Below are 106,362 nucleotides of genomic sequence, written 5' to 3'. Positions count from 1 at the left end.
GTAATACAAAACATATCTACAAGAAAGCAGAACCAACTCCAGAAGTAGTAACAGAATACGTTGATGAAGATGGTAAGACTATAGCTCCACAAGAAGATGGAACAAAAGACAAAAAAGATATCAAAGGATATGAATTTGTAGAAACAAAAACTGATGAAAAAGGCAATACAAAACATATCTACAAGAAGAAAACTACTCCTAGTCCATCTATAGTTACTAAATTCGTAGATGAAAATGGAAATCCTCTTGCTAAGGATGAAGATGGAAAGCAAGTTAAAAAGATATTCCTGCTTATGATTTTGTAAAGACTTACACAGATAAGGATGGAAATATTGTTCATGTTTATAAGTTTAAACAAACACCTAGTCCATCTGTAGAAACAAGATATTTTGATACTGAAGGAAATCAAATTCTCGCAGATAAAACTGGAGAAAATCCTGCATCAACTATTGAAGGTTATCAATTTGTAAGAACTGAAAAAGATGAAAAAGGTAATACCGTTCATATTTATCAAAAACTTGCACCTGTTCCAAAAGTTGAAACAAGATATGTTGATGAAAATGGAAATCAACTACTTCCTCCTAAGGAAGGAGAACAAGGTTCAGTAGCTATAGATGGTTACAACTATATAAGAACAAGTAAAGATGATAATGGTAATACCATTCACACTTACAGCAAAACACCTTTTGAAGATGTTGAAACAAGATATGTTGATACTGAAGGAAATCAAATTCTAGCTGATAAAGCTGGAGAAAATCCTGCATCAACTATAGAAGGTTATCAATTTGTAAGAACCGAAAAAGATGATAAAGGTAACATTACCCATATTTATCAAAAAACTGCTCCTACTGTAAAAGTTGAAACTAGATATATTGATGAAAATGGAAATCAACTACTTCCTCCAAAAGAAGGAACACAAAATCAAGTAAATATTGAAGGTTACGTTTATGTAAGTACAAATAATGATAATAATGGTAATACAATTCATATTTACAAGAAAGTAATTAAACCTATCGAAGATGTTGTGACTAAGTTTGTTGATGAAAATGGAAATGAAATTGCTCAAACTCAAAAAGGAAAAAATCCAAGCCAAAATATCGAAGGATATGAAATAATAACTACAAAAACTGATGACAAGGGAAATATAATCTATGTTTATAGAAAGAAACCTGATTCAACAAAAGTAGTTACTAAGTTCGTAGACGAAAAAGGTAATACTATCGCAGAAAATGAAAATGGTAAAAAAGCTAAGAAAGATATAAAAGGCTATGAGTTTGTAAAAACTGAAACAGATAAAGACGGCAATATTGTTCATATCTACAAGAAGAAAGAAAATACTTCAAAAGTAGTTACTAAATTTGTAGATGAAAAAGGAATCCAATCGAGAAAGTGAAGATGGTAAAAAAGCTAAGAAAGATATTAAAGGCTATGAGTTTGTAAAAACTGAAACAGACAAAGATGGCAATACTGTTCATATCTATAAGAAGAAATCTTCACATGCAGAAAATAAATATAAAGTAACTCACAAATTTGAATCAACTACACCAGGTAAAACTCTACCAAAAGAAATCTTAGACCTTCTTCCAAAAAATCAAGAGGGAATAGAAAATGGTACTAAAGTTTCTCCTACAAAACCTTCTAAATTAGAAGTTAAAGTAAAAGATGGTACTTGGGTATTTGAAGGATATGATAAGGAAAGTGGTACAATTGAAAATGGTGATTTAATTTTCACAGGAAAATGGAAATTTGTACCAAATACAAATTCTGTAGTAAGTGGTTCAATTGGAAGTAAAATAAAACGTGATATTAGCAAATCAAATGTTAAAACGGGTGTCGCAGGTTCTACAAATGCTATACTTGTATTAATGGGCTCTGCTTTTGCTTTATACAAAAACAGAAAGAATAAACAATAAAACATTGCTAATAAGTTTTAATAAGAAAAAAGGAATTTTATAAATTCCCAAGATAAAAAAAGACGAGGAAATTTGTTTTCTCGTCTTTTTCAATTTATTGTATTGAAAATATTTTATAAAGTTAAAAATTTATGAGTAGAATAATAGAAATATTTACATTTAATAATAGGAAAAATTTATGAAAAACAAATCAAAATCTTTAATAGCTTATTCACTTATAATCTTGCTGTTGATTTTCACATCATCAAGTCTTTCTTTAATTGGGATTTTTATGGGGAAAGTTGTAACTTCAATTTCAAATTTGAATATGGGAGAATTTAAATCGAACCTTATAAAATTATTATTTTTGGTTTTGATAAATTTTATTTCATCAAATTTAGCTTTTAGACTTAATTATAGGATGGGGATGGAAAAATTTATTGGTTTAAAAAATGAACTTTTTAAAAAGGATTTGAAAAATAATAAGGAAATAAATATTGCAAACTACACAACTAATATTGAAAATCTTTATGCCAATCGCTTTATGGTAAAAATAAATGCCATAAACCTAGCCTTGACTATGTTTTTTGCTGTAATTTCTATTATTTATATTAATTTCAAACTCCTACCTCCCCAATAGATCTTTCTGCCAAAAATATTTCTTTTTCATACGAAAATAAAAAAATAATTAATGATTTTAATTTTGATTTTTCTTATGGAAATAAGTATTTAATCAGAGGAGAATCTGGTAAGGGAAAATCAACCCTGTCAAAAATTTTATGTGGAGAAATTTCCCCTAATAAGGGAGAAATATTGCTAAATGGTGAGAGTATTAAAGATTTTGATTATAGGGATTATATCCTATATATTGACCAAAAACCAAATATAATAGACGGGAGTTTGGAAGATAATATAAATTTTTATAGAAAGAAAAGGAACAAAAAAATTGATTTATCTGTTTTTAATATAGATAAAAAATTGAGCGATAAGATAAGTAAAAACGAGGGATTATCTGGTGGAGAGATGATGAGAATAAGCATATTAAGATCTCTTATTGAAACCAGGGCAATCATGATTTACGATGAACCAACAGCAGCCCTTGATGAGAAAAATTCAAAAGAAGTTTTAGAAAAACTTCTCTCACTAGACCAAACTGTTATTATAATAACTCATAAAATTGATGAGGAAATGTTGAATAAATTTGATAAAATTATAGATATTTAGAAAAAAATTTGAAGTAAGATTTGCTAAAAGTATTTAGCAAATCTTTATTTTTTAAAAAAGGGAAAACAATACCAAAACAGGACCCGAATAGGTGTAAAAAAATCAAAATAATAGATTTCTATTATCAACTAGAATATTTAATTTAAGGGGATATAACAAAATATTAACCTGATTAAAATAATATGAAAAGAAAATTAAAATAAACCATGAAAATGTTGACATGAAAAGAAAAAACTGATATTATTTAGGTGATCTTAAGATCAATATAATTCATTTCAAGGAGGAAATAGAAATGAAGAAACTAGGTTTATTGCCAAGACTTATTATTGCAATTATTCTAGGTATTATAATCGGTCTAGTAGCACAAAAAGTTGGTGCTTTAAAGATTTTGGTTAGATTACTAATAACATTTAATGGTCTATTTGGCAACTTCTTAGGATTTGTTATTCCACTTATCATTATGGGATTTGTAATTCCTGGTATAGCAGATCTAGGAGATTCAGCAGGAAAGACACTAGCAATTACAGCAGGACTTGCGTATTTGTCAACAGTAGTATTCGGAACTATTACATATTTTGTAGGTAGCGTTGTTCTTCCAACATTTATCAAAAAGGGAGCAATTTCATTTGACCCTGATAAAAATGCAGGACACGTATTAAAGCCAATATTTGAATCCCCAATGGATCCAGTATTTTCTGTTACAACAGCACTTATTATTTCATTTATTCTAGGTGTTGGTATAGCAGCTGCAAAGGCTGACGTTCTTAAAAAAGCAGTTCATGAATTTTCTGATATTATTACTAAATTAATATCATCAGTTGTAATTCCATTATTGCCATTCCACATTTGTGGTATTTTTGCAAACATGGCTTATCAAGGAACTGTAGCAGTAGTACTTTCAGTATTTGCAAGAGTATTTATCATGGTATTAATACTCCACTACCTAACAATTACTACACAATTTACTATAGCAAGCTCAATGGCAGGCGGAAATCCATTCTCAAAAATCAAAACTATGATTCCAGCTTATATGACAGCTATAGGAACACAATCATCTGCAGCAACAATTCCAGTTACACTTAACCAAACTTATAAATTAGGTGTAAATAAGGGTATAGCAGACTTTGTAATTCCACTTTGTGCAACAATTCACTTATCAGGTTCAACAATAACACTTACATCTTGTTCTTTATCAATATTAATGCTTAATGGATCAGATGTAGGTTTCCAACATGTGTTCCCATTCATCCTAATGTTAGGAGTAACAATGGTAGCAGCACCAGGAGTACCAGGTGGAGCAGTAATGGCAGCCCTAGGTATTCTTCAATCTATGCTTGGATTTACAGAACCAATGACAGCCTTAATCATTGCCCTATATGTTGCTCAAGATTCTTTCGGAACTGCATGTAACATAACAGGTGATGCAGCTATAGCTTGCGTTGTAAATAAAATTTCAGGATTTAAATTAGATCCACAAGCTAATGCTGAATATATTGATGAACTAGTTAAGCAATAAAAAATAGAACTCTTTTGAGTTCTATTTTTGAGCTTATGATCTTAAGAAAACTTTAATAAAAAATTATTAAAAAGGAGTAATTTTTATGACAATAAAAAGAAGAAAAGTTACCATGGATGGTAACACAGCAGCGGCTCACGTATCTTATGCTTTTAGTGAAGTTTCAGCTATATATCCTATAACTCCATCTTCACCAATGCCAGAATTTATTGATAAATGGGCAGCTAACGAAAGATTAAATCTTTTCGGAAATCCAGTTTCTGTAACAGAAATGCAACATGAAGCAGGAGCAGCAGGAGCAGTACATGGTTCCCTTGCAGCAGGAGCATTAACATCTACATACACAGCAAGTCAAGGACTTTTACTTATGATTCCTGATATGTACAAAATAGCAGGAGAAAGACTTCCAGCAGTTTTCCATGTAGCAGCTCGTTCTTTATCAACATCTGCAATCAATATGTATGGTGACCACCAAGACGTTATGGCAGCAAGAGCAACAGGATTTGCTATGCTTGCAGAAGGTTCTGTTCAAGAAATTATGGACCTATCACCAGTAGCCCATCTTGCAGCTATTAAGGGAAGAGTTCCATTTGTAAATTTCTTTGATGGATTTAGAACAAGTCACGAAATTCAAAAAATCGACGTTTGGGATTATGACCAATTCGAAGATATGGTTGATTGGAAAGCTATTGACGATTTTAAAAACGATTCTCTAAATCCACACAGACCAACCATGCGTGGTGTATTTGAAAAAAGTGGATATTTCCAAAGAGCAGAAGCACAAAATAAGGCTTATGATGCTATTCCTGAAATCGTTCTTTCTTATATGGAAAAAGTAAACGAAAAAATTGGAACAAATTATTCTTTATTTAACTATGTTGGTGCTGATGATGCTACAGATATAATTGTTGCTATGGGATCAGGTACAGATACTATCCAACAAACTGTAGAAGAATTAAATAAAGAAGGTAGAAAAGTAGGACTTGTAAAAGTTCATCTTTATAGACCTTTCTCAACCAAACACTTATTAGAAGCAATTCCAGAAACAGTTGAAAGAATTGCAGTTCTTGATAGGACAAAAGAAAAAGGATCAGCAGGAGAACCATTATATTTAGATGTATTAGAAGCATTTTCAGACTCTGATAGAAATCCAAAAATAATAGCAGGAAGATATGGACTTGGACAAAAAGATACAAGACCTGCTCACTTTAAATCAGTATTTGATAATTTAGCAAAAGAAAATCCTAAAAACCACTTTACAGTTGGAATTAATGATGATGTAACTCATACATCACTTGAAGTTGATGACAGCTTTGTTATTAACGATGGAAAAACTACACGTTGTATTTTCTGGGGAAACGGTGGAGATGGAACAGTAGGAGCAAATAAATCTGCTATAAAAATTATAGGCGATAATACTGATATGTTCGCCCAAGGATATTTTGACTATGATGCCAAAAAATCCAATGGTTTAACAATGTCTCACTTAAGATTTTCACCAAACCCAATCCATGCTGCATACTTTATAGACGAAGCTGACTTTGTATCATGCTCACCACAAGCTTATGTAAGACAATACGATTTGGTTAAAAACTTAAAAGAAGGTGGAATCTTCTTATTAAATACAATTTGGTCAGAAGAAGAACTTGAAGAACACATTCCAAATTATCTTTTAAAAGAAATTGCAGATAAAAATATTAAATTCTACACAGTAAATGCTTCAAAAATAGCCCAAGAAGTAGGCCTTGGACATAGAACAAACATGGTTATCCAAACAGCTTTCTTCATTCTTTCAGAAGTTTTACCAATAGATGATGCTATAAAATACCTAAAAGATTCTATAGAAAAATCTTATGGAATGAAGGGTCAAGATATTGTTGATATGAACAACAAGGCAGTTGACCGTGCAAGTGAAGAATTACAAGAAATAAAAGTTAAAGAAGAATGGAAAAACCTAAAAGATGATAGGGAAGGCGAAAATGAAAATGAACCTGACTTTATCAAAAATATGGTTAGACCAATTATAAACCTAAAAGAAGATGACCTACCAGTTTCAACATACTTACCATACGATGATGGTCAATATATGGCAGGAACTTCTAGATATGAAAAACGTGGTATAGCTTTATTTGTTCCAGAATGGAATATAGATAATTGTATCCAATGTAACCAATGTTCATACATTTGTCCACACGCTACAATTAGACCATTCTTATTAGATGAAGAACAAAAAGCTAAGGCACCAGAAGGATTTGAAACTAAAAAAGCTATAGGCAAGGGACTTGAAGGATACGAATTTAGAATCCAAGTTTCACCATATGATTGTATGGGATGTGGAAACTGTGTTGACGTATGTCCAGCTCCAAAGAAAGCCTTAGCTATGAAACCAATAGATGAACAAATTGAAAAACAAGCAGATAATTGGGAATTTGCTCATGGTGAAGTTGGATATAGAAATGATGAGATAGCTCCAACAAATGTTAAAAATTCACAATTTAGCCAACCATTACTTGAATTCTCAGGTGCATGTGCAGGCTGTGGAGAAACACCTTACGCAAAATTAATAACCCAACTTTACGGTGACCATCAAATTATTTCAAACGCAACAGGATGTTCATCAATTTGGGGATCATCAGTTCCATCAATGCCATACTGTACAAATAAAAACGGAGAAGGTCCAGCTTGGGCATCATCCTTATTTGAAGATGCAGCAGAATATGGTTATGGTATGCTTCTTGCAACAAAATCAAATAAATTCTTACTAGAAACCCTAATGAAAAAATTCTTAGAATTAAAAGTTTCTACACCTCTTAACGATGCCTTTAACGAATGGTTAGAAAATAATGATGATTTTGAACAAAGTAAAAAAGCAGCAATAAAGATCGAATCATTAATAGCAAATGAAACTGACAATGAAGAAGCTAACAAGATTATAGAAAGAATTAAAAATCTAAAAGATTATTTAGTTAAAAAATCTGTTTGGATCTACGGTGGAGACGGATGGGCTTATGATATAGGATTTTCTGGAGTAGACCATGTTCTTGCAAGTGGCGATGACATTAATATTATCGTATTTGATACAGAAGTTTACTCAAATACAGGTGGACAATCATCAAAGGCAACTCCTCTTGCAGCTGTAGCAAAATTTGCAGCAAGTGGTAAAAAAGTTAGAAAGAAAGACCTTGGTTTAATGATGACAACTTATGGATATGTTTATGTTGCCCAAGTTGCAATGGGAGCAAACCAAGCTCAAACATTAAAAGCAATAAAAGAAGCAGAATCCTACCATGGTCCATCACTAATAATTGCCTACGCTCCATGTATTAACCACGGACTAAAAGCAGGAATGGGCAAGACTCAAAGAAGAGAAAAAGAAGCTGTAGCAAGTGGATATTGGCACTTATGGAGATTTAACCCACTTCTTAAAGAAGAAGGCAAGAATCCATTTAGCCTAGATAGTAAAGATCCTACAGAATCTTTCCAAGAATTCCTACAAGGTGAAGTAAGGTATGCTTCCCTTAAAAAAGCCTTCCCAGAAGATGCAGATAGGTTATATGCAGAAGCTGAAGAAGCTGCTAAGGAAAGATTAGAATCTTATAAAAAGATGGAAAATAAATAATAATAATAGCTACTAATTACTAAGTGTTTTAATAAACCGGGCTTTAAGTCCGGTTTATTTTTTTGGATATTAAAAATATTTTATAAAAATTTCCTAAAATAAAGCTTATTTTTATTACTTTTTTTATTCATAATTATAGTGTATAATGTTAAAACGAGGTAAAAATCAATTAGCGCCAGATCCCTTTGGGATGACGAGGAATGGAGTTATCGAAAATTCGGCGGATGCTCTATAGCTTTCACAGGCTTAGTATTTAACAAAGATAAGAAGCAATTCTTATTACAAAGAAAATAAAGTGATACCTCTAAAATTAAATATATAAGGAGGATACTATGTGCGGAATAGTATGTTACAAAGGAAATTTAGAAGCTAGAGATGTAATTGTTGAAGGTCTCGAAAGATTGGAATACAGGGGATATGATTCTGCTGGAATTTCATTAATTGATGAAGGAGTACTTTCTACAGTTAAAAAAAGTGGTAAGGTTAAAGTTTTAAAAGATGAACTTTCTAAAAATCCTATCAAGGGACATTTGGGAATTGGCCATATTAGATGGGCAACTCATGGTGGTCCTTCAGATGTAAATTCACACCCACACCTTTCAAATAATGGGAAAATTGCTGTAGTTCATAATGGAATTATTGAAAATTACAATGAATTAAAAGAAAATCTTAAAAAAGAAGGATATACTTTTAAATCAGAAACTGATACAGAAGTAATAGCAGTTTTAATTGAAAAATTCTATGAAAATGACCTATTAGATGCAGTAAGAAAAGCTAAGGCTATGCTTAGGGGATCTTATGCACTTGGAATTATTTGCCAAGACGAAGATGATAGACTTATTGTTTTAAGAGAAGAAAGTCCACTTGTTTTAGGACTTACTGATGACGGAATTCTTGCAGCAAGTGATTTACCATCAATTATTAAATATACAAAAGATGTAGTTTATCTTGAAAATGGAGACCTTGTTGATATAAAAGGAAATGAATATACTATCTATGATAGGGAAAATAAGGAAGTAGAAAGAGAAGTTTCTAAGGTTACTTTCTCATTTGAAGATGCTACAAAAGAAGGCTATGACCATTTCATGATTAAAGAAATTAATGAGCAACCAAAGGCTATTGCTGATACTATCAAATACAAGATGACAGATAGTCTTATAGATTTTAAAGAAAACGCCTTTAGCAAGGAAGAACTTGAAGGCTTTAATAAAATTTATATGGTAGCTTGTGGTACAGCCTACAATGCAGGTATTGTTGGTTCATATGCCTTTGAAAAATTTGCAAAAATTCCAGTAATCTGTGATATAGCAAGTGAGTTTAGATACAATGATCCATTTATAGATGATAAAACTTTAATAATTTTACCATCTCAATCAGGAGAAACTGCTGATACCCTTGCAGCTTTAAGACTTGCTAGAGAAAAGGGAGCAAAGACTCTTGTTTTGACAAATGTAGTTGCATCATCTCTTGATAGGGAAGCTGATAAGACAATTTATTGTTATGCAGGACCTGAAATTGCAGTAGCATCTACTAAGGCTTATACAACACAAATAATCTCATTTTATATGCTAGCCTTAGACTTTGCTAGAAAATTAGAAACAATAAGTGAAGAAGAATACAAAAATATCTTAGAAGAAATCAAGAAAATCCCAGAAAAAGTTAAGGAAATTCTTGATGATATAGAAGATATCAAAAAATATGCCCAAGAGATTAAAAACTCTGAATCAATATTTTACCTAGGACGTGGCCTAGATTATAAATCTGTAATAGAAGGTGCTTTGAAATTAAAAGAAGTTTCATATATTCACTCAGAAGCCTTTGCAGCTGGAGAATTAAAACACGGTACAATTGCCCTAATTGAAGAGGGAACACCAGTTGTTACAGTTGCAACTCAAGAAAATATTATGGAAAAGACAATTTCAAATGTAAAAGAAGTTATTTCAAGAGGAGCGAATATTTTCTCAATAGCAAGAAGTGATGACCACCTTGAAGATATTTCTCACTACACTTACAAATTACCAGAAACAATAGATGCCCTTTACCCAGTACTAGCTGTAGTTCCACAACAATTACTTGCTTATTACACATCAGATGCAAAGGGAATTGATGTAGATAAACCAAGAAATTTAGCTAAATCAGTAACAGTAGAATAACTTGCACAAAAAATTAATTACAGTATATTATTAGTGAATTTATTTTACCAAAACCATGAAGAAGCCTTAGGGCTTCTTTTTTTTGAAAATTTTTAAAAAATTTTTCACCTATCATATTATTAGCATGAGTATTTGTATGCTTTTATGAAAGTCTGAATTTTAGGGCTTTTAATTAATAATTTCACCTATAAATTTATAAAAATTAAAAAAAGTCTTGACAGAAAATTTAAAAGATAGTATTATCTAATTATCAAAGAGATTTACAAAACCAGATAAAGAGAAGAGTAGTCGTATGGATTATTGTACAGAGAACCCTGTTTTGCTGAGAAGGGTGGATAAAAAATATGATGAAGATGGTCTCAGATGGGATAGGTCGATATTTAGACTTATACGGGAACTCCCGTTATAGAGTTAGGATATGTAAGTATCTGAAGTGGCATTTTTTAGTGCAAAAAAGGTGGTAACGCGGAAAAATTTCGTCCTTATTGTAGTTTTATCTACGATAAGGACTTTTATTTTGTATAAATTTAGAAGGTAAAGGTGAGAAAATGGCAAGAAATATAAGCCCTGATGAAATAAAGGCATTAATAAAGGAGAATTTAGATTTTTCTAAAAAAATAAAAATTATTTGCATGAAAATCCAGAGCTTTCAAGCAAGGAATTTGAAACCCGTAAATTTCTCATAGACCAGTGCAAAAAACTTGGCTTAGAAATCCAAGAAGTTAAAAATTCAACAGGCTTTATAGCAATTCTTGATACAAAAAAAGAAGGAAAAATATTAGGATTAAGAACTGATATAGATGCCCTTCCAATTTTAGAAAATGATCAAAATTTAAAAAGAAAAAAGGAAGTTGTATCAAAAAATCCTGGCATAATGCATGCTTGTGGCCATGATTTTCATATGGCCCTTGCCCTAACTAGTGCAAAAATCTTAAGCCAAATTAAGGATAAGTTAGATGGGAAATTTTACTTTATCTTTGAAGAAGGCGAGGAGACAGGGGCAGGAATCCACGCTATGGTTGATCATTTAAAAAATATTAACTTTGATGCAATTTACGGAAACCATGTTAATACCGAAATAGAAACTGGAAAAATTGCCATTTCCAAAGGAAGAGTTTATGCAGGATGTGCAGGAGTTGATTTTGATGTAATTGGAAAGGGTGGTCATGGTTCAAGGCCAGACCTTTTGACCTCACCGATCAATGCCCTGGTTGCTATTATAAATAATTTAAATCAAACTTGGGCAACAAATCTTGATCCAAATGAAATTGTAACTTTGGGAATAGGATCAATAAATGCAGGTTTTGCTTCAAATGTAATTCCTGATAAGGCAAATTTGAAGGCGACCTTGAGATTTTTCAAAGATGAGGTTGGAGAAAATGCCTTGGAAAAATTAAAAAGTGTGGCAGAAAAAACTGCAAATCTTTATGATTGTAAGATTGAATTTAATGATTATACAAGGGTGGTTGCCTATCCAGTGACAAATGATGAAAAACTTGCAGACTTTGCAAGAAAATCTTTAAATGAGATCCTTCCTGATGCCTTGGTTGACCAAGAAGTTTCTTATGGGGGAGAGTCATTTTATGGATATGCAAAAATTTGCCCAACAGTTTTTGCAAAAATCGGTATAAAAAACGAAAAAGAAGGCTATGGAGCAGGTGCCCATACTGAAAAATTTGATGTAGATAATGAGGGGCTTTATTTCGGCCTAGCATCTGCCCTTAACTTTTTAATAAATTTTAGTAGGAAAGAGAGTAATAATGATTGAACTTAAAAATATAAGCGTTGACTTTGATGGTTTTAAGGCGGTTGATGGAGTAAATCTTAAAATTGAAAAGGCTGATGCCTTTGGTATTGTAGGATTTTCCGGAGCTGGTAAGTCAACTTTAGTAAGATGTATAAATCTTTTGCAAAAGCCAACAAATGGTGAGGTTTTGATAAAGGGTGAAAATCTTTTGAACCTATCTCAAAAAGATTTAAGACAAAGACGTAAAAAAATAGGAATGATTTTCCAACACTTTAATCTTTTGAATAATATTTCTGTAATTGATAATGTAATTTTTCCAATTAGAAAAGACAATATTTCAAAAGAAGAAAAAATTAAGAAGGCCAAAAAACTTTTGGACTTGGTTGGAATAGGCGATAAGGCTGATTCTTTCCCGAGAGAGCTTTCAGGTGGACAAAAACAAAGGTGTGCAATTGCAAGAGCCCTTGCATCAGATCCTGAGATTTTACTTTGTGATGAGGCAACAAGTGCCCTTGATCCAAAAACTACCAAGCAAATTTTAAAACTTCTTGGAGAAATCAAGGAAAAAATTGGCCTTACCATTGTAATTATCACCCACCAAATGGAGGTTGTAAAAGATCTTTGCAATAAGGTTGCTGTAATGCAAGATGGAAAAGTTATTGAAGAAGGCACAACCCTTGAAATTTTTTCAAATCCAAGACACAGACTTACAAAAGACTTTGTAGAAACATCTACAAATGTAAACCAAACCTTAGAAGAAGTTAAAAATAATCTGGGAGTTTTGAAAAAGGATGAATTTTTAGTAAAACTTTCCTATGTTGGAGCTTCAACCACAGAGCCTGTTATAAATGAAATTTATGAAAAATTTAAGGTAAAAACAAATGTACTGGCAGGAAATATAGAATTTATTACAAATGTTCCAGTTGGAAATCTTATAGTAACTTTTAAGGCTGAAAAAGAAAATATCGACAAGGCTATTGAATATTTGGTAGCTGGAGGAACAAATGTAGAACTTTTAGGAGATAGTAATGGGATACTTTGATTATGCACTTTCAATAAAAGATAGGATTTTTGAAGATATAGGACTTACATTTTATATGTTGATTTTATCAGCTATATTTTCAGGAATTTTTGGACTTATAATAGGAGTTATATTAGTTGTAACAAATGAAGGCGGAATTTTGGAAAATAAAAAAGTTTATAGCATTTTAGATAAAATTACCAACCTATTTCGTGCTATTCCCTTTATCATTTTACTTGCTGTAATAAGTCCTCTTACAAACTTTATAGTAGGAACAAGAATTGGACCAACAGCTGCAATAGTTCCCTTAGTTTTTTCTTGTGTACCATTTTTTGCAAAACAAGTTGAACAAGCCTTGGCAGAAGTTGATCCTGGAGTAATAGAAGCAGCAGAGGCTATGGGAAATTCTCCCTTTGAAATTATAACAGCAGTTTATTTAAGAGAAGGACTTCCTTCATTAATAAGAGCCTCATCAATAACCTTGATTTCACTTCTAGGTCTTACAGCAATGGCTGGAACAATCGGAGCTGGAGGAATAGGAAATCTAGCAATAGCAGTTGGATATAATAGGTACAAAAATGACGTTGTAATTATATCGGTAATAGTAATATTGATAATTGTATATGCCATCCAAGGCCTTGCAAATTTATTAATAAAGAAAACATCACATTAAAAGGAGAGAAAATAATGAAAAAAATTACAAAAATTGCCCTAGGCTTAGGGCTAGTACTAAGCTTAACAGCTTGTGGAAATAAGAAAGATGACACAAACTCAAACAGCAATGCTTCAAACCAAGCAAAAACAGAAGATAGGTTTGCAGATGCCAAAGAAATAAAAATTGGTGTTTGTGGAGAAAAAAATGAAGTATTAGAAGATATTGCAAAAAGATTTGAAAAAGATACAGGAAAGAAAATAAAAATAGTTTCATTTTCAGATTACAACCAGCCAAACGAGGCTTTAAAAGCAGGCGATATTGACTTAAATGCCTTCCAACACAAAAAATTCTTGGAAGATTATAACAAATCTCACAAAACTGATATAGTTGCAGTTGGAGATACCCTACTTGCCCCAATGGGAATATATTCTGACAAAATAAAAGATGTAAAAGAAATAAAAGATGGGGATAAAATTGCAATTCCAAATGATCCAACAAACGGAGCAAGAGCCCTTTTCCTACTTCAATCAGCTGGCTTAATAGAAGTTGATGGAAAAGAAGGAGACGCAATTACAGTAGCAGATATCAAAAAGAATCCAAAAAATTTAGAAATAATAGAACTTGATGCAAGCCAAACAGCAAGAAACCTTACAGAAGTTGCTGCATCAGTAATAAATTCAGGAGTAGCAGTAGATGCAGGCTTTGTTCCAACAGAAGATGCAATTTATCTTGAAGATAAGGACGATCCAGCAAAGGCAATCTATGTAAACATAATTGCAGCAAGAAAAGAAGACAAAGATTCAAAAACTGTAGAAAACTTTATTAAAAATTATTACCAAACAGACGAAACCAAAAAATTAGTAGAAAAAGAAACAAAAGGATCAGAGATTCCAGCTTGGAAATAAAAATTAAGGAGATAGAAAATGAAAAAATTAGGAAAAATAGCCCTAGGACTTGCCCTACTTGTAGGATTTAGCTCATGTGGGAACAAAGAAAATAAAAACGAAGCAAACTCAAACTCAAATACCAAAGAAAAACAAACAATAAAAATTGGTGTAGTTGGAGAATATAACGATGTATTAAATGAAGTATCAAAAAGATATGAAGAAAAAACAGGAAATAAGGTTGAACTTGTAGTATTTTCAGATTATAATCAACCAAATGAAGCCTTAGAATCTGGAGATATTGACTTAAATGCCTACCAACACAAAAAATATCTAGAAGAATACAACAAAGACCACAAAACAGACCTAGTATCAATTGGAAACACAATGCTTGCACCACTTGGAATATATTCAAAAAAATATAAATCCTTAGACGAAGTAAAAGATAATGATGAAGTAGTGATTCCAAACGATGCATCAAACGGTGCAAGAGCTCTATTCTTATTACAAGATGCAGGACTAATAAAGGTAAATGGAAAAAAAGGTGATTCAATTACAGTAACAGATGTAAAAGAAAATCCAAAAAATCTAAAAATTACAGAAGTAGATGCAAGTCAAACTGCAAGAAACCTAGACTCAGCAGCTATAGCAGTTGTAAATGATACCTTTGCCCTTGATTCAAAAATTGCAACAGAATATCCAGCCTTAAAATTTGAAGATTCAAAACCAACAGACGATAACCCATATGTAAATATAATAGTTGCAAAAAAAGATAGAAAAGATGACAAAGTTTTAAATGACTTTGTAAAAAATTATTACCAAACAGAAGAAACTGAAAAAGACTATAAAAAATTCACAGGCGGAGCATGGATTCCAGCTTGGGAAAAATAAGACCCCTTTAAAAAACTACGAGAGCTTTACTCGTAGTTTTTTAATTTGAGAAATTTTAAATAAATTAATGTATAATAATGATATGAGAATAGCAGAAATTAAAGATTTAGATGAAATTATGATAATAATAGATGACGGAAAAAAAGCTTTAAAAAAAGATGGGATTGACCAATGGCAAAACGGACTTCCTGATAGGGAGGGGATTTGTGAAAATATTATAACAGGGGAAAGTTTTGTTTATGAGGAAGGTGGGGGAATTTTATCTTTTGCTTATTTGAAAAAAACTTACGAAGAAGATTATAGGGAAATTGAAAATAATTTTAAAAAGCATGGACCTTATCTTACAATTCACAGACTTAGTGTGAAAGAAAGTGCGAAAAAAAGGGGAATAGCCAAGAAATTTTTTGACCAAATCATCTCTTACGGCAAAGATTTAAAAATGGATTCCATAAGAATTGACACCCATCCTGATAATTTTAAGATGCAAAATTTGATAAAGAAATTTTCTTTTGAAAAAGTTGGGATTTGTACGGTTGATGATAAGATAAGAAGATCAAAAAGATATGTTTATGAGCTAGTTTTATGATTAATGAAAAGCAAAATTTGATTGTAAATGATTCAAAATATCCGGCTGCAGTTCTTGCAGGTCCTGGAACTGGAAAAACTTTTACTATTGTCCAAAAAATTATTTCTTTAATAAAAAATGAGGGCCTAAGTCCTAATAAAATTCTTGTTACAACCTTTACTAAAAAGGCTGCAAATGAGCTTATAGAAAGGGTTGAGTCAGGACTTAAAAAAGAAAATATTAAAGCTGATACTTCAAATATGCTTATTGGAAATTTTCATTCCCTTGCCCTTTCTTTTTTGAAAGAATATAGGGCCTTTACAAATAAAATCTTTGATCCTTTTGTTATAGATTCAAACATTGAAGGTTATTTGCTTGAGAAAAATATGGGAATTTTTAGGGAAATTCCAAATTTTAATGAACTTATTTCCTACAATGAAGTGGGTCAGATTATGGGGATTTTTTCAAATATTACCAACAATTTGATAGATTTAAATAAGCTTAGAAACTCTTCTAATGCCAAGGATAGCTTGGCCTTAGAAGTTTATTTAAAATGGGCAGATTTTCTTGATAAGAATAATCTTATAAATTATCAATTGATCCTTAAAAATTTCTATGACCTTTTGGAAGATCCTATTTTTGGCAAAAAAATCAGAGATAGGATTGATTTTGTAATTATTGATGAATACCAAGATACCAACAAAATCCAAGAAGAAATTGCCTTTAACCTTTGTAAGGGAAAAAATCTCATGGTTTTTGGGGATGATGACCAGGCCCTTTATTCTTTTAGGGGGGCAAGCCCCAGAAATTTAAGGGAATTTGATAAATCTTGTAAGAAAAAAATGAAGGCAGATGCCAAATTTTATGAGCTTGATATAAATTATAGGTCAAACCAAGAAATTATTGATAAGTCAAGGGATTTTCTTGTAAAATCTCAGGCTTTTGATGTGGAAAAAATTAAAAACTTAAAGGCAAGTGAGAAAAATAAAAATGAAAATTCTGTGGTAAGGGCAAGGGCCAATAATTACGAAAATATTGAAAAAATAGTAAAATTTTTAAATAAAAAAATTAATTTAAATCAAATAGCCTTTTTATTTCCAAGCTTAAATAGCGACTATCCCAAATCCTTACAAACTTATTTTGAAAATCACGGGATAAATGTTTTAAATAAGTCATCAAAATTGTTTTTTAAAAGAAGAGAAATAAGGCTTTGCCTTTATGTCCTACTTTCAATTTTTTCAAAAAAACCCAAAAAACTTACAGGATCAAGCCCAGATAAGTACAAATGGGTCCAAGAAACAAATTTTAAGAAATATATAGGTGGGATTTTTGATAATAAGGAATTTGTAAAAGATGAAAAATTAAATGCCTTTATAAATGAAGAAAAATTATCCTTAGCCCAAAATAAATCCTACACTGATATTTTGTATAGGGCCTTTGGCCTTGATATATTTAGGAAAATTTTAGGTCAAAAAATGGATGACTTAAACCAGATAAGGGAGCTTTCGAATATAGGAAAATTTACATCAATTCTATCAGATTTTATAAATTTACAAGGTGATAATATTAACTATTATGAAAAATCAGTAGATTTAATTTATGGATACATTTTTTATCTTTTTAAAAATTCTTCCATAAGCGAATTTGAAAACTTCGATGTTCCAAAAGATTCGGTAATATTTTCTACAATCCATCAGGCAAAGGGACTTGAGTATGATGTGGTTTTTGTTTCAAGTTTGTATGATAAGCCAAGAAAAGATAGGGAGGCCTTTAGTCCTCAAATTGATGTAAAAAATAAAAGCGATTATTTGAAAAATTATTATAGGAAATACTACACTGCCTTTACCAGGGCAAAAAATCTCTTGGTTTTACTAGATAACTGCCAAGATCAAAGCATGATTAATTTTGCCCAAGGCCTAAAGACTTCATCAATTTTAAATTCCATAGATTTTAAATTCAAAAAAGACCATGTTAAAAAAGAAATTTTGGCCTATACAACAGATATTTCTCTCTATGATGCCTGCCCCTTAAAATATAAATTTATTAGGCTTTTAAACTATAGGAAAGAAAAAACTAAAGCTTTAGATTTTGGATCAAAAGTCCACAGTTTATCAGAATATCTTACAAACTTAAAAAAAGAAAATCTTTCTTTAGAAAAAATAAATGATTTTATAAGAGAAAATAAAGAATTTCAAAGACCAATAGAAAATTTTGTAAATAGGAATTTTCCTATAAAGAATTCGGAAATGAATATAAAACTTGACAGAAAAGATTATATACTCCAAGGAAATATTGACATAGTCCTTGAAAATGGGACCATAATAGATATTAAAACTGGAAAAATTAATAATTTATCTTCATACAAAAACCAGCTCCTTACTTACTACAACTTGTTGGTATATAATAATAAAAAAGTTGATAGGATGTTTTTATATTTTATAGAAGAAGATGAGCTAATAGAAGTTGAAAAATCGGATTTTGATATGGAATATATAGATAGGATAGGAAAAAATATAGTAGAAAAAAATATAGAAATAAGGACCGATGATAAAGGTAAGTGTAGATATTGTCCTATGGCTTATTTTTGTAAAAGAACTTGAATAAGCTCTACTATGTAATACAATGTTCTTAGGTGATAAAATGAAATCTCAAATGTTAAAGGGAGTTATCGAAGGGGTAATTCTAAAAATTATAAAAGATAAAGAAACATACGGATATGAAATAGTGGAAACTTTAAGGTTAAATGGTTTTTACAATATGACAGAGTCAACAGTTTATCCTATTTTGCAAAGACTATCAAAAAAAGGACTTATATTTTCATCAAAAGAAAAATCCAAGGTTGGACCAAAAAGAAAATATTATTATATAACTCCAAAGGGGGAGGAATATTTGATAGATTTTTCAAAAGATTTTTTGGAGCTTGAAGAAAATGTAAGAAATATTTTAGGAGTAAAAAATGATAATGAGAGTAGATAAGATGATTGGAAATGCCAATCTTGATACAAGAAAAAATATAAAAAGAAATGCAAAAAAAGGTGAGCTAATAATAAATGGTCAAATTGTAAAAGATTCATCAGTAAAAGTTGACCCAAATTTGGATGAGGTTATATATATGGGTGAGCTTGTAGATTATTTTGATAATATTTATATAATGATGAACAAAAGAGAAGGGCTTATTTGCCAATCAAACGAACTTGATGGGACAGTAATGAGCGATTTAGATGAATTTTATTTAAATTTGGACCTTGCTATAGCAGGACGACTTGATAAAGATACCACAGGACTTTTATTATTATCAACAGATGGAAAATTTATCCATAAGGTTATAAGTCCAAACTCCCATATATGGAAAAAATATGAGGTTGAAACATCCAAAAAAATAGACCCATCCTTAGTTGAAAATTTTAAAGATGGAGTATATATTAAAGAAGATGACTATTATGCAAGAAGTGCAAAACTTGATATAATAGGAGAGAAAAAAGCCTATGTATATGTTACAGAAGGCAAATTTCATTTAGTAAAAAGATTATTTTCAAACAATGACAATGAAGTTATAAAATTAAAAAGACTCGCTATAGGAGATTTAGAATTAGACCAAAGCCTAAACCCAGGTCAATATAGGGAACTTAGCGAGGAAGAAAAAAATTTATTTATAAAAGATTAACACAGAAAAATAATTTGTGTTAAGGAGAAAATATGTACGAAAATCATATAAAATTTATATTGGACAAAATTTTAGCTGTATTTGCCCTAATCTTTTTAAGTCCAATAATTCTTATCACAGCAATAATAATAAAAATAAAAGAGCCCAAGGCTCCTGTCCTATTTATCCAAGAAAGATCAGGAAGAAATAGAAAACCATTTAGATGTTATAAATTTAGGTCCATGAGAACAACAGCTCCCCAAAACGCCTCAACATGGGAGCTTGAACATCCTGAAAATTACATAACACCTTTTGGTAGCTTTATTAGAAAAACATCAATAGATGAAATTCCACAAATATATAATATCTTAAAAGGAGATATGTCCTTTGTAGGCCCAAGACCTGTAATATTAAAAGAAGAAAAACTTTTAGATTTAAGAGAAGAATATGGTGCTTGTGGGGTAAAACCAGGCATAACAGGCCTTGCTCAAATTTCAGGAAGAGATGACCTACCCCCAAGACAAAAGGCTAAAATGGATGGACTTTACGCAAAAAATATAAACTTTGTAGATGATATAAAATTATTTTTAAAAACAATACCTGCTGTAATATTTGGAGAAGGAATAAGAGAAGGAAAAAGAAGCGAAGAAGACTTTAAATAAAAAGATGGAAATCCATCTCAGAACGTAGACAAATCCTCAAGCACGAATATCTAACTCCAAAAATTGTTGATTTTTAAATTTTAAAATTCTAAAATCGCAAACTCGCTAACGCTCGAACAGTGCGATTTTTGACAAATTTTCAAATTTGAAATCAAATCAATTTTTTTCGTATGATATTCTTAGCATGAGGATTTGTATACTTTGTTAACAGTCTGAGATGGAAATCCATCTTTTTTATTTTGTAAAAATATTAGAAAAAACTTATGAAATTGTTTGCATAATAAAAATTAATATGATAAAATAAAAATGTAATAAATATATTTGGAGAAGCGAGCACTTATTTTATACATAGGTCTCGCTTTGTGTATTTGGAGGAAAAATGATAGATATTATAGACTTGCTTTTAGAAAATCCATGTATTATGGCAATAAAGGATAATACGGATTTAAAAGAGTGTTTAAAAGATGAATACGAAAACAACAAGGTGGTTTTTGTTTTGTATGGGAGCATTGAATCAATACCAGCCATTGTTGAAAAATTAAAAGATCGTGATAAGGTTGTATTTGTTCACGAAGACCTTATTGAGGGGCTTTCCTCATCATCTTTGTCATCATCATTTATCAAAAAATACACAAATGCCGATGGAATTATTACAACAAGAAGTCAAAATGCAGCTTATGCAAGAAGGATAGGACTTTTAGCTATACTAAGGTTTTTCGTCCTTGATTCCTTATCCTATAATAATGTAAAAGAAACATTAAAAAAGGCAAATTGCGATCTTGTTGAAATACTTCCCGGTATTATGCCAAAAATTCTAGATGATATAGAAAAAAGAACATCTATTCCTCTTATTGCCGGAGGGCTAGTTAGGGATAAAAAAGATGTTTTTGATGCCCTAAATTCAAAGGCAGTTGCTGTATCATCATCAAATTATAATGTTTGGAAAATGTAAAAGGAGTTTGTATGACAAAGTATATAATGGCGCTAGATGCTGGAACTACAAGTAACAGAGCAATTTTATTTAATAAAAAAGGTGAAATAATGTCTGTTGCTCAAAAAGAATTTACTCAATTTTTCCCACATCCTGGCTGGGTTGAACATGATGCTACAGAAATTTGGTCAACTCAACTTGGAGTTTGTACAGAAGCAATTGCAAAATTAGGTATCGAAGCTAAAGATATTGAAGCTATAGGAATTACAAATCAAAGAGAGACAACAATAGTTTGGGAAAAAGCTACAGGTAAGCCTGTATACAATGCAATCGTTTGGCAATGTAGAAGAACTGCTGACATGGCAGATAAATTAGTGGAAGATGGTTATAGAGAAACTATCCAAAATAAAACAGGTCTTGTAGTTGACCCATATTTTTCAGCAACAAAAATAAGATGGATACTTGACCATATTGAAAATGGACAAGAAAGAGCAGAAAATGGAGAATTATTATTCGGTACTGTTGACACTTGGTTAGTTTATAATTTAACTCGTGGAAAAGTTCACGTAACAGACTACACAAACGCTTCAAGAACTATGATTTTTAATATCCATACTCTTGAATGGGATTACGAACTTCTTGAAATTTTAAATATTCCAAAATGTATGTTACCAGAAGTTAAACCATCAAGTTGTGTTTATGGAAATACTTTTGCAGGATATTTTGATGGTGAAATTCCTATAGCAGGAATGGCAGGTGACCAACAAGCAGCTTTATTTGGACAAACATGCTTTAACAAAGGTGATGCAAAAAATACTTACGGAACAGGTGCTTTCTTACTTATGAATACAGGTGAAGATGCAGTTAAATCTGATAACGGCCTTGTAACAACAATAGCTTGGGGACTTGAAGAAGGAAAAGTAAATTATGCTCTTGAAGGTTCAATCTTTGTTGCAGGTTCTGCTATCCAATGGTTAAGAGACCAATTAAGAATTGTAGATGCTGCTGATGATACAGAATATATGGCTACAAAAGTTGACGATACAAATGGATGTTATGTAGTTCCAGCTTTCACAGGCCTTGGTGCTCCATATTGGGATGCTTATGCAAGAGGAGCAATCGTAGGACTTACAAGAGGAACAAGCAAATACCATATAGTAAGAGCAACTCTTGAATCACTTGCATATTTAACAAATGACGTTTTAGATGCAATGGCAAAAGATTCTGGTGCACCACTTAAAGAATTAAAAGTAGATGGTGGAGCAAGTGCAAATAATTTCTTGATGCAATTCCAAGCAGATATGATTCAAACAAAGGTAGAAAGACCAGAAACTTTAGAAACAACAGCTCTAGGTGCATGTTATTTGGCAGGTCTTGCAGTAGGTTTCTATAAAGATCTTGAAGAAATTAAAGAAAATAGACTTGTAGATAAAGAATTTAATCCAGAAATTTCTGTTGAAGAAAGAGATAAAAAAGATAGAAACTGGCAAAGAGCTATGCAAAGAGCATTTGGTTGGGCAAACCATTTTGAAGAATAATTTTACAAATTATAAAATTTGTACTATAATATAGTTAACAAGTAAATAAAGCGATGAGAAAGCGAGTTGAAGTAAGCCCTACTTTAGCTTGCTTTTTTTTCATTTAAATTTAGAGTGAAAGGAAAAAATATGTTTGATGCAATAATTATAGGAGCAGGAGTAACAGGTACATCTGTAGCCTACCAACTATCAAAGAGAAAAGGAAATTTCTTAGTTTTAGAAAAAAATGAAGATGTATGTACAGAAACATCAAAGGCAAATTCTGCAATTTGCCACGGTGGTTATGATGCAAAACCAGGCACAATGAAGGCAAAAATGAATGTAAGAGGAAATCATATGATGGAAGAGGAAGCAAAAAAATTATCTTTCCCTTACAAGAAAATTGGAACTTTTGTTCTTTGCCACAGCGAAGAAGATATGCCAAAATTACAAGCCCTTTATGATCAAGGAATTGAAAATGGCGTTTCTGGAATGGAAATTTTAAAAAGAGATAAAATCTTAGAAATGGAACCAAATATAACAGATGACGTAGTTGCAGCCCTTTATTCAAAAGAGGCAGGAATTGTAGATCCATTTTTAATGAACATAGCCTTTGCAGAAGTTTCTAACATAAATGGGGTTGATTATAAATTTAATGAAAAAGTAGTAAAAACAGAAAAAAAAGATGGTTATTGGGAAGTTACTACTGAAAATAATACATATAAGACAAAGGCCATAATAAATGCTGCAGGAATTTATGCAGATGAAATTCACAACCAAGTTTCAGATGAAAAATATGAAATCAAGGCAAGACGTGGAGAATATTTACTATTAGATAAGGATACAAAGGGTTTTGTAAACCATGTAATGTTTAACCTTCCAACAGAAAAAGGTAAGGGAATTCTTGTAACACCAACAATAGATGAAAATACTCTAGTAGGTCCTACATCTGACTTTATAGATGATAAACATGATAGACGTTCAACAAGAGAACACTTAGAAGAAGTTATTGAAAAATCAAATCATACAGTTAAAAACGTTCCTGTAAGAATGGTAATAACATCATTTTCAGGAAACAGAGCCCACGAAGTTGGTGGAGATTTTATCTTAAAAGAAAGCCTTGATGGATTTTTTGACTGTGTAGGAATTGAGTCTCCTGGTTTAACATCAGCACCAGCTATTGGCGAATACATGGCAAATCTTGTAGATGAAAAATTAAACTTAGAAGAAAATAAAGATTTTACCTATGATAGGAAACCAACACCAAAAACAAGTGAATTAAGTTTAGAAGAACATGACGAATTAATCAAAAAAGATAAGAGATATGGAAAAATTATTTGTAGGTGTGAATCTATAACAGAAGGTGAAATTGTTGATGCAATAAATCGTCCACTTGGAGCAAGAACTGTTGATGGAGTAAAAAGAAGAGTAAGAGCCACAGCAGGAAGATGCCAAGGAGGTTTCTGCCTACCAAGAGTTATGGAAATTATTGCAAGAGAAACTGGTGTAAATTATGACGATGTAGTAAAAAATGGAAAAGATTCTTACTACATAAAAGGACATGTAAAGTAAGGAGCATTTGAGATGAAAAATTATGATTTAGTAGTAATAGGTGGAGGTCCTGCAGGACTTGGAGCTGCTGCTCGTGCCTATGATGAAGGAATTAAAAATATATTAGTAGTTGAAAGAGACGAAATGCTTGGTGGAATTTTAAACCAATGTATCCATAACGGATTTGGTCTTCACAGATTCAAAGAAGAACTTACAGGTCCTGAATATGCTCAAAGATTTATAGATGAAGTTGAAAAAAGAGATATAGACGTATTATTAAATACAATAGTAGTAGATTTTGCAAACGATAAAACTATTACTTTGATGAACGAAGAAAACGGAATGTTTACAATAAAACCAAAGGCAGTAATTCTTGCTATGGGTTGTAGAGAAAGACCAAGAGGAGCCCTAAATATTCCAGGAAGTAGACCTGCAGGAGTATATTCAGCAGGAACAGCTCAAAGAATGATAAATCTTGAAGGCTATATGCCAGGTAAAAAAGTAGTAATCTTAGGATCTGGTGATATAGGATTGATTATGGCAAGAAGAATGACCCTAGAAGGTGCTGACGTTCAATGTGTTGCTGAAATTATGCCATTTTCCGGAGGACTAAAAAGAAATATAGTTCAATGTTTGGACGATTTTGATATTCCACTTTATTTTAATACAACAATCTCATCAATAGAAGGAGATGAAAGAGTAACTGGATGTACACTTTCAAAAGTTGATGAAAATATGAAAGTAATACCAGGAACAGAAAAACACTTTGACTGCGATACAATCTTGCTTTCTGTAGGACTTTTACCAGAAAACGAACTAACCAAACAAGCTCACATAGAAATGGATCCAAAAACAAAAGGAGCTATCGTTTCTGATAGGCTAATGACAAATGTGGATGGAGTATTTGCAGCAGGAAATGTATTACACGTTCATGACTTGGTAGATTATGTAACAGAAGAAAGTGAACTTGCAGCAAAAAATGCAGCAGATTATATAAAAGATAAATTCCAAAAATCTCAAACAGATCCAATATACTTAAAAGCTGGAGATGGAATATCTTATACCCTTCCACAATATATAAATCCAGATACTATGCAAGATGAAGCAATAATAAGATTTAGGGTAAACAATGTCTACCAAAACAGAGTCTTAAAAATGTATGTAGATGGAAAAGAAGTTACAAAGAAAAGAAAATTAGTATATGCTCCAGGTGAAATGGAAAATTTAATACTAAAGAAAAAAGATATAGATGAAAATGCAAAAGAAATAGAAATAAAATTGGAGGAAATATGAAAAAAGAATTAACCTGCATAAATTGTCCTCTAGGTTGCCTTGTAACAGTAACAATGGATGAAGATGGAAATGTAGAAAATGTAACAGGTAATACTTGTAAAAGAGGAGAAGTTTACGCAAGAAACGAAGTGAAAAATCCAGTAAGAGTAGTAACTTCTACAGTAAAAGTTGATGGTGGAAAAGAATACTCAGTTTCAGTAAAAACTGCCGATGCAATTCCAAAAAATAAAATGAACGAAGCCATGGATGAAATAAATAAGGCTAAAATAAAAGCTCCAGTTCATGTTGGAGATGTAGTTATAGAAAATATAGCAGAAACAGGAATTTCTCTAATAGCTACAGCAAATAGAAAATAAAATAAAAAAGATTGAAATCTCAAGCTTAGGCTTGAGATTTTTTTAGTTAACAAATCATTTTTCCTAAAGCTAGAAAAAGTGTATATTAATTTTTTTAATAAAAATATTACTATATAGAAAGAGGGAGGATATGATTTGGAAAAAAATAGAAAATAGAAGTCTTCAGTTACTTGAAATTCTTGAAAGAAGCTCTATAAGTGAAGAATTGTTATTGGAGAAATTAGAAATTAGCAAGAAAACCTTGTCTAATGATGTAAAACAACTAAATAAAAAAATGCAAAACTGTGCTTTCGTTAACCTTAAAGATAAAAAGCTTTCACTTTTTGTTTATGATTATAACCTATACAAAAGATGTGTAAACATAATAAAAAAAGAAGGAGAAAGTTTTAATAATGAAAAGTATAGACTCATTTATATAATTGGATATCTATTTTTAAATGATACAGCTAATATGGGTGATTTATCTTTTGAAATGATGATTTCAAAGACAACCTTAAATAAGGATATAGAAAAACTAAATAATTTGATAAAAGATTATAGGTTAAAGATATCAGGTAAACCCAATGTAGGTATTTGTTTACAAGGAGAAGAATTAGATATAAGAAACTTTGTTATCGAAAATTGTTACTATGAAATTATTAAAGAAAATAAAAATACAAAAATAGTTTCAAAGATAATTAAGGATATTTTATCACCTTACCTAATAGATGAGGATACAATAGAAAAAATGAAAATGTTTTTAAATGTATCTATTTCTAGAATTAATAAGGGACATAATATTGAAAATCTTTCAGATAATTATGCTTATGATTCAAATAAATTTTCCTTCGATATTGCAAATATCTTAAGAGATAAGGTAAGTCATATGTTTGATATTGTCCTAAGTCATGAAGAATTGAAATTTATAACTGTACCTATTAGGGGAATGAGAACACCTCTTATAACAAATAAAATTTCAGACATAAAAATAGGGGATGAAATATATGATTTGATAGAAGAAATTTTTATGGCTATCAAAAAGCGAATGGACCTTGAAGTTGACTTAGGAAAGGTCAAAAAAGAATTTACCTACCATATATATTTTCTTTTAAATAGGATTAAACTTGATTACAAGATACAAAATAGCCTAAACGATGAGATTAAAAAGGAATATAGGGTTGCCTATAAGATGGCAGAAATAGCTTCTAAGGTTATAGAAGATAAGCTTGATAAAAAGATAAATGAATCAGAGAAGTCTTATTTGGCCTCATATTTTCAAATATATATAGTTGAAAAACTAGATTTGATAAATAAAAATAGCTTTAAAATTGCTATTTATACAACTGATGAAATCAATGGTCAATCCTTAAAAAGGAAGCTAAAATCAATGAGTCCTGGAAATGATTTATCTGTAAGTATATTAGACTCTATCGATTTAAATTTAAATTCTTTTGACCTTATTATAACAAATAAGGACATTGATACAGATATAAATCAGATAAGTGGAGAAGAAGCCTACAATTTTGCAATAATTAAGGAAAGAATTGAAAATCTAAGAGAAAAGAAAAATTTAGTTTTAAATAAAAGATTCTTGAAATCTGTATTTTTAAATGAACTAAATGATCAAAAATTATTCTTATTAGATGGAGAAGATTTTAACCAAAATCTCATTTATATGCTAGATTCATTAGAAAATGAAGGATTAATTTCAAAAGATTTCAAGCAAAAAGTTATTGATAGAGAAAAGAAATCTTCAACAATTTTCTCAAAAAGTGTAGCTTTTCCTCATGCAAAGGCAAATAAACTTACTGTAGCTTTAGGTATAAATGAGAAATCTTATCCAAAATTAATATTTTTAGTTGGTTTACCAGAAAATTTAGATGAAATTTTAGTTAAGCTATATGACGAAATTGTTACTATAGCAAATGATGAGAACTTAGTTGATAAAATATCTAAGATAAAATCTTATCCTAAACTCATGGAATTTTTTATCAAGGATACAAATTTATTTAGATAAGGAGAAATACTATGAACAATTTGATAATTTTAGGTATTTTTATACTTTTTATGTACCTACTTCAATATTTATTTACTTTTTTACAGATGAATTCTTTTAAAAAATATTTTAATGAATTTATCAAAGATGGAAAAGTTGCTATAGGTATAAAAAAGGGAGCTATTAGGGCAGGTTCTATAGTTTTATTTTCTGTAGATGATATAGGAAATATTAAAAATTACGCTTATATTAAAGGTGTTTCAGTATTTGCTAGATTCAAAAAAGAAGATACTTTTAATAATGCCAATATAAAAGATTTAGATCAAGAGCTTTTAAAAGGATTAAAGTTAGACAAAAACCTATCTTTAGCTATTTTAAATGCAAGGGAAAATTTTATTAAAGCATTAAATGGAGAAAAGATAGAAATGGAAAAATCGCCTCTACAAAAAGCTTTTGGCTTTTTTAAAAAATAAATAAAAAATAAGGAGAAAATTTATGGATTTTTTAGTAAATCTCGCTCAATCCTTTATAGGATTATTTGAGCTTGGAGCAGAGACTCTAGTAAGTTGGATGACAGGTATTGTACCTAAGGTACTTTTACTTTTAGTATTTATGAACGCACTAATAGCACTTATAGGAGCTGAAAGAGTTAATAAATTTGGAAAATTATGTTCGAAAAATAAATTATTAGCTTATGGAGTCCTTCCATTTGTTTCAGCATTTATGCTAGGTAATCCTATGGCATTATCAATGGGAAAATTCTTACCTGAAGCACAAAAACCTTCTTACTATGCATCAGCAGCTTATCACTGCCATACAAACAATGGTATTTTCCCACACATAAATCCTGGAGAATTATTCGTTTGGTTAGGAATAGCTCAAGGGGTTGAAAAACTTGGTCTATCAACAGTACCTTTAGCTATAAGATATATGCTTGTAGGTTTGGTAATGAACTTTTTAGCAGGATGGATAACAGATTTTACAACAAAATATGTTGAAAAACAACAAAATATAAAATTAAAAAGAAGCATAGATGTGGAGGCTCACAATGACTAAAATTAGAATAGAAAAAGGCCATGCAGGATTTGGTGGACCATTAGAAGTAGGCCCTGAGGGAGAAAAAGATACACTTTTATATATAACAGGTGGTGGAGCAAAACCAGATATAGTTGATAAAATTGTTGAACTTACTGGTTGCCAAGCTGTTAATGGATTTAAAACTTCTGTAGCAGAAGAAAAAATTTTCGCAGTAATTATAGATTGTGGTGGAACTTTAAGATGTGGAATCTATCCTAAAAAAGGAATACCTACTATAAATATTATGGCAACTGGAAAATCAGGTCCACTAGCAAATTATATAACAGAAGATATTTATGTATCTGATGTAGGATTAAATCAAATTAAAGCTTTGTCAAAAGATGAGATTACAGAAAATGTTTCTGAAAGCAATAAGAAAGAAGATAAGAAAGTTTCTTACTCAAGTGATAAAAAAGTTTCTGAAACTTTAGCAGAACAATCTGGAAATTCATTTATCCAAAAAGTTGGTATGGGAACAGGTAGGGTTATAGATATTTTCTTCCAAGCAGGAAGAGATTCTGTACAAACTGTTTTAAATACAATCCTTCCATTTATGGCATTTGTATCTATGCTTATAGGTATAATTCAAGGATCAGGATTTGGTAATTGGTTTGCAAAATTATTAATACCTCTTGCAAATAATATTGTTGGCCTTGTAATTTTAGGTTTAGTTTGTTCACTTCCTGTTTTATCAGCCTTATTGGGACCAGGAGCTGTTATAAGTCAAGTTATAGGAACCTTGATTGGTAGCGAAATAGCAAGGGGTAATATTGCACCAAATCTTGCACTACCAGCTTTGTTTGCTATAAATACACAAAACGCTTGTGATTTTATACCAGTTGGATTGGGACTTGCTGAAGCAGAAAAAGAAACAGTAGAAGTTGGAGTAGTATCTGTTATGTATTCAAGATTTCTTATAGGAGTACCAAGAGTAATAGTAGGATATCTTGCATCATTTGGATTATATTAGGAGTAATAATGAAAGCTATTTACGAGAATAAAATTAAGGCTCAAGGAGAATTAGTAGAAGAGTTCGGAAGTGAAATGATGATATTTTTCGGTGATAATGCACCTGATACTTTAAAAGATTATTGTCATTTAATAGATATCAAAAAAGTCAATGGAGAAATTAAAGCAGGCGATTATTTTGAAGTTGATGGATCAAAAGTAAAAATATTAGCCGTTGGAGAAGAAGCTCAAACAAATTTAGAAAATTTAGGTCATTTAACTGTTAATTTATCAGAAAATTTAGATGATTTATTACCTGGGGCAATAATTTGTGAAAATGGAAATTTAAATAAGTTAGAAATAGGATCAACTATAAAAATATTGGAGGCATAAAATGGATTGGTTAGGATTAGAAAATAAAGTTGTACTTGTTACTGGAGCAGCATCAGGAATTGGAAAAGCAGTAAGTGAAGGCTTGTTAGAATCTGGGGCTAATGTTATTGCTTGTGATATTAATAAAGAAAAACCAGAATTTAATTTTGAAAATGAAAAAAATCTTCTTTACAAAGTTTGTGATGTAACTAGCAGAAAAGATGTAAAAGAAGCAATAGATGATGGTGTAAAAAAATATGGAAGCTTAGATGCAATTGTAAACAATGCTGGAATAAATATACCTAGGCTCTTAGTTGATCCAAAAAAAGAAGAAAGTGAATTTGAGCTTGATGATAAAGTTTTTGATAAGGTTGTTGATATAAACCTTAAAGGATTATTTTATTGTTCCCAAGAGGCAGCAAAAATATTTGTAAAGCAAAAATCTGGGGTAATAATTAATATGAGTTCAGAATCGGGTCTTGAAGGTAGTGAAGGTCAATCTATATATGCAGCTACAAAAAATGCTGTAAACTCCTTTACTAGGTCTTGGTCAAAAGAACTTGGCAAATATGGAGTCCGTGTTGTAGGTGTTGCTCCTGGAATTTTGGAAGCTACAGGGCTTAGAACTTTATCATATGAAACTGCCCTTGCTTATACAAGGTCTATATCTGTAGATGATTTAAGAAAGGGATATTCATCAACAAAAACAACTCCATTAGGAAGAAGTGGAAAGCTTTCTGAAGTTGCAAATTTAGTTTGCTTTTTAGCAAGCGACAGGTCATCCTACATCCACGGAGTAACCATAAATGTTGCAGGTGGAAAAACTAGGGGATAAAAATAAAAGGAGTTATATATGAAGCTATTAATAGATGATGCAAATATTGAAAAGATAAAAGAAATATATCAATATTATCTTGTAGATGGAGTTACAACAAATCCATCAATTCTTTCAAAGCAAGATCAATCACCAAAGAATGTATTAAGTGAGATAAGAAAAATAATAGGTCAAGACGAGCTTCATGTGCAAGTTTTATCAAAAAATTCTAAGGATATAATAAAAGAAGCGAAATTAATAGCAAAAGAGTTTGGAGAAAATACTTTTGTAAAAATTCCTTCTAATAAAGAAGGTTTTAAGGCTATGAAAGAGCTTAAAAAAGAAAATATTAAAGTTACAGCAACAGCTATATATTCTCCAATGCAAGCCTTTCTTGCTATGAAAGCAGGGGCTAAGTATGTGGCTCCTTATGTAAATAGGATTGATAATTTAGGATATGATGGACTTTATATTGTAAAAAAAATCCAAAATATTATAGATTCAAACCAATTTGAAACAGAAATTTTGGCAGCAAGTTTTAAAAATTCAAACCAAGCTCTTGATTTAATAGAATACGGAGTGGGAGCTCTCACTTGCGGGGTAGATGTAATTAATAAATTTGTTGATGATAGGAATGTGGATAGGGCAGTAGAAGATTTTTCAAAAGATTTTGAAAAAATTGACCCTAATAAGAAAACTATGATTGATTATTTAAATTAAAAAAGACTGTTAAGAGTAAAATCTTAACAGTTTTTTATTTCAATTTTTCATTTAATTTTTCTATTTCAGATTTGGTTGAAAAATATATTACTGACCAAATTATCAAATATATTAGAATAAAAAATATTAAAGATATGAGGGCAGTAATAATATCAGGTAGCCATTTTAAGTAAAATCCTACTAATATAAAGTATATGGTTAAGATTAAAAAATGTAAGATACTTGCCCTTAATAAATTATCACCTTTTATTATTTTATTACCAATAAAAGAGATGATTCCAAATCCCCCATACAAGAATAACTCTATTATTCTTGCCTTTAACATAGAGTCTTGTCCTTTTAAAAATTCTGGAACTCCCAAAATAAGATTTCCTGCCATAAGGGAGAGAATTATTTCTATGATACTTCCAATTCCAATTCCTATTAAAAATGACCTTAATAATTTTGTTAAATCCTTCATAATTTCCTCCTAAAAGCCTAGAGCTTTTTTAAATTCTTTTAAATATCTTCTAGAAACATAGGAAATGCTTCCGTTTTTAAATTCTACTGCTATGGTTCCTTTAAAGGAAAGGTCTAATTTTTTTACATAATCAAGATTTATAATTTCATATCTTGATATTTTTATAAATTTATTCTTATTTAACCTTTCATAAAGTTCGTATAATCTCATTCTTGCCTTATATTCCCCATCTTTACTTTGGATAAATACATTTTTATCCTTAGTAATACACCTGATTATTTCTTCATATTCCAATAGATATATTTCATCGTCTTTAAAGGCTACGACCATGTCAACAGAAGTGGCTTCCAGACTTCTTTTTATATTTTCAATATCTTCGTTATACGAAGGAGCATATATTTTTACCAAGCTCTCATCTAGATTTTCATCAATTATTATCTCAACTTTCATAGGCCCTCCTTATATCTATATGATACAGATAAATTATTTTTAAAACCACAAAATTTTGACAAGTGGTATTTAATTTTGACCGAGTGGTTTATTTTTGAAATTTGTAGAAATTGTATTGAAAACAAATAATTATTAAAAAAAATTTCAAAACATCTTATTTCTAGGAAGATTTTTTAAATAAATTAATTTTTTTGGAAAAATATTTTTATTAATATTTTTAGAAGTTTGGACTTTTTGCTTGATATATAAACATTTAAAACGTTACCAGTATATAACTTTATTGTGCTTGCAATTTAATTCGATAAAGTATATAATTGATAACAACAAGGAGGAGATATGATTAAGTACATAATAAAGAGAATTTTACAAGCAATAGCAGTTTTACTTTTGGTTACTTGTATTACTTTTTTTCTAATGAAGCTCGTACCTGGTTCACCTTTTGCTAGTGAAAAATCCCAATCACCTGAGGTGCTCGAGGCTTTAAATAAAAAATATGGTTTGGACCAACCTTATTCAGTTCAATTAAAAAGATTTATAGTAAATGCTCTTCACGGAGAATTTGGTGTATCTTTGAAAATGCAAAAAAACAGACCAGTTATTGAGATTATAAAAGAAATGCTTCCAACAAGTGTAAAACTTGGACTTATTGCTCTTTTGTGGGCGACTTTAGTTGGGGTTCCTTTAGGTTCCCTTGCAGCCTATAATAGGGGCAAAAAGTTGGATTCATTTTTGAGGATTTTGACAACTATAGGAATTTCAGCTCCTGGCTTTGTAGTTGCAACTCTCTTACTTTTATTTTTTGGTGTGAAATTAAAAATTTTCCCAACTATGGGACTTAATACTATAGGTTCATATTTTATGCCATGTTTTTCTTTAGGATTTTATCCTATGTGCTACATTGCCAGGTTGTCAAGATCATCAATGCTTGATGCTATTAGTCAAGATTATATTAGAACTGCAAGGGCAAAGGGAGTTCCTGAAAGTAAAATTTTATTTAAGCACGCCCTAAAAAATGCCTTTATTCCTGTTCTAACTTATCTTGGACCTTTGACTGCAGGAATTATTACAGGATCTATGGTTGTTGAATCAGTTTTTTCTGTTCAAGGACTTGGTAGATATTTTATAAATTCTGTCTTAAATAGAGATTATCCTATTATTATGGCTACAACCTTATTTTTTGCCTTTATGGTTATTATTATGAATATGGTTGTTGATATCTTGTATAGGTTTATAGATCCAAGAATTGACTTAACTAAAGGAGATTAGTGATGGAAGATTTATTTAGTTTAAATTCAAAATTAAAATTAGAGGAATTTGAATTTTCTGAAAGTGATTTTTCAGATGATGATTTTGATTTGGCATCTGAAAGTTCTAAAGAAAATTTTATGACCAAAACTCCTCCAACTTCTTATTTTCAAGATGCTTTAAGGAGGCTAAAAGAAAATAAAGTTGCAATGGTTTCTCTTGGATTTTTGATTATAGTTTGTATATTTGCCTTTATTGGACCTTTCTTTGTAAAGGGCGATTATACTACCCAATATAGGGGAGATGAAAATTTGTTTCCTTGTCTTAGATATCCTTTTGGAACTGACAAATTGGGCCGTGACCTTATGGTTCGTACCATGTATGGAACAAGAGTTTCACTAATTGTAGGAATTTTTGCATCCTTAATAGTTTTAGTAATAGGTACAGCCTATGGTGCAATTTCAGGATATTTTGGAGGAAAAGTTGATGCTTTTATGATGAGATTTTTAGATCTTATTTATTCAATACCAGATGTACTTGTTGTAATTTTATTATCAATTGGTATATCTCAACCGATGAAATCTTTTGTAAATTCATCAACATCAGAAATAGCAAAAAAAATTGGTGTTTTAGGACCTGCCCTTATTTCTATATTTATTGCCTTTGGTCTACTTTATTGGGTAGGAATGGCAAGAATTATTAGAGGACAAGTCTTGATGTTAAAAAAACAAGAATTTGTTACAGCAGTTGAGGCCTTGGGTGGTTCTAAAAAAGAATTATTAGAAGGCACTTGTTTCCAAATTGTATTGGTCAAGTAATAGTTATGACTGCTATGCAAATCCCATCAGCAATATTTCTAGAATCATTCTTATCATTTTTGGGAATTGGAGTTTCAGCTCCTATGACATCCCTTGGTGCCTTGGCAGCAGATGCCCTTGGAGGAATTTATTCTTACGCTTATAGACTTATTATTCCTTCCTTATTATTAAGTTTGATGATTTTATCCTTAAATTTATTTGCAGATGGACTAAGAGATGCTCTAGATCCAAGATTAAAGAAATAGGTGTATTATGGAAAATTTAAAAGAAAATAAAAAAGAAGTATTAAAAATTGAAGATTTATCTATTTCCTTTGACACACCTGTTGGAGAAGTAAAGGCAGTTGACTCTATAAGCTACACCCTTTATGAAAATGAAATTATGGGTATTGTTGGAGAATCAGGCTCTGGAAAATCTGTAGAAAGTTATGGAATAATGGGACTTTTGCAAGATCCAGGAAGGGTAAAGTCAGGAAAAATTCTCTATAAGGGGGAAAATGTCCTTGACTATGATAAACAAAAAATGAGTGAATTTAGGGGAGATAAGTGTTCGATGATTTTTCAAAATCCGATGACTTGCCTAAATCCAGTTTATACAATAGGAAACCAATTGATGGAGGCCCTTTTGGTCCATAAAAAATGCTCCAAAGACGAGGCTTATAAAAAAGCAGTTGAAATGCTAGAAAATGTAGGAATTTCAAATCCTAAAAGGCGTATGAAACAATACCCTCACGAATTATCGGGAGGAATGAGACAAAGGGTTATGATTGGAATGGGACTTATTTGCGAACCAGATATTTTGATAGCAGATGAGCCAACAACAGCTCTTGATGTTACAATTCAAGCTCAAATTCTAGAATTGATAAAAGAATTTCAAGAAAGAACCAAAATGAGTGTAATTTTCATCACCCATAACCTGGCGGTAGTTGCACAAATTTGCGACAAGGTTTCTGTAATGTATGCAGGAAGAATAGTTGAGCAAGCAAGTGTTGAAGAAATATTTTACAATCCTAAGCACCCATACACAAAAGGCCTTTTAAAATCAATGCCAAGGATTGATTCTAAAGAACAAACAAGGCTTGAGAGTATAAAGGGAAGTCCAGTTGACATGCTAAATCCACCAAAAGGTTGTGGTTTTTCAGCAAGGTGTGATTCTTGTATGAATATTTGCCTAAGACAAGAGCCACCAATGATTGAGATGGAAAATGGACATAAATCAAAATGTTTCCTACACGTAAAGGAGTTAGTAGATGGAAGATAATAAATTATTAATTTGCGAAAATATAGTAAAACATTTTAAAGTTCAATCTTCCTTAAATAAATCAAATGAAGTTCACGCAGTAGATGATGTATCCTTTTACATAAATAAGGGAGAAACTCTAGGGGTTGTAGGAGAATCTGGTTGTGGAAAGACAACTCTTGGCAGAACAATTTTAAGATTACATGAGCCAACGAGTGGAAAAATAATTTATGATGGTCAAACAATTTTTGATAGCGAAAAAAATATTCGTCCAGAAATGTATAAGTTAAGAAGAAAGATGCAAATTATTTTCCAAGACCCATCAGCATCTCTTGATCCAAGAATGACAGTACAAGAAATTGTTGGAGAGGCCCTTGATATTCACGGCCTTTATAAAAAAAATAGGCAAGAAAGAATAAATGAACTTTTAAGAACAGTTGGCCTAAACGAAGAACATTCAAACAGGTATCCTCACGAATTTTCCGGAGGTCAACAACAAAGGATAGGAATTGCAAGAGCTCTTGCAGTTGAGCCAGAATTTATAGTTTGTGATGAGCCGATTTCGGCCTTGGATGTTTCAATTCAAGCGCAAATTGTAAATATGCTAGAAGATATGCAAAAAGAATTGGGTCTTACATATTTATTTATAGCCCATGACTTATCAGTAGTTAAACATATATCAGATAGGATTGGAGTAATGTATTTGGGTAAGATGGTTGAACTTGTTGATGCCGAAAGGCTTTATGAAAATCCCCTTCACCCTTACACCAAATCATTGCTCACAGCCATACCAGTTCCAGATCCCAAACTTACTAGATCTTTAAAAAGAATAAAGTTAGAAGGAGAAGTTCCATCGGCGATTAATCCGCCAAAAGGTTGTAGGTTTCATGAAAGATGTCCTTTTGCTACAGAAATTTGTAAAAAGGAAGAACCAGAATTTAGGGAAGTAGAAGAAGGGCATTATGTAAGTTGTCATAATTTAGGAGGTATAAAAAATGAAAATTAAAGCAAAATTGTTAGTAGCAGTGCTGAGCTTGTCAATGCTTGTTTCTGGATGTGGAGGAAATAATGCAAAAAATAATGATGCAAGCAATTCTTCAGCTGTCAATCAAGAAGAAGGAAAAAAAGATGGAGTATTGGATATAAATATTGCATCAGAACCTGAAACTATAGATCCACAATTAAATACAGCATCAGATGGATCAATAATGATCTCTCACATGTTTGAATCCCTATTAAGATGGGATGATGATGGAAAAGGAAATGCTGTTTTAAAACCAGGTATTGCTGAAAAATGGGATGTTTCAGAAGATGGACTAAAATGGACCTTTAAATTAAGAGATGCAAAATGGTCAGATGGAAAACCAGTAACAGCAAATGACTTTGTTTATGCTTGGAACAGACTTGTAGATCCAAAAACAGGGGCAGACTATGAATATATGCTTGATATGGTAAAAGGATATGAAGATAAAAAACTTGATATCTCTGCTCCAGATGATAAAACTTTTGTAGTAAATTTAAATGTAAAATGTCCATACTTTGAAGAAATTTGTGCTTTTCCTGCAGTTATGCCAGTTAGAAAAGATATTGTAGAAAAAAATGAAACTTGGACAAACTCTCCTGATACATATGTATCAAATGGACCATTTAAATTAGAAAAATGGGATCACAACCAAACTTTAACAATGGTTAAAAATCCAGAATATTACGATGCTGATTCAGTTAAGGCAGAAAAACTAGCCTTCCACTTACAAGATGACCAAAACGCAATCTATGCAGCTTATAGATCAGGAGATTTGGACTTTGTAAATTCAGCACCACAAGAAGAGATTAAAAAACTTTTAGATACAAAAGAATTAAAAACTTTACCATATGTAGGAACATATTATGTATGTTTTAATACAGAAAAGAAACCATTTGATGATCCAAAAGTTAGAAAAGCATTCTCACTTGCAATTGATAGAAACTTTATAGTTGATCAAGTTACAGGAAGAGGAGAAAAAGTTGCTAGTGGTTTTGTACCAGCAGGAGTTTATGATGAAAAAGGCGCTGAAGGCGATGACTTTAGAACAGTTGGTGGAGATTATTATTCTGTAAAATCTGAAGATTATGAAAAAAATATAAAAGAAGCTAAAAAACTTATGGAAGAAGCAGGCTTTAAAGACGGAGAAGGCTTCCCACAAATTGATTACCTATACAATACAGACGACAACCACAAGGCTATAGCAGAAGCCTTACAAAATATGTGGCAAGAAAATCTTGGCGTTAAAGTTAATCTTCAAAACCAAGATTGGAATGTATTCTTAAAAGAAAGAAAAGAAGGAAACTACAATATAGCAAGACATGGATGGATTGCTGACTACAACGATCCAATGAGCTTTATCGATATGTGGTTAACAGGCGGAGGAAATAACGATGCTCAATACAAAAATCCAGAATATGATAAGTATGTAAAAGCTGCAAAAGCTACATCAGATCAAAAAGAAAGAATGGAAAATATGCACAAGGCTGAAGATATCTTGGTAAAAGATGATGCAGTAGTTGCACCAATTTATTTCTATGTAAATCCATACATGATCAAACCAAATATCAAAGGAATGTATTATACACCACTTGGATATTACTTCTTTAAATCAGCAACTGGATTCTAAAATAAATAATAGTAAGTAGGGAAAATTTATAAAAAGAATGCTAAAATTATTTGGCATTCTTTTTTTATAAAAAATATCATTTAATAAGGAAAAATGCTATAATAATAAAAAGGAAAACATTTTTATAAAGAGGTGAAATATGAAAAAAATTGTACCAGTAATTTTACTTGCTATAAGTCTTACATCATGCAGTAAAATAAATGAAAATTCTAATAGTTCTAATATTAAAAGTAATTACATAAGCCAAGATGAGAAAGCTTCATCTAATGTAAAAAAAGAAGTTAAGAAAGATAAAAAATATGATGACCTATCCTTTATTGATTGCTACAAGGATATAATAGATTCAAAACTTCCTTATAGGATTGATGAATTTGGAGGAAATGCAAAAAAAACCTATTTAGATGAAATATCTTCAGATGGGGCCCTTTATTTTAATATAATTGACCACAAAGATTTTGATTATCCTCTTTTAATTTTATCTAAAAAATTAAATAAAAGTGGAATTTTCTCTATAGTTCAATATGTAGGAAGTGGAAATTATAGGACTTTTAATGATTTGCAAATGGGCCAATCTATGGTGGTTTCAGATTACCTATACAAGGATAAAGATGGAAATTTATATATTTTCGATGATTCTATGAAACATATTATAGGAATAAACAAGGTTGATGATAGGCTTTTGGCAAATTATATTTACAAACCAGGCTCTAAGGGATATGGGTCTTTGATGGTTGATAATTTTGATACAGATACAGGGGAAAATACACCTATAATCAACGAAAGATTTCCTAATGGGGCCGATGCCTTGGGTGCTATGATGATTGATCCTGAAAAGGAAGAAGAATTTAGCGATGAAGATTTTAATAAGTTTAAAGAAGGCTTAAAGCCTATTGAAATGTTTGCTTTAAGCGAAGATGAATTTTATAAAAAAGCTAAAGAGTTTGGTTATAAAGATGAAAATAGCCAGGGTGAAAATAAAGATGATAAAAAAATAAAGCAAGTTAATGATGAAAATATAGAAGAGACTGACCAATATAAAAAATTAGATTCTTTCATAAGGGAGAATGTAGACTTATATGTAAATGAAGATGGAGGCGATTACGTATATATAGGAGATTATGATAATAATGGCAAACTTGCAGCCTTTGTTCTTGGAAATAGTCAAAATGAGGGAGAAAAAATCTTATACTTTGTTGATGAAGATATGCAAATCAATAGGGTTCGAGAATTTGATAGTATGTATATTTGGGTTAAAAATAATAAATTGATGAAGGCTGGAGATGATCAATACCTATCCCTTGTTACCAATAATGGAGGTCCAAAAACTGACAGTTTTATTTTTTCTGTAAAAAATAACCAGGTATATGAGCCAGATATTTCTGGAAAAGTTATGGAATTTTATCAAGATGATGAGGATATGTTTGTAGATGAAACTAATAAACTTGGCGAAAATCCAAAAGGAAGCGTAAGGCAGGGTGGAAAAGACCATTATAAATACAATCAAGATAGTAGACAATTTGAAAAGCTAGATTAAAAAAATGCTAGGAGATTAATCCTAGCATCTTTTTATTTTTCTTCTAATTCTTTTATAAAGTTATTTATATCTTTTTTATTTATCCTAGAAATTCCAGAATGTTCTGAGTCAAATTTATTTGATTTTATTTTTTCTCCTGACTCATCTTCCATAACTTCTATAACCCTGTTTCTACAGAAATTTCCTTGGCAAAATCCCATTCCACACCTTGTACGTCTTTTCATTGCATCAAAGCTTAAGCAAGGAATGCCCCTGTTCATAGCATCTCTTATAGTTTTTTCACTAACTTGCTCACACCTACAGACAAGTCTTTCGGGATTTCCTAAAGGAAGGTCAACCTTATCTTTTATTTTATTAAAATCTTCAAGTTCTTTATATTCTATGATTGGCCTTCTATTTGGATTATAGGAAGGGTCATCTTCTAATTTTAAATCTAAATCTCTTAAAATATTTTCAACAATTTTTGCAATTTCTGGGGAAGAAGTAATTCCTGGAGATTGGATTCCTACAACATTTATAAAGCCTGAAGTTTTTGTATTTTCAATAATAAAATCTCCAGTTGATGATGCAGGTCTTAGCCCTGCAAAAGAACGGATGAATTTTTTTTAAATCAATTACATCATCTTTTACAGATTTTTTTCCTAGCTTATAAATTTCTGCAAGTCTTTCAATGTGAGTTCCGAGATCAATTTCTTCCTCGTCAATGGCATCAGGGCCTAAAAGAAGGTTGTTGTGGTAGGTTCTTGTTACAAGAATTCCCTTTGATTTTGGAGATGGGGTTTGGAATAAAACTTGTTTTATTTTCTCTCCAGTTCCTTTTTGCATAAGTAAATACTCACCACTTCTTGGATGGATTGTAAAATCAGTTTCAGTAATCATACTTGAAACTTTTGCCCCGTTTAAACCGGAAGCATTTATTACAAATTTTCCCTCATAAACATTGTCATCTGAAGTTTTTACCTTAAAAATTTCTCCATTTTTTTTGATATCAACAACTTCACTTTGTAGTTTCAACTTAGCACCATTTTCTATGGCATTTTCTACAAGGGCTATTACATATTCATATGGTGAGCAAACACCAGCTCCCTTACAATATAAAGCTGCTATTGCATCATCTGAAACATTTGGTTCGATTTCTCTTAATTTTTTTTGATCAATTATTTCTATATCATCAAGATCATTTTCAAGCCCCATTTTGTAGAGCTTTTCAAGTTCTTTTTTATCATCTTCGTCAAAAGCTAAAACCAAAGATCCATTTTCTAAAAATCCAAAGTTTAGCTCTTGGTTTAACTTATTAAATTCCACTCTTCCCTTATAACAAATTCTTCCCCTTAGCTCATCGTGGCTTTCAGCATAACCACCGTGAACTATGGCAGAATTTGCCTTGCTTGCGCCCATGGATACATCAAGTTCTTTTTCTAAAATTAAAATATTTAATTTATATCTAGAAAGTCTTCTTGCAATCGAAGCTCCACTTACACCAGCACCAATAATTATTACATCATACATTTTATTCTTCTCTTTCTTCTATTTTCTTTCTTAATAAGCACTAAAATATAAAATTATATACTAAAACAGCAATTATACCACCAATAATTGGTCCAACAACTGGAATCCAAGAATATCCCCAGTTAGGATCAACTTTGTTTTTGAAAGGTAAGATTGCATAGGCAATTCTTGGTCCCAAATCTCTTGCAGGGTTAATTGCATAACCTGTAAGTCCACCTAAACTCATACCTATAGATACTATTAGACCAAATACATATAATTTGTCAACGCCGCCCATTCCAGCGCCAGCTACATTTCCAAATCCTAAGATTGCAAATACTAAAACGAAAGTTCCAATTATTTCTGATAAAAGATTTCTAAAAGTATTTGGTATAGTTGGAGCTGTACAGAAAGTTGCCCTAACAGTTATAGGATCATCACTTGTTGCATCGTAATGGTCTTTAAATAAAATATAAACTAAAATAGCACCAACGAAAGCACCAAGCATTTGCCCAATAATATAAGAAGGAACTGTATTCCATTCTATTCCACCATTAAATGCAAGAGCGATTGATAGGGCTGGATTAAAATGAGCACCTGTCAATGCACCAAAGATACAAGCTGGAATCATAACTGCAAGACCCCAAGCAAAAGTAATTTGAACAGGACCTGCACCCTTTTGTCCACTCTTGTTTAAAAGAACGTTTGCAACAACTCCGTCTCCTAATAAAATAAGTAACATTGTTCCGAAAAATTCACCTAGTATTATATCTCTCATAATATCCTCCTGTGATATACTAGTAAATATAAAAAAAGCAACAAAAATATAAATAATTGTTGCATGCTCTCTTTTATATTTAACTGTGAAAATGTTTACACTAATATTATAGCACAAAAATATTCTCTCTACAAATAAAATATTTTAAAATTTACAAACAAAATAATTTAACTTATAATTATCTTATAAAAAATAAAGGAGAAAAAATGGAAAAAGAAACAATTATTTCTTATATAAAAGACTTGTGCACTAGGCCATCGCCAACAGGATTTACAAAAAAATGTGAAAAATATTTGATGGAAGAATTTAAAAAATTAGGATACCAACCCTACCAAAATAATAAGGGGAATATCATAGTTCCTATTTATGAAAATGAAAATAATAAAAATGATGGACTTTTATTATCAGCCCATATTGATACTTTGGGCTTGATGGTAAGAAGTATAAAAGAAGAAGGTGGACTTCAAGTTACAAATCTTGGTGGTTTTCCCCTAAATTATGGAGAATTTGAAAATGTAAAAATTTTTACTAGAGACGGTAAAGAATTTGAAGGGGTTTTTAGGTTAAACGAGCCTTCTGTTCATGGATCAGATACTCCAAGAGTTTCAAAAAGAAATTTTGACGAAATGGAAGTTGTCTTGGATGAAATTGTTGAAAGCGACGAAGATGTAGAAAAACTAGGAATAGGAGCTGGAGATTTTGTGGCCTTTGATCCAAGATTTAGGTATTCAAATGGTTTTATAAAATCACGCCATCTTGATGATAAGGCTTCAAGTGGAGTTTTGCTTGCCCTTGCCAAAGAAATAAAAAAGAAAATTTAAAATTTAATAGAAATATCTATATGATGTTTACAACTTATGAAGAGGTAGGTCACGGTGCAAGTTCTGGTCATCCATCAGGAATAAAAGATATGATTGCAGTTGATATGGGAGTAGTTTATGATGATTTAAAAACAAATGATAGGATGGTTTCAATTTGTGCAAAAGATTCATCAGGTCCTTATAATTTTGATTTAACAAATGATTTGATAAATACGGCAAAAAATATAGGCCTAGATTTTGCTGTTGATATTTATCCATTTTATGGCTCAGATGCATCAGCCGCCATGACTTCGTTTTATGATTATAGGCATGCCCTTCTAGGTTGTGGAATTTCTGCATCTCACGGTTATGAAAGATGTCATGAAAAAGCCTTGATGGGACTTTTTTCTTTATTAAAAACTTATGTAGAAAAATACAAAAATTAATAAATTTTCACATCTAGACATATAAATAAAAATCATATAAAATAGACTTGTAGAGAAAAACTATTTCTTAAATTTTAAGGGGGAGAAATGAAAATCAAAAAAATTATGGCTGGAGCCCTAACTCTAGCGCTATCACTAAGTATTACAGCTTGTGGATCAAAAAAAGATGCATCCAATGATGGATCAGGATCAAATGCAAAAAAAGCAGAAGTTTCTGCAACTATGGTTACTGACCAAGGTGGTATAAATGATAAATCATTTAACCAATCATCTTATGAAGGATTAAAAGCTTACGAAAAAGATGGAAAGGTTAAATTTGATTATATTGAATCTCACAAAGATTCTGATTACCAACCAAACCTTGAATCAGCACTTGATAGTGAATCAGATATAATTTTTACAGTAGGATATGCACTTTTCGATGCAACAAGCAAGGCTGCTAAAGAAAATCCTGACCAAAATTATGCGATAATTGATAATGCAAATCCTGATAAGGTTAAAAACCTTCTAGGAATCACCTTTGCAGATCACGAAAATTCATTCTTAGTTGGATATATTGCTGGTATGACAACAAAATCAAACAATGTAGGATTTGTTGGTGGAATGGAATCAGCAGTAATTGACAGATTTGAATATGGTTATAGGGCAGGAGTTAAAGAAGCTGCAAGAGAAAAAGGTCAAGACATAGAAGTTCAAGTGCAATATGCAAACTCTTACGCTGACCAAGCAAAAGGAAAAAATATTGCCAACCAAATGTATCAAAAAGGTGCAGATGTAATCTTCCATGCAGCAGGTGGTACAGGAATTGGTGTATTTGAAGCAGCAAAAGAAAATAATAAATATGTAATTGGTGTTGACCGTGACCAAAAAGATGAAGCTCCAGATAATATCTTAGTTTCTACAATCAAGGGAGTTGGAAAAGCTGTCCAATTAACAATTGATGATTACAAAGATGGAAAATTCAAGGGTGGAGAAACAAAAGCATATTCATTAAAAGACGGAGACGCCCTAGGAATAGCTTATGGTGACAATGACTTAGTAGACCAAAAAGTTAAAGATAAGGTTGAAGATTTAAGAAATCAAATAGTTGATGGAAAAATTAAAGTTCCACAAAATGAAAAAGAATTTAAATCAATGGGCTATGACAAATAGGTTAAGAAAATAGTAAATTAAAAAAGAGTAGGAAGATAAACTACTCTTTTTTTTAAAAGGTAAATGTTTAGAAGATTCTAAATTAATAGTGAGGTTATATGGATAAGTATTTAAATGAAAGCCCTATTATTTCATTGAAAAATATTCATAAAAGTTTTGGAGACAAAAAAGTTTTGAAGGGAATAGATTTTGATCTTCACAAATGTGAAGTCCATGCTCTACTTGGAGAAAATGGAGCCGGAAAAACTACCTTGATGAATATTTTATATGGAATGTTTAATCAATCTGATGGGGAAATTTATATAAAGGGCGAAAAAATAATAAATAATTCACCCAAAAAGGCAATAAGTTTGGGGATAGGTATGGTCCACCAACATTTTATGTTGGTAGAACCCTTTAGCGTAACTGAAAATATAATTTTAGGTTACGAAGGGAAAAAGTTTTAATTGATAGGAAAAAAGCAAGGGATGAAGTTGAAAAATTAAGTGAAGAATACGGACTTCTGATCGATCCTGATAGTAAGGTTTCAGATATTTCTGTAGGTCAACAACAAAGAGTTGAAATATTAAAAGCCCTTTATCACGGAGCAGATATTTTAATTTTTGATGAGCCGACAGCAGTTTTAACCCCTCAAGAAATAAATGAATTTATAGAAATAGTTAATAAACTAACTGAACTTGGAAAATCAGTTATAATAATTACTCATAAACTAAAAGAAATAAAGGCAATGGCTGACACTTGCACAGTTATAAGAAGGGGAGAGTTTATTGATAAACTTGTAGTAAAGGATGTAAGTGAGGCTGAGCTTGCCGAAAAAATGGTGGGTCGTGATGTAAGTTTTAATGTTAAAAAAGAAAAAATAGAACTTGGAGATGAGATTTTTAAAATTGAAGATCTTTGGGTCAAAGATAATAGGGGAGTTGACAAGGTAAAAGGCCTTAACCTTTCTATTAAAAAGGGAGAAATTTTAGGAATTGCTGGAGTTGATGGAAATGGTCAAACAGAATTGATTGATGCCATTTCTGGAATGAGAAAATCTCAAAAAGGAAAAGTTACATTAAAAGGTGAGGATATAACAAATAAAAATCCTAGAAACATAATTGACCTCGGTATGAATCAAATTCCAGAAGATAGGCAAAAAAGAGGCCTTGTTTTGGAATATCCTATAAAGGATAATTTGATTTTAGAAAATTTGGACAAAGATTTTTCAAAAAATGGAATTCTAGATTTCAAAAAAATAGAAGAAAATGCTAATTCTTTGATAGAAAAATTTGATATTAGACCAAATGATATGAATGAAAAAGCAGGAAGCCTTTCTGGTGGAAACCAACAAAAAGTTATTATAGCAAGAGAGATTACAAACAATCCCGATCTTTTGATAGCAGCCCAACCTACAAGGGGCCTTGATGTTGGGGCAATTGAATTTATCCACCAATATTTGGTTGAACTTAGAAACCAAGGAAAGGCAGTTTTATTGGTAAGTTTCCAATTAGATGAAGTCATGGATTTATCCGATAGGATTTGTGTAATCTATGATGGAAAAATAGTGGGAGAGCTTGATCCAAAACAAACTGATGAATATGAAGTCGGAAGATTGATGGCAGGAGGAGATCATGAATAAGAAAAAATCATTTGCAAATTCAAAATTATTATTTACTCTTGTATCAATAATTTTGGGACTTTTAGTTGGGGCCCTTGTACTTTTTCTTGCAGGTTATAATCCAATTGAAGCCTATGGGAAATTAATAGAGGGAGTTTTTAAATCTCCAAGAAATATTGGCTGGGCCCTTGTAAATTCAACACCAATAATTCTTACAGGTCTTGGGGTATGCTTTGCCTTCCAAACAGGTCTTTTCAATATGGGAGCTGAGGGACAATTTATAATTGGAACAACGGTAGGATTTTTGCTAGGTTATTTATTAAATCTTCCTCCTCTAATCCATGTTATTCTTACAATAACTATTGCGATTTTGGCAGGCTTTATTTATGGAGGACTTGCTGGATTTATAAAGGCGAAATTTGGAATTCATGAAGTTATTTCAACAATCATGCTTAACTGGGTTGCCTTTTATTTACAAAATTTTGTAGTTTATCGTTACCAAAAGCCGAATTCTATGGGAACTTTTGATATAAAAGATTCAGCAAAAGTAACTCTTTTTACAAATGCTGGCCAAAGATTTGATGGATTTTTTGGTAAATTTTTCAGGGCACCAATTCATTTAGGAATAATTCTTGCAATTATTAGTGTTCTTATTATTTGGTTTATACTTGAAAAAACAAGTCTAGGTTATAAATTAAAGGCTGTAGGCTTAAATAGGGAAGCCAGTGAATATGGTGGAATTGATGCCAACAAAAAAATAGTCCAATCAATGGCAATTTCTGGAGCTTTGTGCTCACTTGCAGGTGTAACTCAAATTATGGGGTATACTTACTCACTTCCTCTTTTATCAGCTATGGAAAATTTTGGATTTGATGGACTTGCAGTTTCACTTTTAGCTTCAAACAATCCGATAGGATGTATTTTCTCTGGTTTATTTTTAGGATCTTTAAAATATGCCGGATCTAATTTACAAAGAACTATGGGAGTTCCAAGCGAATTAATTTCAATAATTATAGGAACAATAATTTTATTTACAGCTATTCCTTTAATATTTAAAATAATAAGGGCGAGGTTAAATAAAAATAGAAAGGCGGGAAATAATGCTTAATTTGACAGTTTTAGGATTGATAATTGGAAATACACTTTCAAATGCTACACCAGTATTATTAACTGGCCTTGGTGGAATGATGAGTGAAAAATCAGGTGTTGTAAATATTGGACTTGAAGGAATGATGACAATTGGTGCTCTTGTTGCAGCAACGGTTGGTTATTATGTGGGAAATCCATGGCTTGGATTTTTGGCAGGAGGCCTTGCAGGAATGTTTTTTGGTTTGATCCATGCTATAGTTTCAGTAACTTTTGCAGGAGACCAAACAATTTCAGGTATTGCTATAAATACTCTTGCCCCAGGTTTGGCACTTTTTTTGGCAAGATTATTTTTTGACGGGGCAACCCAAACTCCATCAATTCCTCTAGAAAATAAAATTCCAAGACTTTTTGATGGCCTAATTAAAAATCAAGGATTAAAAAATATTTTCTCCCAATATGCAACAGTTTATCTTGCCTTAATTTCTGTAATCTTACTTTATGTATTTTTATATAAAACAAAATGGGGACTAAGGTTGATTGCAGTTGGGGAACACCCAAAGGCAGCAGAAACTTTAGATATTTCTGTAAGAAAAATAAGATATCTTGCAGTTATGTTTTCAGGATTTATGGGAGGACTTGGAGGAGCTTCTATGTCACTTGCAGTTGTAAGTGTATTTTCTCCAACCCTAATTGCAGGACAAGGATATATTGCCCTTGTATGTGTAATATTTGGAAACTGGAAACCACAAGGAGTTTTGATAGGATCATTATTTTTTGGTCTAACCCAAGCTATAGCAACCTATCTTACAGGAACATCCATACAATTGCCAATGGAATTTATTTCAATGATTCCATATATTTCAATTTTACTTTTCTTGATTTTATTTAATAAAAAATCAAAAGCACCAAAGGCAAGTGGTAAGCCTTATTTGACAGAAGATATATAAAAACAGAATATAAAAAATATAAATCCCATCTCAATCACAGAATAAAAAGAGGACTCATAGATGAAAATTAAGATAAAGTCAATAAATGAGATCTCTCCACAAGGTCGAGATGGGTTATTTTTGTTTTCCGTTAATTACTAAAGGATTTATTAATTTAATATTTTATTAAAATTCAATTTTTTAAAAATGAGTATAAAAAAAGCACCACTCGGTGCAATTTTAAAAGGGAAAATTTACGTATTACAACTAAAAAAGCAAGCTTTAGCTTGCAAAAAAATGGTCGGGGTGAAAGGATTCGAACCTTCGGCCTCATGGTCCCAAACCACGCGCGCTACCAAGCTGCGCCACACCCCGATGTCCTAACGACAATATATAATATACCAGCTTTAAAATCTTTTGTCAAATCTTTTTTTGAAAATTTTTAAATTTTTGTAAGATTTGTCTATTTAGCTGATAGGTAAGAATAAAAATCTTCGATTTCTTTCTCACTGAAAATAATTATACCATTTTTCTTTAGGACTTGGCAAGTAATTCCATCAGATTTTTTTAATTTTTTTGAAAAAGTCCCATCATATATTAAATCTTTCCCACAAGATGGAGATTTTGCCTTTAATAAGGCGACTCTTATCTTATGTTTTTTACAAAGATCAAGGGCTATTTGACTTCCCTTTTCAAATTCTTTTGTAAAGTCTTTCCCATCTATATTTATAACTTTTGAATTTTTTATCTCACAAGGCTTTCTTGGTGTTGACATTCCTGAATCAACTTCTGGACACACATCTATAAAATTTATTTGGGGAAATTTTTCTTTTAAATTTTTATTTTATTATTTTTTCCATCATAGCGACAATTTATTCCCAAAAGACATCTTGATATTAAAACATTCATATTTTTATCCTTTCTGATATAATTATAGCAAAGGAGATTTTAAATGAAAATTAGAAATTTTTTTTATAAATTTATTTTAAGTTTTTTTCTTATTTTTGCCTTCACAGGATGTGTAAAGCATGAAAATATTAATTCTAATGAAAATATTGAATCAAAAAATATTTTAGAGGACAAGGCTTATTATAAAAAAGATGATGTAGTTTCTTATATTAAATCTTATAAAAAACTTCCCAAAAATTACCTAACAAAAAATCAAGCAAAAAAACTTGGGTGGATTCCAAGAAAAGGAAATTTGTGGGAAGTTACTGATAAGGGAGTAATTGGTGGTGATTATTTTGGAAATTTTGAAAAAAATTTGCCAGAAGCTAATTACAAGGAATGTGATGTAAATTATTTTGGTGGAAGACGTGGTGGTGAAAGGTTAATTTATGATGAAGACTTTAATATTTTTTATACCAATGACCACTATAAAACTTTTACTAAGGAGAATTAGATGATTTGTTTGGATGGATTTGAATTTAAGTCAAGGGATGAGGCTTTTTCTTATTTGAATGAAAAAATTGATTTCGAATATGAAGTGGATAATCTCGATGGTCTTTTTGACTGCCTTTCTATGGTTGATGAAAAAATTATTATTGAAAATTATCCTATTATTTATGAGAATTTAAGTGATTATGGAGAAAAATTTCTGTCTTGTTTTATGAAGGCTAGCCTTTCTTTTGGCATAGAAATTGATTTTCTATCATAGCTTAATATAGTAAAGAAAAGGAGAAAATATGGAAGATAGGTCTGTAAATAATGAAATTAGAAACTTTGTTGCCAAAAATATTATAAATGATTTTCTAAAAGATGGAGATAAGTTTTATGAAAAAGAATTTCTAATCAATAAGTTTAGGGTAAATCCTTCTTATGTTGATAAGACTTACCAAAGGCTTTTGGATGAAGATTTGATTGAAGCAAAAAGTGATTACTATTATATGAAAATTGATGAAAGCAAGAAAAATGCCCTTATAGTGGAATTTGCCAATGGATATTTGAATGATTTTTTAAAAAATATGAATTCTATTGGAATTTCCAATGAAGGTGTTTATGATTTTGTAAGTTTGAGGATGAGGGCTAATGGATAATATTTTAGAGATTAAAAATTTGAAAAAAACCTATGGCAAGAAAAATGTGCTTGATGGGATAAATTTAAAACTTGAAAAGGGAAAGATTTTGGGTCTTATGGGCCCAAATGGTTCTGGTAAAACTACCCTTTTAAAATGTATTATGGGTCTTATCAAGCCAAATGATGGGGAGATTTTAATTGATGGAAAAAAAGTTGGAGTCGATACTAAAAAAATAATCTCCTACCTTCCTGATGCCTATCATCTTTATGATAATTTAACAATTGAAGATACTGTAAATCTTTACAAGGATTTTTATGATGATTTTAATATGAGAGTTTGCAAGGAACTTTTTGAATTTATGAAAATTCCAAAAGAAGGATATTCTGATAAATTATCAAAGGGGATGAAGGAAAGACTTCTTTTGGCTTTGACTTTATCTCGTGATACAAAATTATATATTTTAGATGAGCCGATTGAGGGGGTAGATCCAATTGCTAAAGATATGATTTTATCTGCAATTATAAAGACTGTAGATATTGGTAGGACAATAATTATTACAACCCACCAAATTGGAGATTTAGAAAATCTTTTTGACAGGGCAGCCTTTATCCAAAGAGGGCAAATTCTTATGGAAGAAGATGCTGAAGATTTAAGGGATAAGTATAAAAAACAAATGGTAGATTTATATAAGGAAATTTTTGTAATATGATTAAGTTTTTAAAGTATGAATTAAAAAGGTCTAGGGGATTTTTTCTGCTTATGGCACTTTTGTCCATAATTTCAGTAGCTATTACTGGAGTTTTTTATAAATTTAATAGCTTTGATATGGAAAATAAAAATTTTTCATTTTTTATCCTCCTTCTTGCCTTGGCTCTTATAATTTTATCAATTTGCCTTATATTTTTTACGGTTAGGTTCAAAAGGGATATTTTTGATAAGTCATCCTATATAACTTTTACCATAAATGTTTCTGTGGCAAGGATTATTTTTGCAAAATTTTTGGCAAGTGTATTGGTGGGATTTTTAAGTCTTTTAATTTTTGTAGGATCCTTGATCCTTGGGGCAAATATTTTAGAAATTTCCAAAGGACTTGTAAATATTTCTCCCTCAAGTCTTCTAGCTTATGTGGTAGTCAGTGGAATTTATTATTCAATAGCCTATCTTTTATTAACTTTGGGCATGACCCTTTCAAAAGTTCAAATTTTTAAAAGATACTATTCCTTTGTAACAGTAGTCTTATCTATTGTATTATTTACAATTGTAGTCTGGCTTTTAAGAAATATCTACCAAATAAGCCCGGTAGCACTAAGCCTTAAAAATTTCTCTATCCAAAGGCTTATAAATATAAATGGGATAGATATATCAATGCTTTATAATGGCCTAGATGGAAAAATTATTGGGATAAATATTTGGATGTTAATCTTTTCGGTTTTAATAATAGCACTTACATTTTTTTATAATGTATTTTTGATAGAAGAAAAGATAGATTTTTAGGAGATCTTATGAGAAAGTATTTAAAATATGATGTAAAATCAAATATGAAATTTTTTATTTCAACAGTTGCAACATTTGTGATCCTATTAATATCCTTACTATCAATAAAAACCCTTGGGGCCATTTCCCAATCACTGGAGATAAACTCAGCCGTAAATTCAATAGAAATAATAGTAGTTGTTGTATTTATACTTACAATTTCCTATTTTATAATAAATTCTTTTTACAAGGACCTTTACACAAATAGGTCAATATTAACATTTTCCTTGCCCATAAGTGCTAAAGAATTTATAAGTGCAAAACTTTTGGTGATAAATATATTCTTTTGGCTTTTGGTATTTTTGTCAGTGTTCCTATTTTATGTAGTAGGAATTTATATGAATTTAAAATCTCTCTTATCATTAATTTTTATAATGATTTTAGTAAATATAATATCTCTTCTAATATTTTTGTACATGCAAATGGATAGGTTTATGCTAAGAAGAAAAACTTCTGCCATCTTAATTTTTATAATTATGGTTTTGATATTAGCTGTTGGATTTTTTGTAAATAAAAATTTTCTATTCTTAAATAACAAAATGCTCTTAAAAAATTATAATTATATGGCTTTTATTTATGCCTATATAAAATATAAGGGCGCTTTCTATATAAATTTAACAAGTTTTTCCTATTATATAATAGTTACGCTTATCTTATTTAGGATAAATGCAAAAATATTAAGAAAAGATCTAGATTTATCGTGAGGTTTATATGAATAAAAATATGTATATAGGAATAATAGGAGGGGTTATAATTTCTATTATTTTAAATAATGCCTATAATTTTCCAAACAAAGAAATGGTTGCAGTTATCTGTGCAGTTCTTGGTGCCTTTTTTGGGGCAAGCATTGACAATAAGTTTAAAAAACACAAGTAGGGTATAGTCATAGTAAGGAGATCTTATGGATAATAAAATTAATGATGTCAAAAAAATAATAAAAGAGTCAAACAATATTGTATTTTTTGGTGGAGCAGGAGTATCAACTGCATCTGGAGTTCCAGATTTTAGGTCTGCAACAGGACTTTATAATAGAGAAAATAATTCTTCATATTCACCAGAATATATGCTAAGTCATGAATTTTTCGTAAACCATCCTGATAAATTTATGGAATATGCAAAAGAAAATTTGATGATTGAAGGGATAAAACCAAATGATTGCCATTTTGCCCTAACAAAACTTGAAAAAATGGGAAAATTAAAGGGGATAGTTACCCAAAATATAGACTCTCTCCACCAAGAAGCAGGAAGTAAAAATGTAGTTGAGCTTCACGGAAATTTGAGAGATTATTACTGCACATCTTGTGGGAAAAATTTTGATCTTTCTTATGTAAAAAAATTTAATAATTTAGTCACATGCGATGAGTGTGAATCAGTTGTAAGACCTGATATAGTTTTGTATGGAGAAAGTTTAAATAATGATAATATAAACTATGCTGTAAATTTAATTAGTCAGGCTGATGTTTTGATAGTTGGAGGAACAAGTTTAGTTGTATATCCAGCAGCAGGACTTATAGATTTTTATAGGGGCAAAAAACTTATTGTCATAAATAGAGATCCTACCCCAAAAGATAATAAAGCAGACTATCTTTTAAAGGGAGATATATCAAAAATAATGAAAGAATTAGTAGAAGGTGTTTAATTTTGAAAAAAAGACATGGAATAGATGAACTATCAATAGGACTAGTATGGTTTGCCATAGGACTTATGCTATTAAATTATTTTTTAAAAATTGATTTTTTACAAGCCCTACCCTTAATTATTGTTTTTTATGCCATATTTAGGACTATTTCAACAAATGAGATTAAAAGAAACAGTGAAAATTATATTTTTAAATTAAAATTTTTAAATCCAATTCAAAAAAAATATAGAAAAATTAAGAGGAAAATATTTGGAGATAAAAAATATAAGTATATTAAGTGTAAATCCTGTGGACAAGAATTACGTATTCCTAAGGGCAAAGGAAAAATTATGGTAAAATGCCCAAAATGCAAGACAAAACAAAAGGTAAAATCGTAAAAAAAAATTAAATTTTATCTTTATTTTTAAAAAAATTTATTGTATAATACCTGAGGAAGGAGCATGTATGGATAGATTAATAGGAACAGTATCAATGGGTGTTAGGACACCTATTATTGAGACAGGAGATAACTTAGTAGATATAGTATTTGATAGCGTAAACAATGCTGTTGAATCAAAGAATATCGAATTAAAGGATAAGGATGTAGTTTGTGTTACAGAATCACTTGTAGCAAGAGCTCAAGGAAACTACGCAACTTGTGAACAAATTGCTAAAGACATCAATAACAAATTCAAAGCAGATGAAATAGCAATATTATTCCCAATTTTAAGTAGAAACAGATTTTCAATTATGTTAAAAGCTTTCGCTTTAAGTGGTAAAAAACTTCACATCTGTTTATCTTATCCACAAGATGAAGTAGGAAATTATATTATGGATAGGATGGACTTATTTGAAAGTGATGTAAATCCTTATTCAGATATCTTATCAGAAGAAGAATTTAGAAAACTTGCAGGAGATTACAAACACGAATTTACTGGAGTTGACTATATTTCTCTTTACAAGGAAATGGCAAAAAACAGTGAGGTACATTTTTTCAACAATCCAAAAGATGTGCTTAAATTTACAAAAAGTGTTTTAGTTTGCCAAATTCATACAAGAGACTTAACTAAAAAACTTCTTGAAAAATCTGGTGCCGAAGAAGTTTACGGACTAGATGAAATAATGACACAATCAGTTGATGGATCAGGTTATAACGAAGATTATGGTTTACTTGGATCAAATCTTTCTACAGACGATGTAGTAAAATTATTCCCAAGAGACGGCCAAGTTTTCGTAGATGAGCTTCAAAAAAGACTTATTGAAAAATACAATAAAGAAATTGAAGTAATGATTTACGGCGATGGAGCTTTCAAAGACCCAGTTGGAAAAATTTGGGAGCTTGCAGATCCAGTTGTATCCCCAGCATATACAAAGGGACTTTCTGGAACACCAAACGAATTAAAAATCAAATATATAGCTGATACCGAATTAAAAGACTTATCAATTGATGAAAGAACCGAAAAAATGAGAGAAAGAATTTCTCACAAAAAAGATGACTTAAAAGGTACAAATGAAACTTTAGGAACAACACCTAGACAAATTACAGACCTTTTAGGATCACTTTGTGATTTAACATCAGGTTCTGGTGATAAGGGAACTCCTGTTGTTCTTATACAAGGGTATTTTGATAATTATTCAAATGATTAAAAAAAAGCCGAGAGGCTTTTTTTTTATAAACTTGGAGGATTAAAAAATTAGTAAAAATGAACGAAAATATAGGTGAAAGTAATTTTTCTGAAAAAGAAAAATTAAAACATATTCTTGAAAGAAATGCTGCTATAAAAATTTTAAGAAAAGATAGGAAAAAAGATAAATTTGCCCACGAACCTTTAAGTCCAAGAAAGAAGTTTTTCTTGATGAGTTTTGCAGCAGTTTTGATGGCAAATGGTACACATTTTTTCAAATATCCTAACCATTTTGTAATAGGCGGAGTAGAGGGGGCATCCATACTGCTTTCCAATAGCCTTCCTCTATCACCAGCCTTTATAACCTTGGTTTTAAATCTTTCCTTATTAGTCTTGGCGTATTTTATTTTGGGGAAAAACTTTGTAATAAAAACGGGCTACGTATCCATACTAAATTCCTTAACAGCCCTTTTATTAAGTAAAATTATGCCTCACACAACGCCCTTTACAGATAATAAACTTTTAGAATTATTTTGTGCAGTATTAATCCCTGCCCTTGGCTCCTCAATTCTTTTTAATCTATCTGCATCCAGTGGAGGAACCGATATAATCGCCATGATTATAAATAAATACACCAATTTAAATATTGGCAAATCTCTATTGATTGGAGATTCTATTTTAACCTTGATGTCAATAAAAATGTTCGGTGCAGAAATCGGACTTTTATCATGCCTTGGACTTTTGATGAAAGGACTTGTAGTAAATCAATTTATTGCATCCTTTAACACGGCAAAATTATTTTTGATAATTACGTCCAAGCAAGAAGAAATCAGTGTATTTATTAGAGACAAATTAAATAGGTCAGCAACTGTAATTGATGGTACAGGCCTATATTATAAAAAAGACCAATCAGTATTTTTGTGTGTAACTAATGATTATGAAGCAGCCCTTTTTAGAAAATATATAAGAGAAATTGACCCACGTTGCTTTATAACAGTTTTAGATACCTCATCAATAATAGGTAAGGGCTTTTACTCTACAGACCTTCATTAGAAAGGAAAAATTAATGAACGTATTAGTTTCTTGTGATGAAAATTATATAAATCCATTAAAGACCATGTTATATTCATTATTTAAAAGTAATTATATACAAATTGAAATATATCTAATTCATAAAGATATAAGAGATGAAAAGATAAAAGAAATTGAAAAATTTGTAGAAAAAGCAAGTCTAGGAAAAGGAAAATTAAATACAATAAAGGTTGAAGATCTTTTTTCAAAGGCAAAAACAACTTTCTATTACACAGAAGAAATGTATTATAGACTTTTGGCATACAAATACTTGCCAAAAAGTTTAGATAGAATTTTATACCTTGATCCTGATGTACTAGTTTTAAATTCGTGTGAAGAACTTTACAATATGGATTTATCTGATAATTATTTTGCAGCAGCAACTCACACTATTCCAACTGTTCAATCAGCAAATGTAGCAAGACTGTCTTTAACATCAGGCCATAAAGATATAGAAAATTACTTTAATTCTGGAATTTTGATGATAAATTTAGAACTTGCAAGAAATAGCGAAAAATATGAAAAAGAAGTCTTAAATTATGTAGAAAATTCAAAATCACTGGGTCTAATAATGCCGGATCAAGATCTTTTGAATGTTGTTTTTAGAAATAAAATAATAAAAATTGATGAAATAAAATATAATTATGATGCAAGAAGGTATTTAGCTTATAAATTGAAGGATAAAAAATATAAGCTCTCTTATATTATATCTAATACTTGCTTTTTGCATTTTTGTGGAAAAAGAAAACCTTGGTTAGATGAAAATAATTTGGGTGTATTCACATCGCTTTATTTATATTTTTGGAAAAATGCAATGAACATATAAAAACTCCTAATTTTAAAATTAGGAGTTTTTTTAAGCTAGAAATAATTTTAGATGATACATTAAATAAGCTATTATCACAATTTCAATTAATTTAGCCAAAGACATTGTCTTAATATAATCTTTAAAGTTTAATTTTTTAAAACCTGCCACCATGGAAAGTGCATTATCTGGAGCAAAAGGCATGGCACTTGTTAGAAATAAAACTTTTTTAAATCTTTTTGTACTCTGTCTTCTAGCACTTTCATACTTTTTTATACTTTTTTTGGGTAAAAATAAATTCAAAAATCTTTTACCGTAAATTCTTGTCAAAGTGTAATTTAAAACAGCAGTCATAAGACCTGTTATGTAATTTAAAAATAAGCCAAATTTTTGACCAAACAAAGCGAAACCTATTACTATAAAAATTGTTGTTGGAATAAAAGGAACAAATCCTATTAAAACTTTCAAAATTATAAATATTAAAGGAGCAAGATATGAAAAAGCACCGATATAATCATACAATTTATCTGAATTTGTAAGTATTCCTAATACATATAATCTATATAAAAAATAAAAAAATAAAATAGAAAGACCAATGCTTATAGATATTTTAATTTTTTTACTATGTTTTTTCAAAAAATATTTCATAAAAAAATCATGAATACGAATTTACAAAAAAGAGAGGCTTAAGCCTCTCATAAAAAAAATCTTATTCTTGTTCTTCGAACATATCTTTGCCTACTCCACAAACTGGGCAAACCCAATCTTCTGGTAGATCTTTGAATTCTGTTCCTGCGTCGATTCCGTTATCTGGATCTCCGTTTGCAGGATCATAGATATATCCACAAGCTGTACATACGTATTTCATAATATTCTCCTTTCGTTTCGTTATATTAACATTATACTACAAAATTAAAAAAATCAATAATTTTAAAAACTAGCAGAAAAATTGACAAAAATTTTTTTATTGGGTATAAGTCTATTAGTAAGAGATGAGGGATAATATGGAACTTATTAGAAACACAATGCCTACAGACCTTGAAGCAATAAAAAAATTTAGGGACGAGCTTGTTTTAAATTTAAAAAAAAAAAAATAAGATGAGGATTTAATTTTTAAAATAAGATTAATCCTAGATGAACTTATAATAAATTCCTATGAACATGGAAACAGGTGTCAGTATGATAAGATCATTGATACAACTTTTATCATGGATGATGATTGTTGCCTAATAAAAGTGAAAGATGAGGGAGAAGGAATTGATTATCTTTATGAAAATGATGGTTTAAATGATCATGGTAGGGGGATAAAACTTGTTTATACCCTAGCAGATGATTTAATAATTAAAGATAATATTATAATAGCCTTGGTAAAAAGAAATTCGAAGATAAAATTGTATATATAATACTTGGTAATTTTATTTTATCAAGTATTTTTTTTGTTATTTATTGATAATCTTATCACATATGATATAATAAATTGATGAATAAATAGTTTATAATAGATAAGAAAGAAGTGATTTAATGAAACGTGAAGATATAAGAAATGTAGCGATAATTGCCCATGTAGACCATGGAAAAACAACCTTGGTTGATGGACTTTTAAAGACAAGTGGTATTTTTAGAGAAAATCAAAAAGTTGATGAAAGAGTTATGGATTCAAACTCTATAGAAAAAGAAAGAGGAATTACAATTCTTTCAAAAAATACTGCCATAAATTATAAAGATATAAAAATAAATATTATCGATACTCCAGGCCATGCCGATTTTGGTGGAGAAGTTGAAAGAGTTTTAAACATGGCCGAAGCTGTTGTTTTGGTAGTTGATAGTCACGAAGGACCAATGCCTCAAACAAAATTTGTATTAAGAAAGGCGATTGAATTAAATCTTCCAGCAATAATTTGTATTAATAAGGTTGATAGACCAGACCAAAGAGTTGAGGAAGTAATGGATGAAGTCCTAGACTTATTTATCTCACTTGATGCTGACGAATCATATCTTGATTCCCCATTTGTTTTTGCATCAGCAAAACAAGGTTGGGCAAGTTTAGAATTTGGTGAAGAAAAAGAAGATATGACAGATCTTTTAGATACAATAATAGAATATACTCCTGCCTTTGAAGCTAAAGAAGATAGTCCATTTAAGGTTTTGGTTTCAACAACAGATTATGATAACTATCTTGGAAGAATTGCAATTGGAAAAGTTGAAAGTGGAAAAATCAAGAAAAATGATTCTTGTATAATTGTAAATTACAATGATAAAGACAGAAAAGTAAAATCCAAAATTGTTACAATTTATGAATTTGAAGGACTTGAAAGAAGTGAAGTAGAAGAAGCTTCCTTTGGTTCAATTGTTGCCCTATCAGGAATGGAAGATATAAATATAGGAGATACAATTTGTACAGAAAGTGATATGGATCCTATAGAATTTACAAAAATTTCTGAACCAACCCTTTCAATGACATTTTCTGTAAATAATTCACCCTTTGCAGGACGTGATGGAGATTATGTAACAAGTAGGCACTTAAGAGATAGGCTATTTAAAGAAAAAGAAACAGACGTATCACTTAGGGTTGAGACAACTGATTCAACAGAAGCCTTCAAGGTTTCAGGAAGAGGAGAATTACATCTTTCAGTATTAATCGAAAACTTAAGAAGAGAAGGATACGAATTCCAAGTTTCAAAGCCTGAAGTTATGTTTAAGAAAGATGAAAATGGAAAAACCTTAGAACCAATTGAACTTGCAACAATAGATGTAGACCAAGAATACACTGGAGCAATTATAGAAAAATTAGGACTTCGTAAGGGAGAACTTATAGAAATGGCTCCAAATTCTTCAGGATATACAAGAATGATATTTAAAATTCCTGCAAGAGGACTTATAGGTTATAGGCAAGAATTTTTGACTGATACAAAAGGAACTGGAATTTTAAATACAGAATTTGATTCATATGAAAGATATAAGGGAGATATTGCAAAAAGACAAGCAGGATCACTTATTTCATTTGAAACAGGAGTTGCAACAACTTATGGCCTTCATGCTGCCCAATCAAGAGGACAACTTTTTGTAAAACCTCAAGATGAAGTATATGAAGGAGAAGTTATTGGATCAAACGCAAAAGGAATTGACATTGACGTAAATGTCTGCAAAAAGAAAAAACAAACCAATGTCAGAGCATCAGCAGCTGACGAGGCCTTGGTTTTATCTCCTGCAAAAATTATGAGCGTTGAAGAAATGATGGAATTTGTAGAAGAAGATGAGCTTATAGAAATTACCCCTCATAAGCTAAGAATTAGAAAAAGAATTTTAGATAATAATCTAAGATACAAGGCTAAGAAAAATAGCAAATAAGGTGGATCATGAAAAAAAGATTTGAAAGATTTCTTTCAACTTCTTTGCTTTTGACAATTTTAGTGGTTTTATTATCAAATTTAATGCTAATACTTACCAAAATTAACCCACAAATAGTAAATCATATATGGAATATTTCCTTTATTATTTCGTGGGTTATAATGTTAGCCTATCCCCTATATATATTGATGGAAAAAAATTCTAGGGGATATTCAATATTTTTAGCATTAATAAGTGTAGTTGTTTTTTCCTTGTTAAGTTTTCACGCCTTACTTGTGATAAGCAATTACACACCACTTTTACCAAAATACATAGCAGTTGATGGAAGAATAACAGATTATTGGCAAGAAATTTTTTATAGTGGACTAATTATAATCTATGTAGGACATATTATAAATTTAATCCTTATAAAAAGAATAAAAAATAAAGAAGAAATTAAAAAATAAGGGAGGTTTATCTTATGAAAAAAGAGCTAAGTGTTTCTTTATCAGTAATAAAAAGGTTACCAAAATATTATAGATATTTAGAAGCAATAAATGAAAAAGGCATTGTAAGAGTTTCATCAAAAGAACTTTCACAAATCACAGGACTTACAGCAAGTCAAATCAGACAAGACCTAAACCACTATGGTTGCTTTGGCCAACAAGGATACGGATATAACGTAAGAGAGCTAATGGATGAGCTTGCTAAAATTATCGGTGTAGACAAAGAATATTCTATGGTAATAATTGGTTACGGAAATATAGGCCATGCACTTTACCAATATAGTGGCTTTAAAAGTCTAGACTATAATGTAAAGGCAGTTTTTGATAAAAATAACGAAGAAGTATCAACAGACACACTTGAGGTTTTATCAATAGATAAGCTTAAAGATTACTTAGAAGAAAATAAGATTGATATAGGAATAATCACTACACCCAAAGAAGGTGCCCAAGAAGTATGTGATATTCTTTGTGAAGGAGGAATAAAAGGAATTTGGAACTTCGCACCAGTTGATTTAAAAACAAAAAATAATGTAGTAATAGAAAATGTTCACCTAGATGAATCATTATTTACCTTAACTTATTTTATCAACTCACCAGAAGATTTCGCTTTTTAGATAATTATGATTGTAGCTTCAGTATCAAATTTAGAAAAATCCTACCCAAATAAAGATGTATTTTCAAACATCTCCTTTACCATAAATAAGGGAGATAAGATTGGACTAATAGGAAATAACGGTTCTGGAAAGTCTACACTATTTAATATATTAACAGGAGAGATTTCAAAAGATAAGGGAAATATACATATACCAAATGACATAAGTCTTGGATATTTAAAACAACAACTAGGTCTTATGTCAAATAAAAGTATATATGATTATTGTTTGGATGTTTTTAAAGATCTAATAAGTCTTGAAAAAAATATTAGGGACTTGGAAGTAAAGATGAGCGAGGAAAAAAATCCAGACAGGCTCGATGAAATAATGAAAGAATACGCAAAAAAAAGCGAAGAATTTGAAAAAAAACAAGGCTATTCCTATAAGTCAGAAATAAGAGGGGTTCTTATAGGTATGGGTTTTGAGGAAGAAGATTTTCAAAAAGAAGTTTCGCTTTTATCAGGAGGACAAAAGGCAAGGGTTGAACTTGCCTGTCTTTTATTGGAAAAGCCTGACCTTATTTTATTAGATGAGCCAACCAACCACCTCGATATAAAGGCTATTAATTTTTTGGAAAATTTTGTCAAAAATTTTAAGGGATCAGTTATAGTAATTAGCCACGATAGGTATTTTCTTGATGCAACTGTATCAAAAATATTTTTATTAGAAAATGAATCCTTAAAAATTTATAACGGTGATTACACATCTTTTATGAAGCAAAGAAAAAAAGATTTGAAGGTTCAAAACCACCTTTATAAGTCCCAACAAAAAGAAATTAAAAGGCAAGAAGAGATAATTGATAGGCTTAAAAATCTTGGAGGTTCAAAAAGAAAAAGGGGAATTTCCCAATCAAGATCAAGACAAAAACTTTTGGATAAGATGGAAAGACTAGAAAAACCTGATAGTCTTAATGAGTCAATAAATATAAGATTTACGCCAAGAATTGTATCTGGAGTTGATGTATTAAGTGTTGATAAACTAAAAAAATCCTATGATAAGGAAATTTTTGAAGATATTTCTTTTAATATTTATAGAAATGATAGGGTGGCAATAATTGGAGAAAATGGTGTAGGAAAAACCACCCTTTTTAAAATAATTTTAAACCAAGAAAGAAAAGATGAAGGTCAAATAAAACTTGGTTCAAGCGTAAAAATTGGATATTTTGACCAAGAACAAAAATCTTTAAATACAGAAAATACTTTGTTTGAAGAGATAAGAGAAGCTTATCCTGACCTTACAAATTTTGAGATAAGATCATATCTTGCAAAAATAATGTTTTATCAAGATGAAGTAGATAAGCCGATAAATGAATTATCAGGAGGCCAAAGAGCAAGAATTTCTCTTTTAAAACTTATGCTGTCAGATTGTAATTTTATTTTGATGGATGAGCCAACTAACCACCTAGATATAGATTCTAAAGAGGCCTTGGAAGATGCTTTAATCTCTTATGAGGGAACAGTCCTTGTCATAAGCCACGATAGGTATTTTTTAAATAAAATTGCTGTTAAGATTCTTGATATGCATAAGGATAATATGAAAGAATATTTGGGAAATTATGATTATTATGTAGAAAAAATAAAAGAGGAGTCAATGGAAGATGAGAAAAAATCATCCATGACCCAAACCCAAATTAAAAAAGAAGAAAAAAGAAAAATTAAAAAGGCTTGAGATAAGAAAAATAAAAGAAAAACTTGAAAAATTAGAAAAAGAATCTAATACTATTGATACAAAAATCCATCAATTAACTGAAATAAGCCTAAAAGAAGGTTTTTATGATGACCAAGAAAAAGTTATAAAAACTTTTGAAAAGATAAAAAATCTTGAAGATAGAAAACAAAAAGTACAAGATATGTGGCTTGACCTATCCTTAGAATTGGAAGAAAATTAAAAAGTTTTGTTTCAAAAACTAAAGCGTGGGTAAATTATAAGTGAGGAGGATTTATGGGAGGTTTTAAAAAATTTTTGTGGTCTCTAATGACTATAGTTCTCATAATAATAGCTGCGGTACTAGGTACTGTATCTCTTGTTGATGATGGAATTCGTCATGATTTATTATCATATTTAGAAATCCAAAATTACAGGTATGTGCTATTAGGAGTAGCGATTGCTGTATTAGTTTTTGCTATCATTCTTTTAATAGATATTATCGCAAATCAAAATGATAAGCGTGAATATTTAGTAGAAGATAATACTGGGGATATTTTTATAACAAAAAACTCATTAGATGCTACGGTAGATTCTGCTGTGAAGAAATTCCATGGAGCAGAGCTAACTGATTCAAAAGTTAAGATAATTAAGGGCAATAATATAGATGCAAATGTAAAATGTGATATTTTTGGTGAAAGAGATTTTGAAGATATAGGTAGAAAAATTCAAGCAGAAATTGAATTTGCCTTAAAAAATCTTACAGGAATAGAAAATATAAGTGCACATGTTCAATTAAACAAGGCCCAAAAAAGTCAAGAAAGAGAAATTAGGTAGGTGGAATGATGGATAAAAATAATGAAAATTTAGGTTTGAAAAATCAAGAAAATGAAAAACAAGTATCCACCTATGATGTAGAGATGAGAAAATTAGATATTAAAGAGAGAAAAGAAGCAGAATGTAAGAAATTTAAAGAGGAAAATAAGTATAAGATAATTTCTCTAATCTTGGGAATTGTAACTATTGGATCTTTATTTGATTATGGATTTTTTAGAACTCTTGGTATCTGGATAGTATTAGGATTTTGCTATTGCCTAGGCGGATGGCTTGACAAAGATCCTAAAGTAATAGGATTTGTAATCAACTTATTAAAAAAATTTCAATAAATAAAAAGGGGAGTATATTATGACAGAAAAAACATTTGACAAAGAATACGAAAAAGGTCTAGAAAAAGACGCAGAAATCGAACAAGAAGTTTCAAAATTATCTATAGCTGACAAGGTTGTTGCAAAAATTTCAAGAATTGCCGTCAACAGAGTTGATGGAATTTTGGATATGAAAGCAAGCTTTTTTGATTCTGTATCATCAGTTTTCCAATCTTCAACAGAACAAGATACATCAGGAGTTGATGTAGAAGTTGGAGAAAAAGAAGCAAAAGTAAACATGCAAATTATCTTAGAATATGGAAAGTCAGCTCCAAGAATATTTGAACAAATCAAAAAAGTTGTTAGAGAAAATGTAAAAGAAATGACAGGTCTTGACGTTATAACAGTAAATGTTGATGTTGTTGATGTTATGACAAGAGAAGAATACAAGGCAAAAAAATCTGACTCTGACGATAAAAAAGATAGAAGATAATAAAGATAAGAGATTGGTTTTTCCAATCTCTTTTTTAAGGAGAAAAAATGGAAGTTTTATTAATTGGATATAAGTCTTGTTCAACTTGCAAGAAAACTGAGAAATTTTTAGAAGAGAGAAATATTTCTTATAAATTTCAAGATGTAAAGGAAGAAAAACCTGAAAAAGATCAAATAATAGATCTCTATGAAAAAAGTGGCCTTGATATAAAGAAATTTTTTAATACTTCTGGGCAAATTTATAGGAAATTAAATTTGAAAGACAAATTAAAGGATATGTCAGAAGATGAAAAATTAGACCTTCTAGCATCAGATGGCATGCTTTTAAAAAGACCAATTTTGGTAAATGGAGATGATGTTGTAGTTGGAAGGTTAAATATTGAAAAATATATAGAAAAATAAAAATCTCAAGCGAAAAGTTTGAGATTATACTGTTGACAAACTAAATTCTCGCTCATTTCAACCAACTAAACAACCGACAGTCTAGACTATTTTTCCCGATTTATCTTATGAAATAATTGAAGAGATTTCTTTAGATTTATTCGCTCGCTTAATTTGTGTGATAAATGTATAAATAAATGAATTGATTTTTATGTCATACATTTAAATTTATTATATTTGGAAAATAATTTTAAAAAATTGAAAGAAGCGAAGCTTCTTACAAGAAAAGCTCCATGCAATGGTCGGTTGCAGGGGGGGGCGAAAAAGTGGGGGGTTGTTAGGGGGGAGGAAAAAGGGGGAGAATCGAAACTCCCCCATTTCCTCCGCCCTAACATAACGAAGAATTAATTTTTAAAAATAAAAAACTTTAAGATAAATAAAAAATATATAACAAAATATTTTAAACTGTAGACAAACTAAAATTTTATTCATTTCTACTAGATAAACAAAGTCCGTTTCAGTTGTTTATCTGCTCGAAATTAGTGGGTGGTTTGTAGACAGTCTAAGGCAGAAAATCCTGCCTTATTTATATGTGTTTTTATTTTCATAAATTACAAGAACCATGCCCTTATCAAATTCAATTTTAAATTCTTTACCAATAGGCTCATTTGATACTCCTATGTGCATGTCATTTTCTAGAGTGTAATTTTTAAGTTGGTATTTTAAATTTATTAAAGATAAGTTTTCGACCTTTTCTGTCAAGGCAAAAAGGGAGACATAGGTATTTTCTATTTGTTTTTTTCTATGAAATTTTTATCTATTACAAATAGCCTTTGATTTTTATTTTTTAACTCTATGTCTATTCCTTTTTTCTTAAAGTCTTCAAGGATTTTTATATTTGCTATGGTATGGGAAATTCTTCCTCCCAAGGCCCCATAGACTATGATTTTTTTATATCCTTTTTTTATTCCTATATTTATTGCAGCATACAAGTCGGTTTCATCTTTTTCGGGTTTTAGGACAATTTTATTTTCAAAGTCTGGTTTTTTTGCTGAGTCAAAATCACCAATTATTATATGGGGCCTTAGGCCTATTTTTTCAATATAGGTATATCCCTTGTCAGCTCCTATTATATAATCTCCTTCTTTTACCTGGTCAAAAAACCCATCAAATTCTCCACCGGCAAAAATATAACATTTTTTCATAATCCACCTCATCCTTATTATAGCACGGATATTATAGAATAAAGAAAATATCTATGGTAAAATGAATAAGAATGATAAATAAGGAGAGTTATATTTTAATGAAAAAATTAGACCAAAAGAATTCACAATTATTAAGGGTGATTCTTATTTCTATTTTGGTATTTTTTACATTTTGGTATATAAAAAATGTAACTAATGCCCTTACAGTATTTTTAGCTGTGATTCAACCTTTTTTGATTGGATTTATGTTGGCTTTTATTATTAATTTGCCAATGAATTTTTTTGAAAAGAAAGTATTTTCAAAAGTATTTAAAACAGAAAAAACCAAAAATTAATCCCTGTATTTTCACTAATTACATCATGGATTTTATTTATTCTTGGTATTACTATATTTTTAAATGTCTTGATTCCAAGAATTTCATCAGCAGTAACTACTTTGATTGACAGGTTCCCAGTATTTTTAAATGACTTTGTAAAACTTTTAAATAAAAATAAAATTACAAAAAGATTTGCTGATGATGTGCAAAAATATATATATAGTGTTGATTGGAACCATAAACTAGTCCAAGTTAGGGATTACTTCATGGGTGAGGCTGGAAATATTTTTGATAAGACAACAACTATTATAAATTCAGTTTCATCTACCCTTGTAACTGTAGCAACTAGCCTGATATTTTCAGTATTTGTTTTAATAAGCAAAAAAGATTTGAAAATTTTGGCAAACAGGGTAATTTATTCAATCTTTAAAAAAGAAACAGCCGATGAAATAAATAAGGTGGCAAGCCTATCTTATTCAACATTCGCTTCTTATATAAATTCAAAGGCCCTTTCAAGTTTGATTTTGGGACTTTTAGTTTTGATTGGAATGTTTATTTTAAAGATTCCCTTTGCAGCAATGGCAGCAATCATGGTTGCAATAGCAGACTTTATCCCTTATGTTGGTCCTTTGATTGCAACAATTATTATGATGATTTTAATTTTTATAGAATCACCCTTCCAATCCTTGGTATTTTTAATATTTTTATTAATAGTCCAACAAGTTCAAGGATCAATAATTTATCCAGCCCTTGCCGGAAAAACAATTGGTCTTCCATCAATTTGGATAATAGTTTCAATAGCCATTGGAGGAAGTTTGTTTGGAGTTGTAGGAATGCTTGTTTCAATTCCTATAGCATCAATTTTATACACACTAATGAATGAAAAAATGGATAAAAAATTAGAGAAAAAAGAAATCTCAAAAGATCAAATAAAAGAATTGGCAGAAAAAGTCCACTACAAAAAGGAAGAAGATTAGATGAAATTAAAAAGATCTAAAAAGGGAGAATTTGTTCCGGTTGTTAGGAAAAATAAAATATATTTTGGTGGTTTTCAAAATATGCTAAAAGATATAGGAGTAAGTAAGTTTTATAGGGATAGGTCTTGTGTAGTTACAGCCTTTACCAACACCTACCTATATCTTTTTAAAGATGGTGAGAAATTTTCTTATGACGAATTTAATGACTACCAATATTGGTTTTTTAAAACTTTAAGGCCAAAAATATATGGGATTCCTACAGCAAGAATGTTAGATTTTAAGCTAAATAGGATTAGAAAATCCTACCACCTAAGACTTAAATCTCACATTTTAGAAGATTTGCCAATAAAAAGACACTCAATAGATGAAATTGCAAACTTTATTAATGGAGCCCTTGCAAAAGACCTACCTGTAATATTTTTTAATTGGCTAAGTAGTTCAGTTGATGTCATGAAACATCACGGGGTAACAATTACCCAATTAGATAAAAAAGAAGATGACTATATTCTAACCCTTTCTTCTTGGGGAGAGGTCTATAAAATTTCTTTAAAAGAATTTTTAAATCAAGCAAGAACCTATACAGGTTTTATTTATTTTGAAAGAGATAGTATAGTGGCTTAAGGCTTAAGATATTAAAAATACTTTAATATTAAAGAAAAAATATAGGAGAGAATAATATGAACAAAAATAAATTTATGGAAAGCTATATAGAAAACTTGCAAAGAATAACGCTGAAAAACTTTAAGGATACTTCAGACAAGGACAGGTACTTTGCCCTTTGCGATACAATAATGGAACTAATAAACCAAGAATGGAGAAATTGTAAAAATAGGACCAGAAAATCAAGAAAGGCCTATTACTTTTCAGCAGAATTTTTGGTAGGAAGATCACTTGGAAATAACCTTATAAACCTTGGTATTTATGACGAGGTTAAGGAAATTTTAAAAGAAATTGATATAGACTTTGAATCAATAGAAAATTTTGAAGATGATGCTGCCCTTGGAAATGGAGGGCTTGGTAGACTTGCAGCTTGCTTTATGGACTCAGCAGCAACCCAAAAGCTAGATATGTATGGTTACGGAGTAAGATATAGGGAAGGACTTTTCAAACAAAAAATTGAAAACGGCTTTCAGGTAGAAGAAGGTGACCACTGGATAAAAGATGGTGATGGCTGGTCAATAAGAGTAGAATCTGATTCAAAAATTGTAAAATTTAGGGACCAAACAGTAAAGGCAGTTCCATACGATATGCCAATGTTAGGATTTGAAAACGAACAAGTAAATACTTTAAGATTATGGCAAGCAGAACCATTTGAAGAATTTGATTTTTCATATTTTAATAACTTTCAATATGATAAGGCAGTCGAAGAAAAAACAGGGCTGAAGATATAACTAGGGTTTTATATCCAAATGATATTCAAAGAGAAGGAAAAGTTTTAAGATTAAAACAACAATACTTCTTCTGCTCAGCTTCAATCCAAGATATGGTTGCAAAATACAAACAATATTTCCAAAATGACCTCCAATTTGAAGAATTTTCAAAATACCATGTAATCCAATTAAATGATACCCATCCAATAATTGCAATTCCTGAGCTAATCAGGGTTTTGGTTGATGAAAATTCAATTGACTTTGAAAAGGCAGTAGAAATTACAAAAAATACCTTCGCCTTCACAAACCACACAGTTTTACAAGAGGCCCTAGAAACATGGCCAAAAGACATAATGCTTGAAGTTTGCCCAAGATGTTTTGAAATAATAGAACAATTAAACGAAAATGTTGTAAAAGAATTTAAGAAAAAAGGCCTATCAGAAGAAGCAATCGATCCTTATAGGATTATTAGATTTGACCAAATAAGAATGGCAAATCTTGCTATTGTTATGAGTAAGTCTGTAAATGGAGTTGCAAAACTTCACACACAAATTCTAAAAGATGATACCTTTAACAATTGGTACAAATTAATGCCAGAAAAATTCAACAACAAAACAAATGGTATCACCCCAAGAAGATGGCTTGTTTATTCAAATATTAGACTATCAAATTTCATCACAGAAAAATTGGGAACAGGTGATTGGAAATACGACCTAACAAAATTAAAAGGCCTTGAAAAATTCCTAGACGATGAAAAAACTCTAGAAGAAATAAACCAAATAAAATATGAAAACAAAAAAGATTTGGCAAAATATATCCTAGAAAATGAAGGAATAAGCATAGATCCAAATTCTATTTTTGACATTCAAATAAAAAGAATCCACGAATACAAAAGACAACACCTAAACCTTATTCATATAATAAACCTCTACCATGAATTAAAAAATAATCCTGACATGGACTTTTACCCAACAACCTTTATACTTGGAGGAAAAGCAGCACCAGGATACTTTAGGGCAAAGGCAATAATAAAACTTGCCAACGAGATAGCAAGAGTAGTAAACAATGACCCATATGTAAATGACAAAATAAAAGTAGTGTTTGTAAATAACTACAGGGTAAGCTACGGTGAAAAACTCTTCCCAGCAGCAGATATTTCTGAGCAAATTTCAACAGCAGGAAAAGAAGCTTCAGGAACAGGAAATATGAAATTCATGCTAAACGGAGCCCTAACACTTGGAACCTATGATGGGGCAAATATAGAAATATTTGAAAATGCAGGAGTTGAAAATAATTATTTATTTGGAGCGAAAGTTGAGGAATTAAATGAAATTTATAATTCCTACAATCCAAAAGAATTCTATCACACAAATGAAGATATAAAAGATGCAGTAGATGCTCTCTTATCAGGAGAATTAAAAGATAATGATTCCTATATGTTCCTTGATATTTATAATTCCTTAATAAACCCACAAGGGGGAGAAAAGGCTGATAATTATTTTGTCTTAAAAGACTTTGAAGACTATAAGAAAACTCACGAAAAAATAAACAAGGAATATGCTGATAGACTTACATGGGCAAGAAAGAGTTTAAAAAATATAGCAAATGCAGGTTATTTCTCATCAGATAGGACAATCCTTGAATACGCAAAAGATATTTGGAAACTATAAAATTAGAAAAGAGAGAAAATGAGCAAAGATTTAATAATAGGTTTACTCATACCCTTTTTAGGCACAAGCCTAGGATCGGCTATGGTCTACCTTATGAAAAATGAATTATCACATAAATTACAAAAATCCCTATCAGGATTTGCAGCAGGAGTAATGGTTGCAGCAAGTATTTGGTCCTTATTAATACCAGCTATGGATATGGTAGAAAAAGATATGGGAAGAATGGCGTGGATTCCAGCAGTAGTAGGATTTGGAGTAGGAATTGCCTTTTTACTATTTTTAGATAGTGTCATCCCTCACCAACACGTTGACAGCGATGTGGCAGAAGGACCAAAAAATGAATCCTTAAGAAAAACAACCATGATGGTTCTTGCGGTTGTGATCCACAACATTCCTGAAGGAATGGCAGTTGGAGTTGCCTTTGCGGGAGTTCTTGCTGGAAATACAGAAATGACAATGGCAGCAGCCCTAGTCTTATCAATAGGAATAGCAATCCAAAACTTCCCAGAAGGAGCCATAATATCCATGCCATTAAAAAGCCAAGGAATAGGAAAAAATAAATCATTTATAATGGGAGTATTATCAGGAGCAGTAGAACCAATAGCTGCAGTAATAACAATACTACTATCCCAAATAATGATACCAATCCTACCATACCTTCTAAGCTTTGCAGCAGGAGCAATGATATACGTAGTAGTAGAAGAGCTAATACCAGAAGCAACAGGAGAAGGAGAAGACCACTCCAACCTAGGAGTAATCTGGTTTTCAGTAGGCTTCGCAGTAATGATGATCCTGGATGTGATGTTGGGCTAGAAAACGTGGCCAAGGTCCACGTTTTCTACCAACATCCCGCGGAGTAGGTTCGAAGAATTAAAAATTAGTTTTAATATGATAAAAAACCAAATCAAGTTTAACGTGGTTATTGAGCGTATGCTTGGGCTAGAAAACGTGGCCAAGGTCCACGTTTTCTACCAACATCCCGCGGAGTAAAATCGAAGAATAAAACTTAAATTTTAAAATAGTAAAAAATCAAATTAAGTCGACCGCAACCAAAGAGCGTATGTTGGGCTAAAAAGTGTGCCAGTGGCACAATTTCAGGCCGTTGACAAACTAAAAAAATATTCATTTCGAGCAGATAAAAAACCGTTGAGTTCGGTTGTTTATCCCGATTTATCGTACGTAGTGAGTCGAGAAATCTCACGAGATCTCTCCGTGCGTTCGTTTTACTCACACTAAAACACGTTTGCCTTTCAAACTTCTTCGTGCTTTCGCACTTAGTTTTAGTGATGATTGTACCAACTCAAGGTACAATCATCTAGTCGAGATGGTACTTAGTTTAAATTTTATTTTAAAATAAAATATTATCTACATTCATACTTTGTCTACGCTCTGAAATGTTCTACTGGCACAATTTCTACTAATGCCCCGCGGAGTAAGTATGAACAATAAAAAAATATTCTATCAAAACTGATTTTTAAATTTATAAAAAAAATCCTCTTAATAAAAAAATTAAGGGGATTTTTTAGTGGAAAAAAATCAATTTTAGTTTATTGTTTTAATTTAGTAATAAAGCTAAAATTGATTGACTATAAAAATCATAAAGGCTATAATAAATATAAGGAAAAGTCTGAAGTCTACCTTATTTTCAGACTAATAAAAAGCAAAATATTATCTAAAAACTTTATCTAGATTTTATTATATTTAAGAAAGATACTTATAAAGACAAAAATGTTTTTATTTAGAGAAAAAATATAAAAAAGGAGTTCATATGAAAAAGATACTAAGAAAACTAACATCGTTTTTGATGGCTTTTTTTATGGTAGTCCAAGTTATGCTTCCGGCTTTTATGACAAAATCTAAGGCCCAAGAAGAAAACCCAAACACCATAAAGGCTATTGATAAGCTAGAAGAAGACAAAGATTCTAGTCTCTCGGTAAGTAAATCGCATGAGATTTATGATAAGAAACAGAGTAAAAAAGATGAGGATAAATTCTCTGTAGCAGTAAGTCTTCCAGATACCACATCTAAATTTAGGCTTGTAAAAAGAAATGACCTAAAACTTTACGAAGACACTTATTATAAGACAAATGAAGAAGCTAGCAAGGAGTATTGGCATATAAAAGATATGCTAAATAACCAAGGCCTAGACCTTGATTTGGATATAATTGAAGATGAAAACGGCTACAAACTTAGTACAAAAGAAGAAAATATAGAAGAAGACAAAGAAAAAAGTCCATACGGTGAAAATTACTCATACATAGACTTTAAAATAATGGATGATTTTGATTTCAACGAAAAGGGAAATCAAAAACTATTTAAGGAAGAAAAATTAGTTTTCAACATAGAATTTTTAAAATATGAATCTCCAGATCCAAACTTCAACCTCTATGAAAAAGACCAAGAGGGAAATTTGACCATAAAAAATGAGGGAGATATCTTAGCCCTAATTCGTGATAAAAAGAAAACTCTATACACAACAAACTCCTTAAAAGAAGATTTTGAAAATATAAAAACTTTAAAAGAAGAAAAAGAAAAGAAAGAAGCCGAAGAAAAGGCTAAAAAAGAAGAGGAAGAAAAAGCCAAAAAAGAACAAGCTGAAAAAAAGGCTCAAGCAGAAAAGGCTAAAAAAGAAGCTGAACAAAAAGAAAAATCAGACCAAGAAAAATCTGATAAGAAAGAAGCTTCTAATCCTTCCTCAAATAAAAAAGAGAAGAAAGAAGAAAAAGACTCTTCAAACAAAGAAAGTAAGACTGAAATAAGTTTTGAGTCAGAAGAATCTTCAAAAGATGAAAAAAATTCTAATAAAGATTCTAATAAGGAAGAAAAAGCAAAAGATCAGTCTAAAAAACAAGAAGAAAATAAGACTCAAGAAAAAACAGCTGAGAAAAAAGAAGAAAAAACTGACAAGAAATCAACTGAAGAAAAATCAGAAGACTTACAAGGCATTATGCCAAAATTAAGAATGCTCTTTGTGGGTACACCTTACCCTGCCCAATCTAGATCAGCTAACGAAGAAGAAAAAGGAGGAAACAAGCTTAACTTAGAAGGCAAGAAATTCCATATCCTAACTCGCTTTGACACATCAAATGCGACCGGACCAATCCAACCAGTCCAATACTTTAATATTCACTTAGATAAACAATTAACAGTAAAACCGGGAACTAAGCTTGAACCTATCAGGTATAAGGGAGAGGTTATAGCAGAGCCAAAATACAACTCTAAAGACAATATCATTGAATACAAGATAGTTAAGGAAATTAAAGAAAATATCCAAATACCATTAAATATTCCAGTAGACTACAATCAAGGAAATGTAGAACTTGATAAGGATGGGACCTTTACAGTTATAAATAAGGTATCAGGTTTGGGACTAATTAATCCACCTAAGGACCTTCTTCCACAAAAGGTAGATGTAAATGGGAACCCTGCAGGATCAATCATAGAACCAGGCAGGAATGATGTAACCCAAATAGTTGACTCAAGTAAAAACTATAGATTGGATATTGACTCAGTAGGTAATCCAGTCATAGAAAACGGGGAAATGGTTGGAATAAACTGGGTAGTAAAAATTGAATCTGATAAAGATTTAAAAAATGACCTAGGAATGAAGATGAACTTCACTCTAGTAGAAGGTTCAGGACTTGAAAAAATCGAAAGCATTACTTCCAGTGATGCTACTGAAAAAATCCAAGATAATGCTATTAAAGGCAAGACAGGAATAGTTGATTCAAAGCACTCTACAGTAAATCAATCAACGAAATCCTATATGTATACTATCTATACACCTGTAAGTAATAGACAAGCTGACTATGTGTTAGATATATCTACTGTCCTTACTAAAGATTTGACTGATGGTCAACCATATGTCGGTGCAGTTAGAAGTGTAATGGATAAGGGATATCCAAAGGACAAAGTAGAACAAGACACACCTACCAGAGTAGGTATAAACAATCGTACTACTATAGAAGGTAAATTTTTATCAAACACAAAGGCTCAATGGACTATAACAGATGGAGTGTGTACATTAGATAAAAATAATGGCCTACCTTTAGAAACTAGAACTCTTAAAGGAGCAAATATAAAAACTGGTAAGAGAGTAGTTTATGGTGTAGATCCAACTACTGGTAAGATGGTAGTAAAAGAAGAAGAAAAAGGCTTAACTGATATTCCAGCTAAAGAAGCTGATCCTAATACTTCCCAAGCTGTAGGTAACATTGGCGTATATCAATTTACACACGACGTAGATGAATCAACAACTCCTAAATCTTACACTATGTCAGGAGTTGAAATATCAAAATTCCAAGACCTATATATTGACCAAGAATGGAACTTGCCAGTAAAAGGCATGACTATGCCAGGACAAAACTTTATTGCAAAAGATAATGATGGTAAAGAACTTGGTAAAGTCCATGTAGATAAAGGAAGCGCTGGAGAGACTACAAGATTTGTCACAATTCCTAATGCAAGATATTGGGATATTGACGAAAATTCTCACGAAGCTTCTAAAAGAGAAAATAAAATCGAACAAAAATTCGACCCAGATACAGTTGAAGCAGGTGGAAAAAAATACAAGTACAACGAAAATGCAAACTACTATCAAATCGATACAAAAAGTCAATATATCCACAACTCTGCAATAGAACAAACAACTAAAAAACCAGTAAGCTTTACTGTTGTGAAAGTTGATAGTAAAGACCCAAGTAAAAAACTTGCAGGAGCAAGATTTAAATTACTAGGTGATAATCAACCATCTATAATTACTGATGATCAAGGTAGGGCTAGCTTTAATAATGTACTTCCTGGAACTTATACTCTAATAGAAGAAAAAGCTCCAGCAGGTTATAAGCTTGACCAAGGAAGAAAAACAATCACTATTTCAGAAGATGGAAATATAAGTGTAAATGGAAGCAATATCCAATCAGGTGGAAGCACAAGTGCAACAAAACTAGTCCAACACGACAGCTACCCTAACTGGCCAGACTATATGAATGCCATGCACTATGGAAAGATTAATGACCAAGGCGAATTGGAATTCTACCTATACCTAAAACCAGAAAGCAATAATGGTAAAGATGGTACAAATAGAGATACCAGACTTAATATTTCTATACCAGGTGTAAGCATTACAGATGTAAAAGCTTACGACGTATCTCCAGGATATAGAAATAACGTTAAGCACAGCATGGAACAACAAAATGTTGATGGTTACATTCCTTTGCTTGGAAATAATGTAATAAATGCTTCAAATAATCATGTAATAACAGGTAAAGAAAATACAAGGGATCTTTATACAGGAAAAACTGGTTATGAAGTTTATTTCCCACAAGAAAGATTTGCAGGTGACTGGGGATTCTTAGTTAAAGTAAAAGCTAATATAGGAAATAAAAATTCTGTAAGTTTAGACTATGATTGGCTAACAAATGATGATACAGCTAACCAAACAAATCTAACTCAAAAAGTTGTTATAAGCAAAGCAAGTGGAGAAGGTGAAACTAACCAATTATTAGTAACAAACGAAGAATTTACAAAAAGTCCAATTTCTGTTACTAAATTTGCAGACTCTTTTAATAATAAAGGAAATAGAAATAGACTACAAGGTGCAGAATTTGTCCTAAAAGATAGTAATGGTAATGTAATTGCCAATAAATTTACTGACGAAAATGGTACAGCCGATTTTGGAAAATATCCACCAGGAACATACAGACTTGAAGAAAAATCCGCCCCAGATGGTTACCAAAAAAACGGTGTATATTTTGAAGTTGTAGTAGATGATGAAGGTCAAGTAACCTATACCGCAAGATTTGAAGATGGTATTGGAACTCCACAAGCAGGACAAGATTACTACATTGAAAAGGGTGAAGAAACAGGAAGCTCAGCAAAAGCTACAGTAACTAGTGTTAACCAAAGACTTGAATATCTAGAAAACGAACCAGGTGATATTGGTACAAAGACAGGCGTATGGGAAGCATATTCTTATGAATCGCTAAAATACCATGCCGATGTTACTTTAACTAATGTGTCAGAAGGGTCAAGATTTGAAATCCAATTTGATAGGAACCTTGACTTTACCCAATACTTTAGTGAATTCCCTAAGATAGTAATAGATGGAGTAGAAGTTGCAGATCCACACTTTGACTACAATACAAACCTATTGACTTATGTATTTAATAACAAAGCAAAAAAAGATGTAACAGCTTCGATCAACCTCAGGGGTATAATCCCGGATAAATATTTCGCTAAAGAAACAGGTAAGTATACATTTAATATAAAGGTAGCACCAGGACAAAAAGGAACTATTGGAGGAACCCCTAATTTAACCAAAGAAATAAATGCGGACTACGGCCGCCACCACTCAAAGACAGGCGACTCTAACCAGTCTTACTACTTTAGAGATGTATACCAAAAAGAAGATGGCAATTGGTATGTAACAGTTCTAACATATCTAAACCCACTTGGACTTGATTATAGTGCAAAAACAGTTAGATATAACTGGCTAACAACTGATTTTCAAGACAACCGTATTGCAGAATGGTCAGGTAAGGGTTACAAACCTCTATATGAACTTAATGATGTAAAAGTATACGGAACTGATTATGCAAAATATTGGTTAGAAGGAATCCCTTTAAATAGGTATATGCCTCTATCAATGGGTATAAGGCCAGAACAAGATCCAAATATCTACCACCTATTAGCGCATCAAACGATAAATCCTGGAAATGATAGTGAAAGGACACAAAATGGTATATATATTAACTATAATTCAGATAATATAAAAACCACAGAAAAATTAGCTACTAAAGATATTAATAAGGCTCCTCTTATTGTAAAAGTACCAAAACCAAAAGATAAGGGTGGATATGTAGTAGAACAAACCTTTAAGATTACTGATATAGAAAAATTCAACACAAAATGGAGAGCTTTCTATATGTATGATGGTAATCTTACATCAGCTTTCGCATCTAGGGCAAATGTAAACACAGCCATAGGTGATCAAGCTGGCGGAGAAATTCCAAAATATTACAGGGAAATTGTTGGTCTTATAAACAACAAATACAAACCAGGAAACTTTAAGCTTACAAAATACGACGAAGCAAATCAAACAAATAAACTTCCTAATGCAACTTTTGCATTGACAGATGAAAATGGAAAGAAAATTTACAGAACATCTGATGCAAATGGAGAAATTAACTTTGAAAACATTGCCCCAGGTAGATACTCATTAGAAGAAACCAGAGCACCAGAAGGCTATAAGCTTACTAATAAAAAATGGCAAGTTACAGTTCTAAGCGATGGTAGCGTAAGAATAAGAGAAACTTCTATAACAGGCGAAAGTAAGTTGTACACAAATGCGACTGTTCCTATTAATATCCAAGTTCCAAATAAACCAGTCGGACAAAAGTTTAGAGTCTACAAAAAAGATGGAAACGGCGAGCCACTTCCTGGAGCAAAATTCAAGATAACAGATCCAGATGATCCAAACTTCTCAGCTGAAGCTAGATCAGGACAAAATGGTATTGTAGAATTTGAAGATACTCTAAAAGAAGGCAAGAATTATATACTTGAAGAAGTTGAGCCACCTACAGGCTACAATCCACTAAATAAAAAATGGGTTCTAAGAGTAGAAGATGGCAAGACAAAAGTCTACAACTATTCAGAATCCACAAAAATCGGAGATGTAGAAAAGTCACTTCTTGGAGATAAGGACACAGAATGGGTTGATGTTAAAAATAGAAACACATCAGGCTGGTCTGACTATGACAATAGATGGACAGGTTGGGCAGATAAGAATCTAAATGCTCAGCATTTGGGTACTAGGATTATTGCTATAAATAAGAAAGAGAAATATGTAGTTCAAAGATATATAATAAACCCAGAAGCGAAAAATATTGATGCTACAACAGCAGCCACAATCCACAGAGAAAAACCAGAATATCCAAATATGGATTGGTACAAGGGTAATGAAGAAATAAAAATATTTACCCTAGAATCTAAAAAAGGTGGCAATACTGATGGTAAGGTTACTGGTCTAATATCTGACTTAAGATTTGCATCTTATACAGTAACTGATATTACTAAGCAAGTAAATAAAACTCCCGACACTTCTCATCATGGAGAAACTAGACTAAAATTAGAACTACCAAAAACGGACAAGCCAATAGTAGTTGACGTCAAAGTACCATATAAAGACGAAAACGGTGGAGTTGGTACTGGTATGGACTGGAGAGAATCTAACACAACCTACTGGAAGTCCGATTACTACGAAAGAGTTTCCGACATCAAAACTGCAGGCCTTGTAAGTGAAACTGGCGGTACAATAGTTGGTTCTTACGTAGCAGAAGGTTCACTTGATGTTACAAACGATCTTAAAACCTATGGATTTAAAATTAAAAAGTAAAAGATGGCGAAACTAATACAACAATTCCAGGAGCAGTCTTCAAACTAACAGGACCAGACGATAGTAAAGATGAAAGATTTATGACCACAGGCAAAGACGGAATGATTTCCTTCAACGGTCTAAAACCTGGTAAATATACACTAGTAGAAGAAAAACCAGCTCCAGGTTATGAAAAAACAGATACAACTTGGACAGTAAGAATTGCAAATGACGGCAAAGCTTATATAAAAGAAAATAGTAAAACTGCAAATCCAGATAATCCAAGCGTAACTGTTAGCACAAATTCAGAAACTGCTAGAAATAATCTAATGAGAAGATTACAAATGGCAGGAGCAAATACAGAGCTTGAAATTGGTGGAAATTTAGTAGATGTACTAAACCCATTAAGGGCTGAAAGTGATTGGGAAGTTGTAGATCCAGCTAGGTCAAATCAGCCTGATAATAGAAGTGATTCTTCTAATGTTAAGACAAAAATCACTCAAATAAACAAGGTAGATGGAAAGTATAGACAAATATTCCTTGTTAATTTAGATAATAGGGATATGACTTATTCTAAATTTGACTTCCACGCACAACCTCCACAAAGTAGTATCATTGGTGTGGGTGCAACGAAAGCTTCTAACGAGTCATATAACTTCAGGATTGTAAGTATAAAGTCAGTAACTGAGGACTCTACAATTGATAATATTAAATATGATGGTGAACGCTTTGGCTTCAAAGAAGCTAAAAATACCAAGTCTGATTCATATAAAAGATTTAGTGTTAAGCTAGATACTGGATATACTAAAAAAACTTTGGCAGTTGAAGTAGAATACACTTATCCAAAATCAGGCCCTATAGGTGTAGGTATGGATTACTATGCTTATACTAATGCACAAAAACAATGGGCTGCTGAAAACTATGACGGTGCAGGAGATATTAATTACAAACAACTAATAAAAAATTATAATTTGAAGATCCTTCCTTCGCAAAATGGTTCGGTAAAATCAGAAAAAACAAGTGATATTGAAGAAAAGGAAAGTGTTACACTAGAAGTTAAACCGGATAATGGATGTGAATTAGAACAATTAAAAGTTGATGGAAAAGATGTCACTGAAGATGTAAACAATAATCAATACACTTTCGCAATGCCTAATCACGATGTAAATGTAACTGCAAGTTTTAAAGGAAAAACTTATAGTGTAACTTACAATGTTCAAAATAATGGAACAGTTACAGCAAATCCTAAAGATAATATAAAAGCTGGAGATACTGTAACTCTTACACTAAATCCAATTGATGGATATATTTTAAAGTCATTAGAGGTTAATAGCGGGGCAGGACCTGTTGCAACTACAAAAGTAAATGACACAACTTACACATTTAAAATGCCAGCATCTGATGTTGGAATCAATGTAAGTTATGAAAAACCACAAGCTTCAACTTATAATATTAATGTTGATGAAAATATACAAAACGGTGCAATAAGTCCAAGTGTTAATTCAGCAACAGTTGGTACACAAATCAACTTGACTGTTACACCAAGTGAAGGTTATGAAATCGAAAGTGTAACAAAGGATGGAAGTCCAATTACAGCTGATGCTAATGGACAGTATAAATTCACAATGCCAGCAAGTAACGTGACTGTATCTGCAACATTTAAGAAAACAAAAACGCCAGACCAACCAGGACAAGGTGAAGTTGAAATAAAACCTGGCGAATTTGCACAAATTACCAACAAGCAAACTGGTCTTGATCTTAAGATTTACAAGAAAGACAGATACGACAGGAAGCTTGAAGGTGCTATATTTACAATCAGAAAAACTGATAAAAATTATGAAAATAAAGACCAAGACTTTGGGGTAAAAACGGGCACATCAAATGCTGAAGGACTTGTAGAGTTTAAGGATAAAGAAGGTAATCTAATTAGATTACAAAAAGGATATTATCTAATAGAAGAAACAGCAGCCCCACTAGGTTATAGAAAAGCAAATGCTCCTTGGAAGGTTGAAGTTGTAGAAGAAAATGGACAACTTGTAGCAAAATACAAGGGACCAGAAGAAACACCACAGAGCTTTATTGAAAAGAATAAAGATCTTGGCATCAAAGAAGCAAACGGTGTAAAATACGCAACAAAGATTACTCATATTGATACAGAATCAAGAACATTTATACAAAGAGTATATATTGATACAAGGGATAAAAAAGGAACTGTCAATGTTCAAATAAATCCAAAACACAAGAGAGAAGAAATCGACAGACCTGGACTTCCTCCAGTAACTATCAAAGAAGGTGTTAAGACAGCTTACAGGTCAACTTATAAGATAACTGGAATAAATGGCGATCCAGACCCAGCTCAAATGATCAAAATCTTAAATGACTATGACGTATCTTATCCAGATGTAAGTGTAGTCAATACTGCAAGGTGGAGACCATTCGATTGGGGATTTGACGAAGACCAACTAAATCTTGAACCAGGAGTATATTATATCGACATTGAAGGCTTCTATGATACTTCTATTATAGATAGGAATGTTACTAATGAAGTAGCTATAGATAAAAACTACAACTTCACTAAAAAAGATGGAGTAACTCCAAGTACTGAACCAGTACTAAAAGATCCTTACAAATTAACAAAAGAGCAAATGCCAGATGAAGATTTAGGTAAGATTGATATTGATATTGAGTTCTTTGATGGTGCAAGAGAGTTCCGACAATTGTACAATAATAATGGAACAATAGAATATCGTGCAATTAAAGATGATAACGGCAAGGACGAAGCGTCTTATCAAGACGGTGTAGTAGCAATTAAACAATGGTTAGAAAAATACTACAATAAAGAATATGCTAAAAGTTGGTTTAAGTCTAAGAAATATGGTCAAAAATATATAAATCAACTAAGTAAAGAAATAGAATATCCAACTTGGTACAATAACCAATGGTATACGGTTAGTAACAAATCAGGTGTAGTAACACCACCTGTTACACCAGGACAATATGGTTATAAAGCACCATCTAGTAAAATAAGTACAAGCATGGACATTAGCTCTCTATACTCATCAAATAAAGCAAACACAGTCCCTCAAGAAGGATTAAGTGTTATAAATGATGCAGAAAGATATAACATTACATTCTCTAAACACGGTAAACTTACTGACACTGATTCTGTAGAAGAAATTACTAAGAGAAGACTTGAAGGTGCAGTATTCAAGCTTGAAAAGAGAGTAAGAGAAGGAATCTATGAAGAAGTAGAAGGTTCTTACGTATCATCAGCCTTTAACGGTTACTTTGGTTTTAGAGGACTTGAACCAGGTCGTTACAGACTAATAGAAGTCCAAGCACCAAAGGGATACAAACCGATTGATGGACCACTTCTACATTTCTCAGTTGAAACAGTAAGTATAGTTTCACAAAGGATAACTGACCCAAGAACTGGTGAAAATATTAATGTAAATACAGTTGGATTTTATTTCCCAGGAAATTATAAATCTTACAAATTTGAAGAATTAGAAATGCGTGATCCAACAGACGATACAAAAATTATTAAATTTAGTGAAGCCAAGAATGCCGATTTGGAAACAACTAAAATAATAGATCCTACAGATCCTACAAAGAAAACAGAAGTTTCCTTGAGAGAATTGAGTATCAAGTTCCCAGGAGAAATAAAAGATAAAGAAGGAAAAGTTATTAAGGACACATATAAATTAAGTGAAATCCAAATTACTCCAACTTCAAATGGATATATTTCTCTAGAATACGATAAGGCAAATGGTGTTTACCAATATATTCCAGAAAAATCAACCACTGAAGAAAATGGATTGTTGGTAGACTATGTAACAAGCGCCACTGCCAAAAACATGGGTAAAATCGTAAACGAAAAACCAGGTAAGGGTAGTGTAACTATAAATAAAGTTGATGAACATGGAAATGCCTTAAAGGGTACTGCAAATGAAAAAGGTGAACTAACAGCAGGAGCTAAGTTTAAACTTACAAACTTAACAGATGGTTCAACACCTATAGAAAAAATAGTCGGAACAGATGGTAAATTATCATTTGAAGGACTTAAGATAGGTAACTACAAACTAGAAGAAATTGAATCTCCTGATGGACACATCAATACTAAGCAAGTATGGCACTTTACAGTAGGTGGTGAGGGTCTAGATCCATATTCTGGCTATATTGCAAGAACTGGTCAAGATTTATCTGACAAGATTACTCTTGAAACCACTAAAATGAAGGTATTAAATCCAGAATACGACACACCAACAAAAGAAGGGGAAATATATCCTCACAATGGTGAAAGTATGGAATTTACCAATAAGTTCAAACTTGCAGAAAACACAAAGATTAATCCTGGTGATTATTTTGTACTAAATATAAGTGACAATATAGACCTACACGGTATTTTTGAAAACAGCATATCAAATTTGGATATAGTTGCTGATGGAGTAGGTACTATAGCAAAAGCTGATTATAATAGAGAAGCTGGAACTTTAACTTATACATTCACAAAATATGCCGACACCTATACTCTAATTGATTTTTCAAATAAGCTTACTGCTTTTATAGACCTATATGAAGTAAAAACATCAGATAAAGGTCTAAGCGGTCAAAAAGTTGGATTTGGAATTGGAAAAGATACAAGTCAGTATAAAGACATCAAGGTTGTTTATGAACTAAAAATGGAAAAACATAATAATGGCATTGATTATCTAAATATGACTTCCAAGATAGTTAAGTATAATCAAGAAACTGGAGAATTCCTTCACTATTTCTATATCAATAGGGATAAAGAAAATTCACGTACAAATTCCTTCTACTATATTCCAAGTCAAGATGTAGAAAATGTAGTAATTACTAAGTACAGATTATACAACAACAATAAGGTTGAGGCTGATATGCCGGAATCATTTGGAGTTAATGAAAATAGTTCCAATATAAAAAGATCAGGCTATGGTGTATCAAGACAAAGCATGGATAAAGGAGAACTATTAGAGCTTCCATTTGAAAATGGTATGTCTCCTAGAGACTCATATATTGTAAAAGTAACAGGTAGAGTTTCAGGTAAAGATAAATCATCTTATCAAGCAGAAAGTGTTCTTCAAACATATAATTATTATAGTGGAAAATTATTTGTTGACAGATATGATGGTGTTTATGGATTTAAAAATGAAGCAACCGCAGACGCCAAACTTTCTATCAAAGCAGTTAACCCATCTAATAAGATAATCTTTAAGAAGATTAATAGTAATAGTGAAGCTTTACAAGGTGCAACATTCCAGCTTTTCAAGAAAGATAATAAAGGAAATTGGAACTCTCATGGTCAACCAATTACAACTAAAGAAGATGGATTGATTGAATATTCAAAACTTCCAAAAGGTGAATATCAATTAAAAGAAACTACAGCACCAGCGGGTTATGTAGCACCAGAGGGTCCACTTGCAGAATTCAAAGTAGATGATAATGGAAAAATATTTAGAAAAGAATACTACAAGGATAAACAAGGACAAATACAAGAAAAATATGTTGAAGAACCAGGTGTAGTACCAATAGAATTGGTAAACGAGAAGGAACATGAAATTGTATTTAAGAAAGTTGATGCAGCTGACAAGAGTGTTCTTGAAGGTGCAGAATTCCAAGTCTTGTATAAGCAAGACAAAGATGCTGAATATCCAAAAGATAGCATAAAATTATACAAGAATAGTGATGGAGTGATATATGCCTTCAAAGCTGATGAAGTTCCTTCAGGATATACAGAAGTAGAAGGCAATAAACTTACAAGTGGAAAAGATGGTATAGTCAAATTCAAAGTAAAATCCAATGGCTACTATGCTCTTAAAGAAACAAAAGCTCCATCAGGTTATATAAAACCAAGAGACTACGTTAAAGAGTTTGTAGTAAAAGATGGCAAGGTTCAAGAAGAAAAATACTTGACGGAAATGCAAGTTTCTAAGAAAAAGAGTAGGTTCTATGCTAATGGAATGCATGAAGTTTATAACACTGATATAATAATGAATATTAACCCTGATCATGAAAAGATAACTTATGAACAAGGTAAGTCAAAAATAACATTATCAGGATTGCCTTTGAATAGTGAATATTATGAAAATAATATTTCATCTAAAACAGGTATAACTATCAATGCGAAATTAGTAAACAAGGATAAGCAAAACTCTTCTACTAAGACTTATACTGTTCCTCTTAGTCAATATGATACTGACAGTAAGGGTAATATAACTATCTACCTTTATGAATTAGTAAAAGAATTGGAAAATAAAACTGGTGACACAATAACATCAGAAAATACTATTGAATTATCAATGTCTTCAACTCTAACCTTAAGTACAGTATTAGATATTAACTCTAAGATAGAAATAGGCGATGGCGATGATAAGATAAGTGAAGATAGAACATTCCACATTGGAACTAAGGGTGATGATTATGTTGACCACTCTTATAAGTTCACAACATCGGAAGAAATTTCTAAAGATAAAGGAACCAATGCTTATACTCCTATCCAAATAGAAAACAAAAAACTAAGCCTACCAATGACAAGTGGTTTGAGGGCTTGGATTGGATTTACTATTATTGGACTTATCCTAATGCTTCTTGCAGCTTATTATTACAATAAGAAAAAGAACAAGGTATTGGATATTGGAAAAAATAGTTAATCTTTAAAATTTATCTTAAATTTTTACTGACTCTTAATTTGATTGATTTCAAATTTGGGGTCAGTTTTTTTGTGTAAATTCTTCTTTTTTTATACAAAAAACTTTAATAAAGTATATAATATATGTAGAGAATTAGGAGGTAGTGATGTCTTATTTAGATAATTTTATTGCGTATTTATCATTAATTAGGATTACTGATATTATTGATATTGCTCTTATTGCTTTTATTGCTTATAAATTATTGAAGCTTCTAAGAAATACTAGGGCTGAGCAAGTTATGAAAGGATTTATTTTTGTTTTATTTTTTGCATCTATTGCAGATATTTTTAATTTGAATACTGTTTCATGGCTTATGAATCAATTTTTTACTGTTTCTTTGGTATTTATTATTGTGGTTTTTCAACCAGAATTAAGATCTGCCCTTGAAAGAATTGGTAGGGGGAGAAGTTTTTTTATAAGTGATTCTTATAATAAAAATGAGAGATCTATTGATGAAATTGTTTCAGCTATGAGTTCTTTATCAAGGCAAAAGATTGGGGCCTTGGTTGTTATTGAAAGAGAGGTTGGCCTTAATGATATTATTGAAAGTGGTACAAGTTTAAGGTCAGAAATTTCAAGCGAGCTTTTGATTAATATTTTTATTCCAAATACCCCCCTTCATGATGGGGCTGTTATTATTAGAAATGATTTGATAGAGGCTGCTGCTTGTTATTTGCCTTTAACCACTAATAATACCTTGTCTAAAGAACTTGGTACCCGCCACAGGGCAGCTATTGGAATTTCTGAGAAAAGTGACTGTCTTGTTGTTGTTGTAAGTGAGGAGACAGGAACAATTTCTCTTGTAAGTAATGGACTTATCAATAGGTATTTTGATGAACAATCCTTAAAGGCAAGGCTAGTTAAGGAATTGAAAGAAGATGAAAATAAGTTAAATTTAAGAAAGAGGGATGATGATGAACAAGAAAAATGATAGGAAATTGATGGCCCTATCTATACTTGTGGCCATTATTATGTGGGCTTTTGTTATGACATCAACCAATCCTTCCCTTTCAAAAACTGTTAGAAATGTTCCTTTGACAATAAAAAACCAAGAGTTAATGCAAAAAGAGGGCTTCGCCTTGGTTGGAAAAGATGAAGTTTCTAGCGTTAATGTAAAAGTTGAAGGATCAAGGTCTGACCTTGCTTCCCTTTCTGCTGATGATTTGGTGGCAAGTGTTGATTTGGGAACACCAAGTGAGGGAATCAAAACTTTAAATATAAAGGTAGATGGTCCTTCTGGAATTAGGGTTGAAAGTACAAGCCCATCAAATGTTAATTTTAAGATTGAAAAGATCGTTAAAAAAGAATTAGCCGTTGAAATTAAGGTTTCTGATAGGCTAAAAGAATCAAAGATTATTAATGTAAGTAACCAATCTGCAAGCAAGATCACAGTATCTGGCCTTAGAAATAATATTGATAAGGTTGATAGGCTAATTTTGAATGTTGACAAGGAAGAATATCTTGATGGAAATATTCATGATATATCTATAAGACCTGTTGATAAAAATGGAAAAACTGTAGAAAATGTAGACCTTTCTCAAAATGACGTATCAATAGCTTTTGATGTTTTACAAAGTAAGGAAGTAGGAATTGACCTTTCTTATGATGATAAGTATTCTAAAAATGCAGAAATTTTGGAAAGTGAAATCTCTCCTAACAGGGTTGTAATTAAGGGTGAGAAAAATATTTTGGATAAGATTGATAAGATTAAAACCAAAAAGATTGACCTATCTACTATAAGGGAAGGTGAATTTGATAAAAAAGTTGAACTTGATGTTCCAGATGGGGTTAGCCTCAATGATGGGGATAATTTTGTAAATGTCCATTTAAAAATTGGAAAGAAAAATTAATGTCTTATAAGTATTTAATAGATAGGCTAGAAGAAGAAGGATTTGAAACTTATCTTGTCGGTGGAGCTGTAAGGGATAGGCTTCTTGGAAAAGAAATCCACGATATAGACCTTACAACAAGGGCAAGGCCTAATGATATAATGAGAATTTTTTCTGATTTGAAATTAATAGATATAGGGAAAAAATTTGGAACTATCAAGGTGATTTATAAGTCAAAAGAATATGAGATTACAAGTTTTAGAGCAGAGTCATCTTATAAGGATAAAAGACATCCAGATCAAATTTCCTTTTCTAATACAATAGAAGAAGATTTGAAAAGAAGAGATTTTACCATAAATGCTATGGCCCAAAGAAAGGGTGATTTTATAGACTTATTTGGTGGGAAAAAAGACCTAGAAAGAAAAATAATAAGGGCAGTTGGAAATCCTTACGAAAGGATAGAAGAAGACTACCTAAGGGCCCTTAGGGCTGTAAGATTTGCCACTGTTTTAGATTTTTCTATAGAAGATAATCTTAAAGATGCCATTAAAAATATGGCAGGTCATATTGATGAAATTTCAAAAGAAAGAATCAGGGATGAAGTTGATAAAATTTTACTTGCAAAAAATCCCTCAAGGGGGATTAGACTTTTGGATGAATTAAATCTTTTGGCTTATATTTTTCCAGAAGTAAAAAAGATGGTAGGATTTGACCAACATTCATCCCACCATAATCTTGACTTGTTTGACCATACTATGAAAGTCTTAGAAAATTGTCCTAGTAATTTAAAAACTAGGATGGGAGCCCTTTTTCATGATACGGGAAAAATTGATACATTTTTTCTAGACGAAAATGGTGAGGGGAGATTTTTTGGCCACCAAGAAATTTCTGAAAAAATAATAAGAAAAAGGCTAAAAATTTTAAAATATCCCAAAAAGTTTATAGAAGATACTTCCCTTTTAGTTCAAAGACATATGGATAATACCAATACCTACACCAAAAAATCTGTGAGAAAACTTCTTAGAAAAGTTGGAGAGGAAAATATTTATGATCTTTTTGACTTACAAAGGGCAGATGTTTTGGCAACAGTCCATGATAATACAGAAAATATTTTACTAGCAAAAAAAATATCTTGAAGAAATTTTAAATTCTGATCTTCCAAGAAAAGAAGACCAGGTAGATTTTTCAGGTCGTGATTTATTGGATTTGGGCTTTGAAGAAGGTAAAGAACTTGGTATGGTATTAAAGGAAGTTTATGGATTGGTAATGGATGAAAAGCTAGTAAATAAAAAAAGTGAAATTATTAAATATATAAAAAATAAATATATTAATCTTGATAGAAATTAGGACAAGTAGTATATTAAAATAATGAGTATGTAGTGTTTTAGGAGGAAAAAAAGATGACAGAATTAAAATCACATGAAAATAATATAGCAAAATTTGACCTTACAGTAGCTGCTGAAGATTTCCAAAAAGCAGTTGATAATGTATACAAAAAAAATAGGTCTAAATATAGGGTAGATGGATTTAGAAAGGGAAAAGTTCCAAAAAGAATTATTGAAAAAATGTACGGAGTAGAAGTATTCTATGACGAAGCAATCCAAGAAGTTTTCCCAGAACCTTATAACAAGGCTATTGATGAATTAAATCTTGAAGTAATCGATCAACCATCAGTTGATTTTGATGATATAGAAAAAGGAAAAGATGTAGTATTTAAGGTAGAAGTTGAAACAAAACCACATCCAACACTTGGAGATTATTCTGAACTTGAAGTTACAGAAATTCCATCAGAAGTTACAGATGAAGATGTTGAACACGAACTTAAACACCAACAAGAAGAAAATGCAAGAATCATTCCAGTAGAAGATGGAGAAGCTAAAGATGGAGATACAGTAAATATCGACTTTGATGGTTTCCTTGATGGGGAAAGATTTGAAGGTGGAAAAGCTGAAAATTATGATTTAGTTCTTGGTTCAAAATCATTTGTAGGTGATTTTGAAAAACAAGTTGAAGGCCACAAGGTTGGAGATAAGTTTGATGTAAATGTAACCTTCCCAGAAGATTACCAAGCAAAAGAATTCCAAGGAAAAGATGCAAAATTTGAAGTAGAAATCAATTCAATTTCAAGAAAAGAACTTCCAGAAATTGACGATGAATTTGCAAAAGATATTTCTGAATTTGAAACATTAGAAGAATTAAAAGAAGATACAAAGAAAAACTTAAAGAAGATAAGGAAAAATTTGTAAAAACTCAAATTCAAAATGAAGCTATCAAGGCTTTAGTTGAAAAATCAGAAGTAAGCGCACCAGATGCTCTTGTAAATAGAGAAATTGATCTTGAAATGCAAAATCTTGACCAAAGATTACGTCAAATGGGAATTTCTTTACAACAATATATAGAAATGACAAAAATGGACATGGCTGCCATTAGAGACCAATATAGAGCTGTTGCTGAAGATAAGGTAAAGGCAAATCTTGTAATGGATGAAGTTGCTTTAAAAGAAAATGTTGAAGCAAGTGATGAAGAAGTTGAAGCAGAAATTAAAGATGCTGCTAAACAATACGGAGTAGATGATTACGAAAAATTCAAAGAAATCTTCGAAAAGAATGTTTCTAGAGATACAGTTATTGAAAACATCAAAAGAAGAAAGGCTGTAGAAATTCTAGAAAAAAATGTAAAATTAGTTCCAGCAAAAGAAGAAACTAAAGAAGAAGAAAAAGAAGACTAGTAATCATAAACTCCAAAAAAGATAAGGAGATTTTATGAACGCAAAAAACTTTTTAGTGCCTACAGTTATAGAGCAAACAAACAGAGGCGAGCGTGCTTATGATATTTACTCTAGATTATTAAAAGACAGGATTATTTTTCTAACAGGCCCTGTTGAAGATGGGGTAAGTGATATAATTATTGCTCAACTATTGTTTTTGGAAAGCCAAGATCCAAACAAGGATATTCAATTTTATATAAATTCACCAGGTGGAGTAGTTACAGCAGGACTTGCTATCTATGACACAATGAATTATATAAAACCAGATGTATCTACAATTTGTATAGGTCAAGCTGCATCAATGGGAGCAGTCCTACTTTCATCTGGAGCAAAGGGAAAGAGATTTTCTCTTCCAAATTCAAATATCCTAATCCACCAACCATCAGGTGGGGCCCAAGGTCAAGCAAGTGATATTCAAATCCAAGCTGAACAAATTTTAAAAATCAAAAAAAGATTAAATAAAATTTTGTCAGATAATACTGGCCAAACTATTGAAAAAATTCAAAAAGATACTGACAGAGATTTTTCAATGGATGCTTATGAAGCAAAAGAATATGGCCTAATAGATAAGGTAATTGAGTAAAATATGAGTAAGATGGAATTTGAAGAAAATAGATGTTCCTTTTGTGGCAAAAGTGCAGATGAAGTTGAAAGGTTAATTGCAGGTCCTGATGCCTTTATTTGTAATGAATGTATTGAACTTTGCTCATCAATAATTGAAAGAGAAAATTTTGGTCAAAGTAAAAATATGGATATAGAACTTGCAAAACCAAGAGAGATAAAAGAATATTTAGACCAATATGTTATCCAACAAGAAATGGCAAAAAAGACCCTATCAGTTTCAGTTTATAACCATTACAAAAGAATAAATTCAAATTATGATAAGGATGATGGGGTTGAGCTTCAAAAATCAAATATTTTGATGCTAGGACCAACTGGATCTGGTAAGACTCTTCTTGCCCAAACTCTAGCCAAAAAATTAAATGTACCATTTGCAATTGCAGATGCTACAAGTTTAACTGAGGCAGGTTATGTTGGGGAAGATGTTGAAAATATTATTTTGAAATTAGTTCAAGCTGCAGATTATGATATAGAACTTGCCCAAACAGGAATAATCTATATAGATGAAATTGATAAAATAACTAGAAAAAGTGAAAATCCTTCTATAACTCGTGATGTAAGTGGAGAAGGAGTCCAACAAGCGCTTTTAAAACTTATTGAAGGAACAGTTGCCAATGTTCCTCCACAAGGTGGAAGAAAGCATCCAAGCCAAGAATATATACAAGTTGACACTACTAATATCTTATTTATTGTTGGTGGGGCTTTTGATGGAATCAAAGATATTATAAAACAAAGAACCAACAAAAAATCAATTGGTTTTGGATCAGATGATAGTGAAAATAAAGAAATTTCTTTAGCTGATGTAAGAACAGAAGATCTTTTGAAATATGGTTTAATTCCAGAATTTATAGGAAGGGTTCCAATAGTTGTTTCACTTGAAGATTTGGATGTAGACAGTCTTGTAAAAATTTTAAAAGAGCCTAAAAATTCTCTATTAAAGCAATATCAAAAACTGTTTGAACTTGATGGAGTAAAATTAACTTTTGAAGATGAAGCTGTCAGAGAAATTGCCAAAAAAGCCTTCAAGCAAGAAACAGGTGCCAGAGGACTTAGGACAATTCTTGAAGACCTACTTTTAGATGTAATGTATGAAATTCCTTCAAAAGATCACATAAAAGAAGTTATTGTATCAAAAGGCGCTATTGAAGATAAGAAAAAATTAATATACAAATAAGAAAGGGAGACTTAGGGCTCCCTTTTTATAACAAGGAGATAAAATGAACTTTATCTATAAAACTGATACAAAAGAATACCCGATGGTTCCTGTAAGGGGCTTGTGGGCTTTTCCTGATACTGTAGTCCATTTTGATTGCCAAAGGTCAGTTTCCAAAAAGGCTGTAGAAGATGCCCTTTTAAATGAATCTGAAATTTTTTTGGTAAATCAAAAAGATATCTTAGAAGATAATCCAAAAAAAGAAGATATTTATGATTATGGAACAGTAGCAAAAATAAAACAAACCTTTAACCTTCAAAACGGAGAACTCAGGGTTTTGATTGAGGCGAAATGTCTTGGGGAAGTTTTGGATGTAAAAATTGAAGATGGATTTTTTAAGGCTAATGTAAAGGAATATATTTTTGATGAAGAAAATTTTGAAAGTAATGATAATATTGAAGCTTTGAAAAAAATGTTGATAGAAGACTTTAGGTCATATGTTTCTATTGACAACACAATTCCACCAGAAATTGCCTTTTCATTGGTTGAAATTGATAATATTGATAAACTTGCAAACCTTATAACCTATTATCTTCCCTTAAGTCCTAAGGAAAATTATTCTATATTAAAGGAGCTTGATATAGAAGAAAAATTGCTAAATCTTCACAAGCTTATCCAAAAAGAAATTGAGTTAAAGGATATATCCAAAAAAATTGACGCCAAGGTTCAAGAAAATATCAATAAGGGACAAAAAGAATACTACCTAAGGGAAAAATTAAATGCTGTAAAAGATGAGCTAAACGACCTTACAGGTAAAGATTTAAATGAGGCTGATTCTTTTAGGAAAAAAATCAAAAAATTAAAAATTAACAAGGAAGATAAGGAAACTTTACTAAAAAGTATTGATAGGCTTGAAATGATTCCTGAGATGAGCCCTGACTATGGGGTTATAACTTCCTATCTTGATTTTGTTTTGGGACTTCCTTGGTCCAAAAAATCAAAGGATAATCTTGATATTATCCATGCAAAAAAAGTCTTGGATGAGGACCATTATGGCCTTATGGAAGTTAAGGAGAGAATTTTAGAATCAATTGCTGTTAGAAAGAAAAAAGGCGACAACCAAGCAGCAGTAATTTGCCTTGCTGGCCCTCCAGGAGTTGGTAAAACTTCAATTGCCAAATCAATTGCCCGTGCCTTAAACCGTAAATTTATTTCAATGCGTCTTGGTGGAGTAACTGACGAATCAGAAATAAGGGGTCATAGAAGAACCTATGTGGGAGCTATGGCTGGTAGAATTATGTCAAATTTATCAAGAATAAAGGTAAAAAATCCAGTATTCTTGTTAGATGAAATTGATAAATTAGGCTCAGATTTTAGGGGAGATCCTTCATCAGCCCTCTTAGAAGTCCTAGATCCAGAACAAAATGATAAATTTATTGATCGTTACCTTGATATAGGATTTGACTTATCAGAAGTATTTTTCATAACAACAGCAAATGATATTTCAAATATCCCTCCAGCTCTTTTTGACAGGCTTGAAATTATTCAAATTTCTGGCTACACCCAAAGAGAAAAAGAGGAAATTGCCAAAAGATATTTGATAAAAAAAGAGATGGAAAATAACGGTCTTGAAAAAGAAGATTTAAATATTTCAGATCCAGTAATTGAAAAAATTATAAAATCTTACACAAGAGAGGCAGGAGTAAGGTCTCTTGAAAGAAATATAGCAAAAATATGTAGACGTGCTGTAAAAGAAATCCTTGAAGGAAAGAAAAAAGTCAATGTTACCATGAGAAATTATGAAAAATATCTTGGTAAGGAAAGATTTTTTGATGACCAAAGAATTAAGGAAGATAAGGTAGGAATTGCAAACGGACTTGCTTGGACCCAAGTTGGGGGAACAATTTTAACAATAGAAGTAAATGCCATGGATGGAAAAGGGGCCAATTTATTTACAGGAAGTCTGGGAGATGTAATGAAAGAATCAGCCCAAGCTGCAATTTCATATTTAAGAAAAAATTCAAAAGATTTAAAAATTGATCCAGATTTTTATAAAAATAAGGATATCCATGTCCACGTCCCAGAAGGAGCAACTCCAAAAGATGGCCCATCAGCAGGAATTACTATGACAACTGCAATTGCATCAGCTCTTACAGGAAAAAAAGTAAGGTCAGACCTTGCCATGACAGGAGAAGTTACAATTACAGGAGAAGTTTTACCAATCGGTGGACTTAAAGAAAAAGCCCTAGCAGCCTATTCTTATGATATAAAAAATGTAATTATTCCAAAAGAAAATGAAAGAGACATTGAAGATATAGACAAGGAAATAAGAGATAAAATTAATTTTATTAAAGTTTCTAATGTCGGTCAAGTTTTAAAGGAAGCCTTGATATGAAAATAAATACAGTAAATTTAGATCAAGTTGCAGGATTTGCCTCCCAATTTCCAAATGATAATTTTGATGAAATTGCCTTTGCAGGAAGGTCTAATGTAGGAAAATCTTCCTTCATAAATTCTTTTTTGGGTAAAAAAAATCTAGCCAAAACTTCATCAAAACCAGGAAAAACTAAAACCATAAATTTTTACAAAATAAATGATAAATTTAGGCTAGTGGACCTTCCAGGTTATGGCTATGCCAAAGTTTCAAAAAAAGAAAAAGAAAAATGGAATAATTTGATCCACGAATATTTATATAAGAGGGAAAATTTAAAGGAAGTTTTTCTCTTAGTTGATATAAGACATGCCCCAACTAAACAAGATAAAGAAATGTATGAGTGGATAATAGATTCTGGATTTACAGGATTTGTTATAGCAACCAAATACGATAAAATACCTAAAACACACTTAAAAAAACATATAAAAGAAATAATGAAGACATTAAATATTGACGATGAAGGTTTGATATTTGCTTATTCATCAACAACCTCTCACAATAAAAATGTCCTACTTGAACAAGTAGATGTAATTATAAATTCATAAAATAAAAAGATTTCACTAAATAAGGTGAAATCTTTTTTTGTGAAAATATATAAAAAAATAAAAGATGGCCAAAGCCATCTTAAATTAATCAATAAATTCTATATCTTTTCCATCCATGTGGGAAATTCTTGCTAGAGAGTAAACATCTAATCCCATGTCATCTAGAAGTTTTCTTCCGTCTTGGTATGATTTTTCTATAACTATACCAACTCCTGCAACCTTTGCTCCTGCTTGCTTACAAATTGCAACCATAGCCTTGGCAGCTTGACCATTTGCCAAAAAGTCATCTATCAATAAGACATTATCATCTTCATTTAAAAAGTCCTTACTTACTATAAGTCTTTTCATTTCTTCTTTTGTGTAAGAATAACAAGTTGAAGAATATGTATTATCGTCAGTTGTTAGAGATTTTTGTTTTCTTGCAAAAACTACATCACAATCAAGTACAAGGCCTGTTATTACTGCTGGGGCAATTCCTGATGATTCTACTGTTAGAATTTTATTTATATTTTTATCTTTAAAATGTTCAGCAAATTCTTCGCCCATCTCCTTGATTAATTTTGGTTTTATTTGATGGTTTAGAAATGAATCCACCTTTAAAATATCTTTACCAAGGACTGTACCTTGGTTTAATATTACTTCTTGTAATTTCTTCATTATAAATATTTACCTCCGTGCTCTTTTTATTATTATAAGACAAATTTCTCTTAAAAGTCAAAATTCACTTTTATAAAAAACCTTTAAGGGTAATATATATTATATGAATACAAAAGAAATTATCAATGATTTAATAGAATTTATTGACAATAGTCCTATAAATTATTTTGCAGTCAAAAATTCTATTGAAATTTTAGAAAAAAATGATTTTAAAAAATTAGAAGAAAATGAGAAATGGAAACTTGAAAAGTGTGGAAAATATTTTGTAAGTCGTGATGATACGGCCCTTATTGCCTTTAGTGTGGGAGATGATCCAAGAAGGGGGTTTGATATAATTGGATCTCATACTGATTCTCCAACTTTCAAAATAAAATCAAATCCAGAAATGACTTCAAACGGATTTTTGAAATTTAATATTGAAGGATATGGGGGAATGATTGTTTCTTCTTGGTTTGATAGGGACCTATCCCTTGCAGGAAAGCTTGTTTATGAAGATAGTGGTGAATTTAAATCAAAACTTATAAAAATTGATAAGGACCTTTTGACAATTGCAAATTGTGCAATTCATATAAATAGGGACTTAAATCAAGGCTATAAATACAATATGCAAGATGAGCTTTCTCCTATAATAAAAACAATAGAAGATGATTTTAAAAAAGATGGTTATTTGCAAAAATTATTGGCAAAAGAAATTGGTATTGATTATAAAGATATAATAGATTTTGACCTGGCACTTTTTGATAGGCAAAAAGGATCTATCATGGGAAGTGATGATGAATTTATCCATATTGGAAGGCTTGATAATCTTGCAAGCGTCCACCAATCTCTTACTGCTTTAATAAATAGCAAAAATGAAAAATTTAATATATGCGTATTAAATGACAATGAAGAAATTGGATCAGGGACAAGAGCTGGAGCCAAATCTCCATTTTTAGACCAAGTTTTGGAAAGAATTGTAATGAATTTAGGATATGATAGGGAGGATTATTTTATTGCCCTTTCAAATTCGTATTTAATTTCAGCAGATCTTTCTCATTCTATTCATCCAAATTATAGTAATTTATTTGATTCTACTAATAATACAAGAATAAATATGGGTATAGGAATAAAGGTAGCTTCTAATGGAGCCTACACAACAAATATAGAAACTAGAAAAAGATTTTTAAGACATGCAAAAAATGTTGGGGCTAAAGTTCAAACTTTTCACAACAGATCTGATAAGGTCGGTGGATCTACAATTGGTCCAATAGTTTCATCAAAATCTGGAATAAAATCAATTGATGTAGGAACACCAATTCTTTCCATGCATTCAATAAGGGAGCTTGGGGGAGTTAAAGATCATATAGAAGCTATAAAAATATTTGAAGATTTTTACAATAATAAATATTAGGAGGAATTATGGCAGTTTTAGAATTAACAGTAGTACCAATAGGAACAAAAGAAACTTCAGTTTCAAAATATGTAGCAGGATGCGAAAAAGTTTTGAAAGAATATGAAGATTTGGAAGTAAGATTAAATCCAATGGGAACAGTAATTCACGGAGATATAGACAGAGCCTTTGAAGCAATAAGAGCCTGCCAAGAATCAGTTTTTAAAAACGGAGCTGATAGAGTATACTCAGTAATAAAAATAGATGACAGACGTGACAAGAAAGCAAGTCTTGATCAAAAAATAAAATCTGTAGAAGAAAAAATGTAAAAAATAATCCCATCTTGATGATGGGATTTTTTGTGCCTATTTTTATCCAAATAGTGGGAATATATATCTTAGTAAAAATACTAAGGCAAGTACATAAACAAGTGGTGAAACTTCTTTTCCTTTTCCTGTTAATAATTTTACGCTTGCGTATGAAATCATTCCAAATGCGATTCCTTCTGCAATTGAATAAGCAAATGGCATCATTATTATTGTCATAAATGCAGGGAATGATTCTGTAAAATCTCCAAAGTTTATATCAACAATTGAATCTATCATAAATAGTCCTACCATTACAAGAGCTGCTGCAGTTGCTTGTGGTGGAATTATTGTAATAAGTGGATAGAAAAATATTGATAAGAAAAAGCAAAATCCTGCTGATAAAGCAGTTAATCCTGTTCTTCCTCCTTCTGCAACTCCAGTTGCACTTTCTACAAATGTAGTTACTGTTGATGTTCCCAAAAGTGCTCCAAGAGTTGTACCAATACTATCTGCAAAAAGTGCACGTCCAGCATTAGGCAATTCTCCATTTTCATCTAACATTTTTGCTTTTGTTGCAACTCCTGTAAGTGTTCCTACAGTATCAAATAAGTCTACAAATAAAAATGCAAATACAACAGAAAACATTTCAAATGAAAGCATTGATGAAAAATCAAGTTTTAAAAATATTGGGCTAAGTGATGGTGGTAGTTGAATAATTCCGCCTTCTGGAAGCTTGCTTACTCCTGTAAAGATTGCAATAATTGTAGAAATTATAATACCTATTAATAAAGCTCCCTTTGTTTTTCTTGCAGTTAAAACTGCCATAATCAAAAGTCCTATAAAAAATATAAAACTTTCTTTGCTAACTAAATTACCAAGTCCAAGTCCTACATCATTTTTTACAATTACTGTAGAATTTAATAAACCTATTAGAGCAATAAATAATCCAATTCCTACAGATACTGCTGTTTTTAAACTTCTTGGTATAGCATTAAAAATTGCTTCACGAACATTAAATATTGATAAAATAATAAAAACAATTCCTTCTATAAATACAGCTGCAAGAGCAAATTCCCAACTTTTTCCCATAGTCATTACAACTGTATAGGTGAAAAATGCGTTTAGTCCCATTCCAGGAGCAAGTGCAAATGGAAGGTTGGCATAAAAAGCCATAATTAAAATTGCGATAATTGATGAAATAATTGTTGCAGTAAAAACTGCCCCCTTATCCATACCAGCATCTCCTAAAATTTGGGGATTTACAGCTAAGATATATGACATAGTCATAAAGGTTGTGATTCCTGCCATGATTTCAGTTTTAACATCAGTTTTGTGATCTTTTAATCTGAAAATCTTGTTGGCAAGAGATTGATTAGAATTTTTTTCCATATTTCCTCCTATGTTTTTTTCGGGCTTATTATATCATAAATACTTTATTTAATCACTTTATTTTTTTATAAATTTCTCATATAATATATTCAAGGAGGAAGTTTTGACGACAAAAAATATAATTGAGTTAATTGTAATGTTTTTTGGCATTTTATTATCTGGATTTTTTTCATCATCAGAAACTGCCATTACTTCTATAAATAAATTTAAATTAAGGCAGCTTGAAGAAAAGGAAATTAAAAATGCAAAATTGCTTAGAAAACTAGTTGAAGATAGCCAAAATACTATAACTACAATTCTTGTTGGAAATAATATTGTAAATATTCTTACAACAACTATTGCAACCCTTTTTTTTACTGATATTTTTGGAGGAGCTGGAGCAGCTATTTCTACTGTTGTTGTAACCATTACTGTATTAATTTTTGGAGAGATTACTCCAAAACTTGCAGCCCAAATTAATAGCGAAAAAATGGGGCTTAGATTTGCCAAGCCAATTTATATAATTTCTTTATTTTTAAAACCCCTGGTATTTTTACTGGGTTTATTTACAAAATATCTTACAAAGAAAATGTCAGCAGGCTCTGTTAATAGTGATATAGTAACAGAAGAAGATTTGAAAACTATAGTTGATGTTGGTGAGGAACAAGGAGTTATTAATAACGAAGAAAGTGAAATTATTAATAATGTTTTTGATTTTGGTGGATCTTTTGCATCAGATATTATGACTCCAAGAACCAATATGGAAGCTATAGCAATTGATTCTAGCAAAAAAGAATTTGATGAATTTTTAATTGAATGTAAGCACTCAAGAATTCCAGTTTATGGGGAAAGTATAGATAATATTGTTGGTGTATTACATATGAAAGATATAGTAACTTTTGTAGCTGAGGGAAGAGAAGTAATATTAAAGGATATGCTTAGGCAAACTTTTTATGCTTATGAGAATATGAATATTATTGATCTTTTTAAATCTATGAAAAAAATGAATGTTTCTCTAGCCATTGTTGTAGACGAGTATGGGGGAACAGAAGGACTTGTTTCAATTGAAGATATAATTGAGGAGCTTGTGGGAGATATTTATGATGAATATGACCCTGATGATGAAAAAGTCTATAAGGTTTCTGATAATGAATTTATAGTTGATGCAAGTATGCATATCAACGACTTCAATGATTATTTTAATAGAAATTTACAAGAAGTTAAAAATGATTCTATTGGAGGTTTGGTAATTGACTATCTTAATCGCCTGCCAAAAAGTGGAGATGTTGTTAAGGTTGATGATGTTACCTTGATATGTGAGAAAGTTGAAAGATATAAGATAAATTTACTTAGAGTTAAATTTAATAGTGAAAGTTAGAGGTATTATGAAACAAACAGTTTATGTTACAGGTCACAAAAATCCAGATACTGACTCTATTTGCTCAGCCCTTGCTTATGCAAATTTAAAAAACAGACTAGGTCACACAAATGCCATCCCAATTAGGCTTGGACATGTCAACCAAGAAACTCAATTTGTTCTTGATTATTTTGGAGTTAAGGCACCTTTACATAAGGATTCAATGAAACTTCAAATAAAAGATATAGACTATGATAATTCTTATAACGTTGATGAATCCTTGCCAATTAGAAATGCCTGGTCAATTATCCAAGAAAACAAATTAAATTCTCTTTTTGTAGTGGATGATGATGAAAAATTAATTGGGGTTGCATCTCTTTCAAATTTGACCCATTCCTATATGGAAGTTTGGGATGATAGGATTATTGGAAGAACCCACACACCGATTGAAAATATTGTAGATATCTTATCTGCAAAATTAATAGTAAGTCCTAAAAATCCAATGGCCTTTACAGGAAAAATGATGGTTTATGCCATGAATGAAAAAGATTCACCAAAAAATTCCTTAGTTGGGGATGGAGATCTTGTAATTACTGGAAATAGGCTTGAAGCCCAAGAATATTTGATAAAGAAAAATATTTCTTTAATAATTTTAACCAATGGTTCAACCATGAAAGAAGAATTAATAAAAGAGGCAGAGGAAAATAATATTACAATTATTTCTACCGAGTATGATACCTTTATGACAGCAAGGCTTTTGCCAATGGCAGTGCCAATTGCAAATGTAATGAGTACAGAAAACTTGGTTTATTTTTCACCAGAAGATACAGTTGATACTGTTCGTGAAGTTATGGGAAAAACAAGATTTAGGTCTTATCCGATAATAGATGCTAGGGGAAAAGTTTTAGGAGCTATTTCAAGATACCATTTGATTTCTGATGAAAAGAAAAAATTAATTTTGGTTGACCACAACGAAAGAAACCAATCTGTTGATGATATTGACTATGCAGATATTATTGAAATAATTGACCACCACAGAGTTGCCAATGTTGTTACAAACCAACCCCTATTTTTTAGGGCAGAACCTGTAGGTTCTACTGCAACAATTGTTGCTAAAATGTTTTTTGAATCAGGAATAAGACCTACAAAAGAAATAGCAGGCCTTCTTTCAGCTGCCATAATTTCTGATACTCTTTTATTTAGGTCACCAACAACAACAGAAACTGACAAGAGAGTTTTAAATAGGCTTACAAAAATTGCAGATATAAATCCAGAAGAATTTGCCCTAAAGATGTTTAAGGCTGGAACAAGTTTAAAAAATAGGTCTCCTGAAGATTTGATTGATGGGGATGTAAAGGCCTTTACAATTGGGGATGACAAGATCAGGGTTGGCCAAGTTATGACCATGAATCCAGAAGAGCTCGATCCAATAAAGGATAAATTAACATCTTTAATGAGAGAAAAAATAAATTCTAAAGGAGAAAATACCTTCGTTCTTGTACTTACAGATATTTTTAACCAAAAATCTGAACTTTTGGTTGTGGGAAATTATTTAAGTGATATAGAAAATGTTTTTGGAAATAAGGTAAAAAATGGAACAATTTCAGCACCAGGTGTCTTATCAAGAAAAAAACAAGTTATACCAAAATTAACAGAAGCAATTATGAATTCACATAATAATTAAACTTTACTATAGAAAAATTCTGTGCTATAATATAAAAAAATTTAAAACATTAGGAGAAAAAAATGAAAAACTTAAGTCTTGCACAAATTAGCTTTTACTTTTTTAACTTTACTTTTTCAAAAAGTAAGGCTATTTATCATGTGCAAAATCCTAAAACACTTTAAGTTTTTTTAGAATCGAGCTTCTTGGTAATAGCCAAGAAGCTTTTTTGTTGTTTAGAAAAGAATAGGAGAAAATTATGATTATTAAATTAAAAAATGGCGCAAAGGAAAATGAAATTCAAGATCTTATAAAAGAAATTGAAGAAATGGATCTTAAGGTAAGTAAGGCTGTTGGATCAAACACAACCATTTTGGGATTATTGGGAGATACTTCCAAGGTTTCAAAAGAAGATATGAAGTCAAAAAAAATCGTTGATGATGTTATAAGAATCCAAGAACCTTACAAAAAAGCAAATAGAAAATTTCATCCAGAAGATACAATAATCACTCTTGATAATGGAACACAAATTGGGGGAGGATCTTTTGTTTATATGGCAGGCCCATGTTCTGTTGAAAGCGAAGACCAAGTTGTATCGATTGCCAAAAAAATTAAAAAATCTGGGGCTACAATTTTAAGGGGAGGGGCTTTTAAACCAAGAACTAGCCCATACTCTTTCCAAGGTTACGGAAAAAAAGCTATTGATTACCTTGTAAAGGCAAAAGAAGAGACAGGCCTTGCCCTTGTTTCAGAAATTATGGAAATTAACCAATTAAAATATTTTGATGATATAGATATTTTACAAGTTGGGGCAAGAAATATGCAAAATTTTGATTTATTAAAAGCCCTTGGTGAAACTGATAAACCAATTTTATTAAAAAGAGGACTTTCTGCTACCTATGAAGAATTATTGATGGCGGCAGAATATATTATGAGTAGGGGAAATACAAAAGTTATACTTTGCGAAAGAGGAATTAGAACTTTTGAAACAGCAACAAGAAATACTTTAGATGTTACAGCAGTTCCTTTCTTACACGAAAAAACTCACCTTCCTGTAATACTCGATCCATCTCACGCAGCAGGAATTTCAAGATATGTAAAAGATTTATCCCTTTCTGCAGCAGCTGTTGGGGCAGATGGACTAATGATTGAAGTTCATGAAAATCCTGCAAAAGCATTTTCTGATGGGGCCCAATGCGTAGTGCCAGATGATTTTGATAAAATTTTAAAGGCAAGCCAAAAAATCCACGACTTGAGAAAGGAAATCTAAAATGGGTCAAAGCTTTGGAAAAAATTTAAAAGTTACTATTTTTGGATCAAGCCACCAAGAATATATGGGGGTGGTAATTGATAATGTAAAACCAGGTTTTGAAATTGATATGGTAAAGCTTGATGACTTTATGCAAAGAAGGGCTCCTGGAAAATCAAGATTTACTACAAAAAGAAAAGAGGCTGACAGGGCAATTTTCATTTCGGGTCTTAGAGAAAATAAAATAATTTCAAAGACTATAACAGCCCTTATAAAAAATAATAATTTTAAATCTAAGGATTATAACAATTTAAACGATATTCCAAGGCCATCTCACGCTGACTATACAAGTTTTATAAAATACGGAAAAGATATGGATATGAATGGGGGAGGTCCATTTTCTGGAAGGCTAACTGCCCCATTTTGCCTGGCAGGAGGGATTGCAAAACAAATTTTAGAAGAAAAAAATATAAAAATTGCATCAAGAATTAAAAATATTGGTGGAATTTATGATAAAAACCTTGATTTAGCAAATCCTCCTATGGATGAACTGGAAAAAATTTCTCAAAAAGAAATTCCTGTTTTGGATGAAAAAAAGGAAGAGGAAATTAGAAAATTATTGGAAGATATAAGTAGTGAGGGGGATTCTATTGGTGGAATTTGCCAAGTTTTTGGAGAAAATATTCCCCAAGGCTTGGGAGATCCCTTATTTGATTCTTTTGAGGCAAAAATTTCCTATCTTTCTTTTGGAATTCCTGCCCTTAGGGCAATTTCTTTTGGCGAGGGCCTAAATTCTATAAATATGAGAGGTTCAGCCCACAACGACCAATTCGAGCTTGAAAATGGTAAGGTAAAAACTAGAACCAATAATGCAGGAGGTATTGTAGGAGGAATTACAAATGGCATGCCTGTAGTTTTTGATTTGATTTTTAAGCCAACTCCATCAATTTCTAAAAATCAAAAATCATTTTCTATAAGGGAGAAAAAAGAAAAAGACCTTTTGATAAAAGGCCGCCACGATCCTTGCCTTGCCCTAAGAACTCCGCCGATTGGAGAGGCAATACTCGCCCTTACAGTATTGGATTACTTATATGAATAAAGATTATTTGTTAAAAGAATTAGAAGAAGATATAGAAGTTGAGGATTTAAGAAAACTAGATTTAATCTTAAAAGAAAAATACAGGGACTTCCTATTAAAAAAATATCCAGGAGATTTTTCTAAATATTTGGAGAAAAAAGTTATAAGTGAAAATTTTCCGAATTTTGGGAAAATTGCACTTGGAGGAGCCAAGGGCTCTTATGCTGACCAGGTTGGCCATATTGTTTTTCCAAAAGGAGATATAAAATATTTTAAGAGATTTGACCAAATTTTAGATGCGATTGATGAAAATTTTTGTCAATTTGGAATCCTTCCCTTGGAAAATTCTTCTTATGGATCTGTTAAGGAAGTTTATAATTTGATGCTTGAGAGAAATTTTTATATTTTAGGAAATTATAAGCTCGATATAAGGCATTATTTACTAGGAAATTCTTTTTCAAAAATTTCTGATATAAAAGAAGTTTACTCCCATCCCCAAGCCTTGGGTCAATGTAGAAAGTATACACTTGAGCACGGATTTATCCAAAATGAATATTATAATACGGCCCTTGCTGCAAAATATGTCAAGGAAAAAAATGATAAAAAACTTGCTGCTATTGGTTCAAAATTTTGTGCAAATCTTTATGGACTTAAAATTCTAGATGAAAACATACAAAATGTTTCAAATAATTACACCAGATTTATAATTGTAGGAAAAGATTTAAAAATTTATGATAAGGCAGATCAAATTTCTGTAAGATTAAAGGCTCTTGATAGGCCAGGGTCCTTGTTTGATATAGTGGAAAAATTTAAAATTTTGGATGTAAATATGACAAAACTAGAATCATCACCAATTCCAGGATCTGACTTTGAATTTATCTTTTATTTTGATTTTGAGGGCTCTATTAGGGAAAAAAAAATAAGAATTCTATTAGATTTTTTAAAGGAAAATGCTAAGGATTTTGAATTTATGGGCTCTTATATTGACTTTAATAAGGCATTTGACAAAGATAATAAAGCGATATATAATAAAAACAACTTATAAGTTAGAAAATAAAAATAAAACTTTGATCAGAGGTAAGTAAGTTTTATAAATCTTTTATAGAGAGCTTGTGTGTGGTGGAAGCAAGTAAAGATCTAAAACCGAATGGATCTGAGAGTGCTCGGGTGAAAAATAGTAGTCTAGGCCGTCTTCCCACGTTATAGGGATATGATATGAAATTATTTTAAATTAGTATCAGAATTAAGATGTGTAATATTTTATTTATTTTTACATAAATATTTATTTTTATATAAAAAGGATGGCACCGCGAATTTAACCATTTGCTCCTTCATGGAGCAGATGGTTTTTTTTGTCCACTTAAGTGAGTTGAGCGAACGAAAGAGAAGCGAAACAAAAAACCACCTGCTATGCAGGTGGAGGTATTAAGCTTTAGCTTTAAGCACCAAGAAAACCTCCTTAATGTATAATTGTGATAGTCACATGCACAATTAAACAAGGAGGTAATCATGGATAAAAATACTTTATCACATACAAGTTGGAGATACAAATACCATATAGTATTTGCACCAAAATACAGAAGACAAGAAATATATAGACAATTAAGAAAAGACATAGGCAGCATACTTCGAGAATTATGCTCAAGAAAAGGGATAAACATAATAGAAGCAGAGTTATGTCCAGATCATATCCATATGCTGGTAGAAATACCACCAAAGTACTCAATATCACAAATAATGGGATATTTAAAAGGAAAAAGTTCACTGATAATATTCGATAGACACGCAAACCTAAAATATAAATATGGCAACAGACACTTT

At 31.1% G+C, this 106,362-nt stretch carries 92 protein-coding genes, 1 tRNA gene, 7 pseudogenes and 2 other annotated features; of the genes and pseudogenes, 88 read left to right on the top strand and 12 right to left on the bottom strand.

Annotated elements, in window-relative coordinates:
* Positions 1-14 precede the first annotated feature (14 nt).
* The 31 genes and pseudogenes from ANHYDRO_RS11460 to ANHYDRO_RS05230 all read left to right on the top strand — a co-directional run.
* A pseudogene (locus ANHYDRO_RS11460) lies at positions 15-991 on the top strand (MucBP domain-containing protein); the annotation flags it as partial.
* 33 nt (positions 992-1,024) lie between these two features.
* The gene (locus ANHYDRO_RS05370) at positions 1,025-1,393 is read left to right on the top strand and encodes a MucBP domain-containing protein (protein WP_004814371.1); all 369 of its coding nucleotides are present in this window, start codon (positions 1,025-1,027) and stop codon (positions 1,391-1,393) included.
* Positions 1,365-1,913 (top strand): SHIRT domain-containing protein, encoded by a 549-nt coding sequence (locus tag ANHYDRO_RS05365; protein ID WP_004814370.1) that lies wholly within the window; start codon positions 1,365-1,367, stop codon positions 1,911-1,913. Before ANHYDRO_RS05370 ends, ANHYDRO_RS05365 begins: the two co-directional genes overlap by 29 nt.
* A 178-nt stretch (positions 1,914-2,091) precedes the next feature.
* On the top strand, positions 2,092-2,532 hold the full coding sequence (locus ANHYDRO_RS05360) for a hypothetical protein (RefSeq protein WP_039914157.1): 441 nt from the start codon (positions 2,092-2,094) through the stop codon (positions 2,530-2,532).
* Positions 2,529-3,116, top strand: a complete 588-nt coding sequence (locus tag ANHYDRO_RS05355; RefSeq protein WP_081449345.1) for an ABC transporter ATP-binding protein — start codon at positions 2,529-2,531, stop codon at positions 3,114-3,116. Before ANHYDRO_RS05360 ends, ANHYDRO_RS05355 begins: the two co-directional genes overlap by 4 nt.
* A 292-nt stretch (positions 3,117-3,408) precedes the next feature.
* A complete protein-coding gene (locus ANHYDRO_RS05350) occupies positions 3,409-4,632 on the top strand; it encodes a dicarboxylate/amino acid:cation symporter (protein ID WP_004814366.1) in 1,224 nt (407 codons plus the stop codon).
* Between the two features lie 85 nt (positions 4,633-4,717).
* Positions 4,718-8,251 carry a pyruvate:ferredoxin (flavodoxin) oxidoreductase gene (gene nifJ / locus ANHYDRO_RS05345; protein ID WP_004814365.1) on the top strand — a complete coding sequence of 1,178 codons (3,534 nt, stop codon included), beginning with the start codon at positions 4,718-4,720 and terminating at the stop codon, positions 8,249-8,251.
* Between the two features lie 332 nt (positions 8,252-8,583).
* Complete coding sequence (glmS, locus tag ANHYDRO_RS05340) at positions 8,584-10,404, top strand: glutamine--fructose-6-phosphate transaminase (isomerizing) (RefSeq protein WP_004814364.1); 1,821 nt, start codon at positions 8,584-8,586, stop codon at positions 10,402-10,404.
* A gap of 263 nt (positions 10,405-10,667) precedes the next feature.
* Positions 10,668-10,891 (top strand) — a binding site (T-box leader).
* 61 nt (positions 10,892-10,952) lie between these two features.
* A complete protein-coding gene (locus tag ANHYDRO_RS09990; protein ID WP_162010670.1) occupies positions 10,953-11,090 on the top strand; it encodes a hypothetical protein in 138 nt (45 codons plus the stop codon).
* Positions 11,033-12,172, top strand: coding sequence for an amidohydrolase (locus ANHYDRO_RS05335; protein WP_004814363.1), 1,140 nt, complete (start codon positions 11,033-11,035; stop codon positions 12,170-12,172). Before ANHYDRO_RS09990 ends, ANHYDRO_RS05335 begins: the two co-directional genes overlap by 58 nt.
* Positions 12,165-13,193 (top strand): methionine ABC transporter ATP-binding protein, encoded by a 1,029-nt coding sequence (locus tag ANHYDRO_RS05330; protein WP_004814361.1) that lies wholly within the window; start codon positions 12,165-12,167, stop codon positions 13,191-13,193. The genes ANHYDRO_RS05335 and ANHYDRO_RS05330 overlap by 8 nt, the downstream gene beginning before the upstream one ends.
* A complete protein-coding gene (locus ANHYDRO_RS05325; protein WP_004814360.1) occupies positions 13,180-13,845 on the top strand; it encodes a methionine ABC transporter permease in 666 nt (221 codons plus the stop codon). Before ANHYDRO_RS05330 ends, ANHYDRO_RS05325 begins: the two co-directional genes overlap by 14 nt.
* A gap of 14 nt (positions 13,846-13,859) precedes the next feature.
* On the top strand, positions 13,860-14,732 hold the full coding sequence (locus tag ANHYDRO_RS05320; RefSeq protein ID WP_004814359.1) for a MetQ/NlpA family ABC transporter substrate-binding protein: 873 nt from the start codon (positions 13,860-13,862) through the stop codon (positions 14,730-14,732).
* A gap of 18 nt (positions 14,733-14,750) precedes the next feature.
* The gene (locus ANHYDRO_RS05315) at positions 14,751-15,602 is read left to right on the top strand and encodes a MetQ/NlpA family ABC transporter substrate-binding protein (RefSeq protein WP_004814358.1); all 852 of its coding nucleotides are present in this window, start codon (positions 14,751-14,753) and stop codon (positions 15,600-15,602) included.
* A 67-nt stretch (positions 15,603-15,669) separates the two neighbouring features.
* Positions 15,670-16,188 (top strand): GNAT family N-acetyltransferase, encoded by a 519-nt coding sequence (locus tag ANHYDRO_RS05310; RefSeq protein WP_004814357.1) that lies wholly within the window; start codon positions 15,670-15,672, stop codon positions 16,186-16,188.
* On the top strand, positions 16,185-18,767 hold the full coding sequence (locus ANHYDRO_RS05305; protein ID WP_004814356.1) for an ATP-dependent DNA helicase: 2,583 nt from the start codon (positions 16,185-16,187) through the stop codon (positions 18,765-18,767). Before ANHYDRO_RS05310 ends, ANHYDRO_RS05305 begins: the two co-directional genes overlap by 4 nt.
* Before the next feature lie 40 nt (positions 18,768-18,807).
* Positions 18,808-19,143, top strand: a complete 336-nt coding sequence (locus ANHYDRO_RS05300; protein ID WP_004817003.1) for a PadR family transcriptional regulator — start codon at positions 18,808-18,810, stop codon at positions 19,141-19,143.
* Positions 19,124-19,831, top strand: coding sequence for a pseudouridine synthase (locus ANHYDRO_RS05295; RefSeq protein ID WP_004814354.1), 708 nt, complete (start codon positions 19,124-19,126; stop codon positions 19,829-19,831). Before ANHYDRO_RS05300 ends, ANHYDRO_RS05295 begins: the two co-directional genes overlap by 20 nt.
* A gap of 32 nt (positions 19,832-19,863) precedes the next feature.
* Positions 19,864-20,472, top strand: a complete 609-nt coding sequence (locus ANHYDRO_RS05290) for a sugar transferase (protein ID WP_004814353.1) — start codon at positions 19,864-19,866, stop codon at positions 20,470-20,472.
* A gap of 379 nt (positions 20,473-20,851) precedes the next feature.
* Complete coding sequence (locus ANHYDRO_RS05285; protein ID WP_004814352.1) at positions 20,852-21,424, top strand: glycerol-3-phosphate responsive antiterminator; 573 nt, start codon at positions 20,852-20,854, stop codon at positions 21,422-21,424.
* Positions 21,425-21,435: 11 nt separating this feature from the next.
* A complete protein-coding gene (gene glpK / locus ANHYDRO_RS05280; protein WP_039914151.1) occupies positions 21,436-22,941 on the top strand; it encodes a glycerol kinase GlpK in 1,506 nt (501 codons plus the stop codon).
* A 129-nt stretch (positions 22,942-23,070) separates the two neighbouring features.
* Positions 23,071-24,492 carry an NAD(P)/FAD-dependent oxidoreductase gene (locus tag ANHYDRO_RS05275; protein ID WP_039914150.1) on the top strand — a complete coding sequence of 474 codons (1,422 nt, stop codon included), beginning with the start codon at positions 23,071-23,073 and terminating at the stop codon, positions 24,490-24,492.
* Positions 24,493-24,504: 12 nt separating this feature from the next.
* Positions 24,505-25,764 (top strand): NAD(P)/FAD-dependent oxidoreductase, encoded by a 1,260-nt coding sequence (locus ANHYDRO_RS05270; protein WP_004814349.1) that lies wholly within the window; start codon positions 24,505-24,507, stop codon positions 25,762-25,764.
* A complete protein-coding gene (locus ANHYDRO_RS05265; RefSeq protein ID WP_004814348.1) occupies positions 25,761-26,120 on the top strand; it encodes a DUF1667 domain-containing protein in 360 nt (119 codons plus the stop codon). Before ANHYDRO_RS05270 ends, ANHYDRO_RS05265 begins: the two co-directional genes overlap by 4 nt.
* Positions 26,121-26,250: 130 nt before the next feature.
* A complete protein-coding gene (locus tag ANHYDRO_RS05260; protein ID WP_004814347.1) occupies positions 26,251-28,116 on the top strand; it encodes a BglG family transcription antiterminator in 1,866 nt (621 codons plus the stop codon).
* An 11-nt stretch (positions 28,117-28,127) separates the two neighbouring features.
* Entirely contained in the window at positions 28,128-28,568 is a 441-nt protein-coding gene (locus ANHYDRO_RS05255) for a transcriptional regulator GutM (RefSeq protein WP_004814346.1), read from the top strand.
* 22 nt (positions 28,569-28,590) lie between these two features.
* Positions 28,591-29,151 carry a PTS glucitol/sorbitol transporter subunit IIC gene (srlA, locus tag ANHYDRO_RS05250; protein WP_004814345.1) on the top strand — a complete coding sequence of 187 codons (561 nt, stop codon included), beginning with the start codon at positions 28,591-28,593 and terminating at the stop codon, positions 29,149-29,151.
* Positions 29,144-30,142 carry a PTS glucitol/sorbitol transporter subunit IIB gene (gene srlE / locus ANHYDRO_RS05245; protein WP_004814344.1) on the top strand — a complete coding sequence of 333 codons (999 nt, stop codon included), beginning with the start codon at positions 29,144-29,146 and terminating at the stop codon, positions 30,140-30,142. Before srlA ends, srlE begins: the two co-directional genes overlap by 8 nt.
* An 8-nt stretch (positions 30,143-30,150) precedes the next feature.
* Positions 30,151-30,513 carry a PTS glucitol/sorbitol transporter subunit IIA gene (locus tag ANHYDRO_RS05240; protein ID WP_004814343.1) on the top strand — a complete coding sequence of 121 codons (363 nt, stop codon included), beginning with the start codon at positions 30,151-30,153 and terminating at the stop codon, positions 30,511-30,513.
* 1 nt (position 30,514) lies between these two features.
* Positions 30,515-31,327, top strand: a complete 813-nt coding sequence (locus tag ANHYDRO_RS05235) for an SDR family oxidoreductase (protein ID WP_004814342.1) — start codon at positions 30,515-30,517, stop codon at positions 31,325-31,327.
* A gap of 18 nt (positions 31,328-31,345) precedes the next feature.
* Positions 31,346-32,026, top strand: a complete 681-nt coding sequence (locus ANHYDRO_RS05230) for a transaldolase family protein (protein WP_004814341.1) — start codon at positions 31,346-31,348, stop codon at positions 32,024-32,026.
* 34 nt (positions 32,027-32,060) lie between these two features.
* Here ANHYDRO_RS05230 and ANHYDRO_RS05225 read toward each other — a convergent pair whose 3' ends face one another.
* Together ANHYDRO_RS05225 and ANHYDRO_RS05220 are read right to left on the bottom strand one after the other, a co-directional pair.
* A complete protein-coding gene (locus tag ANHYDRO_RS05225) occupies positions 32,061-32,486 on the bottom strand; it encodes a DUF3021 family protein (protein WP_004814340.1) in 426 nt (141 codons plus the stop codon).
* A 9-nt stretch (positions 32,487-32,495) separates the two neighbouring features.
* Entirely contained in the window at positions 32,496-32,936 is a 441-nt protein-coding gene (locus ANHYDRO_RS05220; protein ID WP_004814339.1) for a LytTR family DNA-binding domain-containing protein, read from the bottom strand.
* A gap of 336 nt (positions 32,937-33,272) precedes the next feature.
* On the opposite strand from ANHYDRO_RS05220, the gene ANHYDRO_RS05215 reads away from it, so the two are divergent.
* From ANHYDRO_RS05215 to ANHYDRO_RS05190, 6 genes and pseudogenes are all read left to right on the top strand, one after another.
* The gene (locus tag ANHYDRO_RS05215) at positions 33,273-34,202 is read left to right on the top strand and encodes an ABC transporter permease (RefSeq protein ID WP_004814338.1); all 930 of its coding nucleotides are present in this window, start codon (positions 33,273-33,275) and stop codon (positions 34,200-34,202) included.
* Between the two features lie 2 nt (positions 34,203-34,204).
* Positions 34,205-35,244: pseudogene (locus ANHYDRO_RS05210) on the top strand (ABC transporter permease).
* 7 nt (positions 35,245-35,251) lie between these two features.
* Entirely contained in the window at positions 35,252-36,259 is a 1,008-nt protein-coding gene (locus tag ANHYDRO_RS05205; RefSeq protein WP_004814335.1) for an ABC transporter ATP-binding protein, read from the top strand.
* Entirely contained in the window at positions 36,249-37,244 is a 996-nt protein-coding gene (locus ANHYDRO_RS05200) for an ABC transporter ATP-binding protein (RefSeq protein ID WP_004814334.1), read from the top strand. Before ANHYDRO_RS05205 ends, ANHYDRO_RS05200 begins: the two co-directional genes overlap by 11 nt.
* Positions 37,234-38,889, top strand: a complete 1,656-nt coding sequence (locus tag ANHYDRO_RS05195) for a peptide ABC transporter substrate-binding protein (protein ID WP_004814333.1) — start codon at positions 37,234-37,236, stop codon at positions 38,887-38,889. Before ANHYDRO_RS05200 ends, ANHYDRO_RS05195 begins: the two co-directional genes overlap by 11 nt.
* A gap of 139 nt (positions 38,890-39,028) precedes the next feature.
* Positions 39,029-40,423: a hypothetical protein gene (locus ANHYDRO_RS05190; RefSeq protein WP_004814332.1), complete on the top strand. Its 1,395-nt coding sequence runs from the start codon at positions 39,029-39,031 to the stop codon at positions 40,421-40,423.
* 32 nt (positions 40,424-40,455) lie between these two features.
* Here the strand turns inward: ANHYDRO_RS05190 and ANHYDRO_RS05185 are convergent.
* Positions 40,456-41,932 (bottom strand): annotated as a pseudogene (locus ANHYDRO_RS05185) (FAD-dependent oxidoreductase).
* A gap of 40 nt (positions 41,933-41,972) precedes the next feature.
* Entirely contained in the window at positions 41,973-42,689 is a 717-nt protein-coding gene (locus ANHYDRO_RS05180) for an MIP/aquaporin family protein (RefSeq protein WP_004817000.1), read from the bottom strand.
* Between the two features lie 206 nt (positions 42,690-42,895).
* Here ANHYDRO_RS05180 and ANHYDRO_RS05175 point away from each other — a divergent pair.
* From ANHYDRO_RS05175 to ANHYDRO_RS05155, 5 genes and pseudogenes are all read left to right on the top strand, one after another.
* Positions 42,896-43,935, top strand: a pseudogene (locus ANHYDRO_RS05175) (M42 family metallopeptidase).
* A gap of 87 nt (positions 43,936-44,022) precedes the next feature.
* Complete coding sequence (locus ANHYDRO_RS05170; RefSeq protein ID WP_004814326.1) at positions 44,023-45,087, top strand: BMP family lipoprotein; 1,065 nt, start codon at positions 44,023-44,025, stop codon at positions 45,085-45,087.
* Between the two features lie 98 nt (positions 45,088-45,185).
* Positions 45,186-46,708, top strand: a pseudogene (locus ANHYDRO_RS05165) (ABC transporter ATP-binding protein).
* Positions 46,701-47,795 (top strand): ABC transporter permease, encoded by a 1,095-nt coding sequence (locus tag ANHYDRO_RS05160; protein WP_004814323.1) that lies wholly within the window; start codon positions 46,701-46,703, stop codon positions 47,793-47,795. The pseudogene ANHYDRO_RS05165 and the gene ANHYDRO_RS05160 overlap by 8 nt, the downstream one beginning before the upstream one ends.
* On the top strand, positions 47,788-48,723 hold the full coding sequence (locus ANHYDRO_RS05155) for an ABC transporter permease (protein ID WP_004814322.1): 936 nt from the start codon (positions 47,788-47,790) through the stop codon (positions 48,721-48,723). The genes ANHYDRO_RS05160 and ANHYDRO_RS05155 overlap by 8 nt, the downstream gene beginning before the upstream one ends.
* Positions 48,724-49,000: 277 nt before the next feature.
* Here ANHYDRO_RS05155 and ANHYDRO_RS05150 read toward each other — a convergent pair.
* Positions 49,001-49,077, bottom strand: a tRNA-Pro gene (locus tag ANHYDRO_RS05150).
* Positions 49,078-49,165: 88 nt separating this feature from the next.
* A pseudogene (locus ANHYDRO_RS05145) lies at positions 49,166-49,611 on the bottom strand (2-thiouracil desulfurase family protein).
* Positions 49,612-49,654: 43 nt separating this feature from the next.
* On the opposite strand from ANHYDRO_RS05145, the gene ANHYDRO_RS05140 reads away from it, so the two are divergent.
* The 12 genes from ANHYDRO_RS05140 to ANHYDRO_RS05090 all read left to right on the top strand — a co-directional run bounded on the left by ANHYDRO_RS05140 (position 49,655) and on the right by ANHYDRO_RS05090 (position 57,393).
* Positions 49,655-50,104, top strand: a complete 450-nt coding sequence (locus ANHYDRO_RS05140; RefSeq protein ID WP_004814320.1) for a ribonuclease domain-containing protein — start codon at positions 49,655-49,657, stop codon at positions 50,102-50,104.
* Positions 50,105-50,359: a barstar family protein gene (locus ANHYDRO_RS05135; protein WP_004814319.1), complete on the top strand. Its 255-nt coding sequence runs from the start codon at positions 50,105-50,107 to the stop codon at positions 50,357-50,359. It begins immediately after the preceding gene.
* A 28-nt stretch (positions 50,360-50,387) separates the two neighbouring features.
* Entirely contained in the window at positions 50,388-50,738 is a 351-nt protein-coding gene (locus ANHYDRO_RS05130; RefSeq protein ID WP_004814318.1) for a hypothetical protein, read from the top strand.
* Entirely contained in the window at positions 50,731-51,429 is a 699-nt protein-coding gene (locus ANHYDRO_RS05125; protein WP_004814317.1) for an ABC transporter ATP-binding protein, read from the top strand. Before ANHYDRO_RS05130 ends, ANHYDRO_RS05125 begins: the two co-directional genes overlap by 8 nt.
* Complete coding sequence (locus ANHYDRO_RS05120; protein WP_004814316.1) at positions 51,426-52,214, top strand: ABC transporter permease; 789 nt, start codon at positions 51,426-51,428, stop codon at positions 52,212-52,214. The genes ANHYDRO_RS05125 and ANHYDRO_RS05120 overlap by 4 nt, the downstream gene beginning before the upstream one ends.
* An 8-nt stretch (positions 52,215-52,222) precedes the next feature.
* Positions 52,223-52,957 (top strand): ABC transporter permease, encoded by a 735-nt coding sequence (locus ANHYDRO_RS05115; protein ID WP_004814315.1) that lies wholly within the window; start codon positions 52,223-52,225, stop codon positions 52,955-52,957.
* Between the two features lie 7 nt (positions 52,958-52,964).
* Positions 52,965-53,129 (top strand): hypothetical protein, encoded by a 165-nt coding sequence (locus tag ANHYDRO_RS10040; RefSeq protein ID WP_004814314.1) that lies wholly within the window; start codon positions 52,965-52,967, stop codon positions 53,127-53,129.
* Positions 53,130-53,154: 25 nt separating this feature from the next.
* The gene (locus ANHYDRO_RS05110) at positions 53,155-53,892 is read left to right on the top strand and encodes an NAD-dependent protein deacylase (protein ID WP_004814313.1); all 738 of its coding nucleotides are present in this window, start codon (positions 53,155-53,157) and stop codon (positions 53,890-53,892) included.
* A gap of 2 nt (positions 53,893-53,894) precedes the next feature.
* The gene (locus ANHYDRO_RS05105; protein WP_004814312.1) at positions 53,895-54,269 is read left to right on the top strand and encodes a hypothetical protein; all 375 of its coding nucleotides are present in this window, start codon (positions 53,895-53,897) and stop codon (positions 54,267-54,269) included.
* A gap of 67 nt (positions 54,270-54,336) precedes the next feature.
* Positions 54,337-55,518, top strand: a complete 1,182-nt coding sequence (locus ANHYDRO_RS05100; protein ID WP_004814311.1) for a coenzyme F420-0:L-glutamate ligase — start codon at positions 54,337-54,339, stop codon at positions 55,516-55,518.
* A 56-nt stretch (positions 55,519-55,574) separates the two neighbouring features.
* A complete protein-coding gene (locus tag ANHYDRO_RS05095; RefSeq protein WP_004814310.1) occupies positions 55,575-56,549 on the top strand; it encodes a YitT family protein in 975 nt (324 codons plus the stop codon).
* Positions 56,550-56,562: 13 nt separating this feature from the next.
* Positions 56,563-57,393, top strand: coding sequence for a glycosyltransferase family 8 protein (locus tag ANHYDRO_RS05090; protein ID WP_004814309.1), 831 nt, complete (start codon positions 56,563-56,565; stop codon positions 57,391-57,393).
* A gap of 30 nt (positions 57,394-57,423) precedes the next feature.
* Here ANHYDRO_RS05090 and ANHYDRO_RS05085 read toward each other — a convergent pair whose 3' ends face one another.
* Positions 57,424-58,020 (bottom strand): TVP38/TMEM64 family protein, encoded by a 597-nt coding sequence (locus ANHYDRO_RS05085; protein ID WP_004814308.1) that lies wholly within the window; start codon positions 58,018-58,020, stop codon positions 57,424-57,426.
* 61 nt (positions 58,021-58,081) lie between these two features.
* Positions 58,082-58,240, bottom strand: a complete 159-nt coding sequence (rd, locus tag ANHYDRO_RS05080) for a rubredoxin (RefSeq protein WP_004814307.1) — start codon at positions 58,238-58,240, stop codon at positions 58,082-58,084.
* Positions 58,241-58,481: 241 nt separating this feature from the next.
* Between rd and ANHYDRO_RS10665 the strand changes: the two genes are divergently transcribed.
* From ANHYDRO_RS10665 to ANHYDRO_RS05035, 9 genes are all read left to right on the top strand, one after another.
* Positions 58,482-58,775, top strand: coding sequence for an ATP-binding protein (locus ANHYDRO_RS10665; RefSeq protein WP_262359371.1), 294 nt, complete (start codon positions 58,482-58,484; stop codon positions 58,773-58,775).
* A gap of 118 nt (positions 58,776-58,893) precedes the next feature.
* A complete protein-coding gene (typA, locus tag ANHYDRO_RS05070; RefSeq protein WP_004814305.1) occupies positions 58,894-60,720 on the top strand; it encodes a translational GTPase TypA in 1,827 nt (608 codons plus the stop codon).
* Positions 60,721-60,728: 8 nt separating this feature from the next.
* Positions 60,729-61,166, top strand: a complete 438-nt coding sequence (locus ANHYDRO_RS05065) for a hypothetical protein (protein WP_004814304.1) — start codon at positions 60,729-60,731, stop codon at positions 61,164-61,166.
* A gap of 14 nt (positions 61,167-61,180) precedes the next feature.
* Positions 61,181-61,819 carry a redox-sensing transcriptional repressor Rex gene (locus tag ANHYDRO_RS05060; protein WP_004814303.1) on the top strand — a complete coding sequence of 213 codons (639 nt, stop codon included), beginning with the start codon at positions 61,181-61,183 and terminating at the stop codon, positions 61,817-61,819.
* 6 nt (positions 61,820-61,825) lie between these two features.
* Complete coding sequence (gene abc-f / locus ANHYDRO_RS05055) at positions 61,826-63,526, top strand: ribosomal protection-like ABC-F family protein (protein WP_004814302.1); 1,701 nt, start codon at positions 61,826-61,828, stop codon at positions 63,524-63,526.
* 273 nt (positions 63,527-63,799) lie between these two features.
* The gene (gene amaP, locus ANHYDRO_RS05050) at positions 63,800-64,339 is read left to right on the top strand and encodes an alkaline shock response membrane anchor protein AmaP (RefSeq protein ID WP_004814301.1); all 540 of its coding nucleotides are present in this window, start codon (positions 63,800-63,802) and stop codon (positions 64,337-64,339) included.
* 8 nt (positions 64,340-64,347) lie between these two features.
* Positions 64,348-64,668 carry a DUF2273 domain-containing protein gene (locus tag ANHYDRO_RS05045; RefSeq protein WP_039914135.1) on the top strand — a complete coding sequence of 107 codons (321 nt, stop codon included), beginning with the start codon at positions 64,348-64,350 and terminating at the stop codon, positions 64,666-64,668.
* 19 nt (positions 64,669-64,687) lie between these two features.
* Positions 64,688-65,140, top strand: coding sequence for an Asp23/Gls24 family envelope stress response protein (locus ANHYDRO_RS05040; RefSeq protein WP_004814299.1), 453 nt, complete (start codon positions 64,688-64,690; stop codon positions 65,138-65,140).
* 47 nt (positions 65,141-65,187) lie between these two features.
* A complete protein-coding gene (locus ANHYDRO_RS05035) occupies positions 65,188-65,541 on the top strand; it encodes a Spx/MgsR family RNA polymerase-binding regulatory protein (protein WP_004814298.1) in 354 nt (117 codons plus the stop codon).
* A gap of 561 nt (positions 65,542-66,102) precedes the next feature.
* Here ANHYDRO_RS05035 and ANHYDRO_RS10660 read toward each other — a convergent pair.
* Positions 66,103-66,282: a motility associated factor glycosyltransferase family protein gene (locus ANHYDRO_RS10660; RefSeq protein ID WP_004814296.1), complete on the bottom strand. Its 180-nt coding sequence runs from the start codon at positions 66,280-66,282 to the stop codon at positions 66,103-66,105.
* A gap of 26 nt (positions 66,283-66,308) precedes the next feature.
* Positions 66,309-66,725, bottom strand: a complete 417-nt coding sequence (locus tag ANHYDRO_RS05030) for a thiamine diphosphokinase (RefSeq protein WP_244261649.1) — start codon at positions 66,723-66,725, stop codon at positions 66,309-66,311.
* A 98-nt stretch (positions 66,726-66,823) separates the two neighbouring features.
* Here ANHYDRO_RS05030 and ANHYDRO_RS10655 point away from each other — a divergent pair, with 98 nt between their 5' ends.
* From ANHYDRO_RS10655 to yihA, 17 genes and pseudogenes are all read left to right on the top strand, one after another.
* Complete coding sequence (locus ANHYDRO_RS10655; RefSeq protein WP_244261648.1) at positions 66,824-67,060, top strand: hypothetical protein; 237 nt, start codon at positions 66,824-66,826, stop codon at positions 67,058-67,060.
* A gap of 68 nt (positions 67,061-67,128) precedes the next feature.
* Positions 67,129-68,019 carry an AI-2E family transporter gene (locus ANHYDRO_RS05025; RefSeq protein WP_004814293.1) on the top strand — a complete coding sequence of 297 codons (891 nt, stop codon included), beginning with the start codon at positions 67,129-67,131 and terminating at the stop codon, positions 68,017-68,019.
* Positions 68,020-68,640, top strand: a complete 621-nt coding sequence (locus ANHYDRO_RS05020) for a hypothetical protein (RefSeq protein ID WP_004814292.1) — start codon at positions 68,020-68,022, stop codon at positions 68,638-68,640.
* A 56-nt stretch (positions 68,641-68,696) separates the two neighbouring features.
* Positions 68,697-71,059 (top strand): annotated as a pseudogene (locus ANHYDRO_RS05015) (glycogen/starch/alpha-glucan phosphorylase).
* 18 nt (positions 71,060-71,077) lie between these two features.
* Positions 71,078-71,872 (top strand): ZIP family metal transporter, encoded by a 795-nt coding sequence (locus ANHYDRO_RS05010; protein WP_004814289.1) that lies wholly within the window; start codon positions 71,078-71,080, stop codon positions 71,870-71,872.
* A gap of 955 nt (positions 71,873-72,827) precedes the next feature.
* Positions 72,828-79,454, top strand: a complete 6,627-nt coding sequence (locus ANHYDRO_RS09355) for an MSCRAMM family protein (RefSeq protein ID WP_004814288.1) — start codon at positions 72,828-72,830, stop codon at positions 79,452-79,454.
* Between the two features lie 23 nt (positions 79,455-79,477).
* Positions 79,478-86,104, top strand: coding sequence for a SpaA isopeptide-forming pilin-related protein (locus ANHYDRO_RS09350; protein WP_244261651.1), 6,627 nt, complete (start codon positions 79,478-79,480; stop codon positions 86,102-86,104).
* Between the two features lie 145 nt (positions 86,105-86,249).
* On the top strand, positions 86,250-87,074 hold the full coding sequence (gene cdaA / locus ANHYDRO_RS05000; protein ID WP_004814286.1) for a diadenylate cyclase CdaA: 825 nt from the start codon (positions 86,250-86,252) through the stop codon (positions 87,072-87,074).
* Positions 87,058-87,993 (top strand): CdaR family protein, encoded by a 936-nt coding sequence (locus ANHYDRO_RS04995; protein ID WP_039914160.1) that lies wholly within the window; start codon positions 87,058-87,060, stop codon positions 87,991-87,993. The genes cdaA and ANHYDRO_RS04995 overlap by 17 nt, the downstream gene beginning before the upstream one ends.
* Complete coding sequence (locus ANHYDRO_RS04990; RefSeq protein ID WP_004814284.1) at positions 87,993-89,108, top strand: CCA tRNA nucleotidyltransferase; 1,116 nt, start codon at positions 87,993-87,995, stop codon at positions 89,106-89,108. The genes ANHYDRO_RS04995 and ANHYDRO_RS04990 overlap by 1 nt, the downstream gene beginning before the upstream one ends.
* 64 nt (positions 89,109-89,172) lie before the next feature.
* The gene (locus ANHYDRO_RS10650) at positions 89,173-89,319 is read left to right on the top strand and encodes a hypothetical protein (protein WP_004814283.1); all 147 of its coding nucleotides are present in this window, start codon (positions 89,173-89,175) and stop codon (positions 89,317-89,319) included.
* A 53-nt stretch (positions 89,320-89,372) separates the two neighbouring features.
* A complete protein-coding gene (gene tig / locus ANHYDRO_RS10645) occupies positions 89,373-90,218 on the top strand; it encodes a trigger factor (RefSeq protein ID WP_004814282.1) in 846 nt (281 codons plus the stop codon).
* A complete protein-coding gene (locus ANHYDRO_RS10640) occupies positions 90,158-90,700 on the top strand; it encodes a trigger factor (RefSeq protein WP_316244737.1) in 543 nt (180 codons plus the stop codon). Before tig ends, ANHYDRO_RS10640 begins: the two co-directional genes overlap by 61 nt.
* Positions 90,701-90,734: 34 nt before the next feature.
* Complete coding sequence (gene clpP, locus ANHYDRO_RS04975; RefSeq protein ID WP_004814277.1) at positions 90,735-91,322, top strand: ATP-dependent Clp endopeptidase proteolytic subunit ClpP; 588 nt, start codon at positions 90,735-90,737, stop codon at positions 91,320-91,322.
* Positions 91,323-91,325: 3 nt separating this feature from the next.
* Positions 91,326-92,534 carry an ATP-dependent Clp protease ATP-binding subunit ClpX gene (gene clpX / locus ANHYDRO_RS04970; protein ID WP_004814275.1) on the top strand — a complete coding sequence of 403 codons (1,209 nt, stop codon included), beginning with the start codon at positions 91,326-91,328 and terminating at the stop codon, positions 92,532-92,534.
* Positions 92,535-92,577: 43 nt separating this feature from the next.
* A complete protein-coding gene (gene lon, locus ANHYDRO_RS04965; protein WP_004814273.1) occupies positions 92,578-94,908 on the top strand; it encodes an endopeptidase La in 2,331 nt (776 codons plus the stop codon).
* Positions 94,905-95,492 (top strand): ribosome biogenesis GTP-binding protein YihA/YsxC, encoded by a 588-nt coding sequence (yihA, locus tag ANHYDRO_RS04960; RefSeq protein WP_004814271.1) that lies wholly within the window; start codon positions 94,905-94,907, stop codon positions 95,490-95,492. Before lon ends, yihA begins: the two co-directional genes overlap by 4 nt.
* Positions 95,493-95,576: 84 nt before the next feature.
* On the opposite strand, the gene ANHYDRO_RS04955 is transcribed toward yihA, so the two are convergent.
* Positions 95,577-96,149 carry a xanthine phosphoribosyltransferase gene (locus tag ANHYDRO_RS04955; RefSeq protein WP_004814270.1) on the bottom strand — a complete coding sequence of 191 codons (573 nt, stop codon included), beginning with the start codon at positions 96,147-96,149 and terminating at the stop codon, positions 95,577-95,579.
* Positions 96,150-96,252: 103 nt separating this feature from the next.
* Here ANHYDRO_RS04955 and ANHYDRO_RS04950 point away from each other — a divergent pair, with 103 nt between their 5' ends.
* Both ANHYDRO_RS04950 and ANHYDRO_RS04945 read left to right on the top strand, forming a co-directional pair.
* On the top strand, positions 96,253-97,539 hold the full coding sequence (locus ANHYDRO_RS04950) for a M18 family aminopeptidase (RefSeq protein ID WP_004814268.1): 1,287 nt from the start codon (positions 96,253-96,255) through the stop codon (positions 97,537-97,539).
* An 8-nt stretch (positions 97,540-97,547) separates the two neighbouring features.
* The gene (locus ANHYDRO_RS04945; RefSeq protein WP_004814266.1) at positions 97,548-97,847 is read left to right on the top strand and encodes an MTH1187 family thiamine-binding protein; all 300 of its coding nucleotides are present in this window, start codon (positions 97,548-97,550) and stop codon (positions 97,845-97,847) included.
* Positions 97,848-97,889: 42 nt separating this feature from the next.
* On the opposite strand, the gene ANHYDRO_RS04940 is transcribed toward ANHYDRO_RS04945, so the two are convergent.
* Positions 97,890-99,215, bottom strand: coding sequence for an NCS2 family permease (locus tag ANHYDRO_RS04940; RefSeq protein ID WP_004814263.1), 1,326 nt, complete (start codon positions 99,213-99,215; stop codon positions 97,890-97,892).
* 103 nt (positions 99,216-99,318) lie between these two features.
* Here ANHYDRO_RS04940 and ANHYDRO_RS04935 point away from each other — a divergent pair, with 103 nt between their 5' ends.
* The 6 genes from ANHYDRO_RS04935 to tnpA all read left to right on the top strand — a co-directional run.
* On the top strand, positions 99,319-100,572 hold the full coding sequence (locus ANHYDRO_RS04935; protein WP_039914129.1) for a hemolysin family protein: 1,254 nt from the start codon (positions 99,319-99,321) through the stop codon (positions 100,570-100,572).
* 7 nt (positions 100,573-100,579) lie between these two features.
* The gene (locus ANHYDRO_RS04930) at positions 100,580-102,235 is read left to right on the top strand and encodes a putative manganese-dependent inorganic diphosphatase (RefSeq protein WP_039914127.1); all 1,656 of its coding nucleotides are present in this window, start codon (positions 100,580-100,582) and stop codon (positions 102,233-102,235) included.
* A 238-nt stretch (positions 102,236-102,473) separates the two neighbouring features.
* Positions 102,474-103,484, top strand: coding sequence for a 3-deoxy-7-phosphoheptulonate synthase (gene aroF, locus ANHYDRO_RS04925; RefSeq protein ID WP_004814258.1), 1,011 nt, complete (start codon positions 102,474-102,476; stop codon positions 103,482-103,484).
* Position 103,485: 1 nt separating this feature from the next.
* Entirely contained in the window at positions 103,486-104,562 is a 1,077-nt protein-coding gene (aroC, locus tag ANHYDRO_RS04920; protein WP_004814255.1) for a chorismate synthase, read from the top strand.
* Entirely contained in the window at positions 104,555-105,586 is a 1,032-nt protein-coding gene (locus tag ANHYDRO_RS04915) for a prephenate dehydratase (protein WP_004814253.1), read from the top strand. Before aroC ends, ANHYDRO_RS04915 begins: the two co-directional genes overlap by 8 nt.
* 13 nt (positions 105,587-105,599) lie before the next feature.
* Positions 105,600-105,875 (top strand) — a binding site (T-box leader).
* Positions 105,876-106,050: 175 nt separating this feature from the next.
* The coding region (gene tnpA, locus ANHYDRO_RS04910; RefSeq protein ID WP_004814252.1) for an IS200/IS605 family transposase at positions 106,051-106,362 on the top strand (312 nt) is incomplete at its 3' end.

It is taken from the genome of Anaerococcus hydrogenalis DSM 7454, from assembly GCF_000173355.1.
GTDB lineage: Bacteria > Bacillota > Clostridia > Tissierellales > Peptoniphilaceae > Anaerococcus > Anaerococcus hydrogenalis.
The sequence above is the reverse complement of the archived record's forward strand: the minus strand, read 5'-3'. Positions and strand labels throughout refer to the sequence as shown.

Excerpts from the sequence above, each read along its gene's own strand:
- ANHYDRO_RS05365 (WP_004814370.1), top strand. The coding sequence starts at position 1,365 with ATGAAAAAGGAATCCAATCGAGAAAGTGAAGATGGTAAAAAAGCTAAG.
- ANHYDRO_RS05360 (WP_039914157.1), top strand. The coding sequence starts at position 2,092 with ATGAAAAACAAATCAAAATCTTTAATAGCTTATTCACTTATAATCTTG.
- ANHYDRO_RS05350 (WP_004814366.1), top strand. The coding sequence starts at position 3,409 with ATGAAGAAACTAGGTTTATTGCCAAGACTTATTATTGCAATTATTCTA.
- nifJ (WP_004814365.1), top strand. The coding sequence starts at position 4,718 with ATGACAATAAAAAGAAGAAAAGTTACCATGGATGGTAACACAGCAGCG.
- glmS (WP_004814364.1), top strand. The coding sequence starts at position 8,584 with ATGTGCGGAATAGTATGTTACAAAGGAAATTTAGAAGCTAGAGATGTA.
- ANHYDRO_RS09990 (WP_162010670.1), top strand. The coding sequence starts at position 10,953 with ATGGCAAGAAATATAAGCCCTGATGAAATAAAGGCATTAATAAAGGAG.
- ANHYDRO_RS05330 (WP_004814361.1), top strand. The coding sequence starts at position 12,165 with ATGATTGAACTTAAAAATATAAGCGTTGACTTTGATGGTTTTAAGGCG.
- ANHYDRO_RS05325 (WP_004814360.1), top strand. The coding sequence starts at position 13,180 with ATGGGATACTTTGATTATGCACTTTCAATAAAAGATAGGATTTTTGAA.
- ANHYDRO_RS05320 (WP_004814359.1), top strand. The coding sequence starts at position 13,860 with ATGAAAAAAATTACAAAAATTGCCCTAGGCTTAGGGCTAGTACTAAGC.
- ANHYDRO_RS05315 (WP_004814358.1), top strand. The coding sequence starts at position 14,751 with ATGAAAAAATTAGGAAAAATAGCCCTAGGACTTGCCCTACTTGTAGGA.
- ANHYDRO_RS05310 (WP_004814357.1), top strand. The coding sequence starts at position 15,670 with ATGTATAATAATGATATGAGAATAGCAGAAATTAAAGATTTAGATGAA.
- ANHYDRO_RS05305 (WP_004814356.1), top strand. The coding sequence starts at position 16,185 with ATGATTAATGAAAAGCAAAATTTGATTGTAAATGATTCAAAATATCCG.
- ANHYDRO_RS05300 (WP_004817003.1), top strand. The coding sequence starts at position 18,808 with ATGAAATCTCAAATGTTAAAGGGAGTTATCGAAGGGGTAATTCTAAAA.
- ANHYDRO_RS05295 (WP_004814354.1), top strand. The coding sequence starts at position 19,124 with ATGATAATGAGAGTAGATAAGATGATTGGAAATGCCAATCTTGATACA.
- ANHYDRO_RS05290 (WP_004814353.1), top strand. The coding sequence starts at position 19,864 with ATGTACGAAAATCATATAAAATTTATATTGGACAAAATTTTAGCTGTA.
- ANHYDRO_RS05285 (WP_004814352.1), top strand. The coding sequence starts at position 20,852 with ATGATAGATATTATAGACTTGCTTTTAGAAAATCCATGTATTATGGCA.
- glpK (WP_039914151.1), top strand. The coding sequence starts at position 21,436 with ATGACAAAGTATATAATGGCGCTAGATGCTGGAACTACAAGTAACAGA.
- ANHYDRO_RS05275 (WP_039914150.1), top strand. The coding sequence starts at position 23,071 with ATGTTTGATGCAATAATTATAGGAGCAGGAGTAACAGGTACATCTGTA.
- ANHYDRO_RS05270 (WP_004814349.1), top strand. The coding sequence starts at position 24,505 with ATGAAAAATTATGATTTAGTAGTAATAGGTGGAGGTCCTGCAGGACTT.
- ANHYDRO_RS05265 (WP_004814348.1), top strand. The coding sequence starts at position 25,761 with ATGAAAAAAGAATTAACCTGCATAAATTGTCCTCTAGGTTGCCTTGTA.
- ANHYDRO_RS05260 (WP_004814347.1), top strand. The coding sequence starts at position 26,251 with ATGATTTGGAAAAAAATAGAAAATAGAAGTCTTCAGTTACTTGAAATT.
- ANHYDRO_RS05255 (WP_004814346.1), top strand. The coding sequence starts at position 28,128 with ATGAACAATTTGATAATTTTAGGTATTTTTATACTTTTTATGTACCTA.
- srlA (WP_004814345.1), top strand. The coding sequence starts at position 28,591 with ATGGATTTTTTAGTAAATCTCGCTCAATCCTTTATAGGATTATTTGAG.
- srlE (WP_004814344.1), top strand. The coding sequence starts at position 29,144 with ATGACTAAAATTAGAATAGAAAAAGGCCATGCAGGATTTGGTGGACCA.
- ANHYDRO_RS05240 (WP_004814343.1), top strand. The coding sequence starts at position 30,151 with ATGAAAGCTATTTACGAGAATAAAATTAAGGCTCAAGGAGAATTAGTA.
- ANHYDRO_RS05235 (WP_004814342.1), top strand. The coding sequence starts at position 30,515 with ATGGATTGGTTAGGATTAGAAAATAAAGTTGTACTTGTTACTGGAGCA.
- ANHYDRO_RS05230 (WP_004814341.1), top strand. The coding sequence starts at position 31,346 with ATGAAGCTATTAATAGATGATGCAAATATTGAAAAGATAAAAGAAATA.
- ANHYDRO_RS05225 (WP_004814340.1), bottom strand. The coding sequence starts at position 32,486 with ATGAAGGATTTAACAAAATTATTAAGGTCATTTTTAATAGGAATTGGA.
- ANHYDRO_RS05220 (WP_004814339.1), bottom strand. The coding sequence starts at position 32,936 with ATGAAAGTTGAGATAATAATTGATGAAAATCTAGATGAGAGCTTGGTA.
- ANHYDRO_RS05215 (WP_004814338.1), top strand. The coding sequence starts at position 33,273 with ATGATTAAGTACATAATAAAGAGAATTTTACAAGCAATAGCAGTTTTA.
- ANHYDRO_RS05205 (WP_004814335.1), top strand. The coding sequence starts at position 35,252 with ATGGAAAATTTAAAAGAAAATAAAAAAGAAGTATTAAAAATTGAAGAT.
- ANHYDRO_RS05200 (WP_004814334.1), top strand. The coding sequence starts at position 36,249 with ATGGAAGATAATAAATTATTAATTTGCGAAAATATAGTAAAACATTTT.
- ANHYDRO_RS05195 (WP_004814333.1), top strand. The coding sequence starts at position 37,234 with ATGAAAATTAAAGCAAAATTGTTAGTAGCAGTGCTGAGCTTGTCAATG.
- ANHYDRO_RS05190 (WP_004814332.1), top strand. The coding sequence starts at position 39,029 with ATGAAAAAAATTGTACCAGTAATTTTACTTGCTATAAGTCTTACATCA.
- ANHYDRO_RS05180 (WP_004817000.1), bottom strand. The coding sequence starts at position 42,689 with ATGAGAGATATAATACTAGGTGAATTTTTCGGAACAATGTTACTTATT.
- ANHYDRO_RS05170 (WP_004814326.1), top strand. The coding sequence starts at position 44,023 with ATGAAAATCAAAAAAATTATGGCTGGAGCCCTAACTCTAGCGCTATCA.
- ANHYDRO_RS05160 (WP_004814323.1), top strand. The coding sequence starts at position 46,701 with ATGAATAAGAAAAAATCATTTGCAAATTCAAAATTATTATTTACTCTT.
- ANHYDRO_RS05155 (WP_004814322.1), top strand. The coding sequence starts at position 47,788 with ATGCTTAATTTGACAGTTTTAGGATTGATAATTGGAAATACACTTTCA.
- ANHYDRO_RS05140 (WP_004814320.1), top strand. The coding sequence starts at position 49,655 with ATGAAAATTAGAAATTTTTTTTATAAATTTATTTTAAGTTTTTTTCTT.
- ANHYDRO_RS05135 (WP_004814319.1), top strand. The coding sequence starts at position 50,105 with ATGATTTGTTTGGATGGATTTGAATTTAAGTCAAGGGATGAGGCTTTT.
- ANHYDRO_RS05130 (WP_004814318.1), top strand. The coding sequence starts at position 50,388 with ATGGAAGATAGGTCTGTAAATAATGAAATTAGAAACTTTGTTGCCAAA.
- ANHYDRO_RS05125 (WP_004814317.1), top strand. The coding sequence starts at position 50,731 with ATGGATAATATTTTAGAGATTAAAAATTTGAAAAAAACCTATGGCAAG.
- ANHYDRO_RS05120 (WP_004814316.1), top strand. The coding sequence starts at position 51,426 with ATGATTAAGTTTTTAAAGTATGAATTAAAAAGGTCTAGGGGATTTTTT.
- ANHYDRO_RS05115 (WP_004814315.1), top strand. The coding sequence starts at position 52,223 with ATGAGAAAGTATTTAAAATATGATGTAAAATCAAATATGAAATTTTTT.
- ANHYDRO_RS10040 (WP_004814314.1), top strand. The coding sequence starts at position 52,965 with ATGAATAAAAATATGTATATAGGAATAATAGGAGGGGTTATAATTTCT.
- ANHYDRO_RS05110 (WP_004814313.1), top strand. The coding sequence starts at position 53,155 with ATGGATAATAAAATTAATGATGTCAAAAAAATAATAAAAGAGTCAAAC.
- ANHYDRO_RS05100 (WP_004814311.1), top strand. The coding sequence starts at position 54,337 with ATGGATAGATTAATAGGAACAGTATCAATGGGTGTTAGGACACCTATT.
- ANHYDRO_RS05095 (WP_004814310.1), top strand. The coding sequence starts at position 55,575 with ATGAACGAAAATATAGGTGAAAGTAATTTTTCTGAAAAAGAAAAATTA.
- ANHYDRO_RS05090 (WP_004814309.1), top strand. The coding sequence starts at position 56,563 with ATGAACGTATTAGTTTCTTGTGATGAAAATTATATAAATCCATTAAAG.
- ANHYDRO_RS05085 (WP_004814308.1), bottom strand. The coding sequence starts at position 58,020 with ATGAAATATTTTTTGAAAAAACATAGTAAAAAAATTAAAATATCTATA.
- rd (WP_004814307.1), bottom strand. The coding sequence starts at position 58,240 with ATGAAATACGTATGTACAGCTTGTGGATATATCTATGATCCTGCAAAC.
- typA (WP_004814305.1), top strand. The coding sequence starts at position 58,894 with ATGAAACGTGAAGATATAAGAAATGTAGCGATAATTGCCCATGTAGAC.
- ANHYDRO_RS05065 (WP_004814304.1), top strand. The coding sequence starts at position 60,729 with ATGAAAAAAAGATTTGAAAGATTTCTTTCAACTTCTTTGCTTTTGACA.
- ANHYDRO_RS05060 (WP_004814303.1), top strand. The coding sequence starts at position 61,181 with ATGAAAAAAGAGCTAAGTGTTTCTTTATCAGTAATAAAAAGGTTACCA.
- abc-f (WP_004814302.1), top strand. The coding sequence starts at position 61,826 with ATGATTGTAGCTTCAGTATCAAATTTAGAAAAATCCTACCCAAATAAA.
- amaP (WP_004814301.1), top strand. The coding sequence starts at position 63,800 with ATGGGAGGTTTTAAAAAATTTTTGTGGTCTCTAATGACTATAGTTCTC.
- ANHYDRO_RS05045 (WP_039914135.1), top strand. The coding sequence starts at position 64,348 with ATGGATAAAAATAATGAAAATTTAGGTTTGAAAAATCAAGAAAATGAA.
- ANHYDRO_RS05040 (WP_004814299.1), top strand. The coding sequence starts at position 64,688 with ATGACAGAAAAAACATTTGACAAAGAATACGAAAAAGGTCTAGAAAAA.
- ANHYDRO_RS05035 (WP_004814298.1), top strand. The coding sequence starts at position 65,188 with ATGGAAGTTTTATTAATTGGATATAAGTCTTGTTCAACTTGCAAGAAA.
- ANHYDRO_RS05030 (WP_244261649.1), bottom strand. The coding sequence starts at position 66,725 with ATGAAAAAATGTTATATTTTTGCCGGTGGAGAATTTGATGGGTTTTTT.
- ANHYDRO_RS10655 (WP_244261648.1), top strand. The coding sequence starts at position 66,824 with ATGAAAAAATTAGACCAAAAGAATTCACAATTATTAAGGGTGATTCTT.
- ANHYDRO_RS05020 (WP_004814292.1), top strand. The coding sequence starts at position 68,020 with ATGAAATTAAAAAGATCTAAAAAGGGAGAATTTGTTCCGGTTGTTAGG.
- ANHYDRO_RS05010 (WP_004814289.1), top strand. The coding sequence starts at position 71,078 with ATGAGCAAAGATTTAATAATAGGTTTACTCATACCCTTTTTAGGCACA.
- ANHYDRO_RS09355 (WP_004814288.1), top strand. The coding sequence starts at position 72,828 with ATGAAAAAGATACTAAGAAAACTAACATCGTTTTTGATGGCTTTTTTT.
- cdaA (WP_004814286.1), top strand. The coding sequence starts at position 86,250 with ATGTCTTATTTAGATAATTTTATTGCGTATTTATCATTAATTAGGATT.
- ANHYDRO_RS04995 (WP_039914160.1), top strand. The coding sequence starts at position 87,058 with ATGAACAAGAAAAATGATAGGAAATTGATGGCCCTATCTATACTTGTG.
- ANHYDRO_RS04990 (WP_004814284.1), top strand. The coding sequence starts at position 87,993 with ATGTCTTATAAGTATTTAATAGATAGGCTAGAAGAAGAAGGATTTGAA.
- tig (WP_004814282.1), top strand. The coding sequence starts at position 89,373 with ATGACAGAATTAAAATCACATGAAAATAATATAGCAAAATTTGACCTT.
- clpP (WP_004814277.1), top strand. The coding sequence starts at position 90,735 with ATGAACGCAAAAAACTTTTTAGTGCCTACAGTTATAGAGCAAACAAAC.
- clpX (WP_004814275.1), top strand. The coding sequence starts at position 91,326 with ATGAGTAAGATGGAATTTGAAGAAAATAGATGTTCCTTTTGTGGCAAA.
- lon (WP_004814273.1), top strand. The coding sequence starts at position 92,578 with ATGAACTTTATCTATAAAACTGATACAAAAGAATACCCGATGGTTCCT.
- yihA (WP_004814271.1), top strand. The coding sequence starts at position 94,905 with ATGAAAATAAATACAGTAAATTTAGATCAAGTTGCAGGATTTGCCTCC.
- ANHYDRO_RS04955 (WP_004814270.1), bottom strand. The coding sequence starts at position 96,149 with ATGAAGAAATTACAAGAAGTAATATTAAACCAAGGTACAGTCCTTGGT.
- ANHYDRO_RS04950 (WP_004814268.1), top strand. The coding sequence starts at position 96,253 with ATGAATACAAAAGAAATTATCAATGATTTAATAGAATTTATTGACAAT.
- ANHYDRO_RS04945 (WP_004814266.1), top strand. The coding sequence starts at position 97,548 with ATGGCAGTTTTAGAATTAACAGTAGTACCAATAGGAACAAAAGAAACT.
- ANHYDRO_RS04940 (WP_004814263.1), bottom strand. The coding sequence starts at position 99,215 with ATGGAAAAAAATTCTAATCAATCTCTTGCCAACAAGATTTTCAGATTA.
- ANHYDRO_RS04930 (WP_039914127.1), top strand. The coding sequence starts at position 100,580 with ATGAAACAAACAGTTTATGTTACAGGTCACAAAAATCCAGATACTGAC.
- aroF (WP_004814258.1), top strand. The coding sequence starts at position 102,474 with ATGATTATTAAATTAAAAAATGGCGCAAAGGAAAATGAAATTCAAGAT.
- aroC (WP_004814255.1), top strand. The coding sequence starts at position 103,486 with ATGGGTCAAAGCTTTGGAAAAAATTTAAAAGTTACTATTTTTGGATCA.
- ANHYDRO_RS04915 (WP_004814253.1), top strand. The coding sequence starts at position 104,555 with ATGAATAAAGATTATTTGTTAAAAGAATTAGAAGAAGATATAGAAGTT.